113 protein-coding genes and 2 riboswitches (2 of these 115 only partly in view) are annotated in these 112666 nt (G+C 72.6%); of the genes, 57 read left to right on the top strand and 56 right to left on the bottom strand.

What is annotated here, in order from left to right:
• Window positions 1-365, bottom strand: partial view of a TRAP transporter small permease gene (locus FHX44_RS00830; protein ID WP_147253684.1) — the 5' portion only. It extends 160 nt beyond the left edge of the window; the window shows 365 of its 525 coding nt (coding positions 1-365); its start codon is at window positions 363-365; its stop codon lies off the left edge, out of view.
• A gap of 8 nt (window positions 366-373) precedes the next feature.
• Window positions 374-1510: a TRAP transporter substrate-binding protein gene (locus FHX44_RS00825; protein ID WP_212612284.1), complete on the bottom strand. Its 1137-nt coding sequence runs from the start codon at window positions 1508-1510 to the stop codon at window positions 374-376.
• Between the two features lie 373 nt (window positions 1511-1883).
• On the opposite strand from FHX44_RS00825, the gene FHX44_RS00815 reads away from it, so the two are divergent.
• From FHX44_RS00815 to FHX44_RS00795, 5 genes are all read left to right on the top strand, one after another.
• Window positions 1884-2726 carry a carbohydrate ABC transporter permease gene (locus FHX44_RS00815; RefSeq protein ID WP_212612283.1) on the top strand — a complete coding sequence of 281 codons (843 nt, stop codon included), beginning with the start codon at window positions 1884-1886 and terminating at the stop codon, window positions 2724-2726.
• A complete protein-coding gene (locus FHX44_RS00810) occupies window positions 2723-3631 on the top strand; it encodes a carbohydrate ABC transporter permease (protein ID WP_147253680.1) in 909 nt (302 codons plus the stop codon). The genes FHX44_RS00815 and FHX44_RS00810 overlap by 4 nt, the downstream gene beginning before the upstream one ends.
• Before the next feature lie 26 nt (window positions 3632-3657).
• The gene (locus FHX44_RS00805; RefSeq protein ID WP_147253679.1) at window positions 3658-5007 is read left to right on the top strand and encodes an ABC transporter substrate-binding protein; all 1350 of its coding nucleotides are present in this window, start codon (window positions 3658-3660) and stop codon (window positions 5005-5007) included.
• On the top strand, window positions 4979-5821 hold the full coding sequence (locus FHX44_RS00800; protein ID WP_147253678.1) for a glycerophosphodiester phosphodiesterase: 843 nt from the start codon (window positions 4979-4981) through the stop codon (window positions 5819-5821). The genes FHX44_RS00805 and FHX44_RS00800 overlap by 29 nt, the downstream gene beginning before the upstream one ends.
• Before the next feature lie 68 nt (window positions 5822-5889).
• Window positions 5890-7152 carry a YibE/F family protein gene (locus FHX44_RS00795; RefSeq protein ID WP_246170139.1) on the top strand — a complete coding sequence of 421 codons (1263 nt, stop codon included), beginning with the start codon at window positions 5890-5892 and terminating at the stop codon, window positions 7150-7152.
• A 164-nt stretch (window positions 7153-7316) separates the two neighbouring features.
• On the opposite strand, the gene FHX44_RS00790 is transcribed toward FHX44_RS00795, so the two are convergent.
• On the bottom strand, window positions 7317-7583 hold the full coding sequence (locus tag FHX44_RS00790; protein ID WP_147253677.1) for a DUF6158 family protein: 267 nt from the start codon (window positions 7581-7583) through the stop codon (window positions 7317-7319).
• 50 nt (window positions 7584-7633) lie between these two features.
• Here FHX44_RS00790 and FHX44_RS00785 point away from each other — a divergent pair, with 50 nt between their 5' ends.
• Window positions 7634-7954, top strand: coding sequence for a hypothetical protein (locus FHX44_RS00785; RefSeq protein ID WP_147253676.1), 321 nt, complete (start codon window positions 7634-7636; stop codon window positions 7952-7954).
• 85 nt (window positions 7955-8039) lie between these two features.
• Here FHX44_RS00785 and FHX44_RS00780 read toward each other — a convergent pair whose 3' ends face one another.
• Window positions 8040-8807, bottom strand: coding sequence for an AraC family transcriptional regulator (locus FHX44_RS00780; RefSeq protein ID WP_147253675.1), 768 nt, complete (start codon window positions 8805-8807; stop codon window positions 8040-8042).
• Window positions 8808-8868: 61 nt separating this feature from the next.
• On the opposite strand from FHX44_RS00780, the gene FHX44_RS00775 reads away from it, so the two are divergent.
• Window positions 8869-9426 (top strand): class I SAM-dependent methyltransferase, encoded by a 558-nt coding sequence (locus FHX44_RS00775; protein WP_170309261.1) that lies wholly within the window; start codon window positions 8869-8871, stop codon window positions 9424-9426.
• Window positions 9427-9740: 314 nt separating this feature from the next.
• Here FHX44_RS00775 and FHX44_RS00770 read toward each other — a convergent pair whose 3' ends face one another.
• Window positions 9741-10346: a response regulator transcription factor gene (locus tag FHX44_RS00770; protein WP_147253673.1), complete on the bottom strand. Its 606-nt coding sequence runs from the start codon at window positions 10344-10346 to the stop codon at window positions 9741-9743.
• On the bottom strand, window positions 10343-11503 hold the full coding sequence (locus tag FHX44_RS00765; RefSeq protein WP_212612282.1) for a sensor histidine kinase: 1161 nt from the start codon (window positions 11501-11503) through the stop codon (window positions 10343-10345). Before FHX44_RS00765 ends, FHX44_RS00770 begins: the two co-directional genes overlap by 4 nt.
• Before the next feature lie 53 nt (window positions 11504-11556).
• Between FHX44_RS00765 and FHX44_RS00760 the strand changes: the two genes are divergently transcribed.
• Window positions 11557-12174: a flavodoxin family protein gene (locus FHX44_RS00760; RefSeq protein WP_147260833.1), complete on the top strand. Its 618-nt coding sequence runs from the start codon at window positions 11557-11559 to the stop codon at window positions 12172-12174.
• A gap of 164 nt (window positions 12175-12338) precedes the next feature.
• On the opposite strand, the gene FHX44_RS00755 is transcribed toward FHX44_RS00760, so the two are convergent.
• Both FHX44_RS00755 and FHX44_RS00750 read right to left on the bottom strand, forming a co-directional pair.
• On the bottom strand, window positions 12339-13049 hold the full coding sequence (locus FHX44_RS00755; protein ID WP_170308714.1) for a DUF1990 family protein: 711 nt from the start codon (window positions 13047-13049) through the stop codon (window positions 12339-12341).
• The gene (locus FHX44_RS00750; protein ID WP_147253670.1) at window positions 13046-13273 is read right to left on the bottom strand and encodes a hypothetical protein; all 228 of its coding nucleotides are present in this window, start codon (window positions 13271-13273) and stop codon (window positions 13046-13048) included. Before FHX44_RS00750 ends, FHX44_RS00755 begins: the two co-directional genes overlap by 4 nt.
• A 23-nt stretch (window positions 13274-13296) precedes the next feature.
• Here FHX44_RS00750 and FHX44_RS00745 point away from each other — a divergent pair, with 23 nt between their 5' ends.
• Window positions 13297-14016 carry a DUF1990 family protein gene (locus FHX44_RS00745; protein ID WP_246170138.1) on the top strand — a complete coding sequence of 240 codons (720 nt, stop codon included), beginning with the start codon at window positions 13297-13299 and terminating at the stop codon, window positions 14014-14016.
• A gap of 78 nt (window positions 14017-14094) precedes the next feature.
• Complete coding sequence (locus FHX44_RS42615) at window positions 14095-14763, top strand: DUF5709 domain-containing protein (RefSeq protein ID WP_212612281.1); 669 nt, start codon at window positions 14095-14097, stop codon at window positions 14761-14763.
• A 6-nt stretch (window positions 14764-14769) separates the two neighbouring features.
• Here FHX44_RS42615 and FHX44_RS00735 read toward each other — a convergent pair whose 3' ends face one another.
• Both FHX44_RS00735 and FHX44_RS00730 read right to left on the bottom strand, forming a co-directional pair.
• Window positions 14770-15183 carry an SsgA family sporulation/cell division regulator gene (locus FHX44_RS00735; RefSeq protein WP_147253669.1) on the bottom strand — a complete coding sequence of 138 codons (414 nt, stop codon included), beginning with the start codon at window positions 15181-15183 and terminating at the stop codon, window positions 14770-14772.
• Window positions 15184-15345: 162 nt separating this feature from the next.
• A complete protein-coding gene (locus tag FHX44_RS00730) occupies window positions 15346-15825 on the bottom strand; it encodes an acyl transferase (protein WP_147253668.1) in 480 nt (159 codons plus the stop codon).
• Window positions 15826-15979: 154 nt separating this feature from the next.
• Between FHX44_RS00730 and FHX44_RS00725 the strand changes: the two genes are divergently transcribed.
• The 4 genes from FHX44_RS00725 to FHX44_RS00710 all read left to right on the top strand — a co-directional run bounded on the left by FHX44_RS00725 (window position 15980) and on the right by FHX44_RS00710 (window position 19418).
• Window positions 15980-17665: an AMP-binding protein gene (locus FHX44_RS00725; RefSeq protein WP_147253667.1), complete on the top strand. Its 1686-nt coding sequence runs from the start codon at window positions 15980-15982 to the stop codon at window positions 17663-17665.
• Window positions 17666-17826: 161 nt separating this feature from the next.
• A complete protein-coding gene (locus FHX44_RS00720) occupies window positions 17827-18054 on the top strand; it encodes a hypothetical protein (RefSeq protein WP_147253666.1) in 228 nt (75 codons plus the stop codon).
• Window positions 18055-18057: 3 nt separating this feature from the next.
• Complete coding sequence (locus FHX44_RS00715; protein WP_147253665.1) at window positions 18058-19086, top strand: cobalamin biosynthesis protein; 1029 nt, start codon at window positions 18058-18060, stop codon at window positions 19084-19086.
• A complete protein-coding gene (locus tag FHX44_RS00710; RefSeq protein WP_147253664.1) occupies window positions 19083-19418 on the top strand; it encodes an arginase family protein in 336 nt (111 codons plus the stop codon). The genes FHX44_RS00715 and FHX44_RS00710 overlap by 4 nt, the downstream gene beginning before the upstream one ends.
• 211 nt (window positions 19419-19629) lie before the next feature.
• On the opposite strand, the gene FHX44_RS00705 is transcribed toward FHX44_RS00710, so the two are convergent.
• A complete protein-coding gene (locus tag FHX44_RS00705; RefSeq protein ID WP_147253663.1) occupies window positions 19630-20439 on the bottom strand; it encodes an SURF1 family cytochrome oxidase biogenesis protein in 810 nt (269 codons plus the stop codon).
• Between the two features lie 191 nt (window positions 20440-20630).
• On the opposite strand from FHX44_RS00705, the gene FHX44_RS00700 reads away from it, so the two are divergent.
• Genes FHX44_RS00700 through cobO form a run of 3 tightly spaced genes read left to right on the top strand, consistent with a single transcriptional unit; the run spans window position 20631 to window position 24750 of the window.
• Window positions 20631-22148 carry a cobyric acid synthase gene (locus FHX44_RS00700; RefSeq protein ID WP_147253662.1) on the top strand — a complete coding sequence of 506 codons (1518 nt, stop codon included), beginning with the start codon at window positions 20631-20633 and terminating at the stop codon, window positions 22146-22148.
• Window positions 22145-24127: a putative cobaltochelatase gene (locus FHX44_RS00695; RefSeq protein ID WP_147253661.1), complete on the top strand. Its 1983-nt coding sequence runs from the start codon at window positions 22145-22147 to the stop codon at window positions 24125-24127. The genes FHX44_RS00700 and FHX44_RS00695 overlap by 4 nt, the downstream gene beginning before the upstream one ends.
• A gap of 8 nt (window positions 24128-24135) precedes the next feature.
• The gene (gene cobO, locus FHX44_RS00690; RefSeq protein ID WP_147253660.1) at window positions 24136-24750 is read left to right on the top strand and encodes a cob(I)yrinic acid a,c-diamide adenosyltransferase; all 615 of its coding nucleotides are present in this window, start codon (window positions 24136-24138) and stop codon (window positions 24748-24750) included.
• Between the two features lie 868 nt (window positions 24751-25618).
• Here cobO and FHX44_RS00685 read toward each other — a convergent pair.
• The gene (locus FHX44_RS00685) at window positions 25619-26662 is read right to left on the bottom strand and encodes an IS110 family RNA-guided transposase (RefSeq protein WP_147253659.1); all 1044 of its coding nucleotides are present in this window, start codon (window positions 26660-26662) and stop codon (window positions 25619-25621) included.
• Between the two features lie 496 nt (window positions 26663-27158).
• Window positions 27159-27434, bottom strand: coding sequence for a GNAT family N-acetyltransferase (locus FHX44_RS00680; RefSeq protein WP_212612280.1), 276 nt, complete (start codon window positions 27432-27434; stop codon window positions 27159-27161).
• A gap of 112 nt (window positions 27435-27546) precedes the next feature.
• Here FHX44_RS00680 and FHX44_RS00675 point away from each other — a divergent pair, with 112 nt between their 5' ends.
• The 4 genes from FHX44_RS00675 (at window position 27547) to FHX44_RS00660 (ending at window position 31489) form a co-directional block, all read left to right on the top strand.
• On the top strand, window positions 27547-27948 hold the full coding sequence (locus tag FHX44_RS00675; protein ID WP_147260831.1) for a MarR family winged helix-turn-helix transcriptional regulator: 402 nt from the start codon (window positions 27547-27549) through the stop codon (window positions 27946-27948).
• 9 nt (window positions 27949-27957) lie between these two features.
• Window positions 27958-28929 (top strand): aldo/keto reductase, encoded by a 972-nt coding sequence (locus tag FHX44_RS00670; RefSeq protein ID WP_147253657.1) that lies wholly within the window; start codon window positions 27958-27960, stop codon window positions 28927-28929.
• Complete coding sequence (locus FHX44_RS00665) at window positions 28926-30326, top strand: cobyrinic acid a,c-diamide synthase CobB (protein ID WP_147253656.1); 1401 nt, start codon at window positions 28926-28928, stop codon at window positions 30324-30326. Before FHX44_RS00670 ends, FHX44_RS00665 begins: the two co-directional genes overlap by 4 nt.
• 110 nt (window positions 30327-30436) lie before the next feature.
• On the top strand, window positions 30437-31489 hold the full coding sequence (locus tag FHX44_RS00660; protein WP_147253655.1) for a patatin-like phospholipase family protein: 1053 nt from the start codon (window positions 30437-30439) through the stop codon (window positions 31487-31489).
• A gap of 5 nt (window positions 31490-31494) precedes the next feature.
• On the opposite strand, the gene FHX44_RS00655 is transcribed toward FHX44_RS00660, so the two are convergent.
• Window positions 31495-32724 carry an FAD-dependent monooxygenase gene (locus FHX44_RS00655; protein ID WP_147253654.1) on the bottom strand — a complete coding sequence of 410 codons (1230 nt, stop codon included), beginning with the start codon at window positions 32722-32724 and terminating at the stop codon, window positions 31495-31497.
• Between the two features lie 84 nt (window positions 32725-32808).
• Here FHX44_RS00655 and FHX44_RS00650 point away from each other — a divergent pair, with 84 nt between their 5' ends.
• The 12 genes from FHX44_RS00650 (at window position 32809) to FHX44_RS00595 (ending at window position 43584) form a co-directional block, all read left to right on the top strand.
• Window positions 32809-33345, top strand: a complete 537-nt coding sequence (locus FHX44_RS00650) for a TetR/AcrR family transcriptional regulator (protein WP_147253653.1) — start codon at window positions 32809-32811, stop codon at window positions 33343-33345.
• An 82-nt stretch (window positions 33346-33427) separates the two neighbouring features.
• Window positions 33428-34213, top strand: coding sequence for a precorrin-4 C(11)-methyltransferase (cobM, locus tag FHX44_RS00645; protein ID WP_246170137.1), 786 nt, complete (start codon window positions 33428-33430; stop codon window positions 34211-34213).
• The gene (gene cbiE, locus FHX44_RS00640) at window positions 34210-35436 is read left to right on the top strand and encodes a precorrin-6y C5,15-methyltransferase (decarboxylating) subunit CbiE (RefSeq protein ID WP_212612279.1); all 1227 of its coding nucleotides are present in this window, start codon (window positions 34210-34212) and stop codon (window positions 35434-35436) included. Before cobM ends, cbiE begins: the two co-directional genes overlap by 4 nt.
• Window positions 35433-37106, top strand: coding sequence for a precorrin-3B C(17)-methyltransferase (cobJ, locus tag FHX44_RS00635; RefSeq protein ID WP_147253651.1), 1674 nt, complete (start codon window positions 35433-35435; stop codon window positions 37104-37106). Before cbiE ends, cobJ begins: the two co-directional genes overlap by 4 nt.
• 218 nt (window positions 37107-37324) lie before the next feature.
• Window positions 37325-37738: a DUF6069 family protein gene (locus tag FHX44_RS00630; protein WP_170308713.1), complete on the top strand. Its 414-nt coding sequence runs from the start codon at window positions 37325-37327 to the stop codon at window positions 37736-37738.
• Window positions 37739-37774: 36 nt separating this feature from the next.
• Window positions 37775-38359, top strand: a complete 585-nt coding sequence (locus FHX44_RS00625; RefSeq protein ID WP_147253650.1) for a dihydrofolate reductase family protein — start codon at window positions 37775-37777, stop codon at window positions 38357-38359.
• A 13-nt stretch (window positions 38360-38372) separates the two neighbouring features.
• Complete coding sequence (locus FHX44_RS00620; protein WP_147253649.1) at window positions 38373-38726, top strand: YciI family protein; 354 nt, start codon at window positions 38373-38375, stop codon at window positions 38724-38726.
• A 6-nt stretch (window positions 38727-38732) separates the two neighbouring features.
• Window positions 38733-39941 (top strand): RNA polymerase sigma factor, encoded by a 1209-nt coding sequence (locus tag FHX44_RS00615; RefSeq protein WP_147253648.1) that lies wholly within the window; start codon window positions 38733-38735, stop codon window positions 39939-39941.
• A gap of 221 nt (window positions 39942-40162) precedes the next feature.
• A riboswitch (cobalamin riboswitch) is annotated at window positions 40163-40229 on the top strand.
• A gap of 59 nt (window positions 40230-40288) precedes the next feature.
• Window positions 40289-40885, top strand: coding sequence for a precorrin-8X methylmutase (locus FHX44_RS00610; RefSeq protein ID WP_147253647.1), 597 nt, complete (start codon window positions 40289-40291; stop codon window positions 40883-40885).
• Complete coding sequence (locus tag FHX44_RS00605; RefSeq protein WP_147253646.1) at window positions 40882-41763, top strand: sirohydrochlorin chelatase; 882 nt, start codon at window positions 40882-40884, stop codon at window positions 41761-41763. The genes FHX44_RS00610 and FHX44_RS00605 overlap by 4 nt, the downstream gene beginning before the upstream one ends.
• Entirely contained in the window at window positions 41763-42992 is a 1230-nt protein-coding gene (cobA, locus tag FHX44_RS00600) for a uroporphyrinogen-III C-methyltransferase (protein WP_246170136.1), read from the top strand. Before FHX44_RS00605 ends, cobA begins: the two co-directional genes overlap by 1 nt.
• Before the next feature lie 4 nt (window positions 42993-42996).
• Window positions 42997-43584, top strand: a complete 588-nt coding sequence (locus tag FHX44_RS00595) for a cyclodeaminase/cyclohydrolase family protein (protein ID WP_170308712.1) — start codon at window positions 42997-42999, stop codon at window positions 43582-43584.
• Between the two features lie 22 nt (window positions 43585-43606).
• Here the strand turns inward: FHX44_RS00595 and FHX44_RS00590 are convergent, their stop codons facing one another.
• The 5 genes from FHX44_RS00590 to FHX44_RS00570 form a co-directional block, all read right to left on the bottom strand.
• The gene (locus FHX44_RS00590; RefSeq protein WP_147253643.1) at window positions 43607-44335 is read right to left on the bottom strand and encodes an apurinic/apyrimidinic endonuclease family protein; all 729 of its coding nucleotides are present in this window, start codon (window positions 44333-44335) and stop codon (window positions 43607-43609) included.
• A gap of 26 nt (window positions 44336-44361) precedes the next feature.
• A complete protein-coding gene (locus FHX44_RS00585) occupies window positions 44362-46200 on the bottom strand; it encodes a bifunctional sugar phosphate isomerase/epimerase/4-hydroxyphenylpyruvate dioxygenase family protein (RefSeq protein WP_147253642.1) in 1839 nt (612 codons plus the stop codon).
• Window positions 46200-47552: an MFS transporter gene (locus FHX44_RS00580; protein ID WP_246170135.1), complete on the bottom strand. Its 1353-nt coding sequence runs from the start codon at window positions 47550-47552 to the stop codon at window positions 46200-46202. Before FHX44_RS00580 ends, FHX44_RS00585 begins: the two co-directional genes overlap by 1 nt.
• A 226-nt stretch (window positions 47553-47778) precedes the next feature.
• Entirely contained in the window at window positions 47779-48585 is an 807-nt protein-coding gene (locus tag FHX44_RS00575; protein WP_147253640.1) for an IclR family transcriptional regulator domain-containing protein, read from the bottom strand.
• A 14-nt stretch (window positions 48586-48599) separates the two neighbouring features.
• Window positions 48600-50729, bottom strand: a complete 2130-nt coding sequence (locus FHX44_RS00570) for an MMPL family transporter (RefSeq protein WP_212612277.1) — start codon at window positions 50727-50729, stop codon at window positions 48600-48602.
• Between the two features lie 159 nt (window positions 50730-50888).
• Window positions 50889-51027, top strand: a riboswitch (cobalamin riboswitch).
• 34 nt (window positions 51028-51061) lie between these two features.
• Here FHX44_RS00570 and cobN point away from each other — a divergent pair.
• From cobN to FHX44_RS00540, 6 genes are all read left to right on the top strand, one after another.
• Window positions 51062-54769, top strand: a complete 3708-nt coding sequence (gene cobN, locus FHX44_RS00565) for a cobaltochelatase subunit CobN (RefSeq protein ID WP_212612276.1) — start codon at window positions 51062-51064, stop codon at window positions 54767-54769.
• Window positions 54766-55500, top strand: a complete 735-nt coding sequence (gene cobI, locus FHX44_RS42610) for a precorrin-2 C(20)-methyltransferase (protein WP_147253638.1) — start codon at window positions 54766-54768, stop codon at window positions 55498-55500. The genes cobN and cobI overlap by 4 nt, the downstream gene beginning before the upstream one ends.
• A 38-nt stretch (window positions 55501-55538) precedes the next feature.
• Window positions 55539-57257: a nicotinate-nucleotide--dimethylbenzimidazole phosphoribosyltransferase gene (cobT, locus tag FHX44_RS00555; RefSeq protein WP_147253637.1), complete on the top strand. Its 1719-nt coding sequence runs from the start codon at window positions 55539-55541 to the stop codon at window positions 57255-57257.
• 303 nt (window positions 57258-57560) lie between these two features.
• On the top strand, window positions 57561-58187 hold the full coding sequence (locus FHX44_RS00550) for a dihydrofolate reductase family protein (protein WP_147253636.1): 627 nt from the start codon (window positions 57561-57563) through the stop codon (window positions 58185-58187).
• A gap of 23 nt (window positions 58188-58210) precedes the next feature.
• On the top strand, window positions 58211-58534 hold the full coding sequence (locus FHX44_RS00545) for a YciI family protein (RefSeq protein ID WP_147253635.1): 324 nt from the start codon (window positions 58211-58213) through the stop codon (window positions 58532-58534).
• On the top strand, window positions 58531-59766 hold the full coding sequence (locus tag FHX44_RS00540) for an RNA polymerase sigma factor (protein ID WP_147253634.1): 1236 nt from the start codon (window positions 58531-58533) through the stop codon (window positions 59764-59766). The genes FHX44_RS00545 and FHX44_RS00540 overlap by 4 nt, the downstream gene beginning before the upstream one ends.
• Before the next feature lie 209 nt (window positions 59767-59975).
• Here FHX44_RS00540 and FHX44_RS00535 read toward each other — a convergent pair whose 3' ends face one another.
• The 3 genes from FHX44_RS00535 to FHX44_RS00525 all read right to left on the bottom strand — a co-directional run bounded on the left by FHX44_RS00535 (window position 59976) and on the right by FHX44_RS00525 (window position 62418).
• A complete protein-coding gene (locus FHX44_RS00535; RefSeq protein ID WP_147253633.1) occupies window positions 59976-60767 on the bottom strand; it encodes a class I SAM-dependent methyltransferase in 792 nt (263 codons plus the stop codon).
• Window positions 60768-61080: 313 nt separating this feature from the next.
• Window positions 61081-61800 (bottom strand): DUF998 domain-containing protein, encoded by a 720-nt coding sequence (locus tag FHX44_RS00530; protein ID WP_170308710.1) that lies wholly within the window; start codon window positions 61798-61800, stop codon window positions 61081-61083.
• A gap of 75 nt (window positions 61801-61875) precedes the next feature.
• Complete coding sequence (locus tag FHX44_RS00525) at window positions 61876-62418, bottom strand: DsbA family protein (protein ID WP_147253631.1); 543 nt, start codon at window positions 62416-62418, stop codon at window positions 61876-61878.
• A 56-nt stretch (window positions 62419-62474) separates the two neighbouring features.
• Between FHX44_RS00525 and nhaA the strand changes: the two genes are divergently transcribed.
• From nhaA to FHX44_RS00510, 3 genes are all read left to right on the top strand, one after another.
• On the top strand, window positions 62475-63815 hold the full coding sequence (gene nhaA, locus FHX44_RS00520; RefSeq protein ID WP_212612275.1) for a Na+/H+ antiporter NhaA: 1341 nt from the start codon (window positions 62475-62477) through the stop codon (window positions 63813-63815).
• 215 nt (window positions 63816-64030) lie between these two features.
• The gene (locus FHX44_RS00515; protein ID WP_147253630.1) at window positions 64031-64723 is read left to right on the top strand and encodes a DoxX family protein; all 693 of its coding nucleotides are present in this window, start codon (window positions 64031-64033) and stop codon (window positions 64721-64723) included.
• 100 nt (window positions 64724-64823) lie between these two features.
• The gene (locus FHX44_RS00510) at window positions 64824-65318 is read left to right on the top strand and encodes a MarR family transcriptional regulator (RefSeq protein ID WP_147253629.1); all 495 of its coding nucleotides are present in this window, start codon (window positions 64824-64826) and stop codon (window positions 65316-65318) included.
• 118 nt (window positions 65319-65436) lie between these two features.
• Here FHX44_RS00510 and FHX44_RS00505 read toward each other — a convergent pair whose 3' ends face one another.
• Both FHX44_RS00505 and FHX44_RS00500 read right to left on the bottom strand, forming a co-directional pair.
• Window positions 65437-65895 carry a nitroreductase family deazaflavin-dependent oxidoreductase gene (locus FHX44_RS00505; RefSeq protein ID WP_147253628.1) on the bottom strand — a complete coding sequence of 153 codons (459 nt, stop codon included), beginning with the start codon at window positions 65893-65895 and terminating at the stop codon, window positions 65437-65439.
• A gap of 135 nt (window positions 65896-66030) precedes the next feature.
• Complete coding sequence (locus FHX44_RS00500) at window positions 66031-67359, bottom strand: DNA polymerase IV (RefSeq protein WP_281287863.1); 1329 nt, start codon at window positions 67357-67359, stop codon at window positions 66031-66033.
• Between the two features lie 53 nt (window positions 67360-67412).
• On the opposite strand from FHX44_RS00500, the gene FHX44_RS00495 reads away from it, so the two are divergent.
• A complete protein-coding gene (locus FHX44_RS00495; RefSeq protein ID WP_246170134.1) occupies window positions 67413-68066 on the top strand; it encodes a pyridoxamine 5'-phosphate oxidase family protein in 654 nt (217 codons plus the stop codon).
• On the opposite strand, the gene FHX44_RS00490 is transcribed toward FHX44_RS00495, so the two are convergent.
• Both FHX44_RS00490 and FHX44_RS00485 read right to left on the bottom strand, forming a co-directional pair.
• On the bottom strand, window positions 68054-68722 hold the full coding sequence (locus FHX44_RS00490) for a 4'-phosphopantetheinyl transferase family protein (RefSeq protein ID WP_147253627.1): 669 nt from the start codon (window positions 68720-68722) through the stop codon (window positions 68054-68056). The two genes, FHX44_RS00495 and FHX44_RS00490, sit on opposite strands and share 13 nt — an antisense overlap.
• Window positions 68723-68735: 13 nt before the next feature.
• Window positions 68736-69530, bottom strand: coding sequence for an SAM-dependent methyltransferase (locus tag FHX44_RS00485; protein WP_147253626.1), 795 nt, complete (start codon window positions 69528-69530; stop codon window positions 68736-68738).
• 202 nt (window positions 69531-69732) lie between these two features.
• On the opposite strand from FHX44_RS00485, the gene FHX44_RS00480 reads away from it, so the two are divergent.
• Window positions 69733-70110: a nuclear transport factor 2 family protein gene (locus tag FHX44_RS00480; protein WP_147253625.1), complete on the top strand. Its 378-nt coding sequence runs from the start codon at window positions 69733-69735 to the stop codon at window positions 70108-70110.
• Between the two features lie 86 nt (window positions 70111-70196).
• On the opposite strand, the gene FHX44_RS00475 is transcribed toward FHX44_RS00480, so the two are convergent.
• Window positions 70197-71060, bottom strand: a complete 864-nt coding sequence (locus FHX44_RS00475) for an SDR family NAD(P)-dependent oxidoreductase (RefSeq protein ID WP_147253624.1) — start codon at window positions 71058-71060, stop codon at window positions 70197-70199.
• Between the two features lie 169 nt (window positions 71061-71229).
• Complete coding sequence (locus tag FHX44_RS00470) at window positions 71230-72198, bottom strand: LysR family transcriptional regulator (RefSeq protein ID WP_147253623.1); 969 nt, start codon at window positions 72196-72198, stop codon at window positions 71230-71232.
• 128 nt (window positions 72199-72326) lie between these two features.
• Between FHX44_RS00470 and FHX44_RS00465 the strand changes: the two genes are divergently transcribed.
• Entirely contained in the window at window positions 72327-73658 is a 1332-nt protein-coding gene (locus FHX44_RS00465) for an MFS transporter (RefSeq protein ID WP_212612906.1), read from the top strand.
• On the opposite strand, the gene FHX44_RS00460 is transcribed toward FHX44_RS00465, so the two are convergent.
• Window positions 73561-74217 (bottom strand): peroxiredoxin, encoded by a 657-nt coding sequence (locus tag FHX44_RS00460; protein ID WP_147253621.1) that lies wholly within the window; start codon window positions 74215-74217, stop codon window positions 73561-73563. The two genes, FHX44_RS00465 and FHX44_RS00460, sit on opposite strands and share 98 nt — an antisense overlap.
• 268 nt (window positions 74218-74485) lie before the next feature.
• Window positions 74486-75430, bottom strand: coding sequence for a MerR family transcriptional regulator (locus FHX44_RS00455; RefSeq protein ID WP_170308709.1), 945 nt, complete (start codon window positions 75428-75430; stop codon window positions 74486-74488).
• 91 nt (window positions 75431-75521) lie between these two features.
• Between FHX44_RS00455 and FHX44_RS00450 the strand changes: the two genes are divergently transcribed.
• The gene (locus FHX44_RS00450; protein WP_147253619.1) at window positions 75522-75755 is read left to right on the top strand and encodes a DUF378 domain-containing protein; all 234 of its coding nucleotides are present in this window, start codon (window positions 75522-75524) and stop codon (window positions 75753-75755) included.
• 493 nt (window positions 75756-76248) lie between these two features.
• On the opposite strand, the gene FHX44_RS00445 is transcribed toward FHX44_RS00450, so the two are convergent.
• From FHX44_RS00445 to FHX44_RS00435, 3 genes are all read right to left on the bottom strand, one after another.
• Entirely contained in the window at window positions 76249-76869 is a 621-nt protein-coding gene (locus FHX44_RS00445) for an RNA polymerase sigma factor (protein WP_212612274.1), read from the bottom strand.
• A gap of 273 nt (window positions 76870-77142) precedes the next feature.
• Window positions 77143-77829, bottom strand: coding sequence for a DUF4397 domain-containing protein (locus tag FHX44_RS00440; RefSeq protein ID WP_147253618.1), 687 nt, complete (start codon window positions 77827-77829; stop codon window positions 77143-77145).
• Between the two features lie 288 nt (window positions 77830-78117).
• Complete coding sequence (locus tag FHX44_RS00435) at window positions 78118-78333, bottom strand: hypothetical protein (RefSeq protein WP_147253617.1); 216 nt, start codon at window positions 78331-78333, stop codon at window positions 78118-78120.
• Between the two features lie 222 nt (window positions 78334-78555).
• Here FHX44_RS00435 and FHX44_RS00430 point away from each other — a divergent pair, with 222 nt between their 5' ends.
• The 6 genes from FHX44_RS00430 to FHX44_RS00405 all read left to right on the top strand — a co-directional run bounded on the left by FHX44_RS00430 (window position 78556) and on the right by FHX44_RS00405 (window position 85452).
• A complete protein-coding gene (locus FHX44_RS00430) occupies window positions 78556-79704 on the top strand; it encodes an NAD(P)/FAD-dependent oxidoreductase (protein ID WP_170308708.1) in 1149 nt (382 codons plus the stop codon).
• Between the two features lie 67 nt (window positions 79705-79771).
• Window positions 79772-80899 carry a 3-carboxy-cis,cis-muconate cycloisomerase gene (gene pcaB / locus FHX44_RS00425; RefSeq protein ID WP_147253614.1) on the top strand — a complete coding sequence of 376 codons (1128 nt, stop codon included), beginning with the start codon at window positions 79772-79774 and terminating at the stop codon, window positions 80897-80899.
• A 68-nt stretch (window positions 80900-80967) separates the two neighbouring features.
• Window positions 80968-82023: a winged helix DNA-binding domain-containing protein gene (locus tag FHX44_RS00420; protein WP_246170133.1), complete on the top strand. Its 1056-nt coding sequence runs from the start codon at window positions 80968-80970 to the stop codon at window positions 82021-82023.
• A 243-nt stretch (window positions 82024-82266) separates the two neighbouring features.
• On the top strand, window positions 82267-83232 hold the full coding sequence (locus FHX44_RS00415; RefSeq protein WP_147253613.1) for a GlxA family transcriptional regulator: 966 nt from the start codon (window positions 82267-82269) through the stop codon (window positions 83230-83232).
• Between the two features lie 23 nt (window positions 83233-83255).
• Window positions 83256-84068, top strand: coding sequence for an enoyl-CoA hydratase-related protein (locus FHX44_RS00410; protein WP_246170132.1), 813 nt, complete (start codon window positions 83256-83258; stop codon window positions 84066-84068).
• A gap of 31 nt (window positions 84069-84099) precedes the next feature.
• Window positions 84100-85452: an FAD-dependent oxidoreductase gene (locus FHX44_RS00405; protein ID WP_147253611.1), complete on the top strand. Its 1353-nt coding sequence runs from the start codon at window positions 84100-84102 to the stop codon at window positions 85450-85452.
• A gap of 252 nt (window positions 85453-85704) precedes the next feature.
• On the opposite strand, the gene FHX44_RS00400 is transcribed toward FHX44_RS00405, so the two are convergent.
• The gene (locus FHX44_RS00400) at window positions 85705-86556 is read right to left on the bottom strand and encodes an LLM class flavin-dependent oxidoreductase (RefSeq protein ID WP_147253610.1); all 852 of its coding nucleotides are present in this window, start codon (window positions 86554-86556) and stop codon (window positions 85705-85707) included.
• Window positions 86557-86628: 72 nt separating this feature from the next.
• Here FHX44_RS00400 and FHX44_RS00395 point away from each other — a divergent pair, with 72 nt between their 5' ends.
• A complete protein-coding gene (locus FHX44_RS00395; RefSeq protein ID WP_147253609.1) occupies window positions 86629-87063 on the top strand; it encodes a MarR family winged helix-turn-helix transcriptional regulator in 435 nt (144 codons plus the stop codon).
• 270 nt (window positions 87064-87333) lie between these two features.
• On the opposite strand, the gene FHX44_RS00390 is transcribed toward FHX44_RS00395, so the two are convergent.
• The 4 genes from FHX44_RS00390 to FHX44_RS00375 form a co-directional block, all read right to left on the bottom strand.
• On the bottom strand, window positions 87334-87609 hold the full coding sequence (locus FHX44_RS00390) for a hypothetical protein (RefSeq protein WP_147253608.1): 276 nt from the start codon (window positions 87607-87609) through the stop codon (window positions 87334-87336).
• A 235-nt stretch (window positions 87610-87844) separates the two neighbouring features.
• On the bottom strand, window positions 87845-88651 hold the full coding sequence (locus FHX44_RS00385) for an ABC transporter permease (RefSeq protein ID WP_147253607.1): 807 nt from the start codon (window positions 88649-88651) through the stop codon (window positions 87845-87847).
• The gene (locus FHX44_RS00380) at window positions 88611-89420 is read right to left on the bottom strand and encodes an ATP-binding cassette domain-containing protein (RefSeq protein WP_147253606.1); all 810 of its coding nucleotides are present in this window, start codon (window positions 89418-89420) and stop codon (window positions 88611-88613) included. Before FHX44_RS00380 ends, FHX44_RS00385 begins: the two co-directional genes overlap by 41 nt.
• Window positions 89417-89899, bottom strand: a complete 483-nt coding sequence (locus FHX44_RS00375) for a MarR family winged helix-turn-helix transcriptional regulator (RefSeq protein WP_170308706.1) — start codon at window positions 89897-89899, stop codon at window positions 89417-89419. Before FHX44_RS00375 ends, FHX44_RS00380 begins: the two co-directional genes overlap by 4 nt.
• Window positions 89900-89973: 74 nt before the next feature.
• On the opposite strand from FHX44_RS00375, the gene FHX44_RS00370 reads away from it, so the two are divergent.
• Window positions 89974-90825, top strand: a complete 852-nt coding sequence (locus FHX44_RS00370) for an NAD-dependent epimerase/dehydratase family protein (protein WP_147253604.1) — start codon at window positions 89974-89976, stop codon at window positions 90823-90825.
• On the opposite strand, the gene FHX44_RS00365 is transcribed toward FHX44_RS00370, so the two are convergent.
• From FHX44_RS00365 to FHX44_RS00345, 5 genes are all read right to left on the bottom strand, one after another.
• On the bottom strand, window positions 90809-92020 hold the full coding sequence (locus FHX44_RS00365) for an MFS transporter (protein ID WP_147253603.1): 1212 nt from the start codon (window positions 92018-92020) through the stop codon (window positions 90809-90811). The two genes, FHX44_RS00370 and FHX44_RS00365, sit on opposite strands and share 17 nt — an antisense overlap.
• A gap of 38 nt (window positions 92021-92058) precedes the next feature.
• Window positions 92059-92238 (bottom strand): hypothetical protein, encoded by a 180-nt coding sequence (locus tag FHX44_RS00360; RefSeq protein ID WP_147253602.1) that lies wholly within the window; start codon window positions 92236-92238, stop codon window positions 92059-92061.
• A gap of 193 nt (window positions 92239-92431) precedes the next feature.
• On the bottom strand, window positions 92432-92752 hold the full coding sequence (locus FHX44_RS41895) for a M28 family peptidase (protein WP_170308705.1): 321 nt from the start codon (window positions 92750-92752) through the stop codon (window positions 92432-92434).
• Window positions 92753-92906: 154 nt separating this feature from the next.
• Window positions 92907-93797: a M20/M25/M40 family metallo-hydrolase gene (locus FHX44_RS00350; RefSeq protein WP_246170131.1), complete on the bottom strand. Its 891-nt coding sequence runs from the start codon at window positions 93795-93797 to the stop codon at window positions 92907-92909.
• Window positions 93798-94351: 554 nt separating this feature from the next.
• On the bottom strand, window positions 94352-94537 hold the full coding sequence (locus FHX44_RS00345) for a hypothetical protein (RefSeq protein WP_212613134.1): 186 nt from the start codon (window positions 94535-94537) through the stop codon (window positions 94352-94354).
• A 474-nt stretch (window positions 94538-95011) separates the two neighbouring features.
• Here FHX44_RS00345 and FHX44_RS00340 point away from each other — a divergent pair, with 474 nt between their 5' ends.
• Both FHX44_RS00340 and FHX44_RS00335 read left to right on the top strand, forming a co-directional pair.
• Entirely contained in the window at window positions 95012-95509 is a 498-nt protein-coding gene (locus FHX44_RS00340) for a hypothetical protein (protein ID WP_147253600.1), read from the top strand.
• A gap of 363 nt (window positions 95510-95872) precedes the next feature.
• Window positions 95873-96991: a sensor histidine kinase gene (locus FHX44_RS00335; protein WP_246170130.1), complete on the top strand. Its 1119-nt coding sequence runs from the start codon at window positions 95873-95875 to the stop codon at window positions 96989-96991.
• Here FHX44_RS00335 and FHX44_RS42980 read toward each other — a convergent pair.
• The 11 genes from FHX44_RS42980 to FHX44_RS00280 all read right to left on the bottom strand — a co-directional run bounded on the left by FHX44_RS42980 (window position 96988) and on the right by FHX44_RS00280 (window position 110185).
• Window positions 96988-97230 (bottom strand): transposase, encoded by a 243-nt coding sequence (locus FHX44_RS42980; RefSeq protein WP_246170889.1) that lies wholly within the window; start codon window positions 97228-97230, stop codon window positions 96988-96990. The two genes, FHX44_RS00335 and FHX44_RS42980, sit on opposite strands and share 4 nt — an antisense overlap.
• A 48-nt stretch (window positions 97231-97278) precedes the next feature.
• Entirely contained in the window at window positions 97279-97998 is a 720-nt protein-coding gene (locus FHX44_RS00325) for a response regulator transcription factor (RefSeq protein ID WP_147253598.1), read from the bottom strand.
• Between the two features lie 66 nt (window positions 97999-98064).
• Window positions 98065-98535 carry a GNAT family N-acetyltransferase gene (locus FHX44_RS00320; protein ID WP_212612273.1) on the bottom strand — a complete coding sequence of 157 codons (471 nt, stop codon included), beginning with the start codon at window positions 98533-98535 and terminating at the stop codon, window positions 98065-98067.
• The gene (locus FHX44_RS00315; RefSeq protein WP_147253597.1) at window positions 98498-98845 is read right to left on the bottom strand and encodes an acyl carrier protein; all 348 of its coding nucleotides are present in this window, start codon (window positions 98843-98845) and stop codon (window positions 98498-98500) included. The genes FHX44_RS00320 and FHX44_RS00315 overlap by 38 nt, the downstream gene beginning before the upstream one ends.
• Before the next feature lie 10 nt (window positions 98846-98855).
• Window positions 98856-100451, bottom strand: a complete 1596-nt coding sequence (locus FHX44_RS00310; RefSeq protein WP_147253596.1) for an acyl-CoA ligase (AMP-forming), exosortase A system-associated — start codon at window positions 100449-100451, stop codon at window positions 98856-98858.
• A 135-nt stretch (window positions 100452-100586) separates the two neighbouring features.
• Window positions 100587-101573 carry a 2,3-diaminopropionate biosynthesis protein SbnA gene (sbnA, locus tag FHX44_RS00305; RefSeq protein WP_147253595.1) on the bottom strand — a complete coding sequence of 329 codons (987 nt, stop codon included), beginning with the start codon at window positions 101571-101573 and terminating at the stop codon, window positions 100587-100589.
• A gap of 37 nt (window positions 101574-101610) precedes the next feature.
• Complete coding sequence (gene sbnB / locus FHX44_RS00300; RefSeq protein ID WP_147253594.1) at window positions 101611-102642, bottom strand: 2,3-diaminopropionate biosynthesis protein SbnB; 1032 nt, start codon at window positions 102640-102642, stop codon at window positions 101611-101613.
• Entirely contained in the window at window positions 102639-103643 is a 1005-nt protein-coding gene (locus FHX44_RS00295) for a TauD/TfdA family dioxygenase (protein WP_147253593.1), read from the bottom strand. Before FHX44_RS00295 ends, sbnB begins: the two co-directional genes overlap by 4 nt.
• Window positions 103644-103655: 12 nt before the next feature.
• On the bottom strand, window positions 103656-106193 hold the full coding sequence (locus FHX44_RS00290) for a non-ribosomal peptide synthetase (RefSeq protein ID WP_147253592.1): 2538 nt from the start codon (window positions 106191-106193) through the stop codon (window positions 103656-103658).
• Window positions 106194-106226: 33 nt separating this feature from the next.
• The gene (locus FHX44_RS00285) at window positions 106227-109316 is read right to left on the bottom strand and encodes a Pls/PosA family non-ribosomal peptide synthetase (protein ID WP_147253591.1); all 3090 of its coding nucleotides are present in this window, start codon (window positions 109314-109316) and stop codon (window positions 106227-106229) included.
• Window positions 109317-109405: 89 nt separating this feature from the next.
• Window positions 109406-110185: an aminotransferase class III-fold pyridoxal phosphate-dependent enzyme gene (locus FHX44_RS00280; protein ID WP_147253590.1), complete on the bottom strand. Its 780-nt coding sequence runs from the start codon at window positions 110183-110185 to the stop codon at window positions 109406-109408.
• Window positions 110186-110305: 120 nt separating this feature from the next.
• Between FHX44_RS00280 and FHX44_RS00275 the strand changes: the two genes are divergently transcribed.
• The gene (locus FHX44_RS00275) at window positions 110306-110689 is read left to right on the top strand and encodes a helix-turn-helix domain-containing protein (RefSeq protein WP_147253589.1); all 384 of its coding nucleotides are present in this window, start codon (window positions 110306-110308) and stop codon (window positions 110687-110689) included.
• Window positions 110690-111330: 641 nt separating this feature from the next.
• On the opposite strand, the gene FHX44_RS00270 is transcribed toward FHX44_RS00275, so the two are convergent.
• The gene (locus FHX44_RS00270; RefSeq protein WP_147253588.1) at window positions 111331-112353 is read right to left on the bottom strand and encodes an LLM class F420-dependent oxidoreductase; all 1023 of its coding nucleotides are present in this window, start codon (window positions 112351-112353) and stop codon (window positions 111331-111333) included.
• A gap of 67 nt (window positions 112354-112420) precedes the next feature.
• Window positions 112421-112666: the 3' portion of an STAS domain-containing protein gene (locus FHX44_RS00265; RefSeq protein ID WP_170308704.1), read on the bottom strand. The gene runs 219 nt beyond the window's last position; the window shows 246 of its 465 coding nt (coding positions 220-465); the start codon falls outside the window, past its right edge — the gene reads right to left on this strand; it ends in the stop codon at window positions 112421-112423.

Genomic DNA, 112666 nt, shown 5'->3' with positions numbered 1-112666 from the left:
GTGAGGCCGCCTGCGTACGCCACGGTCATCGAGCGGAACGAGCTGACCGCGAGCACGAGCCCGAGGAACGCCGTCGCCACGGTGGTGATGACGTCGGCCGCCCGGCGCGCCCGCCCGGGCATGGCGCGGTAGAGCAGGTCCATCGAGATGTGGTGACCGGTGGCGTAGAGGTGCGGTACCGCGAGCATCGTCGCGACGAGGACGCCCGTGGAGTTGAGCGGGTAGGCCCAGTCGGTCGGGGCGGCGAACAGGTAGCGGGCCGCCACGTCGTAGGTGATCGTGATCATCATCAGCCCGACGACGACCATCGCCACGACGGCCATCGCCCGGGTGCAGGCCAGCACGCCCCGGCGTACTCGGATCACGACTCCTCCTACGCCTCGTTGATCAGGCCGACGGCCCGGTCGGCGATGCTCGCGTCGCCGATCAGGTGCTCCCACCGCCCGTACACCGGCTCGACCGCCGTCCGGAACGCCTCGAGCTCGGCACCGCTCGGCTCCACCAGCTCGACCCCGCCCTCGAGGACCTGCGCCAGGTAGTCGCCCTCGTGCACGCCCACCATCACCTCGGTGCCGTCCCGGTAGAGGGCGCGGCCCGCCTCGTCCAGCGCTGCGCGCAGCTCGGGCGGTTGACCCGCGTACCAGTCGCTGCGGCAGTACGCATCGACGGTGTAGGCGCCGAAGTGGGCGCGCGTGCCGTATCGGACGATCTCCTGCAGGTCGCGGGACACGACCGTGCCGAGGTAGCTCATCAGGCCGTCGATCGTGCCGCGTTCCAGGGCCTCGAACACCTCCGACGAGCCCATGAACACCGGTGCGCCGCCGAGCGCCTTGACGGTCTCGCCCTCGATCTCGCCTGCGACCCGGATCCGCAGCCCGCGGACGTCCTCGGGGCGCAGGATCGGCCTGCCGATCGTCCAGATGTACTCGAACGTGCAGGGCATCCCGCCGAGCAGCCGCACGCCCTGGGCGGCGAGCTGCTCGTTCACCAGCGTGAACAGCGGGCCGGCCGGGTCGATCGCCCGGCGCTGCTTGGCGTAGTCCTCCGCCCCGAACGGCAGCTCCATCGCCCCGAGGATCGGGAAGCTCGACGACACGTACGAGCTGGTCTGGAACATCACGTCCGCCACCCCGAGCAGGAGGCCCGGCAGCAGCTGTTCGGCCCCGAGCAGGGTGCCTGCGTCGTACATGTCGCAGGTGAGGCGCCCACCGCTCGCGGTGGCGAGGGTGTCCATGAACGTCTGGACACCCGGGTAGAGGTCGTCGTAGGACGCGGGGATGTAGGTGGCGGTGGTGATGCTCCCGGCGGCGTCCGCGCGGCCGCAGCCCGTCAGTCCGGCAGAGCCGAGGCCGGCGGCCCCCAGCCCGGCGGCGGCGAGGAAGGCTCGCCGACCGAACGCTCCGCGCGCGCCGTGCGGTCCTCGCAGACTCCCCGGACCCTGCGAGGACACGCTTCGGCGCGCGTAGCCACCCATGGCGACAACCTCGGTGATGACGATCAGCGCTGTCAAGTCCAGATGTCTGATGTGTCCCGGACCGCATGCTGGCCCGCGCGGGGGCGGGCATGTATGGTGCCCGTGATCAAGATCTCCGGCTGTCTTTCCGGTGGCGCACGGATGAACCGCGCAGGGATCGGGAGAACGGCACGTGAACAGCACCTGACATCGATTCGAGAACATCGGACTTCTGCGGTTCCACGCTCGATACCAGCCGTCCCCGCGGCTTAGGGTGAGCGCGCACCGACAACGGAGGACCTCTCCCCACATGGCCACCGCAACCACGCCGCCGGAAACCCCGGTCCGGCGGGCCGGGCCGCACCGCGCGCTGCGGGCCCGGCCGCGCGCACGATCCCGCAACCGGCTGCGGAACTGGCTGCTTTTCGCCGTGCTCGCCGGGCCGAACATCGCATTGCTGGTGGTGTTCACCTACCGGCCATTGCTCCAGTCGTTCTACCTGTCGACGCTGCAGTGGAACCTCGGCTCGCCCACCGCCATCCCCGTGGGCCTGGCCAACTACGGCGACTTCTTCGCCGACCCCGGCACCCCGCGCATGCTGGCCGTCACCGCGATCTTCACGCTCGCCACCGTGGGCGGGGGAATGGTGCTCGGCCTGCTGCTCGCGGTGCTGCTGAACCGCAAGCTGCGCTTCCGCGGCGCGGCGCGCACCATCGTCGTGGCCCCGTACGTGCTGTCCGGCGTCGCGGTCGGCCTGCTGTGGCTGTTCGTGTTCGACCCGAACTTCGGCGTGCTGTCGGCATTGTTGCGGGCGGTCGGCATCGGGTCGCCGGACTGGTACACCGACCCGCAATGGGCCCTGGTGATGGTCATCATCGTGTACCTGTGGAAGAACGTCGGCTACGTGGCGCTCATCTATCTCGCCGGTTTGCAGGCAGTGCCGCGGGATCTGCTCGAAGCGGCTTCCCTGGATGGCGCGTCGCCGCTCCGGTCATTCGTTTCCGTGGTGCTCCCGCTGCTCGGGCCGACCACGTTCTTCCTCAGCATCACCACATTGCTGACGTCATTGCAGTCCTTCGACATCATCCGCGCCATGACCAATGGCGGGCCGCTCGAGGGAACGACCACGATGATGTATTCGATCTACCTCGAAGGATTTGCCGCGGGGCGCGCCGGCTACTCGTCGGCGATCGCCACGATCCTGTTCCTGGTGCTCTTCGTCATCACCGTCGTGCAGCTGCGCTTCGTCGAGCGGAAGGTGCACTACGCATGAGTGGGGTGGGCACGAGTGGGGTGGGCACGAGTGGCGTGGGCACGAGTGGCGTGGGCGTGATCGTGGACCCGGCCCCGCCGAGACGCGGCTCGCGCCCGGCCGTCGGCGGGTACCTCACGATGGCGCTCGCCGTCGCGGTGATGGTGCTGCCGCTGGTCTGGATGGCGCTGGCCAGCTTCAAGGGCATGGACGAGCTCTACCGGCTGCCGATCCAGTGGCTCCCCGACTCGCTCGCACCGACCAACTACGTGACGGCCGCGCAGAGCGTCCCGTTCGGGATGTTCTTCGTCAACAGCGCGATCACCACGGTGCTCGGCGCGGGGCTGAAGATGCTGCTCGGGCTCATGACGGCCTATGCGCTGGTGTTCGTCGACATCCCGTTCCGCAGGTTCTTCTTCTACGTGGTGGTGTGCGCGCTGCTCGTGCCGCAGCAGATCGTGCTCATCCCGAACTACGCGCTGGTGGCTCAGCTCGACTGGCTCAACACCTACCAGGGCATGATCGTCCCGGGGCTGGCGAGCGCGTTCGGCACGTTCCTGTTCCGGCAGCACTTCCTGACGCTGCCGCGCTCGATCCTCGAGGCCGCGGAGCTGGACGGTGCGGGCCACTGGCGGCGGCTGTGGCGCTTCGTCGTGCCGCTGTCGGGGCCCACGATCGCCGCCGTCGGGCTCGTCTCGATCGTCACCGAGTGGAACGACTACCTCTGGCCGCTCCTGGTGATCGACCGGCCGGAGATGATGACGCTCCCGGTCGGCCTGACCCTGCTGATGAACTTCGACGGGATCCCCGACTGGGGCGTGATCATGGCCGGCACCGTACTGGTCACCGTGCCCGTCCTCGCCGTCTTCTTCCTCCTCCAGCGCCGGATCGTCGCCGGGCTGGTCACCGGCGCCGTCACCGGCTGAACCCCTTCTCCACCGAGAGGCACGACATGACCACACCCGAACTGTCCCGGCGCGGGCTGCTGCGCCTCGGCGCCCTGCTGGGCGGCACGGCCGCCCTCGCGGCGTGCGGCGGGCCCACCATCTCCGACTCGGGCGGGGCGGCGCAGGCCGACATCGACTGGTCCGGGGTGCAGCCGGCCTCCCGGATCACCTGGTGGAGCAACCACCCGGGCACCTCGATCGAGATGGAGAAGGAGTACATCCGCCGGTTCCAGGAGCAGAACCCGGGCATCACGGTCAACCTGGTCACGGCGGGCAAGAACTACGACGAGGTCGCGCAGCGGTTCCAGGCGGCCGCCGGCACCGACAACACGCCCGACCTGGTGGGCGCCAGCGACGTCTGGTGGTTCCGCTACATGATCAACGGTCAGATCATCCCGCTGGAGGGGCTGGCCCAGCACCTCCAGATCGACACCGGCGACTACATCCCCACGCTCTACGCCGACTACGCGTTCAACGGTCAGCACTGGGCGCTGCCGTACGCCAGGTCGACGCCGCTCTTCTACTACAACCGCGACGTCTGGCAGCGGGCAGGCCTCCCCGACCGCGCGCCCGAGACGTGGGACGAGTTCGAGCAGTGGGCGCCCGCGCTGGCGCAGGTCGTCGGACGGCCGCCGCTGGGCCTCGGAACGGCCACCTCGTGGGCGGCCTGGTGGTTCTACAACTTCATGTGGGGCCGGGGCGGGACGTACTCGCAGGAGTGGACGCTCACCCTCGACAAGCCGGAGACCCTGGACGCGGGCGAGTACGTCCGCGGGCTGGTCCACGACAAGAAGGTCGCGGCGCCGACCCAGGGCGGCGACGACGGGTACGTGGCGGACTTCTCGGCGGGCGTCACCGCCTGCACGATGGCATCCACGGGCTCGCTGCGCGGCATCCTGCAGCAGGCGCAGTTCGAGGTCGGCACCGGCTTCCTGCCCAAGGGCCCGGCAGGGCCGGGCTGCCCGACGGGCGGCACGGGCGTCGCGATCGCATCGGCGAGGTCGCCGGAGCAGCAGCTTGCCGCGGGTATGTTCCTGAAGTTCCTCACCGACGCCGCGCAGACCGCGCACTTCTCGGCGGGCACCGGCTACATGCCCGTGCGCACCTCGGCGATCGAGAGCCCGGACATGGCCGCCGTGTTCGCCCAGACCCCGCAGGCCCGCACGGCCGTCGACCAGCTCGCCACGACGCGCGTGCAGGACTGGGTCCGCGCGTTCGTGCCGTCGGGCGACCAGTACCTCACCACCGCCATCCAGAAGATCGTCCTGCAGAACGAGAACCCGGCCACCGCGTTCTCCGCCGCCGCCGCGGAGATCAAGACCTCGTATGAGCAGAACGTTGCGCGCTACATCTAGGGCTCTGCCGAGCGACCGGCTTCCCGAGACCCTGCGCCCCGAACCGGGGCACATCCGCACCATCGCGCACCGCGGCGACTCGTCGTCGGCGCCGGAGAACACGATCGCGGCCTTCGACGCCGCCGTCGCCGCAGGGTGCGATCTCATCGAGATCGACGTGCGGATCGCCTCCGACGGCGTGCCCGTGATCATCCACGACGGGTCGGCGCTGCGGACCACCGGAATCGACGCCGAGGTGGCCCTGACCAGCTCGGACGCGCTCGGCGCCGCCGACGCGGGAAGCTGGTTCGATCCCGGGTTCGCCGGCGCCCGCGTGCCGACGTTCACCGAGGTCGCGCAGTGGGGTGCCGCGCATCCCGACGTCGGCTGGCTCGTGGAGTTCAAGGGCAGCTGGACCGCTGCGCAGATGGACGGGCCGGTCACCACCATCCGCCGCCACGGTCTGGCCGGGCGCACGATCCTGCAGGGTTTCGAGACGGAGACGGTCGCGGCCGCCCGTGACGTCGCGTCCGACCTGCCGCGGTCGCTGCTCGTCTTCCGGCCCGAGCACCTGAACGGGCTGATGGAGCGCCTGCAGGAGCTCGGGGCGGCCGGCTGCAACCCGATCGGTCAGCTGCCCATGGAGATGCCCGGCCTCGCCGCCCGGCTGCGGGAGGCGGGCTACAGCGTCTACCCGTGGACCCTCGACGAGCCCGACGAGTGGGGCGCCGCGGGGGTGGCGGGTGTGGACGGGGTGATCACCAACCGCCCCGGCGCCTTCCGCACGTGGCACAGCCTCCGCTGGAACCCGCCTGCCGCGGCCATGGCGTCCTGACCGGGGGCCAGGCGGTGTAGCGCGACCCGGGGCGTGGGCGGCACCGGGCACCGGTGAGGATCTGGCGCGTGAGTTCCACGGATCGCCACGCGCGGCGCCCGGCCCGGCACCGGCGGCTCGACGGCGACGGTGGGCACGGTAACGGTGGGCACGGCGGTGGCCACGGCCACGGCCACGGTCACTCGCCCGCGCCACCGGCCGATCGCCGGGTGCGGATGTTGATCGCGGCGTTGCTGGTGCCCTGCGCGCTCGCGACGGTGGTGGGCCTCGTGCTGCTGTACCCGTTCGGGGAACCGGCTCCGGCGGACGACGTGACGGCGGTGCGCGTCGACGGGCACGTCACCACGGCCACGGAGACCGCCTGCAGCGACGATCCCAACGCGGACGGCTGCCTCGCGCTCACCGTCGCGATCGCCGAGGGACCACTCGCCGGGCAGAGCATCGTGACCGAGGTCTCGGTCGTCCGGGGTGAGGCGCCCTTCGGGGCCGGGGACGACGTGGTCCTCTCCGTGCCGGAGGACGAGCTGACCGAACCGGTGGCCTACGCGGTGGTCGACTTCCAGCGCTCCACCCCGTTGCTGGTTCTGGCCCTGCTCTTCGCGGCCGCCGTGGTCGGGCTCGGAGGCAGGCGCGGTCTCGCGGCGCTCGCAGCGCTCGCGCTCACGGGCACGACGCTGATCGCGTTCGTGCTCCCTGCGATCCTGGCCGGCCGCGACCCGCTCGCGGTCGCCGTCGTCGGCTGCTGCGCGATCATGTTCGGGGCGCTGTACCTCACGCACGGCCTGTCGGCGCGGACGTCGACCGCCGTGCTGGGCACGCTGGCGAGCCTCGTGCTGATCGGGCTGCTCGGCACCGCGTTCGCCCACCTCGCCCGGCTCAGCGGCGCCGACGAGGACACCGCCAACCTGGCAGCGGCGCTCGGTACGGGCGTCGACAGCAGGGGGCTGGTACTGGCCGGCCTGATGATCGGTGCACTCGGTGCACTCGACGACGTGACCGTGACCCAGACCTCGGCGGTCTGGGAGCTGCGGCAGGCGGACCCGGGCCTGCGCAGCATCGCGCTGTTCCGCGCGGCCATGCGGATCGGGCGTGACCACGTCGCCTCGGCGGTGAACACGCTCGTGCTCGCCTATGCCGGCACGACCCTTCCGCTGCTCCTGCTGTTCTCGGCCGCTCAGCGCGGCCTCGGCGACGTCCTCACGACGCAGGTGATCGCCACCGAGGTGGTTCGCACCCTCGTCGGGAGCATCGGCCTGGTGGCCTCCGTTCCGGTCACGACAGCGGTCGCGGTGGCGGTGGTGACCCGCAGCCGGCGGGTGGCGGGTCGGTAGCCAGTGCTCCCCGCCGGAGGTTCGCCAAGGGTCTCAGCGGCCCAGCTCCACGCTGGACGCACCGGCGAACAGCCCGAGTGCGCCTGGTACGAGGGCTGCCCGCCGGCACGCCCAGCGAGAAGCTGGATCCACCGGTACCCCCGACGAACCTCCGGCGGGAAGCACTAGTCGATCCGGCGCCCGGACACCGGCTGGCCCGCGTTCTCCCGGCTGCCGGCGCGGGTGCGCCGCGGGTCGGGAGCGCCCGCTTCCGGGAACCGCCGCAGGAACTCCTGCTCCAGCGCGAGCATCCGCTCGGTGTGCGCGTGCAGGGCGGACTCGCTGCCGCCGAGCAGCGTGTCGTGGCGGGTCTCGTGCAGGTGGGCCAGCTCGCGGCGCAGGACGTCGTCGGCGAGCTCGGCCGGGGCGATACCGTGCGATCGGTCCGTCATGGGGCAGGAGTGCCCGCCGGACGCGCTCCACATGCGGCAGTATCGTTCGGATGATCGTGCGATTGTCGACCGCGGGCGCCGTCGTGCAGGACCCCGACGACCTCGCCGACCTGCGACTGGACACCGACCTCGACCCCGAACGCCTGGGCAAGGCCCTCACCACCACCGGTACCGGGGAGCTCTCGGACGGCGACACCGCGCTGCTGGACGTGGGTGTGCTCCGATCGCTCGCCGTGATGAGCATGAATCCGACGTCGGCATCCGCCTGGTCGAAGCGCTGGGCCGCGATGCTCGAGGAGGCCCGCCGCCACGGGCTGCTGTCGGCCGACGGGCGGTCGGTGCGGGTCCTCGTCGGCCGAGGGCGTCGATGACGCGGATCGAGATCCAGATCGGGGTGGTCTTCGCGTCGAGTGCGCGGCCCTCGATCACTGCATCGCCGAGCCGGACTGCCGATGCTCACCGAGGACCGAAGACCTGGGCCGGTGTCGTGCCCAGCACCTTGCGGAAGGCCGCCCCGAAGGCGCTCGGCGTGCGGTAGCCGACCCGGTTGGCGACGACGCCCACCGGGATGCCGGTGGCCAGTAGCTCCAGCGCTGCGCGGATCCTCGCCCGCATGCGCCACTCGCCCAGCCCGCAGCCGGTGGTGTCCTGGAAGAGGCGGTGCAGCGTCCGCGGACTGGTGCCCGCGAGCCGGGACAGCGCCTCGGCGCCGCGGTCGTCGGCGGGGTCGGCGAGCAGGGCGTCGGCCACGCGGCGGGCACGGTCGTCGGCGGGCAGTGCGAGCTCGACCGAGGCCACCGGGGCGGGCACGAGCTGGTCGAACAGCACGGCCTCGGCGCGGGCGCGCTCGTCGTCACCCAGCTCTGCCCGGCCGAGATGGGCGATGAGGGCGGCGAGCAGGGGGGCCACCGCGAGCACGGTCGGGTCGTCGAAGCCCGCCGGGGACCGCTCGGGACGCAGGTAGAGGCTGTGCATCGCGGTGACGGTGGCCGCGGCGGTGGTGTGCCGGACGCCGGCCGGGATCCACAGCGCGCGGGTCGGGGGGAGCGCCCAGGTCGTGTCGCCCGCCGAGATCGACAGCACGCCCCGCTCCGCCCATGCGAGCTGGTGGGTCGGGTGGACGTGCTCGGCGAACCGGTGCCCGCGGGCGAGCGCGAAGCGGCCGACGAGCGCGGCGCCGAGCGGTGGGGCGAGCAGCGTGGGTGGATGGCCGGAACGCGACACGAAACGGCACGTTAGCCGGTACCGGACAGCGCAGCGCGGCCCTAGCCTCGCGAAGGTGCCGATGAACCTGCTGCACCGCCGGATCTGCCGTTCCGACACGTGGGCCACCCGAATGCACGGTGAGGTGCTGCCGTGGGTGTGCCAGACGGTTCCGCTCAACGGCGACGTGCTCGAGATCGGGCCCGGCTACGGGGTGACCACCCGGTGGCTCGCCGGGAAGGGCGGGCGGCTCACCGCGGTGGAGGTGGACCCGGACCTGGCCGCAGGCGTGCGCGCGAGCCTCGGGGACCGCGTCGACGTGCACACCGGGGACGGGGCGGCCCTGCCGTTCCCCGATTCGTCGTTCGACACGGTCGTCTGCTTCACGATGCTGCACCACGTTCCCACCCCGGAGCAGCAGGACCGGCTGTTCGCCGAGGCCGCCCGTGTGCTGCGGCCCGGCGGCGTGTTCGCGGGGCTCGACAGCCGGCTCAACCTGCGGTTCCGGCTGATTCACATCGGCGACACGATGACGGTCGTCGACCCGGCCACCCTGCCCGACCGGCTCCGTGCCGTGGGATTCACCGACGTCGAGGTCGATGCGGTGCCGAGGGCCTTCCGCTTCCGCGCGGTCCGATAGCGCGGCCGGCCCCCGCGCCGGACTCGCCGCGCTGGTACGTCGGACTCGCTGTGTCGGGATGTCGGACTCGCTGTGTCGGGATGTCGGACTCGCTGTGTCGGGATGTCGGACTCGCCGTGTCGGGATGTCGGACTCGCCGTGTCGAAACGCCCGACTCGCCGTGTCCGGGTGTCCGACTCGCGGGCGGGAGGCCGGGCCTCTTGCGGGCGAGTCTTGCGTTCGGGCCGCTGTGTCGGGCGTTCGGGCGCGGGCGGTTGGGGGTGCCGGCCGTTCGGAACGCGGGGTTCGGCGTGGCGGGATGTCGGACTCGCCGGTCAGAGCCAGCCCTGTTCCTGGGCGGTGCGGTAGGCCTCGGCGCGGGTGGGGACGGCGAGCTTCGCGGTGATCGCGGCGAGGTGGTTGCGGACGGTGCCCTGCGACAGGTGCACGCGGCGGGCGACGACCGCGACCGGGGTGTCGGTGCCAGCCTCCCGCAGGACGTCCAGCTCGCGCGGGGTGAGCGGGCAGGGCCTGGCGGTGAGGGCGTCGGCGGCCAGTGCCGGGTCGACGTAGCGGGCGCCGCCGTGCACCCGCCGGATCACATCGGCCAGCGTGCCGCCCGGGGAGCCCTTCGGGAGGAACCCCTTCGCCCCGGCGGCGAGCGCGCGCTGCAGGTGGGATGGCCGACCGTGTCCGGTGAGGATCACGACCGCACAGGTCGGCGCGGCCGTCGTCAGCTCCTCCGCGACCGCGATCCCGTCGAGACCCGGCATCTCCAGGTCCACGACCGCGACGTCGGGGCGGTGCGCCACCGCCGCGTCGACCGCCCCCCGGCCGTCTCCCGCCTGCGCCACGACCTCGAGGTCGGGTTCGAGGCCCAGCAGGGCTGCCACCGCGGTGCGGATCAGCTCCTCGTCGTCGGCGAGCAGGACGCGGATCATGGCCGGGGCACCGGCAGCAGGGCGTCGAGGGTGAACACCCCGTCCACCACGGTCGTGCGCAGGCGCCCGCCGGACCTCGCGAGCCGATCGGACAGGCCCTGCAGCCCCGAGCTGTAGGTGTCCGGCCGGGCGTCGCCCGCGCCGTCGTTCGCGACGGTGAGCCGCACGTCGTCCACGGTCCGCACGAGATCGATCCTGCACCACTTCGCCCGGCTGTGACGCAGCACGTTGGTGCCGGCCTCGCGCACGGTGGCGGCGAGACCGGTGGCGATCGTCTCCGGGAGGGGGCCGGGGCTGCCGACGACCGTGCAGCGCACGCCGGAGGAACCGAGCACCCGCGCGACGGCGTCCAGCTGGGCGGCGAGGTCGACCGCCCGGTAGCCGTGGACGACCTCGCGCATCTCGGCCAGCGCCCCGGCCGCGAGCTCGCGCACCTCACCCGCCTCCCGCCCGGCACGCTCGGGGTCGGTGACCGCGAGCCGCTGGGCGAGCTCGGCCTTCAACGCGATCACCGACAGGTGGTGGCCGAGCAGGTCGTGCACGTCGCGGGCGAACCGCAGCCGCTCCTCGGTGATGGCGAGCCGGGCCTGCGCCTCGCGGCCGTCGCGGGCCTCGAGCACGAGGTGCCACAGCACGACCGGCAGCCCGTGGATGGCGAGCAGGCTCAGCCCCACCCCCGCGGTGATGACCGCGAAGGTCGCGGCGGATCCGCCGGTCGCAGCCCCGGTCGCGGCGGAGAGCGCGGTGGCCAGCACGGCGACGCCCACCGCCGGGCCGGTTCCCATCAGCAGCGGGACCGACCCGACCACAGCGGCGCCCAACCACGCCCAGGTGTCCCAGCCCTCCGGTCCCTCGGTGGCGACCGGCGCCACCAGCGGCACCGACGCGAGCACGGCCACCAGGAACGCGACGACGTACCGGCGGCGCGTCCGCTCCGCGAGGCCCGGCGTCGCGGCCGCGTACAGCGCGGCGGCCTGGGTGATCGCGACGGCGAGGATCCCGGCGGAGCCGAGCACCTGCCACAGCGGGCGCGCCTCGAAGCGCAGGGCGCCGATCCCCGGCCAGATCACCGTGGAGGCGACCGAGACGACCAGCGAGCCGAGGACGGCCACCCGCGCCCGGCCGAGGCGGGGATCGCGCGGAGTGTCGGTCGGCACGTCCCGGATCATGCCCGGTGGTTGCCCCCGTCGTCGCCGGGTACCGCGAGGACATGACCAGCCCGACACCGCTGACGGCGCTCGCCCTGAACTGCACGCTGACCCCGTCGCCCGGCGAGTCCAGCACCGAGCTCATGACGGACCAGGTCCTCGAGGCGCTCCGCGAGCACGGCGTGGACGGCCGCAGCGTCCGGGTGGTCGATCTCGACGTGAAGCCCGGCGTGGAGGCCGACATGGGCGCGGGCGATGCGTGGCCGGGCATCCGGCAGCAGATGCTCGGCGCGGACATCCTCGTCATCGGGACGCCGACGTGGGTCGGGCACCGCAGCAGCGTCGCGCAGCGCGTGATCGAGCGGCTCGACGCCGAGCTGTCGATGACCGACGACGAGGGCCGCCTGGAGACGTTCGGCAAGGTTGCGCTCACCGTCGTCGTCGGCAACGAGGACGGCGGCCACGCGATCACGGCCGGCCTGTTCCAGAGCCTCAACGACGTCGGCTTCACGATCCCGGCGAACGGCGGCGTGTACTGGAACGGCGAGGCCATGACCACCACGGACTACAAGGATCTCGACGAGACCCCGAAGGCCGTGGCGTCGACGCTGAAGACGATGGCCGCGAACGCCGCGCACCTCGCGCGGCTGCTGAAGCAGGACCGGTACCCGCCTGCGTGAGCGCGCATTGGCTAGTGCTCCCCGCCGGAAGTTCGCCAAGCCCAGCTCCACCCTGGACGTAGCGGCGGACAGCCCGAGTACGCCCGGTACGAGGGCTGCCCGCCGCCACGCCCAGCGAGAAGCTGGATCCACCGATACCCCCGACGAACCTCCGGCGGGAAGCACTAGCGCCCGGGGTGGGCGAAGCGCAGGGTGAACGTCTCGAAACGGCCCGGCTCCACCCCGCTGGGTGCCCGGACGAGACCGTCCGGACCCGGTCGCGGAGGCGCGGGTGGCGCGTGCACGAGACCGCGCAACCGGGCCAGCGCGAGCCGGTAGAACTTCAGCTGCGTGCGCCGCCCGAACAGCCGGAACCCCAGCCGGAGCACCGGGTTGCGGATCGGCGCCTGCCGCGAGTATGCGACGATCCGGAACTCCACGCGCCCGGTCTCCAGCTCCTTGGCCAGTTCGTAGGCCAGCCGGCCCTGCTCGAGGTGGCCGCGCAGGGTCTGGTACGACCAGCCGATCACGCGTTCCGGGCCGCGCGAACCGTCACGCACCTCGTCGTGCTCCGTGGTGATGCGCACTCCCAGCAGGAAGCGCAGCACGAGGAACCGGGCCTCCAGCAGCATGTCCCGGCCCATGAGGTCGCCGGGGTACCGGAAGGCCGCGCGCAGGATCGAGGGGTCGCTGAACTCGTAGTTGTTCACCAGCGCCCCCGCGGTCTCGAGCAGGCCGCCCGGCTCCGGTTCGCCCGGCGCCTCCCGGCCCAGCTCCAGCACCCGGCGGTCGATGTGCCAGCCCGCGGTGACCGCGGGCGGTGCGGCCGCCTCGTCGTAGTTGACGGGGAGGTCGTGCAGGGCGGCGACGGCGTCGGCGAGCGAGGGGCGCCTCACCGGTCGGCGAGGCGTCGGGAGGCGTCGTCGATGGTGTCGCTGATCAACCAGAACATGGGGGGCCAGAGCCCGACGAAGAGCGCACGCCGCTCTGCGTTGCCGCGCTCGTCCTGGTCGACGGTCTTGGCGCGGATCCAGAGCCCGATGCAGAGTCCGATGGAGGCGACCGACGCGGCGCGGCAGGTGAACGCGGCGCGACGCAGCAGGGCTGCGTTCGGGATCATGCGCGGCGGGTACCCGGCCTCCTGTGTCGCTACGCCATCGCCCGCGCCGTGCCCCGGGCAGCCTGACCTACCGGGCGGCCATCGTGCTGGGGTGGCCGCTCGGCCTGGCCCGCGTCGCGTGGCGCTACATGTGGCGCACCACGCCGATGCGTCGCACCGAGACGGTGGGGGACAGCTCCGAACGGCCGTGGACCATCCCGGACGACCTGGTCGACGACGACCTGCAACGCATCGAGGACGGTGTGGGCCCGCTGGTGCACCGTCGGTACTCGGTCCGGGTCGCGGGCGCCTCGTCATCACCGGAGGAGGTGATCGGGCGGTTCTCCGGCGACCCCAACTGCGGCGCCCCAGCCGAGGTCGCCGTGTTCGTGAAGGTCCGCGGGACCGACGGGCTGATGTGCCCCGGCGACGAGTTCCTCATCCGGATGCCCGGCCCGTGGGACGGGCCGGTGCGGGTGGTCGGCATGGGGCCTGCGTCGTTCCGGCTGGCGACCCTGCGGGGGCACCTGGAGGCCGGGCAGATCGAGTTCCGGTGCCGGGCCGACGGCGAGGGTCTGCTGTTCGAGATCGAGTCGTGGGCGCGCTCCGGCGACCGGCTGTCGCACCTGCTGTACACGCGGCTGCGGCTGGCGAAGGAGATCCAGCTGAACCTGTGGGTGGAGACGTGCCTGCGGCTGACGCGCGACCTCGGTGGGAGGCCGCGCGGCGGCGTGCGGGTCGAGACCCACCGGGTGAGCGGCTGAGCGCACCGGGTGTGGGGCCAGGAGGCGCCGGGTACGCGGGGCCCGTACGCAGCCCGACGCCAGGAGGTGCACGTCGTCATGGCGCAGCGCGACTACGAGGAGCAGCCGGAGGCGCCCGACCTGGGTGCGTCCGTCCAGCTGGAGAGCGAGGAGACCCTCGCGGCGCCCGCCGGTGACCGGGACGGCCTCGACGCCGGCTACTCGCCACCCGACCGGCCCTACCTCGCCGAGGAGGACGAGGTCACCGCGCGGGGCATGCGCGAAGGTGACTCGCTCGACGAGCGGCTGAGCCGCGAGCGCGGGGACGACCCCGTCGACGCCGATCGGTCCGGCCGGATCGAGCTCGCCGGCGAGGGAGCCGCGCTGGAGACGCCCGACGCCATGGACGGGGTGGACGTCGGTATCGACGGTGGAGCCGCCGGGGCCGAGGAGGCCGCCGTGCACACCACCGACGATCCGGGCGCGCCGGTGGCGATGGAGCCGTCCGTCGCGGGTGTTCCCGAGCTCGACGATCCCGAGCTGGACACCGCGCTGGGGGCCGACCCGGAGGCCGACACCGCGGTGGCGCAGGCCGCACGGGATGTGCGGTCGGACGGCGAGGTGTTCGACCCGGGCCTTCCCGGCGAGCGGAGGGCGGGGGAGCGCGGCGCCGGATCGCCGGCCGAACGGATCGACCGGGATCCGGAGTCCGCAGGTGCGGCCGGGGTGGACGGTCGGCAGGACGCCGGGTCCGAGGCGTGGGAGTAGGTCCTCCTACTCGGCGCAGCTGCGGGTGATGCGGGCGATCTCGCCGTCGAGGTCCATCCGGTCGGCCTCCGTGCCGACCGGGACCATCTCGAGCGTGGCGTCCACGAAGGACCGCAGGAGCTCCTGGTCGACCTCGAGCACCGCGCGCCCGTCGTGCGAGCGGATCTCGATCTCGACGATGTCGTAGCCCTGCACCGTGAGCGGGCGCATCCGCACGTCGCCCTCGCCGGTGGGCTCGTCGAGCGCGGCGATCACGAGCTCCCGCCCGATGAGCCACTCGACCCACCGGTCATGTCTCGTTCGCACCGCGAGGGACACTGCGAACGGGTCGTACGCGCTGTAGCTCCACCGCGTCACCACCGGCGCGGGCTGGCCGTGCAGCACCGTGAACATGTCCTGCTGGACGAGATCGTTCGTCATCGTCGCCCCCCTGGGCACTGGGGCCGCTCGCTCGTGCGGCGGCGTCACCCTCTGCATCGCAGCATGCCTCAAGAACGCTGCACTCGTGGGGAGACTTCACCCGAACAAGCGAGTGGGCACCTGTATCGGCACGTAGCGTGAGCGCCGGTTGCGACGGGGGAGTTACCCCTGCTCCGCCGTCACGACCCAGATGCCGTCGCTGCCCGTCCGGCCGGGCTGGGCGAGGCTGAGGGTGAGGCGCTCGCCGTCGGCGTTGCGGACGTCGACACTGGTGCCGTCGGGGCCCGGGTACGCCTCGGCGTCGGGCCAGTCGTGGGCCGCGGCCGCGTAGGCGATGGCCACCTCGGACGGGTCCAGCAGCCACGGCTGGGCGCCGCGGTCCACCTGGGCCTGCAGCTCGGCGGCGGCCTCCGGGGTCGCCGCGGGCCACGGCAGAGTCACCTCCGCGGCCGCCGACGCCTGCTCGGGTGCCGGCGCGGTCGGGGCCGGGGGCACCGGGCGGGCGACATCCGGGCCCGGAGCGGGGGCGGGGGCGCATCCCGCGAGCACGAACGCGGCGAGCACACCTGCTGTGACGATCCTCCCGGCGGCGACCCTTCCGGCGACGATCGGGCGGGAGGTTCGTCGGCCGGTCGCGATCACCGCGCCACCGTACGGGCGCAGCTGTGCTGTCGAGAGCCGGCACGTCCCGCGCGTCCGGGGGATCGCGTGCCCCACCTCTCCGTTCGGGGGTGAGCCACGGGCGGTGGGAATCATTAGGGTCGGGTCGGCAGCGCGGCTACTACGAGGTGAGGTCATGAACCCGTCCGTACAGAACTTCTACGCGGCCCGCGAGTTCCTCGTGGCGCACCGCGAGGACTACGACACGGCCTACCGCGACTTCCGCTGGCCCGAGATCGACGAGTTCAACTGGGCACTCGACCACTTCGACGCCGTCGCCGCCGACCCCGAGCGGGGCGCCGCCCGCGCCCTCTGGATCGTCGAGCAGGACGGTAGCGAGGCGTACTGGACCTTCGCCGAGCTGTCCGCCCGCTCGAACCAGGTGGCCAACTGGCTGCGGCAGCACGGCGTCGCCCGTGGCGACCGGATCATCCTCATGCTCGGCAACCAGGTGGAGCTGTGGGAGACCCTGCTCGCGGCGATGAAGCTCGGCGCGATCGTCATCCCGGCCACCACGCTGCTCACCGCTTCCGACCTGCGGGACCGCCTCGACCGAGGCGGCGCGAAGCATGTGGTGGTCGGCGGCGGTGACGCCGGCAAGTTCGACGACGTCGAGGGTGACTACACGCGGATCGCCGTGCGTGGCGCCCCGGAGGGCTGGCTCGACTACGCCGACGCGGCGACCGCAGAAGCGCAGTTCACGCCCGACGGCATCACCCGCGGCACGGACACGCTGCTGCTGTACTTCACCTCCGGCACCACGGCGAAGCCCAAGCTCGTGGAGCACACCCACGCGTCCTACCCGGTCGGGCACCTGTCGACCATGTACTGGATCGGCCTGCAGCCCGGCGACGTGCACCTCAACATCTCCTCGCCGGGCTGGGCGAAGCACGCCTGGAGCAACGTCTTCGCGCCGTGGATCGCCGAGGCCTGCGTGCTGGTCATGAACTACGCGAAGTTCGACGCCGAGTCCGTGCTCGGCGTGCTGGACCGCTGCAACGTCACCAGCTTCTGCGCGCCGCCCACCGTGTGGCGGATGCTCATCCAGGCCGACCTGTCGAGCCTGGCGAACCCGCCCACCAAGGTCGTCGGCGCGGGGGAGCCGCTCAACCCGGAGGTGATCGAGCAGGTCGAGAAGGCGTGGGGCATCCGCATCCGCGACGGCTTCGGGCAGACCGAGACCACGCTGCAGATCGGCAACCCGCCCGGCCAGACCGTCAAGCCCGGGTCGATGGGGCGGCCGATCCCCGGCTACCCGATCGTGCTCGTCGATCCGGCCACGGATCAGCCGGGCGACGAGGGCGAGATCTGCATCGACCTGTCGCAGCGCCCGCTGGGGCTGATGGTCGGCTACCGGGGCGACCCCGAGCGCAACGCCGAGGCGATGGCGGGTGGCTACTACCACACCGGGGACGTCGGCTCGCGCGACGCGGACGGCTACATCACCTACGTCGGGCGCTCCGACGACGTGTTCAAGGCCTCGGACTACCGGATCAGCCCGTTCGAGCTGGAGAGCGTGCTCATCGAGCACCCGGCGGTCGCGGAGGCGGCCGTCGTGCCGTCGCCGGACCCGGTTCGCCTCGCCGTGCCGAAGGCGTACGTCGTGCTGGCCGCGGGCCACGAGCCGACCGAGGAGACGGCCCGGTCGATCCTGGAGTTCGCGCGCGACAACCTGGCGCCGTACAAGCGGGTCCGCAGGCTGGAGTTCGCGGCGTTGCCCAAGACGATCTCCGGCAAGATCCGCCGCGTGGAGCTGCGGGGGCGCGAGAGCGAACTGCACGCTGATGGGACTACCTCGCCCGTGGGCGAGTACACACTCTGAGTCACGGCCCGTTCGCGCCCAGCGGGCCTCGCCATCGGACGATCGGTTGTGAACAACGTTATGACGCACGTCACGCGCGGTCGATCGTGCGAATTCCGCCGCTCGGCGACCGGCCGCACGACCTGGAATAGCTCGCCTGACCTGCGCGTGTTGGAACGGTCGTGACGCAACCCGAGTCGGCTGGCGGCATCGCCGACGTCATGGCCGGCATGCCCGAGGTGTGGCGCCGGCTGCTCGCCGCGCACCTGCCCGACCGGCTGGGCCGCTGCAGGTCCTGCCGTACCGCCAGCGGCTCGGGCGAGCGCTGGCCCTGCTCACTGCATCAGATCGCCACCGAGGCGCAACGCCTGCACGGGTTGCGCCTCGGCCAGGCGGTCGCCGGCGACTGACGGGTGGGCCCGCGGAGGTGGGTCCGTCCGGCCGGGCTGCTCGTGGGAGCGCTGGCCGACGCCCTGCTGGGTGATCCGCGGCGCCGGCACCCGGTCGCCGGGTTCGGTCGTGCCGCCGCTGCGCTCGAGGCACGCTGCTACGGCGACCGGCGTTCGTCCGGGGCGTTGTACGCCGCGGTGCTCGTCGGCGGGGCCGCCGCGCTGGGGGTGCTGGCCGAGCGGGCGGCGGCACGTCATCCCGCCGCAGGGGTGGCGCTGACCGGCCTCGCGACCTGGGCGGTGCTGGGCGGCTCCTCGCTCGCAGCGCACGGTGCCGCCCTGGCCCGCGAGCTGTCCGCCGGTGACCTGACCGCCGCGCGCACCCGCCTGCCGTCGCTCTGCGGACGCGACCCGGCGGCGCTCGATGCCGGGGGGATGGCCCGTGCGGGCACCGAGTCGATGGCCGAGAACACCTCCGACGCCGTGGTGGCGCCCCTGCTGTGGGGCGCCGTCGGCGGGGTGCCCGGCCTGCTCGCCTACCGGGCCGTGAACACCCTCGACGCGATGGTCGGCTACCGGTCCGCCCGGTACCGGCGCTTCGGCTGGGCCTCCGCGCGGCTCGACGACGTAGCCAACCTGGTGCCCGCCCGCGTGTCGGCGCTGCTCTTCGCCGGGCTCGCGCCCGCCGTCGGTGGAGCGCCGCGCCGAGCGTTCGCCGCATGGTGCCGCGACGGCTCGGCGCATCCGAGCCCCAACGCAGGCCCGGTGGAGGCGGCCGCCGCCGGCGCGCTGGGCGTCGCTCTGGGCGGACGCACGGTCTACCCGCACGGCGTGGAGGACCGGCCCCGGCTCGGCGATGGCCCGCCTCCCGGTCCGGCCGACCTCGCGCGAGCCGCGCGCCTGTCCCGCCTGGTCGGCGCCGCCGCGGCCGTCCTGGCGGCGGCGATCGCCTGTGGCGTTCGCCGGGGAGCGATCGCCCGCCCTCGGTCTCCTACGGGCACACCCTGCCTGCGGGGGATATCGAGCTGCGTCTGCTCGACGAACTCGGCGTGACGCACCTGCACGTCGACGAGGTGCATGCCGACCCGGCGGGGGCGGCCCTGCGGGCCCGGCGCGCGACAGAGGAGGCGAGGGCCCACTTCGTCGTCCACTGCGACGTGGACGTCCTGGCCTTCGCCGACACGCCTCTCGCCGACGTACCGGACTCCGGCGGCGACCCGATCGGGTTGCGGTTGGACGAACTGGCCGCGAGCCTGGCCGTGTTCGCCTCCAGTCCTCGATTCGCAGGGCTCGTCCTCACCGAGATTAATCCTGACCACGCTCCCGATCCCGGCGTGCTGCGGCACTTCCTCACCGCCGTCACGATGGCGGTTGCGCAGGCATGAGCCGGTCCACGGGCCCTGTGCGGCGGCAGCAGCGTGGCATCAGGCGTCGGCGAGGGTGTTCCAGAACATCAGTTCGTAGCTCTGGAAGTGCGTAGCGGCGGGCCGCATCCGGGTCGAGGGTGCCGGCGTCGAGCCCCGCCTGCACCACCGCCACGGCCGCATCCAGGAGCTCGCGCGCCGTGGACATCGAGAAGCTCCCTTCACGCGGGACTCAGTGCTTTCCGGGCTCGTCCTCGCCTGCCAGGGCGCGGCGCAGGGCCGCCCGCTGCCCGCGCCGGTCGGTGCCGCGGCGCTGCAGCAGCTCCAGCCGCACGAAGTAGCCGAGCGCGAACAGGGCGATCACGCCGAACGTGAGCCACTGCAGGGCGTAGGAGAAGTTGGTGAACGGGGCGTCGCCGCCGGCGGTGGGGGCCACGTCGAGCGGGCGCAGCACGCCCGGCTGCCCGTCGGCGAGCTGCAGGAACCCCGGTTCGAGCGGGAGGCCGGTCGCGGTGGCGAGCGCGCGGGAGTCGGAGGCGTAGATCTGGCGGTGCCCGTCGGTCTCGATCGCGGCACGGCCCTGCGGGTCGGTCTCGTCGAGCCGCAGCCGGGCGGTGAGCGTGACGGGGCCTGCGGGCGGCGGCGCGTAGTCGGGCACGGTGGCGCCGGACGCGGCGGCGACCGATCCGCGGTTCACCGTGACGAGACGCCCGTCATCGGTGCGGAACGGGGTGAGCACCTCGACGGCGGGCTGGCCGTCCACCACCCGCAGCCGCACGAGCCCCTCGCCCTCCGGCACGAACGTGCCGGTGACCGTGACCTGCCGCCACTCGTCCTCCCGCGTCACCGGCTCGCCGGGGGGCACCATCTCCGCGAGCGGCACGGGCGCGGTGGCGGACGCGGCGTCGATCGCGCGCTGCTGGGCGTCGCGCTGCGCCTCGCGGCCGAACTGCCACGGGGCGAGCAGCGTGAACGCGGCGACCGCGAACCCGATGACCACCGCGATGAGGGCGAGCCAACCGGGACGCAGGAGGAACCTCACGCCCCGGACGATACAAGTGCCCCCCACCGGGAGCCCGCCACATGTCTCGACGGCCCAGCTCCCCGCTGAGCGCACCGGCGAGCCGCCCGAGTATGCCGGTCCGGATACGAGGGACGCCTCGCCGGCGCACTCAGCAGGAACCTGGATCCGCCGATACACGCAACGGACTCCCGGCGGGGGACACTTGCGCCATGCACGGGGCACTGCTGGTGGCGGGCACGACCTCGGACGCCGGCAAGAGCGCCCTGGTCACCGGGATCTGCCGGCTGCTCGCGCGCCGGGGCGTCGCGGTGGCGCCGTTCAAGGCCCAGAACATGTCGAACAACTCCGTCGTCACCCTCGACGGCGGCGAGATCGGCCGCGCGCAGGCGGTGCAGGCGTTCGCGTGCGGCCTCGCGCCGAGCGTGGCGTTCAACCCCGTGCTGCTCAAGCCGGGCAGCGACCGCAGCTCGCAGGTCGTGGTGCGCGGGCGGGTGGACGGGACGGTCAGCGCCCGGTCCTACCAGCACCGCAAGGCCGCGCTGCTCGACGTCGTCACCGCGAGCCTCGCCGACCTGCGCGCCCGCTACGACGTGGTGATCTGCGAGGGTGCCGGCTCGCCCGCGGAGATCAACCTGCGGGCGAACGACATCGCCAACATGGGCCTCGCGCAGGCCGCCGACCTGCCGGTCGTGATCGTCGGCGACATCGACCGCGGCGGCGTGCTCGCCCACCTCTTCGGCACGCTCGCCGTGCTCGACCCGGCCGACCAGGCGCGCATCGCCGGGTTCGTCGTGAACAAGTTCCGCGGCGACCCGACGCTGCTCGCGCCCGGCCTCGACCAGCTCGGCGCGCTCACCGGCCGTCCCACGCTGGGCGTGCTGCCGTGGGAGGAGCGGCTGTGGCTGGACGCGGAGGACTCGCTGTCCGCCGTGGCCGACGGCGTGCTGGGGCGGCCCGCGCCACCGCTGGGTTCGCAGTGGCTGCGGGTGGCCGTGGTGCGGCTGCCGCGCATCTCCAACGCCACCGACGCGGAGGCGCTCGCCGCGGAGCCGGGCGTCGCCGTCCGGTACGTGACCGAGCCGTCCCGGCTCACCGACGCCGACCTGGTGGTGCTTCCCGGTTCGAAGGCCACCGTCAGCGACCTGGCCTGGTTGCGCCGCACCGGGCTCGCCGACGCCGTGCGCGGGCACGCCGCCGTCGGACGGCCGGTGCTGGGCATCTGCGGCGGCTACCAGATGCTCGGGCGGCGGATCCTCGACCCGCACCGGGTGGAGTCCGGCGACGCCGACGGGCTCGGGCTGCTCGACCTGGACGTCACGTTCGACGTCGAGAAGCACCTGGGCAACCCCGAATCCACGGCGTGGGGCGAGGCGGTGCGCGGGTACGAGATCCACCACGGCCGGGTGGTGCGCAGCGGAGACCCGCACCTGCTCGACGGCGAGGGCTCCGACGCGGGCGCCGTGCTCGGCACGCACTGGCACGGCCTGCTGGAGAACGACGGCTTCCGGCGCGCGCTGCTGCGCAGGGTGGCGGACCAGGCCGGTCGGACCGGCTTCGTCCCCGCCCCGGACACCTCGTTCGCGGCGCACCGCGCGGCCCAGCTCGACGTGCTGGCCGATCTCGTCGAGACCCACATCGACGTCCGCGCACTTGAACATGTCATCAATCACGGTGTGCCCGCGGGCCTCCCGGTGGTGACCACCGGTCTGGCAGGCTCGCCCGGGTGAGCGGTCCGCAGTTCCCCTTCTCCGCCGTCGTCGGCCACGACGACCTCCGGCTCGCGCTGCTGCTCAACGCCGTGCACCCCGGCGTCGGCGGGGTGCTCGTGCGCGGGGAGAAGGGCACCGCGAAGTCGACGGCCGTGCGCGCGCTCGCGGCGCTGCTGCCGGCGCTCGACGTGGTGTCCGGTTGCCGGTTCGCGTGCGCGCCGGGCTCGCCCGACCCCGCCTGCCCCGACGGGCAGCACCCGGCGGGCGTCGCAGCAGACGTCCGCCCGGCCCGGCTCGTCGAACTGCCGGTGGGGGCCACCGAGGACCGCCTCGTCGGATCCCTCGACCTGGAGCGAGCGCTCTCCGAGGGCGTGCGCGCCTACCAGCCTGGCCTGCTCGCCGACGCGCACCGCGGCGTGCTGTACGTCGACGAGGTCAACCTGCTGCACGACCACCTGGTGGATCTGCTGCTCGACGCCGCCGCAATGGGCCGCGCCCACGTGGAGCGCGACGGGGTGTCGATCTCGCACGCGGCGCGGTTCCTGCTGGTCGGCACCATGAACCCGGAGGAGGGTGAGCTGCGCCCGCAGCTGCTCGACCGGTTCGGGCTCACCGTCGAGGTCCGGGCGGCGCGCGAGGTCGAGACGCGCGTGGAGGTCGTGCGGCGCAGGCTCGCGTTCGAGGCGGATCCCACCGGTTTCGTCGCCGCCTGGCAGGACGAGGAGCGGGGCACGGCCCGGCAGATCGCCGAGGCGAGGGAGCGGGTCGGCGCCGTCGTGCTCCCCGACGCGGAACTGCGGCGCATCGCGGCCGTCTGCGCGGCCTTCGACGTCGACGGCATGCGCGCCGACCTCGTGATCGCCCGCGCCGCCGTCGCCCACGCGGCTTGGCGCGGAGCGGGCGCGGTCGGCGAGGAGGACGTGCGCGTGGCCGCGCGGCTCGCGCTGCCGCACCGGCGCCGCCGCGACCCGTTCGACGAGCCGGGGATGGACGAACAGGCACTCGACGACGCGCTGCGCGAGGCGGGGGAGGACGAACCCCCGGAGGGTCCGGACGACGGGGGGCCCGGGGGCGGAGGCGCCCCCGAACCCGGCGAGGCCCCGGCCTCCGGCGACTCCGATGCAGACACCACGCCTCGCCCCGCGGGTGACGGCAGGCCCCAGGCCGCACCGCCGGCCTCGGCGCCGTTCCGGGCACGGCTGCTGCAGGTACCGGGGATCGGGGAAGGTGCTCCGGGCCGCCGGTCCCGGGCGCGCACCGAGACCGGCCGGGTGGTCCGCGCGTCCGGGACGGCACCGCGTCGCGCCGCCGACCTGCACCTGCCCGCCACGATCGCCGCGGCCGCCCCGCACCAGCGGGGCCGCGGTCGCACCGGCGCCGGCCTGCGGCTGCACGCGGCCGACCTGCGCAGCGCCGAGCGCGAGGGCCGGGAGGGCAACCTCGTGCTCTTCGCCGTGGACGCGTCCGGATCGATGGCCGCCCGGCAGCGGATGGCCGCGGTGACCGGGGCGGTGCTCTCGCTGCTGCGCGACGCCTACCAGCGCCGGGACAAGGTCGGGCTGGTCGCGTTCCGGGCGGGCGGTGCCGAGCTGGTGCTGCCACCGACGTCGAGCGTGCCCGCCGCCCAGGCCCGGCTCGCGCAGCTGCGCACCGGTGGCCGCACGCCACTGGCCGACGGGCTCTTGCGGGCGCGGGCCGTGCTGCGCGTGGAACGGCTGCGGGACCCGCGGCGGCGTGCGCTGCTCGTGCTGCTCACCGACGGCCGCGCCACCGTGGCGGCCCGCCCGGGCGGCGACCCGGTGCAGGACGCCTGCCGGGCCGCGGGCCTGCTCGCCGCCGACGGGGTGGCGACGATCGTGGTCGACTGCGAGAGCGGCCCCGTCCGGCTCGGCCTCGCCGCCCGGGTGGCGGCCGCGGCCGGTGGGCCGGCACTCGGTCTCGCGGAGCTGTCGGCGGACCAGGTCGCGGGCGTCGTGCGCGCCGCCCGGGCCGCGTAGGAGGGAACATGCCGCAAGGTCAGGTCGTCACCGTGCCGGACGACGGGCTCACCACCCGCCAGCGCCGCAACCGGCCGCTCGTCGTCGTGCACACGGGGGAGATGAAGGGCAAGTCGACCGCCGCGTTCGGGCTGGCGCTGCGCGGCTGGAACCAGGGCTGGTCGATCGGGGTGTTCCAGTTCGTGAAGTCGGCGAAGTGGAAGGTCGGCGAGGAGGCCGCTTTCCGCGCGCTCGGCCGCGTCCACGAGCAGACCGGCGAGGGCGGGCCCGTCGAGTGGCACAAGATGGGCGAGGGCTGGTCCTGGACGCGCAAGAAGGGCTCCGAGGACGACCACGCCGCGGCGGCGGCCGAGGGCTGGGCGGAGATCCGCCGCCGCCTCGAGGCGCAGGCGCACGACCTGTACGTGCTCGACGAGTTCACCTACCCGATCAAGTGGGGGTGGGTGGACGTGCGCGAGGTCGTCGAGGTGCTCGCCGCGCGGCCGGGCCGCCAGCACGTGATCATCACCGGGCGCGACGCCGCGCCCGAACTGATCGACGCCGCCGACCTCGTGATGCAGACGACCAAGGTCAAGCACCCGATGGACGCGGGCCAGAAGGGGCAGCGCGGGATCGAGTGGTGACTGCAGAACGCCGCTGGTCGAGCCACGGCTTCTGCGCGCGGAGGGCCCGGTGGTGTCTCGATACGGGCCGGCGCTGCTCGACCTGCGTGTAGTCGCCTACTCGCGTGCTGAGGCCGAGCTCGTGGCCGCGCCGATGGAGGATCGGTGGATCGGTCCATCAGGTGAGCCCGTCCTGGGCCTCCTGGCGGCGCCGCGCATTGTGCGGGGCCGCCCCTCCCAGCTCAAGGGCGCCTGCGGCGTCGCTGCGCGAGCCGCTCCGCGGCCCCTTGACCTGCGAGCCTCTGCGACCCCTCGGGCATGCGGTGCGGGCAGGCCGGGGCCTGCCCGGTGGGGCGCGCGGCGCCGCCAGCAGGCCGGTATCACGGGCACGTGATGGTGGATCTCCGTGCCGGTCACGCACCTGGTGTGCTCGCGCGCCCCGTGTCGGCCCACGCACCCGGTCGACGGGGCGCGTGGGCGGGGGAGCGGTGCCTCGGTTGCGGAGATCGCTCCGATCAGCACATCGCGGGCTCGGCGGAGACGCTGATGTACACCTCGGGCCGATCACGGGCCCTCTCCCAGCCACTTCACACACCCAGTGGCGACTTCACACAAGGCCGGCCTTGTGTGAAGTCCGTACTGGGTGTGTGAAGTCGGCTGTGCCAGGGCCACGGGCGGTGTGATCGGCAGTTCGGCGGGTTCTCGTGTCGTTTTCGACCGTTTTCGCGACGAGGCCTTGATCTTGGCCGTGGGACCGCCTTCGGTGGCGCCGCGCGCCCTCCGGGCAGGCCCCCGGCCTGCCCGCGTAGTGCTGCCCGGAGGGGTCGCAGAGGCTCGGAGGTCAAGGGTCGCGCAGCGATCGCGGAGCGACGCCGCAGAAGCTTCTATGTCAAGCGGTCGCTGGGAGTTGGCGGCGGTGGTCGGTGAGCAGGGCGTGGTAGACGACGTCGGCGAGGTGGCGTTTGAGGGCGCGCAGCGCCGCCTTGCCGGTGGCGTTGGGTCGGCGCTGGGTCCAGCGTTCGCGCCAGGCCCGCGCCTCGGGTTTGTGGCTGAGCTGGGCGATGACGATGCGATGCAGGCAGGCGTTGAGTTGCCGGTTGCCGCCGCGGTTGAGCCGCACCTGGGGCCGGTTACTACTCCAGACCGGGATCGGGGCGGCACCGGCGTGCATGGCAAACGCCGCCGCGGACCGGAACCGGGAGATCCCAGCAACCTCACCGATGATCTTCGCGGCGGTGACCACGTTGACCCCGACGATGGCCAGCAGGGTCGGGGCCAGCGGGACGACCAGCTCGCCCAGCTGCTTGTCCAACCGGCGGATCTGTTCGCGCAGCCGACGGATCTCGCCGACCAGCTCCAGCGCCAGGTCGCGGCGCACGCTCGCCGGCAGCGCCTCCAGCCCGGCGGTCAGCCGGTCCAGCTGACGGGCACTGTTCAACCGCCCGGCGCCGGGGTCCAGGCCGGGGTCCAGGTCGTGCAGGTGCCAGCGCAGCTGGTTGATCGTCTGGGTGCGCCACTTGACCAGCTGCTCGCGCCGGTCGGTCAGCAGCCGCAGATCAGCGGCCACCTCATCCAGGTGCGCGGCCGGCAAGTCCGGCTCGCGCAGCGCGGCGCGGGCGATGGCCAGCGCGTCGATCGGGTCGGACTTGCCGCGCGTGCGCGCGCTGGCCCGGCTCTGGGCCATCAGCTTGGGCGGCACCCACACCACCGCCGCGCCGTGCCCGATCAGGGTGCGCACCAGCCGCCCGGCCACCCCGCGGCCGTCCTCGACCGCCCACCGCCGGTCCGGCCCAAACCCGCCCGCCCACGCCCACAACCGCAACCACCCCTCCGGGGTGGAGGCGACCGTCACCTGGCCCAGCTTGCGCCCCACCTCGTCGACGGCGACCGCGGTGTGGGTCCGCTTGTGCGGATCGATCCCAATGACCACCATGAACGTCCGGGTGTCCTTCCTTCCAGATCAGGAGACAGGCATCCGGATCGGGTCGGCTGGTCGGACACACCTCAGTCGAGGGGATGGCGTCTAGCCCACGCTTCTATCAAGTCAGGCCAGCCGGCCCGAACCCTGACCACGCTCGACAGTTCTGCGGCAAGCCAACCAACGGTGGCAGCGCCCTTGAGAGTCACCACGTGATCAGGGCCGGACCCTAACCGCTGCCGATCAACAGCAGCAGCCCTCAGCCTGACACTGAGGCGCCCTTGAGCTCTGAGGGGCGGCCCCGCAGAATGCGCGGCGCCACCGAAGGCCTTGCCGGAAGGCGCCACCGAAGGCCTTGGCGAAGGGCCGCCTCCGAAGGCCCTGACCCAAGGGTTTGCCTCCGAAGGCCCTGACCCAAGGGCCGCCACCGAAGGCCGTGACCCAGCGGTCGCATTCTCGACATGGGCCGGGCGCCCGGGCTCCGTCCCGCCCGACCCCCGTGAGCGCGGCGTCAGGCGACGAGGTCGCCGTACTCGTCGGAGTGCTTCTCCACGTACCCCTTCACGAACGGGCACACCGCGCGCACCTTCTTCCCGTGCGCGCGCACGTCGTCCAGGGCCGCGCGCACCAGCGTGCTTCCGACGCCCTTGCCCTCGAACCCGGGCATGACCTCGGTGTGGACGAACGTCACGACCTCGTCGGATGCCCGGTACTCGGCGATGCCGGCGAGCTCGCCGTCGATCCGGCCCTCGTAGCGTCGGCGTTCGGGCGCGTCCGTGACGTCCATGGTGATCGACGCTAGTCCCTAGACTGCTGTGCTGACAGGTCGGTTCGGAGGTGGAGGCGTGTCCGCAGGCGCATACGGCGTCGACGAGGCCACCCGCGCCCTCCTGCTGCTCATGCCGCGCCTGGTGGGCCGGGCGAAGCGGATCCCGCCGCCCGAACCGCTCCGCGCGTTGCAGCTCGCGCCACGGCACCTGTCGCTGCTGGCCTACCTGGTGTTCGACGGCCCGCTGGGGGTCAAGGAGCTCGCGGCGCGGCTGGAGGTCGCGCCCGCCACCGTGAGCCTGATGGTCGCCGACCTCTCCCGGCAGGGAGTCCTCGAACGCCGCGAGGACGACGCCGACCGGCGGCGCACGATCGTCAGCATCGCGCCCGCGCACGAGCGGTCGGTCACCGACTGGCTCGCCGCCGGTGGACGGGCATGGCAGACGGCGCTGGAGCCGCTGACGGCCGATCAACGGCGGCTGTTCGTCGAGACGTTGCAGGCCTACGAGCGCGAGGTCACGCGCCAGGAGTAGACAGACCGCATGGAGTACACGCGACTCGGCTCGACCGGCCTGCAGGTCTCGCGCATCTGCCTGGGGATGATGAGCTACGGCACGCCGTCCTGGCGGGAGTGGGTGCTGGACGTCGACGCCTCGCGGCCGCTCGTGCGCAGCGCCGTGGAGGCGGGGATCACGTTCTTCGACACCGCCGACGGTTATTCGCTCGGGGTGGGTGAGGAGGTCACGGGCACGCTCCTGCGGGAGTTCTTCGCGCGCCGCGACGACTACGTGCTCGCCACCAAGGTGTTCTTCCCGATGAGCGACCGGCCGAACGACCGCGGGCTGTCGCGCAAGCACATCATGGCGAGCATCGACGGGTCGCTGCGGCGGCTCGGCACCGACCACGTCGACCTCTACCAGATCCACCGGTGGGACCCCGAGACCCCGATCGAGGAGACGATGGAGGCGCTGCACGACGTCGTGCGCGCGGGCAAGGCCCGCTACATCGGCGCCTCCAGCATGTTCGCGTGGCAGTTCGCCAAGGCGCAGGCCACGGCCGACCTGGGCGGCTGGACCCGGTTCGTCTCGATGCAGGACCACTACAACCTGATCTACCGCGAGGAGGAGCGGGAGATGCACCCGCTCTGCCTCGACCAGGGCGTCGGCGTGATCCCGTGGAGCCCGCTCGCCCGCGGGCGGCTCGCCCGCCTCCCCGAGGAGCGCACCACCACCCGCTCCGGCAGCGACCCGATCGCCGACAACATGTACACCGAGTCCGACGACGCCGTCGTGCGCGCGGTCGCCGAGGTCGCCAAGGGCCGTGACCTGCCGCTCGCGCAGGTGGCACTCGCGTGGATGCTGCACAAGGAGGCGATCACCGCGCCGATCGTCGGGGCCACGAAGCCCGGCCACATCGAGGACGCGGTCGCCGCGGTCGGCGTGGAGCTCTCCGACGACGAGATCGCCGCGCTGGAAGCGCCCTACGTCCCGCACCCGGTGCTCGGGCACCAGTGAGTGCGCGGGCGGTCGTCGTCGCCGCTCCTGCCTCCGGGAGCGGGAAGACCACGGTCGCCACGGGTCTGATGGCCGCGCTGCGGCGGCGGGGGACGGCCGTGGCGCCGTTCAAGGTGGGGCCGGACTACATCGACCCCGGCTACCACACGCTGGCCGCGGGTCGGCCCGGTCGCAACCTCGACCCGGTGCTCGTCGGCGCCGACCGGATCGCCCCGCTGGCCCGGCACGGGGGGGCGGGTGCCGAGATCGCCGTGGTCGAGGGCGTGATGGGCCTGTTCGACGGGCGCATTCCGGACGGCGCCGGGTCCACCGCCGAGGTCGCAGGGCTCCTGGGGGCACCGGTGCTGCTGGTCGTCGACTGCCGCGGCCAGGCGCGCAGCCTGGCCGCGCTGCTGCACGGCTTCCGCTCCTTCGACCCCGCCCCGCGGAGCGTGGGCGGAGCGGGCATCGACAGGGCGCGGATCGCAGGCGTCGTGCTCAACCGCGTGGGCAGCGCACGGCACGAGGAGGTGCTGCGCGCCGCGGCGGACGAGGCCGGGCTGCCGGTGCTCGGCGCCCTGCCGCGCCGCGACGCCCTCGAGGTCCCGTCGCGGCACCTCGGGCTCGTCACCGCCGCCGAGCACGGGGGCGCGGCCACCGCGGCCGTCGACGCGATGGCGGAGCTGGTGGCGGCACACGTCGACCTGGACGCGGTGCTCGGGCTGGCCGCTCCGCTGCCGGCCGGTCCGGCGTGGTCACCTGCCGACGCCGTGCACGAACGCGGCACTCGCGGTGTCGAGACGTCGGACTCGCCGCCCGGGTCGGGTGGCGTGGTGGCGGTGCTGGGTGGGCCGGCGTTCACGTTCGGCTACGCCGAGCACGTCGAGCTGCTCGCCGCCGCGGGGGCGGAGCCGGTCACGGTCGACCCGCTGCGCGACACCGCCCTTCCTCCGGGCACCGGTGGGCTCGTGCTGCCGGGCGGCTTCCCGGAGGAGCACGTCGCCGGGCTCGCGGCCAACGCGCCGCTGCTCGCCGCGGTGCGGGAGCTGGCGGCCTCCGGGGCGCCGGTGCACGCCGAGTGCGGCGGGCTGCTGTACCTGTGCGGGACGCTCGACGGCACGCGGATGTGCGGCGTGCTCCCGGCCGAGGCGACCCGCGCCGAGCGGCTCACCCTGGGCTACCGGGACGCCGTCGCGCTCACCGACTCGGCGCTGCACCCGGCGGGTGCGCGGGTGACCGGACACGAGTTCCACCACTGGTCGGTCACCCCGCGTGCCGGCGCCGCCGCGGCGTGGGGCTGGCGCGGGGCCGGCCCGGAGGGGTTCGTCACGGGCGGTGTGCACGCATCGTTCCTGCACACGCACCCCGCGGGGGATGCCGCCGCCGTGACGCGCTTCGTGCGGCGTATCACCGGCTGACCCGCGCGCCTCATCACTGCCCGTCGCCGGCGGAGATCCCTGATCAGTGGATGCCGTCGGCCGGGCCAATTGCTACCGTTCAGTAACCGACGCTCGACGGGGAGGTCGCCGTGCCGGACACGATCATGCCTCGCTCCCGCTCCCGCCGGCGCCACGCACCCCGGATCGGGCTCGTGCTCGGCGCAGGTGGCCTGCTCGGATCGGCCTGGACGGCGGGTGTGCTCACCCTCCTCGCCGAGCGCCTCGGCCGGCCGCCGGGCGAGCTCGATCTCGTGCTCGGTACCAGCGCGGGCGCGGTTCTCGGGGCGGCGTTGCGGTGCGGCATGGACGTACCGGAGCTGCTCGCCCACCAGCGCGGTGCCGATCCGGCCGCCGTTCCCGACCGCAGGCCCGACGAGCTGCCCGAGCTGCGCACGATCGAACGTGAGTCCGGCGACGGCAGGCCTCCGGTGCCGCTGCCGCGGCCCGGGTCGCCCCGGCTGCTCGCCGTGGCCGCCGTCTCGCCGTGCCGGATGAACCCCGTGGTGGCCGCGTCCGGCCTGCTGCCGCTGGGGCGGCGGCGGATGACCTCGCTCGTGCGGATGGTCGACGCACTCCAGGCGCGCGGCGGGGCGCAGGCGGACGGCTGGGTGCCCGGCAACCCGCTGTGGGTGGTGGCCGTCGACTACGACTCGGGGCGCCGGGTGGTGTTCGGGCGTGCGGGCGCTCCGGCCGCGTCCGTGGCCGACGCCGTGCTCGCCTCGTGCGCGATTCCGGGCTGGTTCGCGCCGCAGGTGATCGCGGGACGCCGCTACGTCGACGGCGGCGTCGCCTCGGCCACGTCGCTCGCGCTGCTCGCGCGGCCGGGCGCGCCGGTGCTGGACGAGGTGTACGTCCTCGCGCCGATGGCGAGCTACGACTACGACCGCCCGGCCGACCCGGTCGCGGTGGTCGAGCGGCGGGTGCGCCGGCTGCTCACCCGCTGGCTCGACGCGGAGGTGCGGGCCGTTCGTGAGCTGGGCACGCGCGTCACCGTGCTGACCCCGGGGCCTGCGGACCTGCAGGCGATGGGCGGCAACCTGATGAACCCGCGCCGCCGCCTCCAGGTGCTGGACACGGCCCTCTCGACGTCGGCCCGGGCGCTGGACGCCGCGGTGGTGGCGGGCCGCAGCACGGCCGCCTGAGCGGGTCACGCGACGTCGGCGACCGGGCTCGGGTAGTCGGGGAGGGGGAAGGAGCGCGCCGCTTCGTCGACGCGGCCCGTGAACAGCCGCTTCGCCGGGCCGAGGTGGGGGAGCACGGCGAGCACGCGGTTGCGCAGCCAGAGGGCCGTGCGGGTCCGGGGGATCAAGGTGGCGCCGCCGGACGTCGCGAGCTGCTGGTTGCGTTCGACGAACGGGCGCAGGGCCCGCTCGTAGGCGGCGAACGCGGCCGCGGGGTCACCCTCCGCCGCGGCGAGCTCGCCCGCGAGCACGTAGGCCCCGATCAGGGCGAGGCTGGTGCCCTGGCCGGACAGCAGCGCCGGGGCGTGGGCCGCATCGCCGACCAGCGCGACCCGTCCGGTGCTCCAGCGCGGCATCCGGATCTGGCTCACGGTGTCGAAGAAGAAGTCCTCCGCGGTCCGCATGGCGGCGACCAGCCCGGGCACCTCCCACCCGCCTGCGCGGAACGCCGCGGCCACGACGTCGCGCTGGCCAGCGAGGTCACGGGGATCGACCGCGAACCCGGGCGGCGTGGAGAAGGCGAGCATCCCGGTGAGCCGCTGCTGCCCGCGCACGGCGTAGACGGCGGCCATCCGTCCCGGCGTGTTGTGCGCGACGAACTCCTGCTCCAGCTTCCGGCCGGCGACCGCGGCGGGGTCGAGGGAGAACCCGGCGAAGGCGAATCCGAGGTCGTGCCGGTAGTCGCTCTCCGGCCCGAATGCGAGCGCGCGGACCGTCGAGTGGAGCCCGTCGGCCCCGATCACGAGGTCGACCGTGCGTGGCGACGCCTTCCCGAACGTCACGTGCACGCCGTTCTCGCGCTGGTCGAGCCCGGTGATCGTGTCGTCGAACAGGTACTCGACGTCGTCGCGGGTCCGCTGGTGGAGCAGGCGCGCGAGGTCGCCGCGGGGGAGCTCGACGTCGCGGCCCTCCGGGCTTCCCGTGAACTCGTCCGGCGTGATGCGGGCGATCACCCGCCCGCGGGCGTCGACGAACCTCCCCCGCTGGGTGTCGACGTGTGCCTCCCGGACGGCGGGCAGCAGACCCATGCGTTGGACGACCTCGACCGCGCCCGCGCGGACGTCGATCGGGTAGCCGCCTGCCCGGATGGCCGGGGCGCGTTCGACGACGACGGGCCGGAAGCCGTGGCGGTGCAGCCAGAACGCGAGCGCCGGCCCGGCGATGCTCGCGCCGGAGATCAGGACTGTGCGGGTCATGGGGTTCCTTCCGATGTGCCTACTTGCCGCACGGTAAGGAACAACTGACCGGGCGGCAAGTAGATAACCGGTAGGCTTTGCGCCGTGCCGCGCCGCAACGCCGACACGCGGGAGGACATCCGCGCCGTCGCTCTGGAGCTGTTCGCCGAGAACGGGGTCGAGCAGACGAGCCTGCGTCAGATCGCGGAGCGGCTCGGCATCACCAAGGCCGCGCTCTACTACCACTTCCCGTCCAAGGACGAGCTGCTCGCCGAGCTGGCCCGGCCGCTGACCGACGAGCTGGAGGCCTTCTTCGCCCACGTGCGCGAGGTGGGGCCGGGCGATCCCGCCGCCATCCTGCGCCGGTACCTGGAACTGTGTCACCGGCACCGCAAGCTGCTGCAGAGCGTGTTGCGTGATCCCACGGTGCTCGCCCGGCTGGGCACCCTCACCCAGGTGCTCTACCGGCGGCTCGAGGTGGACCGGCTGCTGGTCGGCAGCGACGTGCCTGCCGACCGCGTCCGGGCGATCATCGCCTTCGGCGGGCTGCAGGACTGCGTGGTGCTGATGGGCGACGAACCCCTGGACGGCTACGCCGAGGCCGCGGTCGCGTCGGCGGCGCGGGCGCTGCGGCCGGGATGAGTGCGCAACGTCGCAGCCGCATGGACTCCGCGGCGCCCCGGGGCACAGACTGACCGGCGTGAAGCGCGGAAAGGTGTCATTCGTGGGGGCCGGGCCGGGCGCGGCCGACCTCATCACGCTGCGGGGAGCGCGGCGGATCGCCGAGGCGGACGTCGTGATCTGGGCGGCCAGCCTCGTGATGGCCGAGTGCGTCACCGAGCACGCACGGCCGGACGCCGAGCTGGTCGACTCCTCGCAGATCGCGCACGAGGACGTCCTCGCCCTCTACCGGAGGGCCGCCGCCGATGGCCTGAAGGTCGCGCGCGTGCACTCCGGTGACCCGTCCCTGTGGGGGGCGGTGCAGGAGCAGTACGACGCTGCCGAGGACCTCGGGCTCGAGGTGGAGATCGTGCCCGGGGTGTCGGCGTTCGGCGCGGCCGCCGCCGTCGCCGGGCGGGAGCTGACCATCCCCGAGGTCGCGCAGTCGGTGGTGCTCACCCGGCTCGAAGGCGGCAAGACGCCGATGCCGCCGAAGGAGAAGCTGCGGGAGTTCGCCCGGCACGGCACCACGATGGCGATCTTCCTGTCCGCTGCGCGGTCCGGTCAGATGGTGGCCGAGCTGCGGGCGGGCGGCTACCCGGACGACACCCCCGTGGTCGTCGCCCACCGCACCAGCTGGCCCGACGAGCTGACCATGCGCTGCCGGCTCGACGAGGTCGAGCACGTCTGCAAGCAGAACAAGCTGTGGCGCCACACCCTGTTCCTGGTGGGCCCGGCCCTGGCCGCGGCGGGGACGAGGAGCCACCTCTACCACCCGGGCCACTTCCACACCTTCCGCAAGCCGGACCGGGCCGCCCGGCGCGAACTGCGGGCGCGCCGATCCTCGTGAGCCCTGCCCTCGACCGACGGACGGCGCGTTCGTCGGAAACGCTCGCCGTGATCGGGATCGACGGGGAGCCCCTTTCCGCGCCTGCACGGGATGCACTCGCCTGTGCCGAGGTCGTCGTGGGGGCCGCTCGGCATCTCGAGGCCGTCCCGGTACCGACCGCCGCGGAGCGGGTTGTGTTGGGGTCGGTGGACGCCGGGGTGGAGCGGCTGGCCGGGCGGCGCGGTGTCGTGCTCGCAAGCGGGGATCCGGGGTTCTTCGGCATCGTGCGGCTGCTGCGCGAGCGCGGGCACGAGCCGGTCGTGCTCCCGGCGCGCTCCAGCCTGCAGCTGCTGTTCGCGCGCATCGGCCGCTCCTGGGACGACGTCACCGTCGTCAGCGCGCACGGGCGGGACCTGCGTCCGGCCGTCAACGTCTGCCGCGCGCGGCCCGCCGTCGCCGTGCTCACCGCGCCGGGGGCCGGGCCCGCGGAGATCGGGGCCGCGCTGGAGGGCTGGCCGCGCACGCTCGTGGTCGCCGAGGACCTGGGTGGGCACGGGGAGCGGTTCGTCACGCTGCCCGCCGGCGAGGCCGCCGCCCGCGAGTGGCACCCGCTCACGGTCGTGCTGAGCCTCCGCGAGCCGGACGCGGTGCCGGCCCGCGGCTGGTACGCAGGCGGAGAACCCGTCCCGCCCGCGGGCGGGTGGGCGCTTCCCGACGACGCGTTCGACCACCGTGCCGGCATGGTCACCAAGGCCGAGGTGCGGGCGCTCGCGCTGGCCCGGCTCGCCCCGCGTCCCGGTGCCCTCGTCTGGGACGTCGGCGCCGGGTCCGGCTCGGTGGCCGTCGAGTGCGCACGGCTCGGCGCTGCAGCGCTCGCCGTCGAGCGGCGGACCGACGACGCCGCGCGCGTCGCCGCCAACGCGGCCGCCCACGGCGTCGACGTCCGCGTCGTGGCCGGCGAGGCCCCGGCGGCACTGGCCGGACTGCCCCGCCCGGACGCGGTGTTCGTCGGAGGCGGCGGTCCCGACGTGGTCGCCGCCGCGGCGGCCGCCGGGCCGGAGCGCGTCGTCGTGGCGCTCGCGGCGCTCGACCGGATCGCGCCCACCCGCGCCGCGCTGCAGGCCGCAGGCCTGGCCGTGGACGGCGTGCAGCTCGCGGCGTCCCGCTTCGCCGACCTGCCGGACGGCTCCGTCCGGCTCGCCGCCACCAACCCGATCACGATCCTCTGGGGGACGAGCCGATGATCGCCCTGTTCGCCGTCACCGACGCCGGGCGGCGCGCCGCGGCCGAGGTCGCCCCCGCGCTCGACGCCCAGGTGCACCCGCTCGACGAACTGCAGCGGCTGTGGCCACGCCTCGACGCCGCCGTGTTCTTCCTCGCCACGGGCGCCACCGTGCGGCTCGTCGCCCCGCTGCTGGCGGACAAGCAGACCGACCCCGGTGTGGTCTGCGTCGACGAGGCCCGCCGCTTCGCCGTGGCCGTCACCGGCGGGCACGAGGGCGGTGCCAACGCACTCGCCGAGCGCGTCGGCGCGCTGCTCGGTGCCCAGCCGGTGATCACGACGGCCTCCGACGCCACGGCGACGACCGGCATCCAGGACATGGCCGCGGCCCTCGACGCGGTGGTGGACGGGGACGCGGCGGCGGCCGGTCGTGCGTTGCTGGACGGCGCGGCGGTGGTCGAGAACCCCCTGGCCTTCCCGCTTCCCCCCACGCCCGTACCGCGGCATCCCGCGGTACGGCCGGGGCACCGCATCGTCGTCACCGACCGCCTCGAGGCGGACGTCACCCGGGTCGTGCCGCGGACGCTGGTCCTCGGCATCGGGTCCGCGCGGGGCGTGGCGGCGGCTGCCGTCGCCGACACCGTGCGGCGCATCGAGACCGAGCACGGCTTCGACCTGCGCGCCGTGCGGGCGTACGCGAGCGTCGACCTCAAGGCGGACGAGGCCGGCATCCTCGCCGCGATCGCGCCCGCGGAGCTGCGGACCTACCCGGCACAGGTGCTCGCCGGGGTCGCCGTGCCCAACCCGAGCGAGGTGGTGCGTGCCGAGGTCGGCACGCCGAGCGTCGCCGAGGCCGCCGCCCTGCACGCCGCCGCCGAGCTGGGCGGCGGGGCGCCGGTCGAGCTGGTCGTCGAGAAGGTCAAGGGCGAGAACGTCACGGTCGCCGCCGCGCGGATCCGGCCCCGCGGGCGGCTGGCGATCATCGGGCTCGGGCCGGGCGCCGCCGACCTGCGGGTCCCGCGTGCGGAGGCCGAGCTGCGCCGCGCGTCCGTGGTGGTGGGGCTGGACCAGTACGTCGAGCAGGTCCGCCACCTGCTGCGCCCCGGCACCGAAGTGCGCGTGAGCGGCCTCGGTGACGAGGAGCAGCGCGCCGCCGATGCGGTCGCGCTGGCCACGAAGGGCCGCGCCGTCGCGCTGATCGGCTCCGGCGACGCCGGTGTCTACGCGATGGCGAGCCCGGCGCTGCAGCAGGCCGGGGCCGACATCGAGGTCGTCGGCGTCCCCGGCGTCACGGCCTCGCTCGCGGCGGCCGCGCTGCTCGGCGCCCCGCTCGGGCACGACCACGTGCTGATCTCGCTGTCGGACCTGCACACCCCGTGGCCGGTGATCGAGAAGCGGATCGCGGCCGCGGCCGAGGCCGACCTCGTGACCTGCTTCTACAACCCGCGCAGCCGCGATCGGCACTGGCAGCTCGGCGCCGCGTTGGACGCCTTCCGGGCGTACCGCCCGCCGTCGACGCCGGTGGGTGCCGTGCGGCAGGCGAGCCGGGCGGGGCAGCGGGTGTGGGCGGCGCCGCTGGCCGAGTTCGACCCGACCGAGGTGGACATGCTCACGACCGTGGTCGTCGGGTCGTCGGCGACGCGGATGGTGGCGGGGCGGATGGTCACGCCGCGCGGCTACCGCTGGAGCTGAGTGGCATCACCGCGGTACGCGTGATGCCGCGACGACGCTGAGCAGGACGGGCACCGGCCGCGGGCGTGAGCAGGTGGGCGGAAGCGCTGCGCCGGCTCGCCGCAGGCCGGAAAAAATCTTGGCAAGAATTCCGCGGCGTGTCGAATCGCGATGACCTCGTTCGTGGCCATGGTGAGGGACCGGCATCCGCGCCGGTCTCCGCACCCACCGGAGGTCCCGTGTCCAGCACCACCGCCTCGATCACCGCTCCCGCCGCCCCGACCGTCGGCTCGCTGCTGCTGGCCGGCTCCGCCGCGACGGTCGCCGCGGCGGTCGCCACCGCCGTCGTGGCCGCCGCCGGCCAGGCGGTCGGCATCAGCACGGCCGTCTCCGGTGCGTCGATCCCGCCGTCCGGGTTCGCCGTCCTGACGGTGATCTTCTCCGTGCTCGGCCTCGGAATCGCGACGGCGCTGCGCCGGTTCGCCCGCAGCCCGCGCGTCGCGTGGATCCGCATCGCGGTCGCACTCACCGTGCTGTCCTTCGTGCCCGACGTGCTCGTCGACGCCACCATCGCCACGAAGGTGTTCCTGATGCTGACCCACGTCGTGGCAGCGGCGATCGTGATCCCCGCCGTCGCCCGCCGGCTGTCCTGACCACCACCGCCGACCCACCGCACGCGAGGAGACATCATGAGCGCCACCTACACCTTCGACATCTTCAGCAGCCTCGACGGCTACGGCTCCTACGGGGGCGACGGCGACTGGGGCGGCTACTGGGGCAAGCAGGGCCCCGAGCTGCTCGACCACCGCCTCGCCTCGTTCGAGGCGGAGCAGCGGATGGTCTTCGGGGCCACCACGTTCCGGCAGTTCGTGCAGATGCTGGCTGCGAGCACCGAGGAGTCCGAGGTGCGTGACCCGTGGGTCACCCGGATGCGGAGCATGCCGGCCACGGTCGTGTCGTCCACGTTGGACGGGCCGCTGGACTGGCCGGACGCGACCGTCGAGAGCGGCGACGCCGTCGAGGTGGTCGCACGGCTCAAGGAGGGGTCCGACGTGCCGTTGCGCTCGCACGGCAGCCTGTCGCTGAACTGGGCGCTGATGGCCGCCGGCCTGGTCGACCGGGTCCAGGTGACGATCTTCCCCGTGATCACCGGTAGGACCGGGGTGGAACCGATCTTCGGGGGTGCGGCCGACTTCGACCTCGAGCTGCTCGAGAGCCGGACGCTCGACGGCAACATCCAGGAGCTCACCTACCGGCCCACCCTGCACGGCTGAGAGGGAGCTCGCCATGGCGAAGTACCTGCTCGCCGTCCAGGTCGACGAGGGCACGCCCGAGTCCGGCGAGGATCTGCGGGAGCAGTTGGCCCGGACGGCGCAGGTCACCGCCGAGATGCAGGCCGCCGGGACGTGGGTGTTCGTCGGCGGTCTGCGGCCCTCGTACGCCACCACGGTCGTCCTCCCCGCGGGCGGCACGACCACGATGACCGACGGCCCGTTCGCCGAGACGAAGGAGCAGCTCGGCGGGTTCTGGGTGATCGAGTGCGACGACATCGACCAGGCGCTGGCCTGGGCCGAGAAGTGTGCGCTGGCCTGCAGGCGCCCGATCGAGGTGCGCCCCTTCGAAGACGCGCAGTGGACGTGAGAGCGGATGGATCTGGACGGCGTCTACCGGGCGGAGTACGGCCGGAGCGTGGCCACGCTGACGCGCCTGCTCGGTGACATCGGGCTCGCCGAGGAGGCCGTCCAGGACGCCTTCGCGGTGGCCGTCCGGAAGTGGGGCGAGGCGCTGCCGCCCAATCCGGGCGCCTGGATCGTGACCACCGCCCGCAACCGGGCAATCGACCGCCTGCGCCGGGAGTCCACCCGGGAGGCCCGCCACGCGCAGGCGCTGCTGCTGCACCGACCCGACGAGCCGGAGGAGGTGGGACCGGTGCGCGACGACCAGCTCCGCATGATCTTCACCTGCTGCCATCCGGCGCTGTCTCCGCTCGCGCAGACCGCGCTCACGCTGCGCCTGCTCGGCGGGCTGGAGGTGGCGGAGATCGCGCGGGCATACCTGGTGCCGGAGGTGACCGTCTCGCAGCGGATCGTCCGGGCGAAGAAGAAGATCCGCGACGCCGGCATCCCCTACCGCGTGCCCGACGACGCCGACCTCCCGGATCGGCTGGCCTCGGTGCTCACCGTGCTCTACCTGATCTTCAACGAGGGATACACGTCCACCTCGGGGGACCTGCTGCGGACCGACCTCTGCCGGGAGGCCGTCCGCCTGGCGAGGGCGCTCGCCGAGCTGGTGCCCGACGAGCCCGAGGTGATCGGGCTGCTGGCGCTGCTCCTGCTCATCGAGGCCAGGCGGCCCGCGCGGGTGGGGCCGTCGGGTGAACTGGTGGTGCTCGCGGACCAGGACCGGTCGCTGTGGAACCGGGAGCTGATCGCCGAGGGGCATGAGCTGGTGCGGCGGTGCCTGCGCCGCAACCAGCCGGGGCCGTACCAGTTGCAGGCCGCGCTCAACGCCGTGCACACCGACGGGCCGTCGACCGACTGGACGCAGGTGCTGGCGCTCTACGACCAGCTGCTGCAGCACACCCCCACGCCGATCGTGGCGCTCAACCGCGCGGTCGCCGTCGCGGAGGTGCACGGACCGGCGCCGGCACTGGCCGTCATCGACGAGCTGGACCTCCCCGGCTACCACCTGCTTCCCGCCACCCGCGCGGACCTGCTCGCCCGCCTCGGCCGCACCGCCGAAGCCGTCGCCGCCTACGACGAGGCGATCACCCTGGTCACCAACGACACGGAACGCACCTTCCTGGAGACGCGACGGGCGCGTCTGGCGTCGCACCCGGGTTCTCGGTGGAGCTGAGTGGTATCACCGCGGTTCCGTCGGTGACGGGAGTCCCCCGATCGCCGGCAGGATGATGTCTTCGAACTGGTCATGGCCGTCGCCGCAGGCACCCTCGACGACCTGGAGAAGATCGCCGCGCAGCTCGCAGCGTGAGTCGCTGCGGTGGACTCGTGGGTGCGACCTCCGGCACGCGGCGGGGGAGCGGCGGCGGGCGGCGGGTTAGGCTCGGCCGGCTGCGCGGGAACCCGGTGCGAACCCGGGGCGGTCCCGCCACTGTGACCCGCGATCCTCGCGGTGAGCCAGACCTCGCGCGGCACACCCACCACCGACCCCGTCCGGGCGTGGACACCCGGGGAGGAGCACTCGTGAACGCGCGCGCCGCCGTGCATCCCATCGAGCAGGAGTCCTACGCGATCCTGCGCAGCAGGCTCGACACCTCCGATCTGCCGCCGCTCACGCGCGCGGTCGTCGAGCGGGTCGTGCACACGAGCGCCGACACCACGTGGGTCGGCGACCTGGTCGCCGGCGAGGACGCCCTGCGCGCGGGGCGGGAGGCGTTGCTCGCGGGGGCGCCGCTGGTCACGGACGTGCGGATGGTGGCCGCCGGGATCACCGCGCGGCCGGCCGTGGTGGCGCTCGACCTGGCCGGTGGCCCGGAGCCCGGGACGACCCGGTCCGCGGCCGGGATCCGCGCCGCGGTGGCGCAGCACCCGGACGGCGCGGTGTGGGCGATCGGGAACGCGCCGACCGCGCTCCACGAGCTGGTGCGCTGCGCCGCCGACGGCCTGGTGCGTACGCCGCTCGTGGTCGGGCTGCCGGTCGGGTTCGTCGGGGCCGTGGCCGCGAAGGCGGCGCTGCGCGCGTCCGGGCTGCCCGCGGTCAGCAACCGCAGCGAGCGGGGTGGGGCGGCCGTCGCGGCCGCCGCCGTCAACGCGCTGCTTTACGCGGAGGTGGTCCGATGACCTCGCCCCTGTTGCTCGTCGGGCACGGCACGGTCGACGCGACGGGTGTCGAGGAGTTCGTCGCGTTCACCGACCGCGTGCGCGGTCTGCTCGACGTGGACGTGGCAGGCGGGTTCATCGAGCTGTCCGCGCCCACCGTCCACGAGGCGTGGACGGAGCTGTCCGCGCGCGGGAACACGACGATGGCGGCCGTGCCGATGGTGCTGGTCGCGGCCGGTCACGCGAAGGGCGACATCCCGGCTGCCCTGCAGCGCGAGGTCGTGCGCGACCCGGCCACCGCGTTCGTCTTCGGCCGCCCGCTCGGACCGCACCCGCTGCTGCAGGAGGTGGTGGCGGCACGCGTCGCGGAGGTGGCGCCCGCCCAGGACACGGCGGTGCTGCTCGTCGGCCGCGGCTCCACCGACCCCGACGCGAACGCCGAGATCTGCAAGGTCGCGCGGCTGCTGCAGGAGGGCCGCGGGTACGACTTCGTCGAGCCTGCGTTCGTCTCCCTGACCGGCCCGGACGTGCCGGGCGGGCTCGCCCGCTGCAAGGCGCTGGGCGCGCGTCGGGTCGTGGTGGCGCCGTACTTCCTGTTCGACGGGGTGCTGCCGCGCCGGGTGGGGGACCAGGCCCGCGCGTTCGCCGCGCAGCACCCGGACCTCGACGTGCGCGTGGCCCGGCACATCGGCGACTGCGCCGAGCTCGCGGAGCTGGTGCTGGAGCGCTACCGCGAGGCGCTGCACGGCGACATCCGGATGAACTGCGACACCTGCGCCTACCGGGTCCTGCTGCCCGGGTTCGAGGACAAGCTCGGTGCCGCGCAGACCCCGCACCACCACCCGGACGACCCCTCACACGGGCACGGGCACGGCCACGGGCACGTGATCGCGGGATGATGACGCACGTGGATCCCTATCTCGTCGGCCTCGACCTGGCCGGCCGCCGCGTGGTCGTGGTGGGCGGTGGGGTCGTCGCCCAGCGCCGGCTCGCCGGGCTGCTCGCGGCGGGGGCGGACGTCGAGGTGGTGGCGCCGGAGGTCACCCCGGCCGTCGAGGCCATGGCCACCGCGGGCGAGGTCCGCTGGACCGCGCGCGGCTTCCGGGCAGGCGACCTGGACGGCGCGTGGTACGCGATCGCCTGCACCGACGACCGGGCGGTGAACGCGCAGGTGGGCGCGGAGGCGCAGGAGCGGCGGGTGTTCTGCGTCCGCGCCGACGACGCCCCGCAGGGCAGCGCGGTGACCCCGGCGGTCGGGCGGCACGGCGGGCTCACCGTCGGCGTCCTCGCCGGCCGCAACCCCCGCCGCTCGGCCGCCGTGCGCACCGCCCTGGTCGAGGCCCTGCACGCGGGCGTCGTCGACGACGCGGCGGAGCCCGTGCGGCCGGGCGTGGCACTGGTCGGGGGCGGGCCGGGCGACCCGGACCTGATCACCGTGCGCGGCAGGCGGCTGCTGTCGCGGGCCGACGTCGTGGTCACCGACCGCCTCGGCCCGCGGGATCTGCTCGACACGCTCGCCCCGCAGGTCGAGGTCATCGACGCGTCCAAGATCCCGTACGGCCGGGCGATGAACCAGGCGCGGATCAACGAGCTGCTCGTCGAGCACGCCCGCGCCGGCAAGTTCGTGGTGCGCCTCAAGGGCGGGGACCCCTACGTCTTCGGCCGCGGCTTCGAGGAGGCACTCGCGTGTGCCGAGGCCGGGGTGCCCGTCACCGTGGTCCCCGGCGTGACCAGCGCGTTCGCCGCCCCGGCCGTGGCCGACGTGCCGGTCAGCCACCGCGGGGTCGCCCACGAGATCGTGGTGGTGTCCGGGCACGTCGCCCCGGACGACCCGCGCAGCCTCGTCGACTGGGCCGCGCTCGCCCGGCTGCGCGGCACGGTCGTGCTGATGATGGCGGTGGAGCGGATCGGCGCGTTCGCCGATGCGCTGATCGCGGGCGGTCGCCCGGCGGACACGCCCGTGGCCGTGGTGCAGGACGGCACCATGCGGATCCAGCGGACGCTGCGCGCGACGCTCGCCACCGTCGCCGACGAGGTGCGCGAGCAGGGGATCAACCCGCCCGCGGTGGTCGTCGTCGGGCCGGTGGCAGGCCTCGCCGATGAGCCGGTCACGTCGCGGGAACACTGATCCCGTGCCCGAGTCCCTGCTCGACCTGACCGTCCGGGAGCTGCTCGACGCCGCGGCCGCGCGTACCCCGGCCCCCGGCGGGGGTGGGGCGGCCGCGCTCACCACCGCGCTGGCGGCCGCGCTCACGGGCATGGCGGCCCGGTTCGCGAACGGCGCCGAGGCCGAACGAGCGGCCGAGCGGGCCGACGACCTGCGCGCCGCCGTCACCCCGCTCGCCGACGCCGACGCGGCGGCCTACCGCGACTACCTCGCCGCCACCCGCCTGCCGCGCGACGACCCCGGCCGCGCCGAGGCGATCGCCGCGGCCCGCCGCGGGACGATCGAGGTGCCCGCGCGGATCACCGAGCTCGCGGGGGAGGTGGCGGAGATCGCCGCCGACCTCGCCCGCAGCGGCAACCCCAACCTGCACGGTGACGCCGCCGCGGCCGTCCATCTCGCCGCCGCGGCCGCGACGACCGCCGCCGAGCTGATCGCGGCGAACGTCGTCGATGACGCGGAGGCGGCGGAGCGGGACCGGGCCCGGGAGATCGGGGCCTCCGCTCGCGCGCTCGCCGAGGCGGCGCTGACCCGCGGTGCCGGGCGCAGCTCCTAGTCGCAGCTCCTAGTCGCAGCTCCTAGTCGCCGTCGGACGCCCGGGGATGGCGCAGCAGCCCGTCGACCGTGTCCAGCACCGCCCGCAGCCGTGCCGCGTGGTCCCGGTCGAGACGGCCGGGATGATCGGTGCCGATCGCGAGCGGCACCTGCGGCGGCAGCGTCGCGAGCAGACCGGGGGTGGGTGCGCCGTGCTCGAGTTCGTCGACGAGCAGCCGCACGTAGCCGAGCCGGTCGCCGAGCTCCACGACCGTCTGGTCGACGGCGTCCGCGGTCGGCCCGGCCTGTGACAGCACGTCGAGCACGACACCCCCGCCGCTGGTTCCGACGACGTCCAGCGCCTGGTGCAGGGTCGGCGCCCCGGTGCCGGGAACGGCGTGCAGCAGCGGCCGGAGGCCGTAGCGGTGCGCCAGCTCCGCGAGCGCGGCGAAGTGCTCGCGCTGGCCCGGGCCCGCGGTCGCCCGCGCGGTGACGAACTGCGCCCCGAGCCGGGCTCCCAGCTCGAGGGCTCGCAGGTAGGGATGGGCGTAGTCGACGCTGTGCAGCTCGGGGCCCAGCTCGACCCGGCCGACGTCGAGCACGGTGACCCGCGACCCGAGCAGCGCGTCGACCAGCGCGGGGAGCATCGGCGAGCCGATGCCCCGCTGCCACCACGGCTCCGCCTCGTCGGCCGAGGCGACGCGGACGCCGATCGAGTCGTAGCCGGCCTCGCGGGCGACGGCGACGAGCTCGAGTGGGGAGAGCGGCAGCACCGTCGAGTGGTGCAGGGCGATGCGGTTCAGGGTGACCTCTTCTCCTGGGCGAGCCGGTGCCTGCGGTGGGCGGCCATGCGCACGGGCGCGGACACCGCGCCGTAACCGCGATACCCGCCCACTCGCTGGACCACCTCGAAGAACACGCGGGACCCGACCAGCTCGGTGTAGACGTGGAAGAACTCGCCCCCGTCGTCCCGGTCGTAGAGGATGCCGTGCTCGCGCATGGTCGCGAGCAGCTCGGGCGGCGGTGCGAGGCGTGCGTCGAGGTCGTCGTAGTAGTTGTCCGGGATCGGCAGCAGTGGCGCGCCGCGGGCCCGCATCGCGCGGGCGGAGGCGACGATGTCGCCGGTCGCGAACGCGACGTGCTGCGGGTCGGGCACACCGGGCGCCCAGTCGCCGCGGCGAAGCAGGGTGCCGGTCAGCGTGATGCGGGTGTGCCCGTCCGGATCTCCGACCGAGCGGCTGCGCATCACGCCGTACGGGGCGACGTACTCGCTGTCGTCGCGCGGCTCGAGCCCGAGAACGGAGCGGTAGAACAGTGTGGCCTCGTCGAAGGCGTCGAAGGGCTGGGCGAGCGTCACGTGGTCGATGTGGGTGAGCCCGACGTCGGATCCCGCGTCCTCGCCGGTCGGCGCGAAGTCGGCGAGCCAGGTGTCGTCGCCACCGGTGCGGCAGAAGAACACCTGCGTCCCGTCCGGTGCGGCGACGGCCGCGAGGTCCGCTTCGGCCACGCCGCGGGCGCGCGGCAGGACCGGTGCGAGCAGGGCCTCCGCACGTGTCCGCGACCGGGCCGGGTCGGCGCTCTCCACCGCGATGGCCCCGATCTCCGCCACCCCCGCTGACGACGTTTCGTTCACCACCACGCGGGCCGTGCCCTGCTGCCACAGCTGCACCGGTTTGGAGCGGTGCCGGCCGGTCCGGGTGAACCCGAGCGCGGCCAGCGTGCGGGTGACCGGGTCGAGTGTGTCCGGTCCGGCGGAGAGCTCGGTGAACGCGTGGCCGGCCAGGTGGGGCGCGCGTGGCAGCAGGTCGACACCGCGGAAGCGCCGCCCGTGCCGCTCCCGCAGATCGAGCAGCGAGCGCATCGCGTCGACGGCCGTGCGGTGCGGGTTCGCCTGCCGGAAGACGTCGTTGAACACCTCGAGCGACAGCGGCCCCGCGTAGCCGGTGCGCAGCACCTGGTCGAGGAAGCCCGGCAGGTCGAAGGCCCCCTGACCGGGGAAGAGCCGGTGGTGGCGGCTCCACTGCAGGACGTCCATGTCCAGGCGTGGCGCGTCGGCCAGCTGCACGAAGAACAGGCGGTCGCCGGGTACGTCGGCGATGCCGGAGACGTCCTGGGTGCGGGACAGGATGTGGAAGCTGTCGAGGCAGAGACCGAGGGCCCGGTGATCGGCGGCCTGCACGATCCGCCACGAGTGCTGCCAGGTGTTCACGAACCGGCCCCATGCGAGGGCCTCGTACGCCACGCGGATCCCGTGGTCGGCGGCGCGCGCGGCGAGCGCGTGGAGCTGCTCGGCGGCCAGGTCGTCGTCGGCTCGGGCGTGCGGCGAGACCGACGAGCAGACGAGCACCGTGTCGGCGCCGAGCCGTCGCATGAGGTCGAACTTCCGCTCGGCCCGGCGCAGGTTCCGGGCGAGCTCGGCGGGCGGGACCGCCTCGAAGTCGCGGAACGGCTGGTAGAGGTCGATCGAGAGCCCGAGGTCCGCGCATCGCGCGGCGATCTCCTCCGGGGTCGACGCGGCCGCCACGAGGTCGTTCTCGAAGATCTCGACGCCGGAGAAGCCCGCCGCGGCGGCCGCGGCGAGCTTGTCCTCGAGCGTTCCCGAGAGGCAGACGGTGGCGATGCCGAGCGGGAGGGACATCAGACCGCCCTGGCCGCCGCGCGGAGCCGGGCGTAGTCGTCGGCCGGTACCGGGGCGGCGTCCTCGGTGCCCAGGTCGTCCAGCCGGATCCGGTACGTCTCGCGCGCGGACCACGCCGACGCGGCCGCGAGGACGGCGAACCCGAACGTGAAGGCGCCGACGATCAGCGGCACGTTCGAGCCCGCAGGCGCCACGATCGCGAAGATCGTCGGCATGAAGGCGGTGATCGCCGTCCCGATGTTCTGGGAGACGGCGAAGCCGGTCACGCGGGTCCGGGTGGGGAACAGTTCCTGGTAGAAGGCGGGGAAGACCGCGTTGTAGCCCTGGTACACCACGCCCCACATGAGGATGGCGAGGATGAACGCGAGTGGGACGTTCCCCTGGCCGACCGCCCACAGGTACGCGAAGGAGAGCGCGCCGGACCCCAGCGAGCCGACGATGATGCAGGGACGGCGGCCGATGCGGTCGCTGAGGTCGCCGACGAAGGGGATCAGCACGACCGCGACGACGTTGCCGACCACGGAGATCCAGAGATACGTCGTGGGGCTGAAGCCGAGGCCGTACGCCTTGCTGGTGGCGTAGCTGGCGCCGAACACGGTGGTGGTGGTCGGCACGATGTTCATCAGGGCCATGGCGATCACACGCAGCATGTCGGAGCCGTTCTCGCGGACGACCTGCACGATCGGTGCCTTCGGCACGGCGTTCTGCTCCTGTTCCTCGCGGAACGCGGGCGTCTCGTCGACCCGGCGGCGGATGATGTAGCCGGCGACCACGACCAGCGCGCTGAGCAGGAACGGGACCCGCCAGCCCCATGCCTGGAACGCCTCCTCGGGCAGGAGCACCGACATCGGCAGGAACACCGCAGCCGCCAGGATCTGCCCCGCCTGCACGCCCTGGAGCGTGAAGCTCGCGTAGAAGCCGCGGCGCCCGAACGGCGCGTGCTCGACGATCATGGCGCTGGCCCCGGAGATCTCGCCGCCGACGGCGAAGCCCTGGATGAGCCGCAGCACGACGAGCATCGCGGGAGCGAGCGCGCCGACCGACTCGTACGTGGGCAGGAGCGCCACGAGGAACGTCGAGACGCCCATCATCAGCATGCACAGCACGAGGACGTTCTTGCGGCCGTGCTTGTCGCCCCAGTGGCCCAGCGCGAACGCGCCGAGCGGGCGGGCCACGTACCCGACGCCGAACGTCGCGAGGGAGGCGACGACGCCGACGGCCGGATCGCCCTGCGGGAAGAAGATCGCCGGGAACACGAGCGCCGCGGCCTGGGCGTAGATGAAGAAGTCGTAGTACTCCAGCGCGCTGCCGACCCACCCGCTGGCGGCGGCCTTCCTCGGGGTGCGTTCCACGTCTTCTCCTTTGAAGCTGTGCACGATGCGCACAGCTGTGCGCATGTGGAATGGGGAGAGATTAGGAACAGGTGGGTGCGCCGTCAAGCGCGGGATTTCGGCCGGCCCGAAGGGCTCGAGCGGGAGGATGGAGCCGCGCCCGAGTGCCACGCGCGCACGCTGCGCATCGTGAAACGGGCCCGGCTTGATCATCGAACGCTCGCCTGCCCGAGCGAGCGGAGGGTGGTTAGCGGAGCGCGCTGCCCACGAGGTCGGCCTCGATCAGCCGCGCCGTGCGCAGGATCGCAGGCACGTGCTCGCGCTCCACGAGCTCCGGCGTCGTGCGCCCGGCGTGCACCGACACGTTGGCGGCCGCGATCGTGCGTCCCGCCCGGTCGCGCACCGGGGCGGCCGCGCCGCGCAGCCCCTCCTCCAGCTCGGAGTCGACCAGCGCCCAGCCCTGGGAGCGCACCTTGTCGATCTCGTGGCGGAGCTGCTCCACCGTGCGGACGGTCCGTTCGGTGCGAGTGGTGAGGTGCAGCCGGTCGAGGTAGCGATCGAGCTCCGCTGCCGGCAGGCCCGCGAGGAGCACCCGTCCCATGGAGGTGGCGTAGGCGTCGAACCGGGTCCCGATGTTGATCTTCACCGCGGCCAGCCGAGCGCTGGGGACGAGGGCCACGTAGACGATGTCGTCGCCGTCGAGCACGGCCAGCGCTGCCGTCTCGTTGAGCTCCGCGGCGAGCTTCTGCAGGTGTGGCTGGGCGATCTCGGGCAGCGACATCCCGGACAGGTACGCGTAGCCGAGCTCCAGGATGCGCGGGGTCAGCTCGAACATCCGTCCGTCGCCCGCCACGTACCCGAGGTCGGCCAGCGTCAGCAGCAGCCTGCGTGCGGTCGCGCGGTCGAGTCCGGTCTCCCGTGCCACGTCGGAGAGCGACTGCCTCGGCCGCTCGCCGGAGAACGATCGGAGCACCGCCAGTGCGCGGGCGACCGACTGCACGAAATGCGGCCCGTGGTCGTTCCGGCTGTGAGACGGTGGATCTTCCGTGCGCATCGCGCACATCTTAGTCAGACGAGCGCCCGGACCGGGGTTGCGGCGGGCTGCGCGGCCGGTCGGCCCGGCCACCAGCTGCGCTCGCCGAGCAGCGTCATCACCGACGGCAGGATGAGGATCCGCAGCACGACGGCGTCGAACAGCACCGCGACCGACAGGCCGACGGCCACCTGCTTCATCTCGATCCGCTCGATGAACAGGAAGCTCGCGAACACCGACAGCATGATCACCGCGCCGCTCGTGACGACCGCGGCCGAGCCGGCGATCCCGTCGAGCACGGCCTGCCGAGTGGGCACGCCGCGGTCCACCGCCTCGCGGATCCGGCTGACCACGAAGATCTGGTAGTCGGTGGAGAGGCCGACGAGGATCGCCAGGACCATCAGCGGCATCCGGGAGCCGACGAACCCGGTGGAGGTGAACCCGAGCAGGTCCTGCGCCCACGTGCCCTGGAACACGAGCGTGAGCACACCCCACGCCACGGCGACCGCGGCGAGGTTGATGGCCACGCCGATCGCGGCGAGCGGCACCGAACCGAACGCGAGCAGCATCACCACCAGCGTCGCGACGGAGACGAACGCGATCACCCAGGGGATCCGCGCGTCCTGGTGCGCGGCGTAGTCCACCCCGCGCGCCACCTCCCCACTCACCGCGTACTCCACACCGGACGTCCCGAGACCGGCGGGCAGCAGATCCCGGCGCAGCCGCTCGAGCGAGCCGACGGCCTCGGTGGAGTTCTCCGGGTGCGGCATCGGCACGCTGAACACGCTGGTGGTGCCGTCCGCGCTGGTGCGGACCCCGCCGCCCGCCGTGCCTGCGGCGAGCCGGGCGAGGGCGGCGGCCACCTCGGCGGCCCGGGCCGGCTCGGCGCGCACCGCCACGAGGTGCGCCGCGCCCGCCTCCGGGAACGCCGTGGTCAGCTGCGAGTAGGCGGCGACCGCGGGCACGCTCACGGGGAACGTCTCCTTGCCCTCGGTGCCCAGCCGCATCGCGAGGGCCGGGGCCGCGACCGCGGCCGTGATCGCCACGCCGGCCATCAGCGTGACGCCCGGACGCCGCAGCGCGGGCTGCAGCACCGCGGCCCATCGGCCGACCGAACCGTCCCGCGCGTGCCGGCGCCGGCCGCCCGTCCAGGGGGCCAGCACGACGAGCAGCGCCGGCAGCACCGTGAGCGAGCCGGCCAGCGCGACCGCGACGACGAGGATCGCGCCGGTCGCCACCGAGGAGAAGATCACGTCGCCGACGAGGTACAGGCCGGCCAGCGACACGACGACGGCGATCCCGGACGTCACGACGGCCCGCCCGGAGGTGGCGGCCGCAGCCTCCACGGCGGCGACCCGGTCCAGCCCGCGGGCGCGCTCCTCGCGCACCCGCTTGACGCAGAACAGGGCGTAGTCGACGCCCACGGCCATCCCGAGCAGGAACACGACGCTGACGGCCGCCCCGCCCGCGTCCGGGAACGCCCAGGACGCCACCGCGTACAGGCCGACCGAGCCGGCGAACGCCGAGATCGCGAGCAGCACCGGCAGCCCGGCGGCCAGTGCGGACCCGAACGCCAGGAACAGGATCGCGAACGTGACCGGCAGGCTGATCAGCTCGACGCGGGCGAGGTCGGCACCCTGCTTGTCGTTCACCCCCACCGAGATCGAGGCGTTCCCGGTCTGGACGACGACGAGGTCCGGGTGGACGGCCTGCACGGCCGTGGTCTCGGGGAGCAGGGTGCGCACCGTCCTGCGCGCCGTGTCCGGGTCGCCTGCCAGCGTGACGGGCACCCGCACCGCGGCGCCGTCCACCGACCGCACGGGCTCGCCGACCGCCGCGACCACCGGCAGTGCCCGCATCCGGGCCGTCACGTCGCGGGCGGCGGCGCCCGCGGCGGCCGGATCGAGCCTCCCGGACGGCGCGGTGATCAACACCTGCTCGACGAGCGGTGGGGTGAGCCCGGCGTCCTCGGCGATGGTCTCGGCACGGCCCGCCTCGCCGATCCGGAAGTCGGCGAGCGTGCCACGGTTCGTGCCGGTGGCCGCGCCGGCGCCCACGCAGAGCAGGACGAAGCCGATCCACCCCGCGATCGCCCACCACGGGTGCCGCGCGCTCCACACCGCTACCCGCACCGTCGCCGGCCGCCGCCGCTCGTTCCCGATCACGGGAGGAGCTTCCCGTCGCGGAGGCCATGGGGGCATTGCAGTGCGCCGGTCACGCCGGGGTCGGGGAAACCCCACCTCCATCGGCGGTGCCCACCGCCCGGCCCGTCCCACGCGGCCGCGGGAATCAGCCGGCCGACGGCGTCGTCATCCTCACGCCACGTTGACCGGCGTGCCCGCGGTGTGTTCCAGTTCTGGAGCGACGGCAGTGCAGGAAGCCGGTGTGAGTCCGGCGCGGTCCCGCCACTGTCACCGGGGGTGCCCCCGGGAGCCAGACACTCGCTGCCGTCACGACTCCGCCGAGCAGAGGGCGCGGACCCTCGGGAGGAACGCCGATGACGCAGCCCGTGCTGCTGCTGTCCACCGCCGACACGGAGCTCTTGGCCGCCCGCAGCTCCGGGGCGCTCTACCGCACCGCCAACCCGGCCCGCGTCGATCCCGACGGGCTGCCACCGCTGCTCGACGGCGTCGCCGTCGTCGTGCTGCGGCTGCTGGGCGGGCGCCGGGCCTGGCCGGAGGGGGTCGACGCGCTGGTCGCGTCCGGGCTGCCCGTCGTGCTGCTGGGTGGTGAGGCGGCGCCCGACGCCGAGCTGATGGCCGCCTCGACGGTGCCGGCGGGCGTCGCGTCGGAGGCGCTCGCCTACCTCGCGGCGGGCGGCACCGCGAACCTGCGCGAGCTGCACCGCTTCCTGTCCGACACGGTGCTGCTCACCGGCGAGGGCTTCGACCCGCCGGAGGCCATGCCCGAGTTCGGCGTGCACGGCGCCCGGACGCAGGATCCGGCGAAGCCCACCGTCGGGGTGGTCTTCTACCGGGCCCACGAGACGAGCGGCAACACCGCGTTCGTCGACGTGCTGTGCGACGCGATCGAGGCCCGCGGCGCCAACGCGCTGCCCGTGTTCTGCGGCTCGCTGCGCGGTGCACAGCCGGAGTTGATGGAGCTGCTCGGCAGGGCGGACGCGTTGGTCGCCACCGTGCTCGCCGCGGGCGGCACGGTCGCGGCGGACGCGAGCGCGGGCGGCGAGGAGGACTCGTGGGACGCCGGCGCGCTGGCGACCCTCGACGTCCCGGTGCTCCAGGGGCTGTGCCTGACGACATCACGGGCGACGTGGGCGGCATCCGACGCCGCGCTCTCGCCGATGGACGCGGCGATGCAGGTCGCGATCCCGGAGTTCGACGGCCGGCTGATCACGGTGCCGTTCTCGTTCAAGGAGACCGAACCCGGCGACGACATCCCGGTCTACCGCGCCGACCCCGAGCGCGCCGCCCGACTGGCCGGCCTCGCGGTGCGGCACGCGCGGCTGCACGCCACCCCGGTCGCCGGCCGGAAGCTGGCCGTCGTGCTGTCGAGCTACCCGACAAAGCACTCGCGGGTGGGCAACGCGGTGGGGCTGGACACACCCGCGTCCGCCGTCGTGCTGCTGCGCGCGCTGCGGGAGGCCGGGTACGCGATCGGGGACTTCCCCGAGGACTCCGACACGCTCATCCACTCGCTCATCGCGGCGGGCGGCCACGACGTCGAGTGGCTCACCGAGGAACAGCTGGCGGCCGCGCCGGCCCGCGTCCGGCTCGCCGACCACCGGCGCTGGTTCGACGCGCTGCCCTCCGCGCTCACCGACGGGATGCGGGAGCACTGGGGGGAGCCGCCGGGCTCCCTGTACGTCGACGGTGACGAGATCGTGCTGGCGTCGCTGCAGTTCGGCAACGTGGTGCTGATGATCCAGCCGCCGCGCGGGTTCGGGGAGAACCCGGTGGCGATCTACCACGACCCGGACCTGCCGCCGTCGCACCACTACCTGGCCGCCTACCGCTTCATCGACGAGGAGTTCGGCGCGGACGCAGTGATCCACCTCGGCAAGCACGGCACCCTCGAATGGCTGCCCGGCAAGGGCCTCGGCCTCGCCGCCGAGGACGCCCCGGACGCCGTGCTCGGCGAGCTGCCGCTCGTCTACCCGTTCATCGTCAACGACCCGGGGGAGGGCACGCAGGCCAAGCGCCGCGGCCACGCCGTGGTGGTGGACCACCTCGTGCCGCCGATGGCCCGCGCCGACACCTACGGCGAGATGGCCAAGCTGGAGCAGCTGCTCGACGAGTACGCCACGGTGCAGGCGATGGACCCGGCCAAGCTGCCCGCGCTGCGCACGCAGATCTGGGAGGTCGTCACGGCCGCGCAGCTGCACCACGACCTGCACGTCGACGCCGCCCCCGGCGAACACGACTTCGACGACTTCGTCCTCCACATCGACGGCTACCTGTGCGAGGTCAAGGACGTCCAGATCCGCGACGGCCTGCACATCCTCGGCGGCCCCCCGGAGGGCGAGGCCCAGGTGAACCTGGTGCTGTCGATCCTGCGGGCGAGCCAGGTCTGGGGCGGCAAGCAGGCCCTCCCGGGCCTCCGGGCGGCCCTCGCGTCCTGGGCGGGGCTGGACGAGCAAGCCCTTCTCGCGGCCCCCGGCGAGCGCCCCGACGCACTCGACGACTCCGACGAACGGCGCGTTCGTCGGATAGGTTCCGACGAACGCGCCGCTCGTCGGATGGGGCAGCTGCTCGCCGTTGCGCCCGGGCCCGCCGTCACCGGGGCCGATCTCGTCGATGTGCTCGAGGGCGTCGCCCGGGCGCTCGTCACCCGCCTCCAGGAGCGCGGGTGGCGCGAGCCCGCCGCCGTCTGCGCCGACCTGCTGGGGGAGGAGATCCCCTCCGTCGTGGCCGTGCTCGAGTTCGGCTGCGCGGAGGTCGTCCCGCGGCTGGAGCGCACCACCGACGAGGTCACCGCGGTGCTGCACGCCCTCGACGGCGGGTACGTGCCGGCCGGCCCGTCCGGCTCGCCGACCCGCGGACTGGTCAACGTCCTCCCGACCGGCCGGAACTTCTACTCGGTCGACCCCAAGGCGATCCCGTCCCGCTCCGCATGGGAGATCGGTTCGGCGCTGGCCGACTCCCTGGTCGCGCGCCACCTCGCCGACACCGGCACCTACCCGCGGTCGGTCGGTCTCACGGTCTGGGGCACGAGCGCCATGCGCACCCAGGGTGACGACCTCGCCGAGATCCTCGCGCTCATCGGCTGCCGCCCGGTCTGGGACGACGCGTCGCGCCGCGTCACCGGGTTCGAGGTCGTGCCGCTCGAGGAGCTGGGCCGTCCGCGCATCGACGTCACCGTCCGCATCTCGGGGTTCTTCCGCGACGCGTTCCCGCACGTCATCACGCTCTTGGACGACGCGATCCGCGCCGTCGCCGAGCTGGACGAGCCGGCGGAGCAGAACTACTTGCGCGCGCACGTCGACGAGGACACCGCGCAGCACGGCGACCGCCGCCGCGCCACGTCGCGGATCTTCGGCTCCAAGCCCGGCGCGTACGGGGCGGGCCTGCTGCCGCTGATCGACGCCCGCAACTGGCGCAGCGACGCCGACCTCGCCGAGGTCTACGCGGTGTGGGGCGGCTACGCCTACGGCCGCGACCTGGACGGGCGCGAGGCGCGAGCCGACATGGAGCAGTCGTTCCGGCGGATCGCGGTCGCGGCGAAGAACCAGGACACCCGCGAGCACGACATCGTCGACTCCGACGACTACTTCCAGTACCACGGCGGCATGGTCGCGATGGTGCGCGCGCTCACCGGGCGCTCGCCCGCCGCGTACGTCGGCGACTCCGCGGTGCCGCAGGCGGTGAAGACCCGCACGCTCGCCGAGGAGACCAAGCGGGTGTTCCGCGCCCGCGTGGTGAACCCGAAGTGGATCGCCGCGATGCAGCGCCACGGCTACAAGGGCGCGTTCGAGCTGGCCGCCACCGTCGACTACCTGTTCGGCTACGACGCCACCGCAGGCGTCGTCGACGACTGGATGTACGGGCAGCTCGCCGAGAGCTACGTGTTCGACGAGACCAACCGCGCGTTCATGGAGCAGAGCAACCCATGGGCGCTGCGCGGGATCACCGAGCGGCTCCTCGAAGCGGCCGACCGCGGCATGTGGGCCAAGCCCGACGACGCGGTGCTCGACCGGCTCCGCCAGACCTACCTCGACCTCGAGGGCGACCTGGAGGGGCAGCAATGAACACGCTGGTCGGGGTGGGGGTCGGCCCGGGCGACCCCGAGCTCGTCACCGTCAAGGCGGCGAACCTGCTGGCCAAGGCCGATGTCGTGTTCGTGCCCGTCGCCGACTCCGGCGAGACCGGCCGCGCCGAACAGACCGTCCTGTTCTACGCGGAGGCGTGGCGGGTGGAGCGCGTGGTCTTCGCGCTGCACGACCGCGAGCACACCCAAGCCCGTGAGCGCGCATGGGACGCGGCCGCGGCGCAGGTCGCGGCCTGGTTCGCCGCGCACCCCGACGGCACCGCCGTCTTCGCGACGATCGGCGACCCGTGCATCTACTCGACGTTCAGCTACCTCGCCGCGTCCGTGCGGGGGGTGCTGGGCGAGCTGGACGTGCAGCTCGTCCCCGGGATCAGCGCCATGCAGGACCTCGCGGCACGCTCCGGCACGCCGCTCGTCGAGGGCCGCGAGCCCCTCGCCCTGTTCCCGATGACGGCAGGCCCCGAACGGTTCCGCGAGGCACTGGAGCGCGGCGACGCCGTGGCCGCCTACAAGTTCGGCCGGATGTTGCCCGAGACCCTCGCCGTGCTCCGCGAGACCGGCCGCCTCGAGGAGGCCGTGTACGGCGCCGGCCTCGGCCTGCCGGAGGAGGACATCCGCCCCGCGGCCGAACTGGACCCCGACGAACAGGGCCCCTACCTGTCCACGCTGATCGTGCCCCCGAAACGCCGCGGCCGAGGCGGGGCCCTGTGACCGATTCCGACGAACGGCGCTGTGGTTCCACTGAGGACATGCGTTGGCGTCGGAAGGGGTTCTACGACACCGTGCACTCCCGCAGGGACGTGCGGGCCGGGTTCCGGGACGATCCCGTCGACGACGCCGTGCTCGTCCGCGTGCTGGAGGCCGCGCACGCAGCGCCCTCGGTCGGGTTCTCCCAGCCGTGGGACTTCCTCGTGCTGCGCGACCGCGCGGTGCGCGAGCGGGTGCACGCGCACGTCGCGGCGGCCCGGGCGGCCTATGCCGCGTCGCTGCCGGCGGCGCGCGCGGCAGCGTTCCGGGACGTGAAGGTCGAGGCGATCCTCGACACACCGCTCAACATCGCCGTGACCTGCGACCCGACCCGCGGCGGCAGGCACGTCCTCGGCAGGCACACCCAGCCGCGGACCGCGCCGTACTCGGTGGTCGGTGCGGTGCAGAACCTCTGGCTCGCCGCGCGGGCGGAGGGCCTCGGCGTCGGCTGGGTGAGCTTCGCGGACGAGCGGGCGCTCGCCGCACTGCTGGGCCTCCCGCAGCACCTGGAAGTGGTCGCCTACCTCTGCGTCGGGCACGTCGACGCCTTCCCGGACGAGCCGGAGCTCGCCGCCGCGGGCTGGGCTCGCCGCCGTCCGTTGCGCTGGGCCGTGCACCACGACACCTACGGACGCCGAGGGCTGCCCGGGGAGGAACCGATGGACCTGCTGGCCGAGACGGTCGCCGCGATCACGCCCCCGGACGCCGACGCGCAGGCCGCAGCAGCCGAGCGCCTCGATCGGATGACGAAGCCGCGCGGTGCGCTCGGCCGGGTGGAGGACCTGGCCGTCACACTCGCCGGGATCGCCGGGGCGTGCCCGCCGCCGGTGCCCGAGCCCGCGGCGGTGGCGGTCTTCGCCGGTGACCACGGCGTGCACGCGCAGGGCGTGACGCCATGGCCGCAGGAGGTCACCGCGCAGATGGTGGTGAACTTCCTCGGCGGGGGAGCGGTGGTGAACGCCTTCGCCCGGCGGCTCGGGGTCGAGGTGTGCGTGGTGGACGTCGGCGTGGCCGCTCCGCTCGATCCGGCGCCCGGCCTCCTCGCGCGGCGCGTCGCCGACGGAACGGCCGACCTCGCCACCGGTCCCGCGCTCACCCGCGAGCAGGCCCGCGCGGCCGTCGAGGTGGGGATCGAGACGGCGCGTGACCTCGTCGCGGCCGGCAACCGCTGCCTCGTCACCGGCGACATGGGCATCGCCAACACCACTGCGGCAGCCGCCCTGATCAGCGCCTTCACCGGTGCCGACCCGGGGGAGGTCACGGGCCGCGGCACCGGCATCGACGACGCCACCTTCTCCCGCAAGACGTCCGTGGTGGCCGCCGCGCTGGCCCGGCACCGGCCCGACCCGGCCGACCCGCTCGGCGTGCTGGCCGCCGTCGGCGGGCTGGAGCACGCCGCGCTGGCCGGATTCGTGCTCGCCGGCGCCGCGCTGCGCGTCCCGGTGCTGCTCGACGGGGTGAACGCCGGCGCCGCCGCTCTCGCCGCGGCCGCGTTCGCCCCGGACGCGCGGGCGTACTGGGTGGCCGGGCACCGCTCGGCCGAGCCCGGTCACACCCGAGCCCTCGCCCACCTGCGGCTCGACCCGCTGCTCGACCTCGGTATGCGTCTCGGCGAGGGCACCGGCGCGCTCCTCGCCCTCCCGCTGCTGCAGAGCGCGGCCCAGGCCATGCAGGACGTCGCCACCTTCGACGCCGCGGGCGTCACCGACAAGACCACCTGACGGGCCACACCCCACCGGTCACCCCGAGCTGCATCGCGGTCCGGCCGGAGGAACCGCTGTCCGCTGCGACGTCATGTCCGCACCTACCCCCTGACAGGGTGAACCGCGGTACAACTTCCCGCGCGGTCTCCCCGATACGCGGCGCACCCTGGGCGGGCTCGCGGTCGACGACGCAGGTCACACCGGCGTCCCGGAAAGTTCTTCGGAGAAGTCCGGGAGGCGGTGTCGGATCGGGGCGGTGGTGTTCGTAGCAGGGGTGAGGCCGCCCGCAGGGGGCGGCACCACGGTGAAGGAACCGCGATCATGAAGCTGACGACCATGACCCAGGTCACCATCGATGGAGTGATGCAGGGAAACGGCGCCGCGTCGGATGACCGCAGGAACGGATTCGAGCGCGGCGGATGGGCCCGGGGGAAGGGTGACGACGAGACCAGGACGTTCATCACGCAGACCTGCCAGCGCGCAGAGGCGTTCCTGTTCGGCCGGCGCACCTACGAGTTGTTCGCCGGCTCCTGGGGATCGATCGACCAGATGCGCGCACATCCCATCGGCGTGGCCTTGAACGAGGCCCCCAAGTACGTGGCCTCGACCACGCTCACCGCGCCGCGTTGGGAGGACACGACCGTTCTCCGCGGTGACCTCGCGGCGGCCGTCAGTGAGCTGAAGGCGAAGCCCGGGGGCGAGCTGCAGGTGCACGGCAGTGGCGCCCTGACCCGGTGGCTGCTGGAGAACGACCTGGTCGACGAGATGACTCTGATCGTGATCCCGGTGATCCTCGGCCAGGGCGCGAGGCTGTTCCCGGAGACCGGTCCGGATCTTGCGCTCGACCTGGTCGAGTCGCGGGTCGACTCGAAGGGCGTGTCGATCCAGGTCTACCGGCCGGCCGGGCGCCCGCGGTATGTCCCTGACCACCGAACCACGCTGTCCTGACATTCAGAGGAGATGATCTTCAGATGCGGTACCTGGTTTCCGTGATCGATGACACGAGCAATCCCGGCAGCACGGACAGGCAGCCTGCGATCAGCGCGTTCAACGAACGACTGATCGCCGAGGGCTACTGGGTTTTCGCGGGTGGACTCGCGGACACCGACGCGGCCACGGTCATCGACAACCGGGGCGAGCAGGCGGTGTTCAGCGACGGGCCTTTCGTGGAGTCGAAGGAGTACCTCGCCGGCGTCTGGGTGTGGGAGGCCCCCGATCTGGATGTGGCGCTCGAGCTCGCCGCCGAGGCGTCGAAGGTCTGCGATCGGAAGATCGAGGTGCGGCCGTTCCGGTGAGCGACGTCGAGGAGGCGGTCACCCGGGCCCACCACGACGAGTGGGCCCGGGTGGTCGCCGCCCTGACCAGGCGCTTCGGTGACCTCGACATCGCCGAGGAGGCAGCGGCCGAGGCGTTCACGACCGCCGTCGAGCGGTGGCCGGCCGACGGCGTGCCGCCCAAGCCCGGCGCCTGGCTGACCACCACCGCCACCCGCAGGGCCATCGACCGGATCCGGCGCGAGAACAAGCGCGACGACAAGCACAAGGAGGCTCGGATGGTGTACGACAACACCCCACCCGAGCCTCTCGGCGCCATCGACGACGACCGGCTGCGGCTGATCTTCACCTGCTGTCACCCGGCGCTCGCGATGGAAGCCCGCCTGGCGCTGACGCTGCGCATGGTCGGCGGTCTGACCGTGCCCGAGATCGCCCGCGCCTTCCTGGTGGCCGAGAGTGCCATGGGGCAGCGGATCACCCGCGCGAAGGCCAAGATCAAGTCGGCGCGCATCCCGTATCGGGTGCCGGCCGAGGAGGATCTCGCGGCACGCGTATCCGGCGTGCTCGCCGTCCTCTTCCTGGTGTTCAACGAGGGCTACCTGGCGACCGGCCCCGACACCGATCCCGTACGGCACGACCTGACCGCCGAGGCGATCCGGCTCACCCGCCTGATCCGTGCCCTCCTGCCGGAGGACGGTGAGGTGGCCGGGCTGCTGGCGCTGATGCTCCTCACCGAGGCCCGCCGCACCGCCCGGGTGTCGGCCAGCGGCGAACTGGTCCCCCTCGGCGAGCAGGACCGTGGGGCGTGGGACGCGGCGCTGGTCGCGGAGGGGCACCGGCTGGTGCGCGAGCGCCTGGCCGCTGCCGCCGCCGGGATGGCTCCGGGTCGCTACCAGATCCTCGCGGCGATCAACGCGGTGCACACTTCCGCCCGCGACGTGCGCGACACCGACTGGTCACAGGTCGTCGCCCTCTACGACCAGCTCGTCCGCCTCGACCGCTCGCCGATCATCGCCCTCAACCGGGCCATCGCGGTCGCCGAGCTCGACGGCCCGGAGGTGGCACTGGCGGCCGTCGACCGTCTCGAGGACGAGCTGGCCGGATATCACGCCTACCAAGCGACCCGTGCCGACCTGCTGCGCCGGCTGGGCCGCAGTGGGGAGGCGCGCGCGGCTTACGACAGAGCCATCGAGCTGGCGGGCAACACCGCCGAGACCGCCTACCTGACACGCCGCCGCGAGCAACTGCGGTAGCGCCACGGACCCCGATCGAACCCCCGCACGCAGCGGCGGCCGACCCCGGGGCGCCCTGCCGGTGCATTCCGCAACCTGTCGCGCCAGCGACGGGCCTGCCCGCTGCGTCAGCGTCGGAGTTCAGTCATCTAATCGCTGCATCGCCCTCCGCTGCCCGGACGCGGTGGCTCCGCAGTCTCGGGCGCGCCGCGTGCACTCGTGGGTCTCCGTCACGGGTGCCGACCCCGTGCGGAGATCAAGGGCGGGGTCGCGATGTCGAGCTGTCCGGCGGCGACCGCGCGGAGGTGGGCGTCGACCTCCTCGGCGCTCGCGCGGGCCTGGCTGATCAGCGCTGGCGCGACCTGGCGGACGTTGGCGATCTCGAGAGCTGCGGCGGCGGGCAACGCCACCGGTTCGAACGCGTCGGCGGCGACGTCGGTGAGGCCCGCGTCCCGCAGTCGCCGCGGCAGGGTTCGTCCGTAGGCGAGATCGACGCCCCGTTGGGCCAGCAGCTCGCGGAACCCGGCGCGCACCCGGTTGGCTCGTTGCTCGGCCTCCTGCCGGGCCTCGAGGCAGGCGAGCGGCTGGAGGTTGACGTCGAAGTCCTCGATCAGGAGCCAGCCCCCGGGCCGCAGCGCGGCCACCATGCGCCGCAGCGCCTCGTCCCGCTGCGGGACATGGACCAGCACCAGGCGGGCGTGCACGAGGTCGAACCCGGGCTCGGGCGGCGCGTCGGTGGCCACGTCGTGCCGGCGCACTTCCACGTTCCCCGGCAGGTCGGTGCCCATCCAGCTGACGTCGAGGTCGGTGGCCAGGACGTAGCCGGTCGGGCCGATCCGCTCGGCCAGCAGCCTCGGGACGCCGGGGCCACCGGCCCCGACCTCCCAGCACCGCCAGCCGGCCCTCGCCCCGATTCCGTCGACATGCCGCATGGTCACCCCGTCGAACAGCGCGGACAGCGCCACGAAGCGCGTCCCGGCGTCGGGTGCCCGGTTTTCCAGGAGGTAGGAGTCGGTGCTCATCGCGCCCCCTTCGTCCGCCGGCTAGCGTGCCGGTCACGCCGCCGGCGCGACATGGGTAACCGCTACCGATATTTGTGCCGCCCTGGTCGACGCGGATGGCGAGCGCCTCGTCCCGACACATGTGGCCCTGCATCCGGAGTGCGACCCCGCCCGCGGAAGCCGATGCGTGAACGCCCGCCCGCGGTAGCTGGAGACTGGGTTTCCGTTCGACGCCGGGTGCCCGCCGGGCCTAGAGGCTGCGCGGCTCTCCGCCGCGTTGCAGACGTGGGCGCCGGTGGGCGGACGGCGACGAGCATCGCGAGCAGGGGCTCGGTCAGGGGCGCGGAGCGATGGTGGGCGCGCCGGGCGGCGGTGTGGCCGCTGCGCGGCGCCACACCGCGGGCCACGACACGCGCACGAGCTGCACGGCCAGCGCGGCCACCACGGCGACGTGGAACGCGAGCACCATCCGCTGCAGGATGCCGCCGACGTCGACGGGGCCGAAGATGCCGGGCACGACGTCGTCCAGCCGGCTGGCCAGGTACGCCCCGGCGAGCACGGCTGCGGCGATCGAGAGCGTGCGGACGGTGGAGACGACGGGCGCCCACTCCGGCTTCTCGGCGAGCCGGACCGCGGCCGCGATGCCGGCGAACGACAGCAGCGCGAGGATGCCGGCACCCGCGAACTGGTGCACCCAGCCACCGAAGGTCATGATCCGCGGCGAGTCGTCGGCGGGGAAGACCGCGGCGAGCACGAGGCAGAGCGCCCACACCGCGAGCAGCACGGTGGGCCGGCCGGCCATCCGCACCCCGGAGCGCGCCATCCCGGCCAGCACGGCGAGCGTCCCGACGGCGAGGGCGACCGCGGCCGAGAAGAACAGCTGCTCACCGCCCTCGACGAAGGCGTAGTAGCTGAGCGGCACCGAGACCGGGTTGACCTCGCGGAAGTAGGTCACGCCCAGGTAGACCATGATCACGGTCGAGCGGGCGAGCGCGAGCAGTGCGAGCGTCGCGAGCAGCAGCGGCGCGACGCCCAACCGGCCCGATCGCTTCACGCTCCCCATGGTGCCCCCCGTCGCCGCGCCCGCGATCATGCGAACGCGGCGCGCCCGGTGGTCTGTTCCCGGAGGTCAGAGCGCGATGCCCGCCGAGGCCGGTGCGGTGGTCTCCAGGGCTTCCACGAGGTGCTCGACCGTGACCGACCCCCGGTAGATCTCGCCGTTGACGAACAGGGTGGGCGTGCCGCGCACGCCGCTGCGGACCCCGGAGTTGAAGTCGGCCTCGACCCGATCCTCGACGAACCGGGTGGCCGGCCACAGCACCTTCTCCGGCGGGATGCCGATCTCCTCCGCGTAGCGGCGCAGGTCCTCCTGCCGCAGCCGCGGCTCGTCGCCGGAGTAGAGCTTGGCGTGCATGGGCCAGAACTGGCCCTTCAGCGCAGCGCCCTCCGCGGCGACGGCCGCCGACAGCGCGAACGGGTGCAGCTCGGCGAGGGGGAAGTGCCGGAACACGAAGACGAGGCGGTCGCCGAGCCGCTGGCGGACCTCCTCGATGATCGGGTACGCGCGGCGGCAGTAGGGGCACTCGAAGTCGCCGTACTCGACGAGCGTGAGCTCCGACCCGAGGACGCCCTGGAGGTGGTCGTAGCTGCCGACCCGGGGTTCGAGCGGCATCGTGGCCTCCCTGACGTGCTGGTAGAGGTGGCTGTGGCCGATGGCAGGATCACGCCGTGACGGTGACAACCTTAGCCGAGCGCGGCGACCTGAGCCGGGCCGCGCGCGACTTCATGCGCACCGAGTCCGGGTCGGCCGTGCTGCTCCTCACCGCAGCGGTGCTGGCGCTGGCCTGGGCGAACCTCGGCTCCGGGTACGAGGACTTCTGGCACACCCAGGTCGCGTTGACCTTCGGGGACACGCAGCTCGCGCTCGACCTGCGGCACTGGGTCAACGACGGGCTCATGGTGCTGTTCTTCTTCAGCGTCGGGCTGGAGATCTCCCGGGAGATGGTGCTCGGTGAGCTGCGCGGGATCCGGGCGCTCGCTGCCCCGACGATCGCCGCGGTCGGCGGGCTCACGGTGCCCGCGATCCTGTTCCTGCTGTTCAACGGGGGCGGCCCGGCGGCAGGGGCGTGGGGTATCGCGATCTCCACCGACACCGCCGTGGTGATCGGCGTGCTCGCGCTCGTCGGTCCGCGGTGTCCCGACCAGCTGCGCGTGTTCCTGCTCGCGCTGGCGATCGTCGACGACATCGGGGCCGTCGCGGCGATCGCGATCTTCTACACCGACGACGTGCAGGTCACCTCGCTCGTGCTGTCGGTCGTGCTCTTCGCGGCCCTGCTCGGGCTGCGGTTCGCACCGTTCTGGCGCACCCCGATCTACGTGTTCATCGGCGTGGTCATGTGGCTCGCGGTGCTGGACTCCGGGGTGCACCCGAGCGTCGTCGGGGTCGTCATGGGCCTGCTCGTCAACGCCTACGCGCCGCGGATGCGCGACGTGATGCGGGCGCAGGTGCTGGGCAGCAGCTTCCTGCTCGACCCCAGCCCCGAGCGGGCGATGGCCGCACAGGCGGCGGTCACCGAGGCGGTGTCGCCGAACGAGCGGCTGCAGCTGCGCATCCAGCCGTGGAGCAGCTACGTGATCGTGCCGCTCTTCGTGCTGGCGAACGCCGGGGTCGTGCTCACGGGCGAGACCCTCGCCGCGGCGTTCACCTCGCCGCTGACGTGGGGCATCATCGTCGGGCTCACCGTGGGGAAGCTGGTCGGCGTTACGGCGGGCACCTGGGTGGCGCTGCGCACCGGCCTCGGCCGCGTGCCCGACACGCTGCGCTGGGGCCAGCTGATCGGCGGCGCAGGCCTCGCCGGCATCGGGTTCACCGTGGCGCTGTTCGTCACGGAGCTTGCGCTGGACGACGAGGAGCTCGTGACCGACGCGAAGATCGGCATCCTGACCGGATCGCTGCTGGCGGCGGGGATCGGCTGGTTGATCTTCCGGCTCGCGGGCGAGCGGGGTGGCCAGTGCGCGCCGAGCGGCCTCCCGGTGCTCCCGCCCCGTCCCTGGCGGCCGCCGGCCTGAGTCAGGCCCGCGCCCGCCGTCGGAGGGCGCGGGTGGTGCCGGAGCTGAGCGGCTGACCTCGGGCACATCGTGCGCCGAACTCGTATAGTATGATTCTCGTATCATATGAAGACGAGTTCGAGTGTCCGATGAGACGCTCGCCGGAGGAGGGCCCGACATGATCTTCGTCAACGACGGGGGCATCAGCCGCTCGCACGCCGTCGAGGGCTGACGCGATGGTCCTCGCGCTCCTCCTCGCGGCCGCATCCGCCCTGTTCGGCAGGCGCATGGCCGCGCGGAAACCCGTCATCGCGGTGCCCCGGGCCGGGCGGGTGGCCCGCCGTGCGGGCCTGATCCTGTCGGGCGTCCTCGTCCCGGGCGTGCTCGTCGCGATCCTCACCCAACGACACCCGGAGGTCATCGTGCTCGACATCGCACTGTGGGCAGCCCAGGGGCTCCTCGCGCTGTTCTTCCTCGCCGCCGGACTGCCCAAGGTGGCCGGGCGCGGCATCGACCGCTGGGTCGGCTTCGAGGACTTCTCCCGTGGCCTCACGATCCTCATCGGCGTGTCGGAGGTGGTGGGCGCCGTCGCGCTGGTGCTCCCGTCGCTCCTTGGCGCCTTCGAGTGGACGATCCCGCTCGCCGCGATCGGGATCGCCGTCATCTCCCTCATGGCCAGCGGCTTCCACGTTCGCGCCGCCGAGCGGATCTCCACGGTCGAGACCGCGCTCCTGGCCGCACTCGCCGGCTCGATCGCGATCGGCCGGTGGGGGGAGACCGCGTCTGCACCGGCCGTCCCCTCCGGTGCCCTCGTGATCGTGATCGCGCTCCTCGTCCCGTCGATCATCGCCGTGCTCGTCGTGCTCGTGATGCGCCCCGTCGGGCCGGGGGACGGGGCCGGATCGCGGCGCGTGGCGGGCGCGGGCTGACCGCCCGCGGAGCCTGCTCCGCGGGGTGGTGAGGTCCCGGCCGTCCCGGGCGCCGACTACCCTGCGGTGCAGGTCCCGCAGACGGTGAGAGTCGAACTGTATGAAGACAGGATCTTCCGAGGTGGATGGCGTCCCGCTGCGGCGCGGGCCGCTGCAGGCATCGGTGCGCCAGTCGCTCAACGAGACGGCGCTGCAGCTGGCGTTGCTCAACCGCAGGGTGGGCGGGCGTCTGGAGCTGAAGGACACCGACCTGGAATGTCTCAACCTCGTCCACAACGAGGGACCGTTGACCCCGAGTGTCCTGGCGCGCCGCGCCGCGCTCCACCCCGCCACCGTCACCGGTGTGCTCGACCGCCTCGAACGCGGGGGGTGGGTGGCCCGGGAGCGGGATCCCGCCAACCGTCGCGCCGTGCTCGTCCGGGCGCTGCGCGAGCGCAACGGCGAGCTGTTCGGGCTCCTGTCCGGGATGACGACGGCGATGGGCGAGATCCTCGAGCAGTACAGCACCGACGAGCTGAGGATCATCGCCGACTTCCTGGAACGCACCGCCGCCGCGGGCCGGCGCGCCACCGACGAGCTGGCGACGGAGGGCTGAGGCCGCGCGGCTGAGGCTGTCCGGCTGAGGCTGTCCGGCCGAGGCTGTCCGGCTGCTGCTGGGCCCACCCTGCGCCGCCGCGTTGCGCTTCGGACGCGGCGACGCGGGCTCGGGTCCGTCAGGCCGGTTCGACGCGGAACACCGCGATGCGGTCCGCGGCCGCGACCACCGCGTCTGCGGTGGGCGCGGCAGCCAGTCCGTTGGTCACGTAGCGCTCGGCCACGTGGTCCGGCTGGGTCTCCACGACCTCGCGGAGCAGTGGGCGACGCGCCTCCACCGGCACCTCCACCAGCCGGACCACCGAGCTCCGGCGGCCACGGGTCAGCGTGACCGTGTCCACGGCCCGCACGTTGGCCACCCATGCGGCGTTCGGGAACGCCTGGACGATGTAGCGGCCGCCCGCCAGCGGGAGCACCGCGATCGGGAAGGTGCGGGGGCGCCCGCTGCGGCGCCCGGTGACGGTGAGCAGCTCCATCGGTCCGAACACGACACCGATGCGCTGGAGGCCGGTGATGACCTTGTTGATCCGGTTGACCGTCCTGCGGTAGCTCTGCGCCTTCGGCGCGTCATGAGGCATGTCTGCAGCTTACCCAAATCGTATGAGTCTCGTATTTGATGGATCTCAAACAATATGCGCCCGGGTCCGACGGCATGCGGGCGAGCCGCATCAGCGCCGTTCGGCGCTATCCGCGCGGCGCCCCGCTGCGCCCGGTCAGGCCATGCTGGCCAGCGGGTCGGCCCGGGTGAGATCCGGGTCGTCCGCCTTCAGCGTGCGTGCCCTGCCGGGGCCCGTGGTGCGCGTCTCGAACCTGACCGTGACGCGGCCGTGGCCCGCGCCCTGCACCCATCCGTGGCCGTACTCGGGGTGTGCGACGTCGTCGCCCGGGCGCCACGGGCGCTCGACGGCCGGCTCCTCCTCCGGCTCCGCGGGCTCGGCCGCCTCGACGGGCACCGGCGCGGGCCCAGCGGATACCGGGGCGAGCGGCTCGAACAGGGCGGGCGGCGGGTCGTCGGTGAGCCCGGCGAGGGACACCCCGATCAATCGCACCCCGCCCTCGGGTACGGCGGTGCGTGCGAGTCGCTGCGCGACGGCGGTGAGGGCACCCAGGTCGGTGCTCGCGATGCCGGCGGTCTCCGAGCGGCTGGAGGTGGTGAAGTCGGCGCTGCGCACCTTCACCGTGACGGTGCGCGCCGCGCGCCCGGACGCGACGAGCCTGCGGTGCGCGGCCTCGGTCATCCGCGCCACCGCGTCGTGGACGGCGGCCATCGCGGTGAGGTCGGTGTCGAAGGTGGTCTCGGCGCTGACCTGCTTGGCCGCGCCCCGCGGCGCCACCGGCCGCTCGTCGATGCCGCGGGCGAGCCGGTGCAGCTCGGTGCCGATCGCGGTGCCGAGCAGCCCGTGGACCTCGCGCAGGTCCATGGCCGCGAGCTCGCCGATCGTGCGCACGCCGAGCTTGTTCAGCCCGGCCTCGGCGACCGGCCCGACACCCCACAGCGAGCGCACCGGCAGCGGCCCCAGCACCTCCCGCTCATCCTCGGGCGCGACGACGCGCAGCCCGTCGGGCTTCGCCAGCTCGGAGGCGATCTTCGCCAGCTGCTTGCCCGACCCGGCCCCGACCGACGCAGGCAGCCCGGTGGCCGCGCGCACGCCGGCCCGCAACCGGGCCCCGAACCGCTCCACCTCGGCCGCGGGCGCCCCGGCCAGCGCGGGCGGTTCGAGGAACGCCTCGTCGATCGAGACCGGCTCCAGCACGGGGGAGGCGTCGGCCAGGACGGCCATCACCCGTGAGCTCAGCTCCTTGTAGAGCGTGAACCGCGCCGGCAGCACGACGGCGTGCGGGCAGAGCCGCCGCGCCTGGCCCATCGGCATGGCCGACCGGGCCCCGAACACCCGCGCCTGGTAGCTGGCGCCCGCCACCACGGCTCGCGGGCCGAGGCCACCCACCAGCACCGGCCGATCGCGGAGCGTGGGACGGGTGAGCTGCTCGGCGGCGGCGAAGAACGCGTCCATGTCCAGGTGCAGGACCCAACGCGCGGCCACCCCGTCATTGTCGCTGGACGTACCGACACTTGTGGCCGTAGCGTGCGGTAAACGTGGCCACTGCAGAGATCAGCCCGGGAACGACCAGCACCGAGATCACCAGCGTCGCCGAGCTGGAAGCACTCGTCGGCACGCCCCTCACGGCGGTCGCGCAGAAGGTCCGCCCGTCGTTCGACCCGATCGACCGGCTGTGGCTCGAGCACTCCCCGCTCTGCATCATCGGCACCAGTGACGCCGAGGGGAACCTCGACGTCTCCCCGAAGGGCGACCCGGCAGGGCGCCTCGCCCACGTGATCGACGACCACACCCTCGCCATCGCGGAACGCCCCGGCAACCGGCGGGTCGACGGCTACCGCAACATCCTCACCAATCCGCACGTCGGCCTGATCTTCCTCGTTCCCGGGCGCGGCGACACGCTGCGGGTGAACGGGCGGGCGCGGTTGCTGCGCGACGCCCCGTACTTCGACGAGATGGTGGTGAAGGGGCACCGGCCGATCCTTGCCCTGGAGGTGGCGATCGACGAGGTCTTCTACCACTGCGCGAAGGCGTTCATGCGGTCGAAGCTGTGGCAGCCCGAGTCGTGGGACCACGAGGCGCTCCCGTCGACGGCGCGCATCTCGAAGGCCCTGGTCAACAAGGACGTCCCGCTCGAGGAGCTCGAGAAGTACTACGGGCCCTCGTACACGGAGAAGCTCTACCGGGCCTGAGCGGCCAGGAGGCCGTCGCCGCGCTCCTCGGTGATCTCCGGCCGGGGGCCGGTGCCGGCGACGGCGGCGTGGTAGCCGGCGGCGGGGTGCAGGTCGGCGAGCCACAGCGGGTCGCGCGGCGCGTCGTCCCCGGTCCAGGCGATCACGCCCGCCGGGCCGAGCGTGATCGCCGACATCGGTGTAGCGAGGCCGGTGCCGACCGCCTTGAGCAGCGCCTCCTTGCGCGTCCAGAGCGTGAAGAAGGCGTCCGCGTCCGCCGCGGACTCCTGCGGCGAGCAGACGTGGGCGACCATGGCGGGCAGGTCGCCGAGCTCGCGGGCCTGTTCGACGTCGAGCCCGACGGCGCCGTCCGGGTGCACGGCGACGCCGACGAGGTCGCCCGCGTGCGTCAGGGAGAACCCGGGTCCCCCCGGCAGCACCGGCTTGCCGTGCTGCGCGCCGCAGCGGCAGGTGCGGTCGAACGGCAGCGCGGCGGCCGGTGTGCCGACGGTGGCGGCGAGCACCAGGCGCACCAGCGCGTGTGCGGCGAGGTAGCGGGCCCGGTCGGCCGGGCGCCGGAAGCGGTCCAGCCGGTCGCGCTCGTGACCGTCCAGCAACGCGACCAGCCCCGGGGCGTCCGCGGGCGCCACCGGGGCGGCCCACCACACGACGGTCACGGGCCGGGCTTCGTCAGGGCTTGCGGCCGACGCCGCAGTAGGCGTCGATGTGCTCGGTTCGGCCGACCTCGACGTTCTCCGGTCGCCACTGGGTGAGCGGCACGATCCCGGGCTCGATCGGCTCCGTGCCCGCGAACCAGCCGCGGATCTCCTCGACGGTGCGCAGCTGGTACGGCGACCCCAGCTCGGCCTGGGCCCGAGCGCCCCTGACGACGGCCTCGCTGGTGCTGGTGCCGTCCCACAGCGCCAGGTAGCTGCCGGACGGGGTGGTGTCGATCACCCGGGAGATGATCGAGCGCGCCTCGTCGTAGTCGGGGACGTAGCCGAACACGCCCATGAACATCACGGCGATGGGCCGGGAGAAGTCCAGGATCTCGCGGGCCTGCTCGATGATGCGATCCGGCTGGTGGTAGTCGGCGTCGATGTACTGCGTGACACCCTCCGGAGTCGTGTTGACCAGGAGCGCTCTGGCGTGCGCGAGCACGAGCGGGTCGTTGTCGACGTAGACGATCTTGGCCTCTGGTGCGACCGACTGGGCCACCTCGTGGGTGTTCTGCATCGTGGGCAGGCCGGTGCCGACGTCGAGGAACTGGCGGATCCCGGCCTCGCCCGCGAGGTGGCGCACGGCGCGGATCAGGAACTGGCGGGACTTGAACGCCATGTCCACGATCTCGGGGAACACGGAGCTCACCGCGTCGCCGATCTCCCGGTCGGCGGCGTAGTTGTCCTTGCCGCCCAGCCAGTAGTTCCAGATGCGCGCCCCGTGCGGAACGTCGGGGCGGATGTCCGGCAGGGGTTGGTCGGTCACGCTCGCGACCGTAGCGCAAGGGGGCAGTCGGTGATCACCCGATCGTGGTGCCCCCGCAGGCGCTGCCGGTGCGGCCCGGCGACGTCGACGGGCGGACCGGCGGGGGCGAACGTCGGGTCCCGCATTACCTCCGAGGTGATCGACCGGGGCACCCGGCCCGTCGAGGCTTGCCGTTGTCAGCAGACGACAGGAAGGAACCACGATGACCACCACGACCCCCGCCGCCACCGCCGTGCAGCGCTACCTGGAGGCCTGGAACGCGACCGACCCGGCCGAGCGCCGCGCGGCGATCGAGGCGGCGTTCGCAGCGGACGCGCGCTACGTCGACCCGCTCGCGGACGTGACCGGCACCGATGCGCTCGACGCCCTGATCGCGGGTGTGCACGAGCAGTTCCCGGGCATGCGGTTCACACCGGTCGGCGACGTCGACGCCCACCACGACGTCTGCCGCTTCCGGTGGGGCCTCGGCCCGGAGGGCGCCGAGCCGCTGGTGATCGGCTTCGACGTGGCGACGGTGGGCCCTGACGGGCGGATCACCGGGGTGCAGGGTTTCCTGGACAAGGTGCCTGCGGGCGCCTGAACGACGGACACCGGGAAGCCACGTCTGCGACCCGCCGACCCGATGGCGCGTTCTCCATCGGGTCGGCCACTGCGGTTTGCGACGGCTCAGGCCCGAGCGGCAGCGGCCTCGTGAGCGAGCGGGCCGTGAGCCTCCGCCGACAGGTCCTGCCAGTCGGCCCATGTCTTCAGCCGGTCGGCGTAGACCTGCTGGAGCATCGGGTAGAAGCCCTGGCCGAAGAGGACACGCAGGGGTGGGTTCTCGGAGTCGACGATCTTGAGCAGTGCCTGGGCTGCGGCGGCGGGGTCGCCGGCGGGCTGCTTCCCCGTGATCGAGGCGAGGCGCTGGCGAAGACCGTCGTAGATCGGGTCGGGCTCGGCCATGTGACCGTTGGCGAGGGGGTCGGGATTCTTGCCGTCCCTGGTGGCGAAGCCGCTGGGCTCGATCACGGTGACCTTGATCCCGAAGCCGGCGACCTCCTGGGCGAGGCTCTCGTTCAGGGCTTCCACGGCCCATTTGGAGATGTGGTAGGCGCCGCCGAGCGGCATCGCAATGAGCCCGGCTGCCGAGGACAGCTGGATGATGTGCCCCGCACCCTGCCGGCGCAGGTGGGGCAGCGCGGCCTGGATGACCCACACCGCGCCGAACAGGTTGGTCTCCAGCTGGTCGCGCAGCTCCTGCTCGGTCAGTTCCTCGACGGCGCCGATCTGGGCGTAGCCCGCGTTGTTCACGATGACGTCGAGACGTCCGAAGTGGTCCTCGGCCCGCTCGACGCCCGCCAAGACGGCGGCCTTGTCGGTCACGTCCAGCCCGAGCGGGAGCACCGCGTCGCCGTGGGCGGCCACCAGATCGTCGAGGGTCGCGGTGTTCCGGGCGGCCGCGGCCACCCGGTCGCCGCGCGACAGGGCGGCCTCGACGAAGCTGCGGCCCAGGCCGCGCGACGAACCGGTGACGAACCAGACCTTGCTCATGATGATCTTCCGTTCTTCCTTGGTGGCGGGGCGAACATGAAGATGTCGGCGACGCGATCCCTGTGACAGGTCGGCGCCGTGATGCCCGCCACCGCCGGGCGTCGGCGGTTGCCCGTCCGACTCGCAGGAGCGTCCGGCCACGGCTGGGTGCACAGCATCTCCATGGCCTTCACCGCGATCCGCGCCACCCCGGGTGGGCTGATCGGGCGCCGCGGTCCCAGCGCGGCGTCCATGTCCCGGTGCCGAGGTCCGACCGGATGGAGCCGAGGTGGTCGCGGAGCTGCGCGAGTGCGGGATGCGGGTTGTCGTCGCGCCAGATCAGTGACATCGGGTAGACCGGTGCGGGGTTGCGTACCGGTATGCGCCGCAGGTCGTAGCGGTCCGGCCACAGGTACCGCGAGCCTTCGCCGACGAAGGTGGCCAGTTCCGAGGAGTCGGCGATCTCCACCAGCATGGCCTCGTAGCCGAAGCTGGGCCCGACAACGTCGATGGTGAGCCCGAACGCGGCGGCGAGCTCGTCGTAGTAGGCGGCCCACTCGGTACCGGCGGCCATTCCCGGCATCCAGATCGGGTGCCCGGCGAGTTGCGCGGGCGTGACGGCGGAGGCGTCGGCGAGCGGATGGCCGGGTCCGACGAGCAGCTGGTGCCGTTCGTCGAGCACCCGCGCGGTCCTGATCACGTCCGGCAGGTGCCGCTCGGAGAAGGGGACGGCGTGGAAGGTCGCGTCGATCGTCCCGGCCTCGACGGCGGCGATGGCCGCTGCGGCATCGGCATCCAGCGTGACGACGTCCAGCTCGACATCGGGGTGCGCGCGGTGGAAGCCCTGGAGGAGCACCGCAGGCGCGATCCGCCGGCTGTGGACGTCGACGCGCAGCGCGCGCCGGCCAGGACGCACGGACGCGTCCGCCCGCGCTTCCACCCGGAGGAGCTCGCGGGCGTGCGGCAGGAACGCCTGGCCGTCGATCGTGAGCCGGGCTCCGCGGGCGGTGCGGGTGAACAGGCGCACCTGCAGGTACGTCTCCAGCGCGGCGATGCGCTTGGAGACGGCCTGTTGGCTGATCGACAGCGCGGCGGCGGCGTCCTGGAACCGGCCGGCGTCCGCAGCGGCGACGAAGGTGCGCACGGCGTCGAGATCCACGCGCCGAACCGTATGCGGACAACCGGGGGTTGTGGCTCGCCGTCGGTCCGGTTGTTTGATCCACCGTCTCGGCCCTTGCTTGGATCCGCGTGATCAACGGCGGGTTGGTCTGAACCGGAGGTGCGGGGCTGGTGGCTCGCCGATCCCTTGGCCGGGAGTTCGGGTGGCTGTGGGCGTCGTACGCGGTCAGTGCGTATGGCTCTGGCCTGGGATTCGGCGCGTTCCCGCTGATCGCCGTGCTGGTGCTGGACGCAGGGCCCGCTGAGGTGTCCGCGCTGGCGGCGGTGGGGCCCGCGGTGGGCGCGCTGATCGCGTTGTCGCTCGGTCCGTGGGTGGAGTTCCGCCGCAAGCGACCGGTGATGATCGCGATGGACCTGGTCCGGTTCGCGGTCCTGTTGACGATCCCGGTCGCCTACGCCCTCGGCGGGCTCGGCGTGTCCCAGCTTCTGATCGTCTCAGCGGTCGTCGCCGCAGCCAAGATCGTCTTCGCCGCGGCGAGCGGCGCCTACCTCAAGGGTCTCGTCCGGCCGGACGACCTGCTCGTGGCCAACGCGCGGTTCGAGGCCGCGACCTGGAGCTCCATCGCGATCGGGCCGCCGCTGGGCGGCGCGGTGATCGGCCTGTTCGGACCGGTCGTCACCGTGCTGGCCGACGCGTTCAGCCACCTGTTCTCCGCGCTGGGTCTCACCGCGATCCGCAGCGGGGAGGACCGCCCGGGGCGAACCGGCGGGCCCGGGCACCGCGGCGGCGAGTTGCTCGACGGCTGGCGGCACATCCTGACCCACCCGGGCCTGCGGGCGCTCTACGCCAACCACCTGCTCGTGGCCGGACTGATCATGGCCACGGAGCCGCTGCTGGCCGTGCTCATGCTCCGCGAGCTCGGGTTCCCGCCATGGCAGTTCGGCCTCGCCTTCGCCGCGCCCTGCGTCGGTGGGCTCATCGGCTCACGGCTCGCCCCCCGTGTCGTGGCGCGGTACGGCGGGCCCCGGGTCCTCCGCGTGGTCGGCACGCTGCGCCCGGTCTGGCTGATCGGCCTCGCTTTCGTCCAGCCCGGTCTCGCCGGCCTCGTGACCGTGATGGCCGTCGAGCTCGCGATCATCGTCAGCATGAGCCTGTACAACCCGGTGCTGGCCACCTATCGGCTCGAGCACACACCCGGAGACCGCGTCACGCGCACCCTGTCGGCCTGGTCGATCAGCAGCAGCGCCGCCATCGCCGTCCTCAGCGCGCTCGGCGGTCTGCTCGCCGCCGCCACCGACCCCCGCACGGCCATCACGGTCGCGGGACTGCTCATCCTCGCCAGCCCGCTGCTGCTGCCCCGGCCGGATTCTGCGCGTCCAGCCGGGGTCCGCAGGCTCGCGGTCACGGCTGGGGCACGAGGCGTATGTAGGGACGCGGGGCGTTCCAGCCCTGCGGCCAGATCTTCCTGGCTTCGTCATCGGAGACGGAGCCGGCGATGATGACGTCCTCGCCCTGTCGCCAGTTCACCGGTGTCGCCACCCGGTGCTCGGCGGTCAGCTGCAGCGAGTCGATGACCCGGAGCACCTCGTCGAAGTTGCGGCCGGTGGTCATCGGGTAGACCAGGATCAGCTTGACCTTCTTGTCCGGGCCGACGACGAAGACGTTGCGCACCGTCTGGTTCTGAGCCGGGGTGCGCTGGGTCGGATCGCCGGACGTGTCGGGCGGCAGCATCCCGTACAGCTTCGAGACCGAGAAGTCGGAGTCGCCGATCACCGGGTAGTTGGGCGCGTGGCCCTGGGTCTCGGCGATATCGGCGGCCCACTTCGCGTGGTTGTCCACGGGATCGACCGACAGCCCGATGATCTTCACATCGCGCCGGTCGAACTCCGGCTTGATCTTGGCCATGTAGCCCAGCTCGGTCGTGCAGACCGGGGTGAAGTCGCGCGGATGCGAGAACAACACCGCCCACGACCCACCGATCCAGTCGTGGAACCGCAGCCTGCCCTCCGTGGTCTCGGCTTCGAAGTCCGGTGCCGTGTCGCCGATCTGCAGTGCCATTTCTGCCCTCCTCGCCCGGATGGTCGATCCCCTGATGTCGTCCGCGGGCCGGGCTGTCCGAAACGGGACGCCGCCCGCGCGGGCCGTGAATCCTCCTCCTGCCTCGCGCGGTGTGTCTGCGTCCATCCGGCACTACCGCCGCGGCAAACGGAGGCGTCGGCGGCGGGAGCCGGGGGCGGCGGGTTCATGACTGCGGACGTGACGCCGACGGCCACGGTGCCGTCCACGACGGTGGCGACCGCGGGCCGTGCGGCGGACCTCGATCCGCTCAGGTGGACGGCGTGAGCCGTTGGGCCTCGGTGACCGGGTCCTCGGCCAGCACCTTCGCGCCGACGGCGTCGGCGACCGCAGCGGTGGCGCCGGCGCCGGCCAGCCGGAGCGAGGTGCGTCGAGTGAGTGCAGCGAGGTCCGGAATCGAGTGCTGGAACCTGTCGACGTCGACGGCGGCGAGGACCAGGGTCTCGGGTCGCTTCTCCTCGATCGTGCGGCCGAGGTCCGCAAGGGGGGTGTCGGCGCCCAGGTAGACGATCCGCCATCCGTTCCGGTGCAGGACGATGCCGAACGCGAGGAGTGGGAGATCGTGCTGCTCGCCGGGCGGGCAGGCGAGCACGGCACACGGCCCCCGTCCCTGGCCCCAGCCACGGGCGAGGCCCGCCAGTCGCGCCCTGAGCACGTTGCTCGCGAAGTGCTCAGTGGCCACCCCGATCTCGTTCGTCGCCCACCGGGTACCGAGGTCGTGCAGGTACGGCAGGAGGACCTCCCGCAGGGCGGTCTCCACGCTGAAGCCGGCGAACAAGCGGTCCAGCACCGCCTCTGCGGCCGGCTCGTCGAAGGCGTCGAGTGCGCGACGCAGATCCGCGGCCAGGCGCGCGAGCCCGCGGTCGGTCGCCGGAACCGGTGCCTGGGCCAGGTCCGACGCGGTTCCCCCCGGTCGCTCGACCGACACCGGCTCCGGCGCTACGGCCGTTCCATCGTCCTCGGCCAGGGCGGCGCGGGCGGCCTCGGCCGCGGCCAGTCCGCGGGCGAGGTGGGACTGCATCCGGCGAACCCGCCGCTCGTCGGCTGCGGTGTACAAGCGGAACCCGCCTGCCGAGCGCACCGGCTCGAGCAGGCCGTACCGACGCTCCCACGCGCGCAGGACGTCCTGGCTCACCCCCAGCCGACGCGCGAGTTCGCCGATGCGCAGGAGCGCTCGATCATCGCCAGCCGCCATGGGCAGACTATACAAACCCTGTACGAACATTTGACAGCACCGCCAGTGGCTTCTACATTAGCTGGACAGACTCTAGACGGAGGTGGAGCAAGTGAAGGTACTGAACATCGTCACAGCCGTGTTGCTGATCATCGGCGGGCTGAACTGGGGGCTCGTCGCGATCGCTGAGTTCGACCTGGTCGCCACGGTCTTCGGACTGACGTTCGGTGAAACCAACGTGGCCAGCCGCGTGGTCTACGCGCTGGTGGGGCTGTCCGCGATCTACCAGGCGGTCCAGCTGCCGGCCGCCCAGCGGCGGGCCACGTCCTCGACGGTCCGCTCGTAGCCCGGCGGGAAGCGGCGGACGGCGATCGGGCCGTCCGCCGCTTCCGCATGTCCGCCGCCGGTTCGGGCAGTCGGCTCCGCGGCACGTCCCACACAGCGGACCTCCGTCCTCCTCGACGCACCCCACCCGCTGGTCGTCATCGGAGTGAGCGGCGCCCGCGGTCCCGGCAGCCGGCGGGGGCCGTCCGGTGGATGCGAACCCGATCAGAGGTCGACGGTGAATCCGGCCGCGGCGGGCAGAACGGTCCGCCGCGGCCGGCCTCCGGAGTCGGGGCGCCGGCGATCGGCAGTACCCCGGTTCGGCGCTGGGGGCACCCCTCGGCCCCCAGCGCCTCGCCCGATCCCACTGCGATGGCCGCCGAACGGGCGGCACCGTCGGTCCGGGTCCACCGCCCGCTGCCCACGCCTCCACCGCGCGTCCCCTCCTGGACTCGTCGCGGCCCGGTGGGCACGCGGCGAAGGCGTCCGGCACCTCCGCGGAGAGGGCGAGCCGGTCAGCGGCCGGACACCACACCGTCGAGCTCCCACCGTCGCCGCAACCGCTCCAGTCCTCGCCGGAGATGACTCTTCACCGTGCCGAGGGGCAACCCCGTCGCCTCGGAGATCTGCTGGTGGGTCAGATCGGCGAAGAACGCCAGCCGCACGACGGCCCGCTGCTGGCCGGGTAGCCGTTCGATCTCGTGCGCGACCACCACCGCATCGACGACCTCGGCGGGCGGGTCGCCCACGACGCGCACCTCGGTGACGCGTCCGGCGCGGTCGGCGAGATCGCGGTCGCGGGCTCGGGCGGCGAACCGGTCGGCGATCTGGCGGCGGGTGATCCCCACCAGCCAGCCCCCGAGGGAACCCCGGCCGGGGTCGAGCCCCGCGCGCCCCCGCCACGCTCGGACGAACACCTGCTGCGTGACGTCCTCGGCGTCGTGGTGGGCGCCCAGTGAGCGCAGTGCCAGTGAGTACACCAGCCGCGCGTGGCGGTCGTAGGCCTCTTCGAGCGCGGCGCCCTCGCCGAGACGGAACCGACGGGCCAGCTCGTCGCTCGACGAGATGTCGGGTTCACCGACGCGCGGCAGTGGCACGACCCCCGGCGGCTCGTCCGCCATCCGAAGGCCGGTCACGATCTCCTCGCACTGCACCGCAGCGCCCCCATCCTCGGTCGATTCCGCACCTCGCCCGCAGACGGGCTCGGCGGTCACGACGGCGTTGTTCGGGTCATCGCGCGCAACCGCGTCGAACGCGCCGCTGCTGTGATGAGTGACAGCCGGGCGGAACGGACTGATCGGACAGCCGCTCCGCGGGCGCGTGCAGCGCCGTCGCGGCGGCGGCCGCGGCGGCCGGAGCGGTGGTCGCACTCCGGCCGGCCGTGGCGCCGCCGCGGCGAGCAGCACGACTCAGCCCGTGGTGTTGTGCAGGCCGTCGACCGTGACCACCACCAGGTCCAGGTTCCCGGCATCGAGGGCACCGATGGCGTGGACGAAGGTGGCGGTGCCCTCCTTCAGGTCGAGATCGGCCGGGCCGATGACCGGCTCGGTGGTGCCGGCCGCCGCGACCGCTGCGGAGACCGTGCCGGCCGGGACCTGGAGGGCCTTCTCGCCGGGGTTGGCCAGGCCACTGATCACCGGGCTGCCGCCGGCCAGCACGTCGACGGCCGGCGCGGCCGCGGTGTGCCGGACGACGAGTCGCGCCTCTCCGGCGGGGACGGGCGAGACGTCGTTGACGAACGGCGTGACCGCGGGCTGCCCGGCCTCGGTCAGGTGAGCGACCAGTGTGACGTTGCCGCCCCCTGGCACTTCCTCGGTTGCTGACAGCAGCGGCGGGCCCGAGCCGTCGGTGGCGTCGGCCGGGAACAGGGCGACCTCGTGGGCGCCGCTCGGCACGTCCACCGGGCCCGCGGCGGAGCTCGGCTGGAAGTCGTCGAGGAGGCGCGCCCCGTCGACGTAGACGTCGACGGGTGTGCCCGGGATGCCGTGCACGACGTACACGGAGGCGGTCTCCTGGGCGGCGGCGGGGGCGGTGACCCCCAAGGTCGTGGCAGCGGCGGCGAGTACTCCGCCGATGGCCAGGGTCAGACGGCGCATCATGCGTCCTTCCGTATCTGTGTTGGTCCTTCGAACTGCACTACCGCTCGGCCGGCGGCCGCGGATGCACAATCCTTGCACAGATTCTGGACGAACACTGGACAGGCGAAGCCGTTGACGCCACCGCGACGCCGGTGTGCTCGAGGGGACGCGGACGACCGAGCAGCAGGACGTCGAGCGCGCCTCACCAGGGTGGCGCTCGTACTGCTCGGTCGTCCGCCCAGCACCGCCGGCCCGCGTCCAACGAATCGTGACAGCTGACGCGGGGCCGGCGGTGCCGGCTGTGGATCAACCGGTGCGCCGCACCGGGTTGACCCGGCGGCCCTGCGCTGCGCGGGCGCGTCCCGAGGAGCCGGCGTGGACGGCTCCACTCGGGGCGCTCTTGCCCGCGCGGCCGCGGCGGGCCGCTCGGTTGGCCGGCGCCGCAGCGGCGTCGGCAGGGTTCGGCTCGCCGCTCTGCTGTCCACCGGTGGCGAGCAGGGTCGAGAGCAACGGGTCATGCACGGGATGCCTCCTGCAGGGGTGACGGGGCCGGCGCAGCAGAGCCGAGACGGCGCCCGGATCTGGTCCAGGGCCGGCCGGTTGACTGGGACGGGAGCGGCCGGGGCGGAGAGCCCGGGCCGTGCTTGCCGCGGTGGGGCGGCCGTCGCTACAGGCGCATGACCGGAACGATAGGCCTGCCGCTGCGTGGCGCGCCACGGGATTTCCGGCGCTAGCGTCGGCGGCGTGACCAGCATCGACTCAGGTATCGACACCGTCGTGGTCGGAGGCGGCATCGCCGGCGCCTCGATCGCGTACGAGCTGGCCGCGAGCCGTTCGGTCCTCCTGGTGGAGACCGAGACCGCGCTCGCCCGGCACTCGACGGCCCGCTCCGCGGCCACGTACGTCCCCGGCCACGGCGCGGCACCGCTGCGCGCGCTGGTCACGGCGAGCGGGCCCCGGTTCGCCCGGATCAAGGCCGAGCTGGACGCGCCGCCGCTGCTCGCGCCCCGCGCGGTGCTGCACGTCGCGTTCGACGCGGACGGCGAGGCGGAGCTCGCCGCCGATGTCGCCGAGCAGGCGGGCGAGCCGGGGGCGCCGGTGGCGATCGACCCCGCCGAGGCGCAGCGGCTGTGCCCGGCGCTGCGGCCGGGCACTGTGCGGGCCGCCGCCGTGGTGGAGGGCGCGGCCGACCTCGATGCCGAGGCGCTGCACCAGGCCTACATCCGTGGGCTGTTGCGCCGCGGTGGGTCGGTCCGGACCGGTGCACCCGTCACCGGCGTGCGGCGGAGCGGCTCCGGCTGGCAGGTGCAGGTCGGCCTGGACGAGAAGGTGGTCGGGGCGGCAGAGGTGGTGGACGCCGCAGGCGCGTGGGCGGACGCCGTCGCGGTGCGGGCCGGGGTCCCGCGGATCGGGCTCACCCCGTACCGGCGCACGATCGCGCTGGCCCGCGTGCCCGATCCGTCCCGCCTGCGCGGTCCGGACGGGACCAGGCTGCCGATGGTCATCGGCGTGCCCGAGGACTTCTACTTCAAGCAAGAGGGCGCCGGGTTGCTGGTCAGCCCGGCCGACGAGACCCCCGTGCACCCGCACGACGTGCGTCCCGACGAGCTGGACGTCGCCATGGCCCTGGAGCGGGTCGAGGAGGTCACCGGGCTCGGACTGCGCTCGGTGCACACGGCGTGGGCCGGGTTGCGGTCGTTCGTGCCCGACCGGCTGCCGGTGGTCGGGGCGTGGCCCGAGCACCCGGGGTTCTGGTTCTGCGCCGGGCAGGGCGGGTCCGGGATCGAGACGTCGCCCGCGCTCGCGGCGTTCGCCGCTGCGGTGGTGACGGGCGATCCGATACCGGCGGACATCCCGCTGGAGCGCGAGGCGTTGGCCCCGACGCGCCTGTAGGGGTTCGCGCTGCGGCCACGGGACCGGGCGCACCGCCGAGATCGCCGGGGACGTACGGTTCCGCGTCATGACGAGCGCGCTGTTCGACCCGCTGTTCGGGGCCGACCGGGTGGCGGCCCGCCTCGACGACGCATCGTGGGTGGCGGCGCTCGTCGCGGTCGAGGTGGCGCTGTCGCGGGCCGCGGCCGAACACGGCGTCGTGCCGGCCGCCGATGCGGACCGGATCGAGGCGGCCGCCGCCTCCCTCCGCATCGATCCGGCGGCGCTGGGCCGGGCCGCGGTCGAGGGCGGCAACCCCGTGATCCCGCTGGTGCGGATGCTCCGCTCGGCTGCGGGGGAGGCCGGGCGTTCGGTGCACCCCGGCGCCACGAGCCAGGACGTGATGGACACCGCGGCCGTGCTGCTGGTCGGCTGGGCGGGCGAGGTCGTGCTCGAGGACCTGCGAGGGGCCGCCGACGCGGCAGCCCGGCTGGCGCGCGAGCACCGCGACACCCCGATGATCGCCCGCACGCTCGGGCAGCAGGCGCTGCCGACGACGTTCGGACTGGTCGCCGCGGGATGGTGCGTGGGGCTGGACCGGGCGCGGGTACGGCTCGCGGAGGTGATCGGCGCGCTGCCCGTGCAGTTCGGCGGGGCAGCGGGCACCCTGGCCGCCCTGCACCCGCACGGGCCGGCGGTGGCCGCGTCGCTGGCCCGCGCCCTGCGGCTGGCCGACGCGGCGCCGTGGCACACGGAGCGGACCCGGATCGGCGAGCTCGCCGGGGCGCTCGCGGTGGCCGCCGGCGCCTGCGCCAAACCGGCGACCGACGTGGTGCTGCTCTCCGGCACGGAGCTGGGCGAGGTGTCGGAGGCGGCACCGGGCGACTCGTCGTCGATGCCGCACAAGCGCAACCCGATCGCGGCGGTCACGGCCCGCGCGGCCGCGCGCAGGGCGCCCGGCCTGGCGGCCGTGCTGCTCGCCGCGGCCGACCACGAGCACCAGCGAGCCGCCGGGCCGTGGCACGCCGAGTGGCAGACGATCGCCGAACTGCTGAGGGCCACCGGGGGCGCGGGCGCCCGGCTGCGGGCGTCCCTCGAGGGGCTCGGCGTGCACCCGGACCGGATGGCCGCGAACCTCGCGCTCACCGCCGAGGCGGACGGCCCACCCGGGCACGCGGGGGAGCTGGTCGACCGGCTGCTCGCCCAGCGTCCCTGACCGAGCAGCGTCCCTGACCGAGCAGCGCCCCTGACGGCGTCGTCGGTGCCGGCAGGCAGACTGCCGGCATGGCCGAACGCGTGCTCTCCACCCGGGAGCTCAACCGGGCGGTGCTCGCCCGCCAGCTGCTCCTGGAGCGCGCCGCGCTGAGCCCCGAGCAGGCCGTGGAGCAGGTGGCGGGGTTGCAGACGCAGTACGCGCCGTCGGGCTACATCGGGCTGTGGTCCCGGCTGGCGGGGTTCCGCCGTCATGCGCTTACCGAGGCGCTGCTCGCCGGCCGGGTGGTGCAGGCATGGGCGATGCGCTGCACGATCCACATGGTCTCGCCCGCCGACTACTGGCCGTTCACCGAGGCGGTGCGGCAGGCGCGGCGGGAGTGGTGGCGGCGGGCTCACCGGGCCGTCGGTCCGGTCGACATGCCGGCTATCGCGGCGGCGGTCCGCTCCCACCTCGCGGACGGGCCGCGGAAGCAGGCCGAGATCCAGCGGCAGCTGGCCGCCGCCGGGCACCCGCGGGAGGTCTGGCCGGGTGTGCAGCTGTGGGTCGACCTGGTGCGCGTGCCTCCGGCCGGCACGTGGAACACCCCCCGGGCCCACGTGTACGGGCTCGCCGAGCACACCGTGTCCGTCCCCGAGCCCGCCCCGAGCGAGCAGTGCGCCACGGAGTTCCTCGTCGCCCGCTACCTGCGCGGTTTCGGGCCTGCCTCGCCCGGCGACATCGCCTCGTTCTGCGGGTGGAGCATCACGGCCACGCGGGCGGTGCTCGCCCGGATGCAGCTGTGCCGGTACCGCACCGAGGCCGGGGGCGAGCTGGTCGATGTGCCGGGGGGCCCGCTGCCGCCCGCCGACACCCCGGCCCCCGTGCGGTTCCTCGGGCAGTGGGACGCCAACCTGCTCGTGCACGCCCGGCGCGCGCAGATCCTGCCCGAGGAGCACCGGCCGCGGGTGTTCGCGCGGAACATCCCGCAGTCGGTGCCCACGTTCCTCGTCGACGGGCAGGTCGCCGGCACGTGGCGCTACATCGACGGGGAGGTGCGGTGCGAGCCGTTCCAGCCGCTCGCGCGCGACGTGGCGCCGGAGGTGGAGGCCGAGGCGGCCCGGCTCGCGACCTTCCACGTGGAGTGATCGGGCTGGTGGCGTGCGATGGCGCGTAAGTCGGCGAGCTGACGTTCCTGGTCACGGTCCGCGGAGGCGCCGGGGAACTCGGCGGGCTGCCCCGGACGCACGATCGACAGGGCGACGACGGTGGCTACGAGGAGGAGGACGACGATCGCTGTGGTCATGGCAGTAATTCTCCGAGCACCAACTTCCCGCCACCAGTGGCAGAACTGACTACCGCAGCAAAGATTCTGCCATTACACTCGGCCCATGCTCTCCACGGTCGCCGTGCTCGTGATCCCGCCGCTGTCGCCGTTCGAGTTCGGCACGGTCTGCGAGGTCTTCGGCATCGACCGCAGCGACGACGGCGTGCCGCCGTTCGAGCTGCGGGTGTGCGGTGAGGTCGCGGGTCGACCGGTGCCCACCATCGTCGGTGCCGACGTCGTGCCCTCGCGCGGCCTCGACGGTCTGCAGGGCGCCGACCTCGTCGTCGTCTCGGCCACCCGGCAGCGCGAGTACTCCGACGCGGTGCTCGACGCGGTGCGCGCCGCCGCTGCCGCGGGCAGCACGTTGCTCAGCATCTGCTCCGGAGCGTTCGTGCTGGGGGCGGCCGGGTTGCTCGACGACCGGCCCTGCACCACGCACTGGGACAACGCCGACGAGCTGGGCGAGCGCTACCCGCGCGCCAAGATCGATCCGGACGTGCTGTTCGTCGACGACGGCAACCTGATCACCAGCGCGGGCACGGCCGCAGGCATCGACGCGTGCCTGCACCTGGTGCGCCGCGAACTCGGCAGCGCGGCGGTCAACGTGATCGCCCGGCGGATGGTCGTGCCGCCGCAGCGGGACGGCGGGCAGCGGCAGTACATCGAGATGCCGGTGCCGGTCTGCCGCTCCGACGGGTTGGCGCCGGTGCTGGACTGGGTGCTGGAGAACCTCGACGTCGAGCACTCGGTGTCGGATCTCGCGCGCCGCGCCCGGATGTCGGACCGCAGCTTCGCCCGCCGGTTCGTCGCCGAGACGGGCACCACGCCGCACAAGTGGCTGACCCTGCAGCGGGTGCTGCGGGCCCAACGGCTGCTGGAGGACACCGACATGGGCATCGACGAGGTGGCCCAGCGCAGCGGGTTCGGCAGCGCCGCGCTGCTGCGCCACCACTTCCGCAAGATCGTCGGGGTGGCGCCGGCCGACTTCCGGCGCACGTTCGCGGCCCGCGCCGCGCTCGCGGGGAGCTGACCTGCGGCACTAGGGTCCGAGTTGTGAGCGAGGAGGTCGGCACCGACGCCGCGCAGGACGCCGTGCTCGCCCACCGCGACGGCGACGGCGTCCTCACCCTCACCTTCAACCGCCCGGAGCGGCGCAACGCCTGGGCCGACGACATGTACGAGGCCTACTACGGGCGCCTCACCGACGCGGCCGCCGACGAGCAGGTGCGTGCGGTGGTCGTCACGGGGGCGGGCAGCACGTTCTGCCCCGGCGCCGACATCTCGCGGCTGGGCCGCCTCGGCCGGGACGACGCGCGGCTCCCGCACCACCCGGTCGACGTGCCGCGCCGGTTCCCCAAGCCGCTCATCGCGGCGATCAACGGTGCCTGCGCGGGCGTCGGGCTCGTGCAGGCGCTGTTCTGCCACGTCCGGTTCGCGGCCGACACGGCCCGGTTCTCCACCGCGTTCGCCCGCCGCGGGCTCGTCGCCGAGTACGGCATCGCGTGGACGCTCACCCGCCTCGTCGGGCAGGAGCGCGCGTTAGACCTGCTGCTCTCGGCCCGCGCGTTCGACGCCGCCGAGGCGCGGGAGCGCGGGCTCGTCAGCCGGGTCGTGCCGCGCGACGAGGTGCTCGGCGCCGCGCAGGCCTACGCGCGCGACCTCGCGCTGCACTGCAGCCCACGGGCGATGGCCGTGATCGCGGGCCAGGTCCTCGACGCGCAGGACTCCACCTTCGACGAGGCGCTGCAGACCTCCTACCGGCACGTCGACCGCTTCATCGGGTCGGCCGACCTGCGAGAGGGGGTGGCCTCCTTCCTCGAGCGGCGCGAGCCCCGGTTCGAGCCGCTCGGTCCTCCTCCCGACTGACACTCCTCCACCACCACAGGAGATGAACCACATGCAGCAGCGACAGGCCCGGGTCGCAGTGATCGGAGCAGGCCCGTCCGGGCTGTACGCCGCCGCCGCGCTGCTGGCCGCCGACATGCCGGTCAGCATCGACGTGCTGGACCGCCTGCCGGCGCCGTACGGCCTCGTCCGGTACGGCGTGGCACCGGATCACGTGAAGATGAAGTCGGTCATCCGCGTGTTGCAGAAGCCGTTCGACCCGGCCGAGATCGAGTTCCTGGGTGGTGTCCACGTCGGTGCCGGTGGCGTGCCGCTCGACGTCGTCCGGCAGCACTTCCACGCCGTCGTGCACGCCACCGGCAGCTCCGTGGACCGTGCCCTCGGCATCCCCGGCGAGGAGCTGGCCGGTTCGCTGGGCTCGGGCGCGTTCGTGAGCTGGTACTGCGGCCACCCCGACCACACGAAGCTGCAGCCGTCGCTGCACCACCCGGGCGTCGCGGTGGTCGGTGCCGGCAACGTCGCACTGGACGTCGCGCGCGTGCTGGCCAAGACCGCCGACGAGATGGCCGGGACCGACGTCCCGGACCCGGTGCTCGACACCCTGCGCGGAAGCGCAGTCCGCGACATCCACGTGCTGATCCGGCGCGGTCCGCAGCACATCCGCTTCACGCCGGCGGAGCTGCGCCAGATCGGCGAGCTCGTGAACGCCGACGTGCTCGTGCACGACGACGGCGTGCTGGCAGCGGGTGTGGAGGAGCCGGAGGACCGGCGGCACCGGCAGATGCTCGACATGCTCGCCGAGTGGTCGGCCGCCACGCCCGCAGGCAAGCCGCGCCGCATCCACCTGCGGTTCCTGCGCTCCCCGGTGCGGATCCTCGGGGCCGACGGTCGCGTCGCAGGCGTGGTGGTCGAGCGCAACGCGATCGTCGACGGGCGCGTCGTCGGCACCGGCGAGCAGGAGACCCTCGACGTCGGGATGATCGTGCGGGCGATCGGCTACGACGCCGCACCCATCCCGGGCCTGCCGTTCGACGCCGCCACCGGAACCGTTCCCAACGTGGGCGGCCGCGTCGTGCGCGACGGAGAGCCGGTGCCCGGCGCGTACGTCACGGGCTGGATCAAGCGCGGTCCCACGGGCGTGATCGGCACCAACAAGGCCGATGCCGTGGAGACGGTGGCCGCGCTGCTGGAGGATCTCCCCGGCCTGCCCGACCCCGCCGAGCCGGATCCCGCGGCCTTCCGGGCTGCGCTCGCCGCGCACGGGGTGCGCGCGGTGGACTGGACGGCGTGGATGCGCCTCGACGCCGAGGAGGTGCGCCGCGGCGGGCTGCGCGGGGCGGAGCGGGTGAAGGTCGCCGAGCTGGCCGAGATGCTGGACGCCGCCCACGGGGCCACCACAGGCTGATCGAGGAGGGGAGTTCGCGTCACGCCGGCAACGCGTGGTGCACGCGGCGCAGGACGAGCCGGCGGCGGGCCGGTCGGTGTCGCGGATCGACGTGTTCTGCCGGCTCGGCCGGTCACGCAGAACCACCTGGACCGTTGGCAGCACGGGCGGGCCCACCGGCTACGACGAGCTGCCTCCTGCGCGAGGAGGTGCCCGGCCCGGGTGCGGCCGCGGTCGACGACGTGCTGGACCGCCGGCGGGTGTCGGCCGGCCTCATGCGGCGAGGAGGCGAGCACCCTCCACCAGCCGGGACAGGTCGGCGTCCGTCCACGGTGTCCGCGTGATGACGCCGATGTGCTCGGCGCCGAGCTCGCCCAGCCCCGCACGACGCTCGGCGAAGGCATCGGGCGTCTCGTCCGGGAAGAGCGCGGTGCCGACGGTGGTCTCGATCTCCTCACGTGGGCGGCCGATCGCCTCGCACTCGCGCGCGAGGACCTCCAGCTTGTGGCGCAGGGTGACGCCGCCGTCCGGGATGTCGAAGAGGTTGCACGCGTCGGCGTAGCGGGCCACCAGCGGCAGCGTCTTCTTCTCGCCTGCGCCGCCGACGAGGATCCGCGGCCTGCGCGCCGGGATCGGGTGGTTCAGCGGCCGCTCGGCGCGGACGCGCCTGCCCGCGAACGGGGAGTCGTCGCCCGCGAACATGCGGTGGGCCAGCTGCAGGGTGTCCTCCAGCCGCTCGAACCGCTCGGCCGGCGGCGGCATCGGGATCCCCATCTGTGCCGCCTCCTGCTCGTGGTAGCCGGCGCCGATGCCCAGCCATGCGCGACCGCCGGAGAGGGCGTCGAGCGTGCTGACCGCCTTGATCAGCAGAGTGGCCGGCCGGAAGGCGACCGGGCTGACCATCGCCCCCAGCCGCACCCGCTCGCTGCGGCCCGCGAGCCAGCCCAGCGTGGTGTAGGCCTCGAGGTGCGGGTCGGTGGGTTCGGTACCGGGTGCGTACTGGACGAGGTGGTCGGCCACCCAGACCGTGTCGATGCCGCCCTCGTCGGCGACGCGCACGATCCGCTCCAGCGGGGCGTGTTCCGTACTCGCCGGGAACTGGGTGACGCTCAGGCTGACCCGCATGCAAGAACAGTAGGCATCTAACGATTAGTCGTCAATGCATTAGATATCGAACGATCTTGCTAGGCTGCCGCCATGCCTGGACCGCCGCGGGGGATGCCGATCGGACGCCGGCTGGCGAGCACGGCGAAGGAGGTCAGCCGCGCGTTCGGTGAGGCGCTCGCCGCCGTCGGCGGGTCGGAGCACGTCTGGCTGATCCTGCTCGCGCTCAAGACACGCGAGAACGCGAACCAGCGCGCGCTCGCCGCCGCCGTCGGGATCCAGGGGGCCACGCTCACCCACCATCTCAACGCGATGGAGGACGCCGGGCTCGTCACGCGGCGGCGCGACCCGCGGAACCGGCGCATCCACGTGGTGGAGCTGACGCCCGAGGGCGAGGCGGCGTTCCTCCGCATGCGATCCGCCGCAGTCGAGTTCGACGAGCGGCTGCGGGGCGACCTGTCGGACGACGACCTGGAGCGTGTGGCCGCTGTGCTCGACCAGCTCCGGGCCAACGTCGCCCCGGACTGATCGGCGCCGGACGCCGGGCTCGCCGTGTCGAACCGCCCGACCCGCCGTGCTCAGACGTCGGACTCGCCGTGCTCAGACGTCGGACTCGCCGTGCGCAGATGTCGGACTCGCCGTGCTCAGACGTCGGACTCGCGGGACCGGGGTGCGCTCACCCGCGAGTCCGGCAAACCGTCACGGCGAGTCCGGCCAACCGTCACGGCGAGTCCGGCCAACCGTCACGGCGAGTCCGGCGAACTGGCACGGCGAGTCCGGCGATCGCGCCGGGTGAGCTCAGCAGGGCTCGACGGAGACGACCGCCGGCACGGCGCCGAGGCGGTCGGCGAAGGTTGCGCACTCGTCGGCCGTGAGGGACACGGTGCAGGTGACCGAGCTGTAGGGGACGCCGTCGCGGACCTCGACGGCGAACTCGCGCACCGGGAATCCACATGCGCGCAGCGTGCTGCCGATGTCGAGGACGCCCTGCATGCCACCGGTGGTCACGATCTCGTGGCGGCGCTGGAGGCGCGGGGCCCAGGAGTTGCGGCGGGAGTGGTCGAGAACAGTCATTGTTCGGCTCCGGGGTTCCACGGATGGTGGTCGCCGAGCCAGGCCTCGGTGAGGTGGGGGAGCGGGGCGCGCCGGCGGCCTGGCTCAGCCGACGCGCGGCGGTACTGCCGCGGCGAGGGCGAGGGCGATACGCATGACCTCAGAGTAACGCGTGTCACGTCGGGGCGGCGGACCGGCCCGGCGTGTCACCGTTGCAGATCGTGGGCGAGGGAGGAAACGCTCGGGGCGACGACCGCTAACGCACCAGCCTGCCCAGCAGTGACGCGGCCCCGACGATCCCGAGGACGGCGGCGCCGACGAGCACCCCGAAGTCGGCCCACAGGTTCGCCGGGGCGCCGACGAGCAGCCCGCGCAGGGCGTTCACCAGGTAGGTCAGCGGGTTGACCTGGCTGATCACCTGCAGCCACGCCGGCATGATGTCGATCGGGTACAGCGCGTTCGAGGCGAAGAACAGCGGCATCGTCATGAGCTGGCCGATGCCCATCAGCCGGTCGCGGGTCTGCGCCACCCCGGCGATCGCCATCGACAGGCACGAGAAGAAACCCGCGCTGAGCATGAGGGCGGCTGCGGCGGCGATCAGCTTCAGCGGGTTGAGGGTGATGCCGACGCCGAGCAGCAACGCCACCGGCACGAGCACGACCACCGGGGCGAGCCCGCGCAGCCCTGCCGCGAACGCCTTGGCCATCACGATCGCGGCTCGCGGCGTGGGGGTGACCATGACCTTGGTGAGGATGCCGGCGTCGCGCTCCCAGATGATCTGGATCCCGAAGAAGATCGCGACGAACAGCGCCGACTGCGCGAGGATCCCGGGCGTCAGGTACTCCAGGTAGGACAGGTCGCCGGTCGGGATCGCCCGGATCCGGCTGAAGATCTGCCCGAAGATCAGCAACCACAGCACGGGCTGCACCATGCGCGTGAGGAGCTCGGTGTTGTCGCTGCGCAGCTTCTGCAGCTCGACGAGTCCGAGCGCGGCGGTGCGCGAGGCGAGCAGGCGGATCGGCTCAGCCCAGCTTGCGGGCGGTCGTGCGGCTACGACGGACATCTCTCACCCTCTCCGCTGCGTGGTCATCGGCGAGGCCGGCGCCGGCGTACCGCCGGAAGACGTCCTCGAGCGTGGCGTCCGGGCCGATCCCCGCGCCGAGCTCGGCGGGGGAGCCGACGGCCTGCAGCCGACCGTGGTGCATGAGCGCCACGGTGTCGCACAGCTCGTCGGCCTCCTCCATGTAGTGCGTCGTGAGGAGCACCGTCATGCCGTAGTCGGCCTTCATCTGGCGCACCCGCTCCCACACGCCCGCCCGCGCGATCGGGTCGAGGCCGACCGTCGGCTCGTCGAGCACGAGCAGCGCGGGCCGGTTGACCAGCGCCTGCGCCAGCTCGAGCCGGCGGATCATGCCGCCCGAGTACGTGCCGGCCCGCCGGTCGGCCACGGAGAGGAGGTCCATGGCGTCCAGGGCCTCCTCCACCCGGGCGGCCCGCTCGGCGCGCGGGACGTCGAACAGCCGCGCGAACCACGTGACGTTCTGCCGCCCGGTGAGCGCGGCCTCGATCGAGAGCTGCTGCGGCACGTAGCCCAGGTGCCGGCGGACGTCGAACGCCCGGCGCCGGACGTCGAACCCGAACACCCGCACGCTGCCCTCCTGCACCGGCAGCAGCGTGTTCAGCACGCGGATCGTGGTGGTCTTGCCGGCCCCGTTGGGACCGAGCAGCCCGAACACCTCCCCGGCCGCGATGCTCAGGTCGAGGTGGTCGACGGCCAGCGTGTCGCCGAACCGGTGCACCAGCCCGGTGCACTCCACCGCCTGCGCGGTCACCGTTCACGCTCCAGGGTCCGCAGTTCCTCGGCCAGGGCCTCCAGCGCGTCGATCCCGGCCGCGAGGTCGGTGAGCTGCCGCGGGGAGAGCCGGTCGAGCGCCTCGTGCAGCACGCCGCGCCTCCGGGCGCGGGCGGCGTCCAGGGCCACCTGAGCCGCCGGGGTCAGGGTCAGCCGCCCGACCCGCCGGTCCTGCGGGTCGGTCTCGCGCACCAGCAGGCCGGCCCCGACGAGCTGCGTGACGATCGTCGACACGCTGTTGGGCGCCAGACCCAGCTCGTCGGCGATCTCGGCCACCGATCTCCCCTCGCGCTTGCCGACCACGAGGAGCACTTCGCGCTGCGACGTCGACACCTCGAGCGGCGCGGTCGTGACGAACGGCCCGGCCAGGCGGCGCAGCAGCCGGCGCACCGCGCCGACGGCCGGCATCAGCGACTCGGACACCGCGTCCGCGGTCGGTGCCGTGGGGGAGGGGACCATGCGCTCCACCATATACCTCTGAGGCAGAGTAAATCTGGTGCAGATGTAGTGCGATCATGTGATAGGGAGGCACCATGACCACCGTCGCCGTCACCGGCAGCAGCGGAAAGCTCGGCCGCCACGTGGTGCGCCACCTCCAGGAGCACGGCTACCGGGTCGTGGCGCTCGACCGCGTGCCGGACCCGGACACGGCGGCGGCGGTGTCGGTGCGCGTCGACCTGACCGACCACGGCCAGGTCCTCGAGGCCCTCACCGCCGTCGACAACCGCCACGACGGCGTCGACGCGGTCGTGCACCTCGCCGCGATCCCCGCACCCGGACTCACCACGAACGCCGCGACGTTCTCGAACAACATCACCGCGACCTACAACGTGTTCGCCGCCGCCCGCATCGCGGGCATCCGCAACGTGGTGTGGGCGTCCAGCGAGACGGTGCTGGGCCTGCCGTTCGACGTGCCGCCGCCCTACATCCCGGTCGACGAGGAGTACCCGGTGCGGCCGGAGAGCACGTACTCGCTGGTCAAGAGCCTCGAGGAGGAGATGGCGCGGCACTTCTGCCGGTGGGTGCCCGACATGAAGATGATCGGGCTGCGGTTCTCGAACGTGATGGACCCCGAGGACTACGCGCGGTTCCCCGGCTTCGACGCCGACCCTTCGGCGCGGCGGTGGAACCTGTGGGCGTACATCGACGGCCGCGACGGCGCCCAGGCCGTGCGCCGCGCGCTGGAGCACGAGGCCACGGGCGTCGACGTGTTCGTGATCGCCAACGCCGACTCCGTGATGTCGCGGGCCAGCGCCGACCTCGCCGCCGAGGTCTACCCGGGCGTGCCGGTCACGAAGGAGCTCGGCGAGCACGAGACGATGCTGTCGATCGACAAGGCGCGCCGCGTGCTGGGGTACGAGCCGCTGTTCAGCTGGCGCGGCTAGCGTCGACCGGCTCGTCGAGAAGGGCCGGGCTGAAACGCCGCCACGCCACGGCGGTGAGCACCACCATCCCGCCGAACGCGATCCAGAACGGCGCCGTGATCCCCAGGGCGCGGGCCACCAACCCGCCGCCCAGGGCGCCGATGGCGGCACCGCCGACCGAGAACAGGAAGTACCCGCTGTTGACGCGCCCGCGCAGCGCGTCGGGGACCACGCGCTGGCGCCAGGACAGCGAGAGGATGCCCCACAGGCTCGCGTGCGCGCCGAACACGATCATGGTGGCGATCGCCACCCACGGCGCCCCGGCGAGCGCCAGCGACAGGTGCGTGCAGGTCTCGATCACCAGGCCGACGCGCAGCAGCAGCGCGGTGCCGAACCGGCGCTGCAGCCGGGCCGCCACCACGGTGCCGGCGATTCCGCCCACCGCACTCGCCGCGAGCAGCAGCCCGAACCCGACCTCGTCGAGCCCCAGCCGCTCGCGCGCGTATAGCACGAGGATCGCGAACGCGCCGACGAGGGTGACGTTCATCAGGCACAGGCACACCGCGAGCATCCGCAGCACCGGGTGCCCCAGCAGGGTGCGCATCCCGGTGGCGATGTCGTGGCGCAACGGGCGGTGGGGCTCCTCGGACACCGGCCGGAACCGGCCCCGCAGCGTGGCGAGGAACACCGCCGCCACCAGGAACGTGGCGGCATTCAGCCCGAACGGCAGCGCGGCGGCCGCGACGAACAGCGCGGCACCCAGCGGCGGGGCGAGCAGCTGGTTGCCGACGAGCTGCACGCCCATCAGCCGTGCGTTCGCCCGCGGCAGGTCCTCGGCGGGGACGACGGCGGGCAGCAGCGCGGTGCTCGCGTTGTCGGCGAGCGTCTCCATCGTGCCGACCACGAAGAGCGCGGCGTACACGACGGCCACCGTCGCGACCCCGGTGGCGACGGCGACCGCGAGCCCGCCGACCACCGCGGCCCGCACGAGGTTGACCAGCACGACGACGAGCCGCCGGTCGAGCCGGTCGACGTAGACGCCTGCCGGCAGCGCGAACAGCAACCACGGCAGCTGCTGGACGAACATCGCGCCCGCGACGAGCGCCGGGTCGGACGTCAGGGACGCCAGCAGTAGCGGGCCCGCCGCGAGCGCGACCCCGTCACCGACGTTCGATACGGCGGAGGCCGCCCACAGGCGCCCGAACCCACCCCTCACCCCGCCAGCGTCGCGGCGGGGTCAAGCGGATTGTTCGATCAGCGGCGGGTGCGGCGGCGGTAGGTCACCTGGCGCGCCCCGACGCCGGCGAAGTACAGCGCGAGGCAGAACAGTCCCGCGGTGACGAGGAGTGAGCTCGTGATCACCGCGATGGAGATCCCGACGAGGTCGAAGAGGAGGGCGAGACCGAACAGGACAGCAGCGACAACTGCGAGCATTGGGCTCCTTCCGCAGGCCAGATGCCACTCTGTTCCCGTTTTCGATCGTGTTCAACCTGGACGCGGTCGATGGTCGCCAGTGCACCGAGACCGCGATTCGCGAACGGGAATTGCCAGCCACCCTGTCTCCGTGAGTACCGCGATGAGTGCGGGCGAGTCGTGCTGTGAGCGCGGGCCGCCGAGCGCGGAGCAGTCAGCCGAGGCGGGTCGCAGTCGACATCGCGAAGTGAGTCACGGTGCCGGCGACCGCGCGGATGAAGCGGTCCAGGGCGGTGCGGTCGAGATGGGCGAGCCGGTCACGGCGGGTGTGGTGTTCGCGTCGAACCCCGTTCGCCGGGCCGCGCACCCCAGCGGTTGGCCTGCTTCTCAGTCTTTCCACCTGTCGCCCGCCAGTGACACCACCCGTCGGGATACTTGCGTCGACGAACGGCGCGTAATCCGACTCGCGGTCGAGCTCGGTCGTCTTCGCGACGACCCCAGTGGCCGCCAGCTGCTCGACCAGGACGCACGCCACGTGCGCGGAGCCGGGCGGGCCGGGCTTCGCGACCGTCTTGCGTTGCCGCCCAGCACGAAGTAGGCGGTGTTCGGCGAGGGGATCATGTCCAGATCGAAGTAGAGCAGGATGCGGTTGCGGTCGGGACGCGAGCGTCCCGCCATCCCCTCCGGGTTCAGCGAGTGATCGTCTCCGAGGACTCCGCGAACCGCGCCACCGTGCCGGCGATCGCATCGGAGAAGTCATCGAGCGCGCTGCGGTGGATGCCTTCCGCCCGATCGCAGGCGGAGTGGTAGCAGGGGTCGAAGACGGCGCCGGCTCGCCCACCCCAGCGCTCGGCCTGCTCGGTCGTCTTCACGCCCTCGTCACCGGCGTAGACGCCGCCGGTGGGGATCCCCGCCTCGAGGAACGCGTCGAAGTCCGACCCGCCATCGAACGGGGCAAGCTCAGCCGCGACGCCGGTCTCGGCCAGTTCCTCGACCAGGACCCGGCCCGCCACCTGTGAGCCCGCCGGACCGGTCTCGGATTCGTCGTCGCCGCGACCCCCTTGCACGAAGTAGCCGGCGTTGGGCGAAGCCACCATGTCCAGGTTGAGGTAGAGGACGATCGCTCGGCGATCGCTGCTGGAGAGCGAGTCGACGTAGGCTTCGGAGCCGTAGAGACCCTGCTCCTCCGCCGCCCAGAATGCGATGCGCACCGCGTTGGAGACCGGGGGCGAGCCGCTCATCCGGACGGCGGCCTCCAGGAGCGCGGCCACACCGGAGGCGTTGTCATTGATCCCCGGGCCCTCGAGGACCGAGTCGAGGTGTGCCCCACCCATCACCACCTGCCGCGGGTTTCCGGTGCGGGTCTGCGCCACCACGTTGCGGACCGTCGTCTCCCCGCCGTCGTCCGAGTCGAGCACGAACGACGGGGTACTGACGTCGAACCCGGCCCCGCGGAGCACGCCCACGACGTAGTCGACGCTCGCGTCGTAGCCCGGACCGGGAGTGGCCCGATTGCCGCCGTTCGCGTCAGCGATGCGCTGCAGCGCCTCGACGTGGACCATCGCACCGTCCGCAGTCACGTCCTCGACGAGCTGCGACCGGAACGACCCGGAAGCGGGTGGCGCCGGTGCCGACGGGCCCGGCCCCAGCGGCCCGGGCGAGGTACAGGCACAAAGCAGGGCAGCGGCGGCGACGAGGGCCATCACGCCGCGCCGGTGAGTATGCTCGCCGTTGATCACAACGTCAGCTCCTCTCTTGATCTCTCCCAGGTACGTCGGTTGCCGGGTTGCTGCGCAAGCGGGCACCCGCCGCCACTTCCTCGCCCTTCACGAGGAACGCGTCGGCTTCGAGCGCTGAGCCCGCGCCCATCGTGACGCCGTAGTGCGCGAACGCCCCGACTCCGAGCGTGCAACCAGCACCGATGGCCGATCGGTCGGACTTGAACGCACCGCCAGCTGGTTGGCCCGCGCGATCAGCTGCGGATGGTGAGTACCTCGCCGACGGAGTTCACAGCCAGGTGCTCTGCTCGCCCGCATACGCGCGCACTTCGTCTCAAACAGCGACCCAACTCCACCGCTGAACCCAGCGGATTCAAGTAGCCGGTCCGACTGAGCCAGCTCGACCGCGGCCATCGTCAGTCTCCGATGGCCGCCGCGACCCCTGATTCTGAGCAACATCGCCCGACCGCATTGATGAGGATCGAGCAAGCCGCGTCGACGACCTCGGCGGTCACGTTGAGCGGCGGCAGCATGCGCACGACGCAGTCGTCACGTCCGCCGAGCTCCACGATCAGCCCCTCGGAGCGCACCTCCACCTGCACCCGAGCGGCTAGGTCACCCGCCGGGCTCCCGGCGTTCCATGCGACTGACTCGCTCCTGCCCATGATCGCTCCCCCTCTTCCCAGTCAGACTAGCATCATTGGGCATCAATACTGATACTTATTGGCTGCCGTCGCGTGATGACCGGAGCCGCACGACGACGAGGTCAAGATCCGGTCCTGCATGCGCTCAACGGTCTGGCGTCGCGAGATCCGGGAGCTACGGGACCGCGTCGAGCAGATCGAGCGTCAGCTAGCTGCCGAAGACGCGAAGCCATGACGTCCGCGACGGTTCGCAACAGCTCGTCCAGCTCCGCGTCGGTGGTCGTGGGGCTCTTTAACCTCCCCCTTGCTTTCCCGTGTACTTCTGCTTGCAGGAGAAGGCATAGCCTCTTGAGGAGTCCCACGCTCGACCAGACCGTCAGGTACCCCGGGCACAGCACGACCGAGGGGACGATCAGGATGGACCTTCGCTTCGTGGCATTCGATCTCATCGCCCGACATGCCGGGCTGCGGGCGCTCCTGGTGAACTACGCCGACCGTATCGAACACGGGCATGCTCCGGACGGGCCTGCGACCGGCGCCTGCTTCCTCGCGTTGCAGTGGATCGGCGACGACCCAACATGCGCTCCTGCCGAGCCCCAGCTGTTGACGGCGCAAGCCCACATGCCTCGTCATCGTTCGATAGATCCTCTGTTCCTCGACTTCGTTCTGGAACGACTGACGGCGGCTTTGACGGTGGGCGCAGCGAGAGAACTGATCGCGATCCGATGCCTGGCGACGTCGCGCGACTTCGCGGAGAGCGACGTCGGCACGATCTACAAGACCAGTGCATTCGAGATCGCTCCCGCAACGCGGCAGCGCACTGGGGAGGCCGTGCTCGAGCTGGAAAGGCTGGAGCCGTGGACTGGAGGCGTCCACCCCGGCGCTTGCGGTGTTGTCCGGTCGAGCAGCGCTTTCATGAGCATGAACTGATCGCCCTGTGCGGCGATGATCTGGCGTGACCTGCACGGTCCGGGTCGTCGGACAGAGCTGAGCGAGTGACACGCACCTCCGCACGCACCATGCTGAGAGGCCACCGGGAGCGGTGACCACGGCGGCTGCGGAACGGAGACCCTCGTGCGCACTCGAATCATCGGCTTGGCGGTCTGGTCCGCTGTTCTCGCTATCGGCCTCTTCGGAGTGCCGCTCGCTGTGGCGGTGTTCCAGTACGCGATGCAGGTCGAGCGCAGCGAGCTGCAGCGGGCCGCCGTCGGCGTCGCGATCGCGGTGGCTGGCGACGTGTCCGACGGGGATCCGATCGCGAACCTCAACATGCCCGGTTCGGTCCAGGTCGGGGTGTACGACGAGGACGGCGTCTGGCTGGCTGGTGCCGGGCCGGGCATGGAACGACGGGAGATCGCCCAGGCCCTCGTGGGCGGGGTGGGAGCCGGAACGGACGGCGGCAATCTCGTCGTCGCCGTGCCGGTCACGGAATACAACGACGTGATCGGTGCGGTGCGGGCCACCACTCCGCTCAGCACCGTTCTGCAGCCGGTGGCGCTGGTGTGGGGCGCGATGGCCGCGCTCGCGGCCTTTGCCGTTGCCGCCGCATGGCTCGTCGGGCGTCGGCAGGCTCGCCGGCTGGCGCGGCCACTCGAGGACCTGGTCGTCGCTGCGCGTCGGCTGGGCGAGGGCGACTTCAGCGTGCGGACCCGGCAAGGCGGGATCCCGGAGATCGACTCGGTAGGAAACGCGCTCAACCACACCGCCGGTCGCCTCGACGACCTGCTCGCCAGGGAGCGGTCGCTGTCCGCCGACGTCACCCATCAGTTGCGCACGCCGCTCGCGGGTCTGCGGCTGCGACTCGAAGCCGCTCTCGAGCCGCCGGACCAGGATCTCAGGTCCGCGATCATCGCGAGTCTCGCCGACGCGGATCGACTGGAGTTGACCATCGACGAGTTGCTGGCCCTCGCTCATGACGAACGAGCCACCGGGGCCGGCCCACTCGATCTCCGTGCACTGCTGGGCGAGATGTCGCCGGAGTGGCGCGAGCGCCTCGCGCTCGAAGGCCGCGGCCTCGACCTGAACATCGATTCGGGAGCACCGGACCCGCGCGCATCGGCTGCGGCGGTCCGGCAGGTCCTCGCGGTGCTCCTGGACAACGCGACAACACACGGCAAAGGAACCGTCGCGGTCGCGGTCCGTGAGGCCACCAACGCGGTGGCGATCGACGTCTCCGACGAGGGACGTGGTGTGCACGAACCCGAGAGCGTCCTGTTCGCCGGACGTGCCGACCAGCGAAACGGGCACGGGATCGGCCTGGCACTGGCGCGACGCCTCGCGGAGGCCGAGGGCGGTCGGCTGGAGCTCGCCTGCCGAACACCGCCGGTGTTCACCCTTCTGTTGCCGTCGGCGATTGCCGACTTGTCGGCCAACCGTCCGATCCCCGGCGTCGCTGCCGGCGACCGCGGCTAGCGCGTACTAATCGGCGGAGCCAGATGTCGACGCCTGCGATCTGGGTGGCTTCGAAGCGCAGGGCCAGCTTGTCGTAGCGGGTGGCCACGCCCCGGTTCTGTTCCTGCAAGGTGCGTCAGGATCCGCGGCCAAATGCCATCTCGCTGCCAGCGTCGAAACAGGCCGTAGACCGACTGCCAGGACTCGTACCGCTCGGGTACGTCCCGCCACGGTGTACCGGCACGGGTCCGCCACCGGATCCAGGACAGCGACGAAGATCCACTTTCTAGGACAGACGCTAGTAGGCACTAGGGACGCGCGCTGTCGTCCGGCGCCCCGAGCTCCAACCGGTATCCGTAGCCACGCAGTGTGACGATCTCAGGAACACAGGCTCTCGCCGAGGCGGCGACCTCCCCGATCTTGCGGCGAAGCGCTGCGATGTGGACGTCGAGCGTCTTGGTGGAGCCGAACCAGTGCTCGTCCCACACGTCGGACATGAGGGTCTCTCGGCTCAGCGCCACGTCAGGTTGCGCAGCCAGGCGGGCCAGGAGGTCGAACTCCTTCACGCGCAGGCGGAGATCCCGGCCGGCGACGGTGACCCTGCGGCGGGGTACGTCGACGACGAGGTCGCCGATGGGGACCGCTGGTACGGTCGCGGCCGCCTCGTTCCGGCGCAGGTGGGCGCGGATTCGCGCGTGCAACTCGGCCAGTCGGACGGGCTTGACCAGATAGTCGTCGGCGCCTGCCTCCAGCCCCACCACGACGTCCATCTCCGCCGCACGCGCGGTCAGGATGACGAGAACACAGCCGGGTTGAGCGCGCCGAAGCTGTCGGCAGACCTCGATGCCGTCGAGATCGGGAAGCCCGAGGTCCAGCAGAACGAGGTCGACCATTGTGGCGGAGGCCGATGCTAGCCCGGCGGCCCCCGTCCGCTCCCACACCACCTCGTGCGCATGACTCCGCAGACTCGACGACAGGACTTCCCCGATCGTCGAGTCGTCCTCGATGAGGAGGATCCGACTGGCCACACCGTCATCCAATGAGTCCACGAGCGGCCGGGCAAGGCGCCGGCCCGGCGGGGCTTCGCGCTTTGCTCAGCGAGCGGACAGCCTGAGCCGCAAGACGATCTCGCCGTCGTCGATCTCACCGGTAGGCCGGAAGCCGAACCGCCGGTAGAAGGGCCATGGTTCGCCTTCTCCAGGCTCGTAGCTGGTCAGCAGCTCGGCGGCGCCATCGGCTCGAACCAGCTCGGCGATCTGTGTCAGCACCTCCCGGCCGATCCCGCGCCTCTGGTACCGCTTGTCGATGAGGAGACGCCAGAGGAAATGCCGCCCCTCGAAGGGACCAGCCGGCGGGCTCCACGACAGCATCACGAAGCCGACCGGCTCGTCGCCGCGGTACACGGCGCGATACCAGGGATTGGCCTCCGGCGTCGCTGCCGCCTGCTTGAGCGACTTGGACACCGAGGCGACGAACTGCTTCTGGTCACGCCGGATGCGGAGGGCGCGAACCGCATCCCGGTTGGCGTCAGTGATCTCCCTCAGGTGCACGCCTGGAGACGTCATGCCGCACCCTTCCTGTATCGACTCCGACGAGTGGCTCCCAGCGCACCTTGGACTCCACGAAGGCCGCGAGCCGCCCAAGGCTGCCGAAGACGTCGCCCATGATCTCGTCGATCTCGATCTCGATCCCGAACCGCTCCTGCAGGGCGACGATGAGCTTGACGACGGTGAGCGAGTCGAGCTCGGGAAGATTGCCGTGTAGGCCCGTCTCCGGGCCGAGGTCATCGGCCTTGTCCTCGATGTCCAGCGTGGTCACCACGACGGCCTTGACGTCCTCGAAGATCGCCTGTGAGATCTCTGGCGAGCGGCTCATCTGGTTCTCCTCATCGGTCCTGCAGAGGGCGGGAGGCGTTGAGCTCGTGGCGAAGAACCGCCCGGTCGAACTTGCCGTTCGGCGATCGGGGCAGGGCGCTGCGGACCACCACCTCGGCGGGCAACATGTAGGTGGGCAGTTCCTGCCGCAGGCGCGCGGTCACCGCGGCCGCGTCGAAGCCGGTGGGATCGCAGGGAGACACGACGAGGACGATCCGGTGGCCGAGCGCCTCGTCCTCGAGGCCGAGCGCGACGGCATCGTGGACCAGCCCAGTCTCGTAGGCCACTTCCTCGATCTCTTGCGGGCTGATCCGATATCCCGATGTCTTGATCATGTCATCACGCCGTCCGACGAAGTACAGGAAGCCCTCCTCGTCGCGGACGACGACATCGCCGGACCAGACCGCCAGCTCGGGCGTACACAGCTCGACCGGACGGTTCGGCGGCGGCCGGAACCGCTCGGCCGTGCGCTCCGCGTCACTCCAATAACCCAGCGTGACGAGCGGACCTCGGTGCACCAGCTCACCCGGCTCGCCCGGACCACACAGGCCGCCGTCCTCACGGACTACGAGGATCTCGGCATTCGGGATGGCCTGGCCGATCGAATCCGGCCGCCGGTCGACCTCCCGTGGATCGAGGTAGGTGGAGCGGAACGCCTCTGTGAGGCCGTACATCAGATATGGCGCCGCGGTCGGGAAGATTGCTCGCAGTCGTTGCAGGGTAACGCGCGGGAGCCGCCCCCCGGTGTTCGCGAAGTAGCGCATCCCGGCCACGGCCTCGGATGGCCACGTCTGGGCTGCGAGCTGGATCCACAGCGGCGGTACGCCAACCAGCCCGGTGATGCGGTGCTCCGCGCACAGCCGGACGACATCTCCCGGCAGCAGGTAGTCGGCGAGCACCACGTGGGCGCCGACACAGAAGCCGGTGGTCAGTTGGCTCAGTCCGGCGTCGAAGCTCAGCGGGAGAACGGCCAGGATCCGGTCCTCTGCCGTGTTGTTCAGGTAGGTGCTGACGCTCTCCGCGCCCACGACGAGGTTGCGGTGCGAGAGCACGACGCCCTTCGGGGCCCCGGTGCTCCCCGACGTATAGAGGATTGCGGCCACATCCGTGTCGACGCCGCCCGTCGGAGGACACGCGGCCTGGCTCGCGCGCTCGGCGGCCTCGGACCAGGGGAGCACGCGGTAAGGGGCTTCCTCGTCCTCACCGAGCAAGTCGCCCAGCACGAGGACGTGGCTGAGTGACTTGCAGGCGGCGAGCTCGGCGCGCAGGGTCCGCAGCCGGTCCGTTGAGGTCACCAGTACCCGCACGGCGCAGTCGTCGAGGATGTGCCGCACTTGCCTGGCCCGCAGCACGGGGTTCACCGGGACGAACACGCCACCGGCTCGCGAGCAGGCGAGCAGCGCCACGACGGTCTCGATCCTCTTGTCGAGGAAGACCGCGACGCGCTCGCCACCATCGAGCCCGATGTCGCGCAGGCCGGCGGCCGCTAGCTCCGTCCGCTCGTGCAGATCGGCGTAGGAGATCGTGGTCGTCCGCGCGGTCAGGGCGGGCGCGCCGGGGTTGCGTTGGGCGGACCTCGCGACGAGGTCCGGCAACCGGATGATCATTTCGGCGGATTCCTTCCTGTTCCTTTCGCCTGGCAGCCGACGAGTCCCAGCCCCTGCCCCCTGCGGCGGCTCGTCTCCGTTGGCAGGGCCGATCGCCCGGGCGTTGGACGCGGGAGTTCGACAAGTCGTCCCGCGTCAGCCTGGCCGGTGGGCGGTGCTGAGGTCAGCGGAGTTGAGCGCCTCTGGGCCATAGAGGTCCTCCACCCAGTTGGACTGGTAGACGGTGTCGAGGTAGCGCTCACCGAGGTCCGGGGCGATCGCCACCGCAGTGACGCCAGGCGCGCCATTGCGGGTGAGCCAGCTCGTCGCGCCGCTGACCACCGTGCCGGTGGATCCGCCGAACAGGAATCCGTGCCTGGCCAGCCGGCGGCAGGCGCGGACCGTGTCCGCCTCCTCGATGCGGACCACATCGTCCACGTAGGACGTATCGAGTAACGGCGGACGGATGCTGGTGCCCAGCCCGGGAATCATTCGCCGGCCCGGGGGGCCACCGAAAGCCACTGAGCCGACGCTGTCCACGGCGACGACCTGCACCCGCCGATGCCACCCCCGGAAGTAGCGCGCGCAACCCATCAGGGTCCCGGTGGTGCCTGTGCCGACGAATAGCACGTCCAGCCGCGGGAACTGGCGCGCGATCGCCGGTGCCGTCGTGCGGTAGTGCGCCAGCCAGTTACCTGGGTTGACGTACTGGTTGAGCCATACGTACCGGTCGTCGGAGGCGCACAGCGCCCGCACGTAGTCGATGCGTGCGCCGAGGAAGCCACCGATGGGATCCGGCTCGGCAATGATGTGGACCTGGCTGCCCAACGCAACCATCAGTCGCCGGGTGGCCAGGTTGCACCGGGAGTCGGTCACGCACAGGAACCGGTAGCCCTTGCTCGCCGCGACCGTGCTGAGCGCCACGCCCAGGTTGCCGGACGACGATTCGACCAGCACCGACCCTGGCGTCAGGACGCCCTCCCGCTCGGCAGCCTCCACCATCTCGGTCGCTGCTTTCAGCTTGATCGACCCGGCGAAGTTGAATCCCTCGCATTTCAGGAAGAGTGGGTGCTCGAGGATCGACCGGAGGTCGACGTAGAGCTCCTCCTCGTTGAAGGCATGTGGAACGGATATGACTGGCACGAATATCCCCCTCCCCATGAAATTGGGTACCGGCCGCCTATCCGTACCGGCGTAGCTCGTGGAAGAAGTCGTCAACGACGTGCAACTGACTGGACCGGGCCACCTCGTCGTAGACATACTTGCCGACCGCGAGATCGAGCACGCCGAGCCCGAACGGCGAGAACACCACAGGCCGGCCCTCGTCAACCGTCACCTGCCCGGCGATCACGTCGGCCAACGTGCCGTGCAGGAAGTCCCGGTTTCCGGTGAGCTGTTCGGCGAGGTGTGGTGAGGTGTCGGCCTTCAGGCAGTGGTCAACGTCATCGACGATGTTGGTCGAGGCGAGCACGATTGGTGGCGTGAGGTCACGCAGCGACACGTGCAGCACCAACGGGTTGTGTGCGAACCACGACAGGTCCCTGACGTGCGGCTGTGCGACGACCGTTGCGAAGACCACCAGGTCGGACGACCGGATCAGCTGGTCAGGACTCTCACAAACCGTGATCCGGCCGGTGGTGCCCGACCGCTCGAGGTACCCACGGAAACCGCAGGCGCTGTCAGCGGACAGATCGTGGATGCCGATCTCGTCGAACGACCAGCCGGTGCCGGACAGGTAGGTGTGGATATAGCGGGCGATCAGGCCCGCCCCGAAGAACCCGACGCGCGTCGGGCGCCCGCGGCCCCGGCTGAGCCAGTCCGCCGCCAACGCCGCTGACGCCGCCGTCCTGGTCGCGCTAATGATCGAGCTTTCCAGGCAGGCGAACGGATAGCCGGTGTCGTGATCATTGAGGATCAACACGGCCGACGCCCGCGGGACACCCAGCTCTACGTTCCCCGGAAAGCTGGAAATCCACTTCAGGCCAGCAACCTGAAACGTCCCGCCCAGCGATGCCGGCAAGGCGATGATCCGCGAGGCCGGGCGGTCGGGGAATCGCAGGAAATAGGAGGGCGGGTTCACCGTCTCACCGGCGCCGTGCAGCCGGTAGGCGGCCTCGACGAGCTCTACGATCTGCTTCTCGCACCCGAGCAGGACATGCTGGACCTGGGCACCGGAGATGACCGCGAACGGTCGCACGATGGATGTGTTCATCCGGCTTTCACTTCGACGGTCGGCGAGCAGTCGGCCAGGCGCACCGGGTCGGCCATCCCGACCAGGACTTGGCGCGGTCCGGTGAAGGGCTCCCTGCTGTGTGCGCTGCGGATGTTGTCGACGAGCATCAGGTCGCCGGCCTGCCACGGCTCCCGCATGGTCTTGGCCCCGTAGACCTCGTTGAGTAGCTCAACGATGTCCTCGCCGATCGGGTCGCCGCCCCCGAAGCGGGTGGTGAACGGCAACCCCTCGGCGCCGTAGGTGTCGACCAGGAACTCGCGCACCTCGGGGTCGATCGTCCACTCGTTGAGGAAGGCGATCTGGTTGAACCAGCAGCGGACGTCGGTGAGCGGGTGGCGCACCACCGCGCTGCGGCGCTGCCAGGTGCGCAGGCCGCCGTCGGGCCGCCACTCGAACTCGATCGCATTGGCGCGGCAGTAGCTCTCGACCGCGCCACGCTCCTCGGTGCCGAACGCCTCGGCGACCGACGCGCCGATTGCCTCGTTGTAGTTGCGGACGAGCATCCAGCCCTCCCGCTCGAGCCGTTCGACGAGGTCACCGGGCAGCGCGTCGAGCACGGCCGTCGAGTCCGCCACACCGGTCGCCCCGCCCTTGGTGGGCGCGGACAGGCACGCGAACAGCATCAGGCCGGGGAACTCGAGCCGATAGCTCAGCTCGTGGTGCATGCACATCGGCTGGTTCGGGGGCCACTTCGACGAGGAGTACACGCCCTCGGCGTAGGTCTGCCGCTCCGCGAAGGCCTCCCTCTCGATCATCAGGCCGGCGGTGGCCAGCCCACGGAACACGGCAGCGACCTCGGCTGCGTCGCGCAGCCCGAGACCGCGGACCAGGACCGCACCGTGTTCGGCGACGACGGCGCGCAAGGCGTCGCGGTGCACGGCCGCCCAGCTCGGTCCGTCGCCGGTGGCATCGACTCGCAGCATCGGCAGCCTGCCGGGCTGCAGATCCACGTCCAACAGCAATGATGACGAGGACGACATCTCGATCTCCTTTCAGTTCCCACCGGAGGAGGAGGTCAGCAGTTCGGGGGCGTGCTCTCGGTGGAGCAACTCGGCCATGTTCGCGAGGACCGGGTGCTCGGCGATGTCCTCGAGGGACACTGCTCGGTTCAGGGCGATCGCGAGCTTCACCGCCGACAGCGACGTGCCACCCAGCTCGAAGAAGTGGTCCCGCCGGCCGATCTGGTCCTCGCGCATACCGAGCACCTGCGCCCACGCGCCCGCAAGGCGCCGCTCGGTGGGCGTGCTCGGCGCCTCGGAACTCACGTCGACCGCGTCGAGCTCTGCGGCGGGCGTGGTGAGCGCCTTTCGATCGATCTTGCTGTTCGCGGTCAGCGGGAGGCCGTCCCGCCAGTGGAATGCCGACGGAACCATGTACTCGGGCAGCGACGCACCCAGCCGGTCCCGCAGGACGTCGACCTCGACCGGCCGCTCGCCGCTGTAGAAGGCCACCAGGTGCTTGCCCTGGTCGGCCCGCTCGGCGACCACCACCGCCCCGTCGCGGACACCCGGGACGCGCAACAGCGCGTTCTCGATCTCGCCGATCTCGATCCGGAAGCCACGGATCTTGACCTGGGTATCCCGGCGGCCGAGGAACTCCAGCCTGCCCCCTGGCAACCAGCGGCCGTGGTCGCCGCCGCGGTAGAGCCGCTGGCCCGGCCGGTGCGGGTCGGCCATGAACGCTCGCCGTGTGCGCTCGGGATCGTTGACGTACCCGCGGCCGACGCAGACGCCGGAGAAGACGATCTCGCCAGGGGCACCGAGGGGAACCGGTGACAGGTGCTCGTCGACAACGTAAACGTGCACGTTGTGGATAGGAGGACCGAGCGGGATCCGGTCGGAGTCGGGCACCCGCGTCATGATCTCGTGATTGGTGTCGTCGGAGGTCTCGGTCAGCCCGTATGCGTTGACCAGCCTGATCTCGGGGTGCAAGCCGAACCAGCGCTGCACGAGCTCCTTCTTCAGCGCCTCGCCGGTGGCCGACACGCACCGCAGGTCCGGCAGCTTCCGGGGATGCTGCTCGAGGTAGGTCAGCACGACCTCGAGATAGGACGGGACGACCTGCAGGATGCCGACCCGGCCGCGGACGATCGTGTCGACGTACCGCGCGACGTCGAGGATCACCTGCTGCTCGACGATCAGGGTTCGCCCCCCGACCAGGAGCGCCGACACCAGTTGCCACAGCGAGATGTCGAAGCACTGCGGCGCGGTCTGGGCGACCACGGGCGCGCCGTGCGCCGGGCCGACCCCGAGGTCGTCGATCTTGGCGTAGAGGTGGTTGAGCATGCCGGCGTGCTCGCACATCGCCCCCTTGGGCTCGCCCGTGGAGCCGGAAGTGAAGTAGATGTAGGCGAGCTGATCGGCCGCCACGGCGACGCCCAGGTCGTCGTCGGCATGGCCCTCGGCGCAGGCCTCCTCGATGTTGATCTTCTGTACGCCGGGCAGCGTGTCGAGGGCCTTGTCGAGCATGGTGGTGCTGCCGAGCTCGGTCAGCACCAGCGTGCACTCGGCCCGCGCCAGCGTGGTCGCGATCCGATCGGCGGGAAAGTGCGGCTCGATCGGCAGATACGCGCCACCGGCCTTGAAGATCGCGATGACGGCAGCCATCCAGTCCAGGTTCCGCGCGGTCACCACCGCGACCACGCCCTCGCGGCGCAGCCCGCGCGCCAGGAGCGCCCGGCTCAGCCGGTTGGCGTGCGCGTTGAGTTCCCGGTAGGTCCACTGCCGGTCGCGGTGCACGGCCGCGACGGCGTCCGGGTGCATCCGAACCCGCTGCTCGAACAGCTCGTGGAACCGGCGGTCCGGCAGCGGCCGGCGCGGCCCGGCCAGCCGGTCGAGCTGGAAGCGCAGCTCCTCGTCCGACAGCAGGCTCGCCCGCCCGTGCTCGGCGCCCGGGTCGGCGACCATCAGCGCGAGGGCGGTGAGGTGGTAGCCCGCCATCCTCTCGGCACTGCCCGCGTCGAGCGCGTCGGTGCGGTACCGCAGGTGCAGCGCGAGCCGGCCGCCAGGGTTTGCGAGCGCCACCCGGAGCACGGCGTACTCGGCGAGGTCAGTGTTGATCTCGCCGCCGGCGGCGAGGCTGCCGATCGGGTCGAACTCGGTCTCGAACGCCGGCCCGGCCACGCCCAGCTCGAGCTCGAGCTCGTCCACCGCGAAGTCCTTGTGCTGTAGCAGGTCCGACTCGACCCGAGCGGTGTCCTGCAGCAGCGACCGCCAGGAGAGGCCTTCGGTCGTGAGCGGGCAGGGCAGCGGCCGCCCACAGGGCGCGGCCGCGTAGCCGGTCACCACGTCCTGCTCGCCGGACAGCGCCGCCAGCACCTTCGCGTGCGCGGCCAGCGCCACCGAGTGCAGCGGCAGTTCCGACCGGTCGGCCAACCGGCGCACGGCCGCCGCGAGGTCGTCATCCAGGGTCGCGACGTGCTCGGCGACGCCCGCGGCCGGGTCGAGCGTCCACCGCGGGATCGCGGTCGCACCGCCCGCGAGCAGGACCGCCCGCCAGAACTCCCGGCCGGTTTCAACCCGCTTGTCCATCGAATCGTCCCTTCGATCCACGTTTGCCGGGTGTCAGACGCGGACGAGCACGGCGGCGCCGTTGTCGTCGATGCTGATCTTTCGGACCTGCAGATCGCCCGAGTGCTCGCGCATCTTCCTGGCGGGGTTTCCGCCCCACAGAGCACTCGGTGGCATTTCCTCGCCCTTCATGAGGAAGGAGTCGGCGGCGAGCATCGCACCGTCGCCCACCGTCACGCCGTAGTGGACGTATGCGCCGACGTCGAGCGTGCAGCCGGCACCGATCGCAGTGCGGTCCGACTTGAATCCGCCGTCCTCCTGCGAGTGGCATTGGACGGTGCTTCCTGCATTGAGCGTGCAGTCGTCCCCGATCGTGGTGAACGTCCGCTCGGTCGGCCACCAGCCGTCGTCGAAGACCCGGCGGCCGATTCGCACACCCAGCAGCCGCCAGATCACGTTCTTCAGCGGCGTGCCGTTGAAGGTATTGAGATAGACGGCGTCGGCGTTCATTTTCCAGAAGCGTTCGTGCCGCCAGAAGGCGCGGTCGTAGATCGAGCAGCCCTCCGGCCGCAAGGCCATGAGCGGCCGGACCGTGCGCTCGACCAGAATGGAGTACGCGAAGCTGAAGAAGAACACTCCGACGATGGCCAGCACGACCGCGAGCGCGCCAAGCGAGGCCCAGGCGTCGACGGCGCCGAGGTAGAGCACGGTGACGGCGAACAAGAAGATCCACCGCGAAAGCAGGAACAGCGCCATGCTGATGATGTTGTAAACGTTCTTGGCCCGGAGGCGGCGGCGCAGCTCGTCCTTGCTCACCACGGCGAGCTGCTTGTCGCGCTGGACCAACCGCGGGATCTCGAAGCTGGGCGAGCCCAGCAGGCCGACACCCTCCCGCACCTGTCCGTCGAGCGGAACCATGAGCTTCGTCGCAAGCAGGCAGTTGTCGCCCGTCTTCCCCTGCGCCGGGTAGGGGATCCTGTTACCGAGGAAGTTGTGGGCCCCGATCGACACGCGGGACAGTCGGAACGACGTGCTCGAGAAATCCGCATTGATGATGGACAACCCGTCCGCGACCATCGTTCCGCTGCCCACCGATGTGAGGAACGGGGTGTCGTGCTTGACGAGCTCGCCGAAGTTCGACCCCGTCTGCTCGACATTGCGAAGGTCGTACCCGATCCAGCGCAGGTAGTGGACGATGTAGGAGCTGCCGCCGAAGAGGCGGGTGAAGAACTTGCTGTTGCTCGTGCGGGCGATCGCTCGCTGGACCCAGTAGTGGAATCCGTACAAGGGGTAGACCTTGTCCGGCGTGATGGCCAGGTTCAGCAGGCGAGGAATGGTGGCCACGGATACGAGGCCGACGAGAATGGCGCCGAAGAAGAGCACGCCGGACATCACCAGCGCGTCGCGGTAGAACGTCCAGCTGGTGAACTGCACCGGACCCGAATCCAGCAGGGTCGCGAGCTGCGGGACCTCGGTGAGTGCGAGGACCACGACGCTGAATACCAGCGGCGAACCCAGCAGGAGCAGGTTCACCAGCTGCACGGTCGCGAAGACGACTCGTCGCAAGCTGCTGACGTGCGCCGTGGAGATCCGCTGGTAGTCCACGTCGGTCCGCTGCGCAGGGGAACCGTGCCAGCGCTCCCCGGCAGGCACGACCTGACCCGCGTGCAGAGCGGACGAGTGCCCGAGCTGGGCCCCGTCACCCAGCGAGGTCCAGATGTCGAGCACCGTGACCTCGCCGACCAGCGCGTCCTTGCCGATGCTCACCGCGCCCGTCTGGATGATGCCGTCGTGGGCCCGGTAGCCGGTGAAGAACGAGTCCTTCCGGATCACCGCGCCGTCGCCGATGCTGAGCAGGTCGGTGCACACGGGCACGTTCCTGGTGAAGATTGCGGCCCCGCGGCCGATCTTCGCGCCCAGCGCCCTCAGGTAGAGCGCATAGAGCGGCGAGCCGACGAACAACGCCATCGGGTTCCGCTGGATCAGCGTCCTGACGACCCAGAAGCGGAAGTACGGCATGCTCCAGACGCGGATCTCCTGAGGCTTCCACCGGCCGACGAGCACCCACTTGAGCAGGATCGGAAGGGCGCTCAGGCCGACGAGCATCGCGCTTCCGAACGCGACCGACCGCAGGTAGATGTCGATCAGGTCCGAGCCGCCGGCGCGGACCCACTCGACGCCCTTGACGCCGACGACAGCGGTGAGGGACGGGTAGCCGAGCATGAACAGCAGCTGCAGCGCCCCGCAGAGGACGTACTCACCATTGCGGGCCCGCCTTGGCAGCGGGGTGGGAGCCGCCGGAGTTGCCGGCTGCGAGGCAGGCGTGGGTTTGGTGTCGGTTTTGGTGTTGACGAGGGCCGATGCAAGACTCCGAATGGTCGGGTGCTGGTAGACGTCCTGCATCGACACCGACGGCAGGTCGGCCCGCTTGCGCACCCGTGCGCAGAAACGGGCCATCAGCATCGAGTCGGCACCGAGGTCGTCGAAGAAGTGGCTGTCAACCGACACGTGCTCGGTGCCCACGACATCGGTCAGCACCTCGGCGAAGAGTTGTTCGCATTTGGTGACAGTGGTCAGGTTGTCAGCGGGATCAGCGGTAAGGACGTCGTTGGCGAGGGCCGCCGCAAGACTCCGAATGGTCGGGTGCTGGTAGACGTCCTGCATCGACACCGACGGCAGGTCGGCCCGCTTGCGCACCCGTGCGCAGAAGCGGGCCATCAGCATCGAGTCGGCACCGAGGTCGTCGAAGAAGTGGCTGTCAACCGACACGTGCTCGGTGCCCACGACATCGGTCAGCACCTCGGCGAAGAGTTGTTCGCATTTGGTGACAGTGGTCAGGTTGTCAGCGGGATCAGCGGTAAGGACGTCGTTGGCGAGGGCCGCCGCAAGACTCCGAATGGTCGGGTGCTGGTAGACGTCCTGCATCGACACCGACGGCAGGTCGGCCCGCTTGCGCACCCGTGCGCAGAAGCGGGCCATCAGCATCGAGTCGGCACCGAGGTCGTCGAAGAAGTGGCTGTCAACCGACACGTGCTCGGTGCCCACGACATCGGTCAGCACCTCGGCGAAGAGTTGTTCGCATTCGGTGACAGTGGTCAGGTTGTCAGCCGGATCAGCGGTCAGGACGTCGCGGGAGCTTCCCATCAATTGACCCCTTGAATCAAAAGTCGGAGTGGTCGGTGCGACAAGCGCGCTGGACGGCGTGAGCGAGATCCGCGCACGTGCCTGGGCCGTTACGGGAGCTGTGCCAGAAACCCAGCTATCCGTGAACCGGCGCGGTCCGCAGCGGGAGGACGGGCGCAGCCTCCTACCGTGGACCCCGGGTCAGGAGCAGCGTCACGGGTGGGTGATGGAATGCTTCCGCCCGCCGCCGAGTCGATGCTGGTCTCGGGCCCGCATATCTGAGTTGCGGGTTCCTGCGCCACGGGACCCCGGCGACCGTCCTTCATCAAATCCACACCCGGAACCCCGTTGCCGATCGGCCGCTTGCTCGCGACGAGGCCGGTGACCGCCATCCCGAGGTGGGTGGTGCCGCGGAACCCACCCTGGAAGGACACGACATCGGACCGTCCGGTCGCGGTCTTGCACAGCCTGATCGCCGCGTCGACGGCGTTGACGCCGGTCGGCCCGCAGAAGTGCACCCGGGTGCGACCGCGCATCGTCGGCGGCAGCATCGACAGCTGCGCCTCGGTGAACGCGTCCTTCGCCGGCGTCGGCAGGTCGAGCCCGTGCGCGAACCGGCCGAGCTGCTCGGTCACGACGCGCACGGACTCCGGATGGTTGTGACCGAGCGAGAGCACGCCCGCTCCGGTCAGGAAGTCGATGAAGACGTTCCCTTCGAGATCGCGGACGAAGCTGCCCCATGCCTCGTCGATCACGATCGGGATGTGTCGTGGGTAGACGCGCGCGTTGGGCTCGCGCCGATCCTGCCTGATCAGCAGCTCCGCCGAGTGCGGCCCGGGAAGCGGGCCGGTGACGCGCGGGAGCGCGGGTAGATCGACGGGTTCCACCATGACCATGATCGTTCCCCTCCCTCCGCCTCAGGCTAGCACCAGTTGACACAATATTGGTGCCGATTTTCTGATGCCTGGAGCGGGGTCGATCAACGCCGACTCTGGCCCTAGGCTCTGCGCGTGACCGACGCGGAACGTGCGTGCGACGAGGACTGGAACTCGGTCGCAGAGGCGATCCGTAACCGCATGGCCGAGACCCGCATGACGCAGATGGACGTCGCGTCCCGCGCGCGGTTGTCGCTGACGACGATCCGGGAGCTGCAGCACAACCTCAGCCCGCGCCGCCGCCGACCCCAGACGCTCGCCGCGGTGTCGGAGGCGCTGGGGTGGCCCGCCGGCTACCTCGACCAGGTGCTGCGCGGTGACCGGCCGGAACCGCACGACGACGAGGTCAGGGATCCGGTCTTGCAGGCCCTGGACGGGCTGAGCCGGGAGATTCGGGAGCTGCGGGACCGCGTCGAGCAGATCGAGCGTCAGCTAACTGCCGAAGACGCGAAGCCCTGACGTCCCCCACGGTTCGGAGCAACCCGTCCAGCTCTGCGGCGAGCCTGCGCAGATCCGGGCGCGGATCGTCGTCGGCCCGGTACCCCGACCCCTTCCGCGGGCCCCCTGCCATCCCCAACGCCTCCAAACCCCGGGCCTGCGGCTCTCCCCGCTCGCTGGCCGGAAGCCCTCCGCGATACGGCCCTGGTAGCGGGCCGGTGTCCTGTGGGCAGGCAGGTGCGTCGACGTGTTCGACCAAGGCCATTTCGCCGTCCCCCGGATCCTGGATCGCCCCTCCGATCCGCAATTCGATCCTTCCGCTTCGCCCCGAGGAGCGCCCGGGGCTTACGTCCCATCACCCGCCTGGTCCCCACAACCGCGGACGTCCGCGGTCTCCTACTCGAAGAGGGGGACAAGGGCCGCCGAGATGCAACGCGTCAGGCCTAGTCGCCGGAGACGATCTGCGACGTTCGACCCATGGCGTACGGAGGTGTCGGCGATCCCCGTTTCCGCCAGGTGCCGCGTCCCGTCGGCTGCTGCGCAGTCGCTCGGGAGCAGATCCACCCGATAGGAGCACATCTACGGGCATCCGTACCCAGATGACCCAGCGACGGAGGACAAGGGCAGGTAGGCGCCGTTGCCGGCCGATCACCGCGCGCTGGTCACGCCCGCTGCAGCTCCTCCGTAGCGGGAGCGAAGATGGCGTCGTCGTGCTCGTAGGGGGCGTAGAAGGTGAAGCGGTCCACGAGTCCGCCGAAGCGGGCCAGGAGCGCGGGGCCCAGCCGGTCCGGCTCCGCGACCACGGCGAACGTGCCCAGCACCTCGTCGTCGATCAGCTCGCCCATGCGCTGCCACCGGTCGGCGTCGGTGCCGCGGGACAGCCGGTTGAGCTCGACTCCCAGCTCGCCCCACCCGTGCAGGTCGAGAACCGGGCGGTAGGCGGGCGTGCTGCCGTAGAAGGCGATCTGCTCGCGCACGCCGCGCGCGGCCATCGCCATCTCCTCCTCGGTGGATCCGGAGACGACGAAACCGGAGAACGCGATCGCGAAGCCGGCCCGGGTGCGCCCGCTCGCCGCGAGCCCCTCCTCCAGCACCGGGAGCGTGTGTTCGCGCAGGTAGCGCTCGGTGGTGAAGGCGTGGGGGAGCAGGCCGTCGCACACTTCGCCCGCCACCCGCGTCATCTGGTCGCCCACGGCGGCCAGGTACACCGCAGGCGGCCCGTAGGGGTTGGGCGCGGGGGAGAAGAACGGCGTCATGAGCGTGTGGGAGTAGAACTCGCCCCGGAACGCCAGCCGCTCACCGGTGTCCCACGCGGACCAGATCGTCCGCAGCGCCTGCACGTACTCGCGCATGCGGCGCGCGGGGTGGCTCCATGGCATCGCGAACCGGCGCTCGATGTGCGGCTTGACCTGGCTGCCCAGGCCGAGCAGGAACCGGCCCTCCGAGTGGACCTGCAGGTCGTTCGCGACGTAGGCCATGCTCATCGGGTTGCGCGCGAACGCGACGGCGATGGCGGTGCCCACCGCCACCCGCGAGGTGTGCTCGGCCACCGGCATCAGCGGCAGGAACGGGTCGTGCGGGCCCTCGTAGCTCCACAGCCCGTCGATCCCGGCGGCCTCCCGCTCCCGCGCCTCGGCCGCCAGGTCGGCCAGCCCCGTGCCCCGCAGCATCGCGTCGACCTTCATCGGATCAGTGGATCACGACTCGGCGCGCGGTGCTGCGCCGGTGTCGTCCCGCGGTCGAACGCCGTGCTCAACCCTGAACGCGTCGGCGTACCGGACCTCCCGGGCCGGCCGTGCCGACGGGCACGTGCCGCCCCGCGACCTCAGCGGGTTCGTCGCCACCGCGGACCGGGGCCGATGACGGCCATCGACCTGCGGTGCAGCCCGCGACCGCAGCGTCGACGTCGTGGTGCACCAGCCACTGCTGCTGCAGCCCGAGCAGTGACACCACCCGCCAGGCGGCGCCGGGCTGGGGGCAGACCACGTGCGCCGAGCC

The organism is Pseudonocardia hierapolitana (genome assembly GCF_007994075.1).
Classification (GTDB): domain Bacteria; phylum Actinomycetota; class Actinomycetes; order Mycobacteriales; family Pseudonocardiaceae; genus Pseudonocardia; species Pseudonocardia hierapolitana.
Note: the sequence above shows the minus strand (reverse complement) of the source record. Positions and strands in the feature narration are given on the sequence as shown.

Excerpts from the sequence above, each read along its gene's own strand:
- sbnB (WP_147253594.1), bottom strand. The coding sequence starts at position 102,642 with ATGAACACATCCATCGTGCGACCGTTCGCGGTCATCTCCGGTGCCCAG.
- cobT (WP_147253637.1), top strand. The coding sequence starts at position 55,539 with ATGCGTTGGCGTCGGAAGGGGTTCTACGACACCGTGCACTCCCGCAGG.
- FHX44_RS00725 (WP_147253667.1), top strand. The coding sequence starts at position 15,980 with ATGAACCCGTCCGTACAGAACTTCTACGCGGCCCGCGAGTTCCTCGTG.
- FHX44_RS00675 (WP_147260831.1), top strand. The coding sequence starts at position 27,547 with ATGCCGCGCCTGGTGGGCCGGGCGAAGCGGATCCCGCCGCCCGAACCG.
- FHX44_RS00620 (WP_147253649.1), top strand. The coding sequence starts at position 38,373 with ATGGCGAAGTACCTGCTCGCCGTCCAGGTCGACGAGGGCACGCCCGAG.
- FHX44_RS00510 (WP_147253629.1), top strand. The coding sequence starts at position 64,824 with ATGAAGACAGGATCTTCCGAGGTGGATGGCGTCCCGCTGCGGCGCGGG.
- FHX44_RS00525 (WP_147253631.1), bottom strand. The coding sequence starts at position 62,418 with ATGCCGCTCGAACCCCGGGTCGGCAGCTACGACCACCTCCAGGGCGTC.
- FHX44_RS00405 (WP_147253611.1), top strand. The coding sequence starts at position 84,100 with ATGCAGCAGCGACAGGCCCGGGTCGCAGTGATCGGAGCAGGCCCGTCC.
- cobJ (WP_147253651.1), top strand. The coding sequence starts at position 35,433 with ATGATCGCCCTGTTCGCCGTCACCGACGCCGGGCGGCGCGCCGCGGCC.
- cobO (WP_147253660.1), top strand. The coding sequence starts at position 24,136 with ATGCCGCAAGGTCAGGTCGTCACCGTGCCGGACGACGGGCTCACCACC.
- FHX44_RS00770 (WP_147253673.1), bottom strand. The coding sequence starts at position 10,346 with ATGATCCGCGTCCTGCTCGCCGACGACGAGGAGCTGATCCGCACCGCG.
- FHX44_RS00415 (WP_147253613.1), top strand. The coding sequence starts at position 82,267 with ATGCTCTCCACGGTCGCCGTGCTCGTGATCCCGCCGCTGTCGCCGTTC.
- cobA (WP_246170136.1), top strand. The coding sequence starts at position 41,763 with ATGACGCACGTGGATCCCTATCTCGTCGGCCTCGACCTGGCCGGCCGC.
- FHX44_RS00700 (WP_147253662.1), top strand. The coding sequence starts at position 20,631 with ATGCACGGGGCACTGCTGGTGGCGGGCACGACCTCGGACGCCGGCAAG.
- FHX44_RS00735 (WP_147253669.1), bottom strand. The coding sequence starts at position 15,183 with ATGACGAACGATCTCGTCCAGCAGGACATGTTCACGGTGCTGCACGGC.
- FHX44_RS00680 (WP_212612280.1), bottom strand. The coding sequence starts at position 27,434 with ATGGACGTCACGGACGCGCCCGAACGCCGACGCTACGAGGGCCGGATC.
- FHX44_RS42615 (WP_212612281.1), top strand. The coding sequence starts at position 14,095 with ATGGCGCAGCGCGACTACGAGGAGCAGCCGGAGGCGCCCGACCTGGGT.
- FHX44_RS00750 (WP_147253670.1), bottom strand. The coding sequence starts at position 13,273 with ATGATCCCGAACGCAGCCCTGCTGCGTCGCGCCGCGTTCACCTGCCGC.
- FHX44_RS00575 (WP_147253640.1), bottom strand. The coding sequence starts at position 48,585 with ATGCGCACGGAAGATCCACCGTCTCACAGCCGGAACGACCACGGGCCG.
- FHX44_RS00805 (WP_147253679.1), top strand. The coding sequence starts at position 3,658 with ATGACCACACCCGAACTGTCCCGGCGCGGGCTGCTGCGCCTCGGCGCC.
- FHX44_RS00585 (WP_147253642.1), bottom strand. The coding sequence starts at position 46,200 with ATGTCCCTCCCGCTCGGCATCGCCACCGTCTGCCTCTCGGGAACGCTC.
- FHX44_RS00615 (WP_147253648.1), top strand. The coding sequence starts at position 38,733 with ATGGATCTGGACGGCGTCTACCGGGCGGAGTACGGCCGGAGCGTGGCC.
- cobN (WP_212612276.1), top strand. The coding sequence starts at position 51,062 with ATGACGCAGCCCGTGCTGCTGCTGTCCACCGCCGACACGGAGCTCTTG.
- FHX44_RS00505 (WP_147253628.1), bottom strand. The coding sequence starts at position 65,895 with ATGCCTCATGACGCGCCGAAGGCGCAGAGCTACCGCAGGACGGTCAAC.
- FHX44_RS00285 (WP_147253591.1), bottom strand. The coding sequence starts at position 109,316 with ATGGGAAGCTCCCGCGACGTCCTGACCGCTGATCCGGCTGACAACCTG.
- FHX44_RS00400 (WP_147253610.1), bottom strand. The coding sequence starts at position 86,556 with ATGCGGGTCAGCCTGAGCGTCACCCAGTTCCCGGCGAGTACGGAACAC.
- FHX44_RS00655 (WP_147253654.1), bottom strand. The coding sequence starts at position 32,724 with ATGACCCGCACAGTCCTGATCTCCGGCGCGAGCATCGCCGGGCCGGCG.
- FHX44_RS00360 (WP_147253602.1), bottom strand. The coding sequence starts at position 92,238 with ATGCTCGCAGTTGTCGCTGCTGTCCTGTTCGGTCTCGCCCTCCTCTTC.
- FHX44_RS00375 (WP_170308706.1), bottom strand. The coding sequence starts at position 89,899 with ATGGTCCCCTCCCCCACGGCACCGACCGCGGACGCGGTGTCCGAGTCG.
- FHX44_RS00535 (WP_147253633.1), bottom strand. The coding sequence starts at position 60,767 with ATGAGCACCGACTCCTACCTCCTGGAAAACCGGGCACCCGACGCCGGG.
- FHX44_RS00605 (WP_147253646.1), top strand. The coding sequence starts at position 40,882 with ATGACCTCGCCCCTGTTGCTCGTCGGGCACGGCACGGTCGACGCGACG.
- FHX44_RS00270 (WP_147253588.1), bottom strand. The coding sequence starts at position 112,353 with ATGAAGGTCGACGCGATGCTGCGGGGCACGGGGCTGGCCGACCTGGCG.
- FHX44_RS00295 (WP_147253593.1), bottom strand. The coding sequence starts at position 103,643 with ATGTCGTCCTCGTCATCATTGCTGTTGGACGTGGATCTGCAGCCCGGC.
- FHX44_RS00685 (WP_147253659.1), bottom strand. The coding sequence starts at position 26,662 with ATGGTGGTCATTGGGATCGATCCGCACAAGCGGACCCACACCGCGGTC.
- FHX44_RS00395 (WP_147253609.1), top strand. The coding sequence starts at position 86,629 with ATGCCTGGACCGCCGCGGGGGATGCCGATCGGACGCCGGCTGGCGAGC.
- FHX44_RS00785 (WP_147253676.1), top strand. The coding sequence starts at position 7,634 with ATGATCGTGCGATTGTCGACCGCGGGCGCCGTCGTGCAGGACCCCGAC.
- FHX44_RS00320 (WP_212612273.1), bottom strand. The coding sequence starts at position 98,535 with ATGACGTCTCCAGGCGTGCACCTGAGGGAGATCACTGACGCCAACCGG.
- FHX44_RS00280 (WP_147253590.1), bottom strand. The coding sequence starts at position 110,185 with ATGGTGGAACCCGTCGATCTACCCGCGCTCCCGCGCGTCACCGGCCCG.
- FHX44_RS00670 (WP_147253657.1), top strand. The coding sequence starts at position 27,958 with ATGGAGTACACGCGACTCGGCTCGACCGGCCTGCAGGTCTCGCGCATC.
- FHX44_RS00775 (WP_170309261.1), top strand. The coding sequence starts at position 8,869 with ATGAACCTGCTGCACCGCCGGATCTGCCGTTCCGACACGTGGGCCACC.
- FHX44_RS00760 (WP_147260833.1), top strand. The coding sequence starts at position 11,557 with ATGACCAGCCCGACACCGCTGACGGCGCTCGCCCTGAACTGCACGCTG.
- FHX44_RS00290 (WP_147253592.1), bottom strand. The coding sequence starts at position 106,193 with ATGGACAAGCGGGTTGAAACCGGCCGGGAGTTCTGGCGGGCGGTCCTG.
- FHX44_RS00545 (WP_147253635.1), top strand. The coding sequence starts at position 58,211 with ATGCGGTACCTGGTTTCCGTGATCGATGACACGAGCAATCCCGGCAGC.
- FHX44_RS00385 (WP_147253607.1), bottom strand. The coding sequence starts at position 88,651 with ATGTCCGTCGTAGCCGCACGACCGCCCGCAAGCTGGGCTGAGCCGATC.
- FHX44_RS00310 (WP_147253596.1), bottom strand. The coding sequence starts at position 100,451 with ATGATCATCCGGTTGCCGGACCTCGTCGCGAGGTCCGCCCAACGCAAC.
- FHX44_RS00370 (WP_147253604.1), top strand. The coding sequence starts at position 89,974 with ATGACCACCGTCGCCGTCACCGGCAGCAGCGGAAAGCTCGGCCGCCAC.
- cobI (WP_147253638.1), top strand. The coding sequence starts at position 54,766 with ATGAACACGCTGGTCGGGGTGGGGGTCGGCCCGGGCGACCCCGAGCTC.
- FHX44_RS00550 (WP_147253636.1), top strand. The coding sequence starts at position 57,561 with ATGAAGCTGACGACCATGACCCAGGTCACCATCGATGGAGTGATGCAG.
- FHX44_RS00455 (WP_170308709.1), bottom strand. The coding sequence starts at position 75,430 with ATGGCGGCTGGCGATGATCGAGCGCTCCTGCGCATCGGCGAACTCGCG.
- FHX44_RS00810 (WP_147253680.1), top strand. The coding sequence starts at position 2,723 with ATGAGTGGGGTGGGCACGAGTGGGGTGGGCACGAGTGGCGTGGGCACG.
- FHX44_RS00480 (WP_147253625.1), top strand. The coding sequence starts at position 69,733 with ATGACCACCACGACCCCCGCCGCCACCGCCGTGCAGCGCTACCTGGAG.
- FHX44_RS00800 (WP_147253678.1), top strand. The coding sequence starts at position 4,979 with ATGAGCAGAACGTTGCGCGCTACATCTAGGGCTCTGCCGAGCGACCGG.
- FHX44_RS00420 (WP_246170133.1), top strand. The coding sequence starts at position 80,968 with ATGGCCGAACGCGTGCTCTCCACCCGGGAGCTCAACCGGGCGGTGCTC.
- FHX44_RS00460 (WP_147253621.1), bottom strand. The coding sequence starts at position 74,217 with ATGGCACTGCAGATCGGCGACACGGCACCGGACTTCGAAGCCGAGACC.
- FHX44_RS00475 (WP_147253624.1), bottom strand. The coding sequence starts at position 71,060 with ATGAGCAAGGTCTGGTTCGTCACCGGTTCGTCGCGCGGCCTGGGCCGC.
- FHX44_RS00315 (WP_147253597.1), bottom strand. The coding sequence starts at position 98,845 with ATGAGCCGCTCGCCAGAGATCTCACAGGCGATCTTCGAGGACGTCAAG.
- FHX44_RS00625 (WP_147253650.1), top strand. The coding sequence starts at position 37,775 with ATGAGCGCCACCTACACCTTCGACATCTTCAGCAGCCTCGACGGCTAC.
- FHX44_RS00515 (WP_147253630.1), top strand. The coding sequence starts at position 64,031 with ATGGTCCTCGCGCTCCTCCTCGCGGCCGCATCCGCCCTGTTCGGCAGG.
- FHX44_RS00790 (WP_147253677.1), bottom strand. The coding sequence starts at position 7,583 with ATGACGGACCGATCGCACGGTATCGCCCCGGCCGAGCTCGCCGACGAC.
- FHX44_RS00440 (WP_147253618.1), bottom strand. The coding sequence starts at position 77,829 with ATGCGCCGTCTGACCCTGGCCATCGGCGGAGTACTCGCCGCCGCTGCC.
- pcaB (WP_147253614.1), top strand. The coding sequence starts at position 79,772 with ATGACGAGCGCGCTGTTCGACCCGCTGTTCGGGGCCGACCGGGTGGCG.
- FHX44_RS00390 (WP_147253608.1), bottom strand. The coding sequence starts at position 87,609 with ATGACTGTTCTCGACCACTCCCGCCGCAACTCCTGGGCCCCGCGCCTC.